General features: G+C 53.0%; 97 protein-coding genes, 3 tRNA genes, 3 rRNA genes and 3 pseudogenes (2 of these 106 only partly in view). 69 read left to right on the top strand and 37 right to left on the bottom strand.

Features of this window, described 5'->3' with window-relative positions:
- Window positions 1-1,043 carry the 5' portion of an aromatic amino acid transporter AroP gene (gene aroP, locus ICA20_RS20495; protein ID WP_087857667.1) on the bottom strand. It extends 331 nt beyond the left edge of the window, so the window shows 1,043 of its 1,374 coding nt (coding positions 1-1,043); its start codon is at window positions 1,041-1,043; the stop codon falls past the left edge of the window.
- 565 nt (window positions 1,044-1,608) lie between these two features.
- Between aroP and pdhR the strand changes: the two genes are divergently transcribed.
- The 6 genes from pdhR to traT all read left to right on the top strand — a co-directional run bounded on the left by pdhR (window position 1,609) and on the right by traT (window position 10,200).
- Window positions 1,609-2,373 carry a pyruvate dehydrogenase complex transcriptional repressor PdhR gene (gene pdhR / locus ICA20_RS20490; protein WP_003018699.1) on the top strand — a complete coding sequence of 255 codons (765 nt, stop codon included), beginning with the start codon at window positions 1,609-1,611 and terminating at the stop codon, window positions 2,371-2,373.
- A gap of 162 nt (window positions 2,374-2,535) precedes the next feature.
- Window positions 2,536-5,199, top strand: a complete 2,664-nt coding sequence (gene aceE, locus ICA20_RS20485; protein ID WP_038637266.1) for a pyruvate dehydrogenase (acetyl-transferring), homodimeric type — start codon at window positions 2,536-2,538, stop codon at window positions 5,197-5,199.
- Between the two features lie 14 nt (window positions 5,200-5,213).
- Window positions 5,214-7,106: a pyruvate dehydrogenase complex dihydrolipoyllysine-residue acetyltransferase gene (aceF, locus tag ICA20_RS20480; RefSeq protein WP_038637268.1), complete on the top strand. Its 1,893-nt coding sequence runs from the start codon at window positions 5,214-5,216 to the stop codon at window positions 7,104-7,106.
- A gap of 175 nt (window positions 7,107-7,281) precedes the next feature.
- On the top strand, window positions 7,282-8,706 hold the full coding sequence (gene lpdA, locus ICA20_RS20475; RefSeq protein WP_003018686.1) for a dihydrolipoyl dehydrogenase: 1,425 nt from the start codon (window positions 7,282-7,284) through the stop codon (window positions 8,704-8,706).
- Window positions 8,707-8,975: 269 nt separating this feature from the next.
- Window positions 8,976-9,260 (top strand): hypothetical protein, encoded by a 285-nt coding sequence (locus ICA20_RS20470; protein ID WP_038637272.1) that lies wholly within the window; start codon window positions 8,976-8,978, stop codon window positions 9,258-9,260.
- 208 nt (window positions 9,261-9,468) lie between these two features.
- Complete coding sequence (traT, locus tag ICA20_RS20465) at window positions 9,469-10,200, top strand: conjugal transfer complement resistance protein TraT (RefSeq protein WP_038637274.1); 732 nt, start codon at window positions 9,469-9,471, stop codon at window positions 10,198-10,200.
- A gap of 60 nt (window positions 10,201-10,260) precedes the next feature.
- On the opposite strand, the gene ICA20_RS20460 is transcribed toward traT, so the two are convergent.
- A complete protein-coding gene (locus tag ICA20_RS20460; RefSeq protein WP_038637277.1) occupies window positions 10,261-11,055 on the bottom strand; it encodes a DUF2950 family protein in 795 nt (264 codons plus the stop codon).
- A 10-nt stretch (window positions 11,056-11,065) separates the two neighbouring features.
- A pseudogene (locus ICA20_RS20455) lies at window positions 11,066-12,667 on the bottom strand (DUF3300 domain-containing protein).
- A gap of 448 nt (window positions 12,668-13,115) precedes the next feature.
- On the opposite strand from ICA20_RS20455, the gene acnB reads away from it, so the two are divergent.
- From acnB to ICA20_RS20425, 6 genes are all read left to right on the top strand, one after another.
- Window positions 13,116-15,713 carry a bifunctional aconitate hydratase 2/2-methylisocitrate dehydratase gene (gene acnB / locus ICA20_RS20450; RefSeq protein ID WP_069324043.1) on the top strand — a complete coding sequence of 866 codons (2,598 nt, stop codon included), beginning with the start codon at window positions 13,116-13,118 and terminating at the stop codon, window positions 15,711-15,713.
- A 174-nt stretch (window positions 15,714-15,887) separates the two neighbouring features.
- Window positions 15,888-16,250: a protein YacL gene (gene yacL, locus ICA20_RS20445; protein ID WP_038637284.1), complete on the top strand. Its 363-nt coding sequence runs from the start codon at window positions 15,888-15,890 to the stop codon at window positions 16,248-16,250.
- 181 nt (window positions 16,251-16,431) lie between these two features.
- Window positions 16,432-17,385 (top strand): 2-keto-3-deoxygluconate permease 1, encoded by a 954-nt coding sequence (locus ICA20_RS20440; protein WP_038637287.1) that lies wholly within the window; start codon window positions 16,432-16,434, stop codon window positions 17,383-17,385.
- A complete protein-coding gene (locus ICA20_RS20435) occupies window positions 17,382-18,653 on the top strand; it encodes a D-threonate kinase (RefSeq protein WP_038637292.1) in 1,272 nt (423 codons plus the stop codon). The genes ICA20_RS20440 and ICA20_RS20435 overlap by 4 nt, the downstream gene beginning before the upstream one ends.
- Window positions 18,643-19,626 carry a D-threonate 4-phosphate dehydrogenase gene (locus tag ICA20_RS20430; RefSeq protein ID WP_080700398.1) on the top strand — a complete coding sequence of 328 codons (984 nt, stop codon included), beginning with the start codon at window positions 18,643-18,645 and terminating at the stop codon, window positions 19,624-19,626. Before ICA20_RS20435 ends, ICA20_RS20430 begins: the two co-directional genes overlap by 11 nt.
- 9 nt (window positions 19,627-19,635) lie before the next feature.
- Window positions 19,636-20,403: a DeoR/GlpR family DNA-binding transcription regulator gene (locus ICA20_RS20425; RefSeq protein WP_038637298.1), complete on the top strand. Its 768-nt coding sequence runs from the start codon at window positions 19,636-19,638 to the stop codon at window positions 20,401-20,403.
- A gap of 10 nt (window positions 20,404-20,413) precedes the next feature.
- On the opposite strand, the gene ICA20_RS20420 is transcribed toward ICA20_RS20425, so the two are convergent.
- Entirely contained in the window at window positions 20,414-20,761 is a 348-nt protein-coding gene (locus tag ICA20_RS20420; protein ID WP_003018667.1) for a YacC family pilotin-like protein, read from the bottom strand.
- Window positions 20,762-20,914: 153 nt separating this feature from the next.
- On the opposite strand from ICA20_RS20420, the gene cueO reads away from it, so the two are divergent.
- Window positions 20,915-22,525 (top strand): multicopper oxidase CueO, encoded by a 1,611-nt coding sequence (gene cueO / locus ICA20_RS20415; RefSeq protein WP_038637303.1) that lies wholly within the window; start codon window positions 20,915-20,917, stop codon window positions 22,523-22,525.
- An 85-nt stretch (window positions 22,526-22,610) separates the two neighbouring features.
- Here cueO and ICA20_RS20410 read toward each other — a convergent pair whose 3' ends face one another.
- Entirely contained in the window at window positions 22,611-25,001 is a 2,391-nt protein-coding gene (locus ICA20_RS20410; protein WP_038642994.1) for a glucose/quinate/shikimate family membrane-bound PQQ-dependent dehydrogenase, read from the bottom strand.
- Between the two features lie 203 nt (window positions 25,002-25,204).
- On the opposite strand from ICA20_RS20410, the gene hpt reads away from it, so the two are divergent.
- Window positions 25,205-25,741, top strand: a complete 537-nt coding sequence (hpt, locus tag ICA20_RS20405) for a hypoxanthine phosphoribosyltransferase (RefSeq protein WP_042312274.1) — start codon at window positions 25,205-25,207, stop codon at window positions 25,739-25,741.
- Window positions 25,742-25,834: 93 nt separating this feature from the next.
- Here the strand turns inward: hpt and can are convergent, their stop codons facing one another.
- The gene (gene can / locus ICA20_RS20400) at window positions 25,835-26,497 is read right to left on the bottom strand and encodes a carbonate dehydratase (protein ID WP_038637306.1); all 663 of its coding nucleotides are present in this window, start codon (window positions 26,495-26,497) and stop codon (window positions 25,835-25,837) included.
- 108 nt (window positions 26,498-26,605) lie between these two features.
- Here can and ICA20_RS20395 point away from each other — a divergent pair, with 108 nt between their 5' ends.
- The 4 genes from ICA20_RS20395 (at window position 26,606) to ICA20_RS20380 (ending at window position 30,139) form a co-directional block, all read left to right on the top strand.
- Entirely contained in the window at window positions 26,606-27,532 is a 927-nt protein-coding gene (locus ICA20_RS20395; protein ID WP_038637310.1) for an ABC transporter ATP-binding protein, read from the top strand.
- On the top strand, window positions 27,529-28,299 hold the full coding sequence (locus ICA20_RS20390) for an ABC transporter permease (protein WP_038637314.1): 771 nt from the start codon (window positions 27,529-27,531) through the stop codon (window positions 28,297-28,299). The genes ICA20_RS20395 and ICA20_RS20390 overlap by 4 nt, the downstream gene beginning before the upstream one ends.
- Window positions 28,300-28,402: 103 nt before the next feature.
- Complete coding sequence (locus tag ICA20_RS20385) at window positions 28,403-28,843, top strand: PTS sugar transporter subunit IIA (RefSeq protein ID WP_038637318.1); 441 nt, start codon at window positions 28,403-28,405, stop codon at window positions 28,841-28,843.
- A 66-nt stretch (window positions 28,844-28,909) separates the two neighbouring features.
- Entirely contained in the window at window positions 28,910-30,139 is a 1,230-nt protein-coding gene (locus tag ICA20_RS20380; RefSeq protein WP_038637320.1) for a polysaccharide deacetylase family protein, read from the top strand.
- 6 nt (window positions 30,140-30,145) lie between these two features.
- On the opposite strand, the gene panD is transcribed toward ICA20_RS20380, so the two are convergent.
- The 9 genes from panD to thpR all read right to left on the bottom strand — a co-directional run bounded on the left by panD (window position 30,146) and on the right by thpR (window position 37,317).
- Window positions 30,146-30,526, bottom strand: coding sequence for an aspartate 1-decarboxylase (gene panD / locus ICA20_RS20375; protein WP_023178331.1), 381 nt, complete (start codon window positions 30,524-30,526; stop codon window positions 30,146-30,148).
- A gap of 94 nt (window positions 30,527-30,620) precedes the next feature.
- Window positions 30,621-31,475, bottom strand: a complete 855-nt coding sequence (gene panC, locus ICA20_RS20370) for a pantoate--beta-alanine ligase (RefSeq protein ID WP_038637327.1) — start codon at window positions 31,473-31,475, stop codon at window positions 30,621-30,623.
- Window positions 31,476-31,486: 11 nt separating this feature from the next.
- Entirely contained in the window at window positions 31,487-32,278 is a 792-nt protein-coding gene (gene panB / locus ICA20_RS20365; RefSeq protein WP_038637330.1) for a 3-methyl-2-oxobutanoate hydroxymethyltransferase, read from the bottom strand.
- Window positions 32,279-32,398: 120 nt separating this feature from the next.
- Entirely contained in the window at window positions 32,399-32,890 is a 492-nt protein-coding gene (folK, locus tag ICA20_RS20360; RefSeq protein ID WP_038637333.1) for a 2-amino-4-hydroxy-6-hydroxymethyldihydropteridine diphosphokinase, read from the bottom strand.
- Between the two features lie 110 nt (window positions 32,891-33,000).
- Window positions 33,001-34,395: a polynucleotide adenylyltransferase PcnB gene (gene pcnB / locus ICA20_RS20355; RefSeq protein WP_204525718.1), complete on the bottom strand. Its 1,395-nt coding sequence runs from the start codon at window positions 34,393-34,395 to the stop codon at window positions 33,001-33,003.
- 71 nt (window positions 34,396-34,466) lie between these two features.
- A complete protein-coding gene (gene gluQRS / locus ICA20_RS20350; protein WP_038637339.1) occupies window positions 34,467-35,363 on the bottom strand; it encodes a tRNA glutamyl-Q(34) synthetase GluQRS in 897 nt (298 codons plus the stop codon).
- 70 nt (window positions 35,364-35,433) lie between these two features.
- Window positions 35,434-35,889 (bottom strand): RNA polymerase-binding protein DksA, encoded by a 456-nt coding sequence (gene dksA / locus ICA20_RS20345; protein ID WP_003018625.1) that lies wholly within the window; start codon window positions 35,887-35,889, stop codon window positions 35,434-35,436.
- A gap of 177 nt (window positions 35,890-36,066) precedes the next feature.
- On the bottom strand, window positions 36,067-36,771 hold the full coding sequence (gene sfsA / locus ICA20_RS20340; protein WP_038637342.1) for a DNA/RNA nuclease SfsA: 705 nt from the start codon (window positions 36,769-36,771) through the stop codon (window positions 36,067-36,069).
- Between the two features lie 15 nt (window positions 36,772-36,786).
- The gene (gene thpR, locus ICA20_RS20335) at window positions 36,787-37,317 is read right to left on the bottom strand and encodes an RNA 2',3'-cyclic phosphodiesterase (protein WP_038637344.1); all 531 of its coding nucleotides are present in this window, start codon (window positions 37,315-37,317) and stop codon (window positions 36,787-36,789) included.
- Window positions 37,318-37,390: 73 nt separating this feature from the next.
- Here thpR and hrpB point away from each other — a divergent pair, with 73 nt between their 5' ends.
- The 6 genes from hrpB (at window position 37,391) to fhuB (ending at window position 48,765) form a co-directional block, all read left to right on the top strand.
- The gene (gene hrpB, locus ICA20_RS20330) at window positions 37,391-39,820 is read left to right on the top strand and encodes an ATP-dependent helicase HrpB (protein WP_038637347.1); all 2,430 of its coding nucleotides are present in this window, start codon (window positions 37,391-37,393) and stop codon (window positions 39,818-39,820) included.
- 135 nt (window positions 39,821-39,955) lie between these two features.
- Window positions 39,956-42,496, top strand: a complete 2,541-nt coding sequence (gene mrcB, locus ICA20_RS20325) for a bifunctional glycosyl transferase/transpeptidase (protein ID WP_038637350.1) — start codon at window positions 39,956-39,958, stop codon at window positions 42,494-42,496.
- Window positions 42,497-42,801: 305 nt separating this feature from the next.
- The gene (gene fhuA / locus ICA20_RS20320) at window positions 42,802-45,051 is read left to right on the top strand and encodes a ferrichrome porin FhuA (RefSeq protein ID WP_038637353.1); all 2,250 of its coding nucleotides are present in this window, start codon (window positions 42,802-42,804) and stop codon (window positions 45,049-45,051) included.
- 47 nt (window positions 45,052-45,098) lie between these two features.
- Window positions 45,099-45,896 (top strand): Fe3+-hydroxamate ABC transporter ATP-binding protein FhuC, encoded by a 798-nt coding sequence (fhuC, locus tag ICA20_RS20315; RefSeq protein WP_038637358.1) that lies wholly within the window; start codon window positions 45,099-45,101, stop codon window positions 45,894-45,896.
- Window positions 45,896-46,786 (top strand): Fe(3+)-hydroxamate ABC transporter substrate-binding protein FhuD, encoded by an 891-nt coding sequence (gene fhuD / locus ICA20_RS20310; RefSeq protein ID WP_038637362.1) that lies wholly within the window; start codon window positions 45,896-45,898, stop codon window positions 46,784-46,786. The genes fhuC and fhuD overlap by 1 nt, the downstream gene beginning before the upstream one ends.
- On the top strand, window positions 46,783-48,765 hold the full coding sequence (gene fhuB, locus ICA20_RS20305; RefSeq protein WP_038637365.1) for a Fe(3+)-hydroxamate ABC transporter permease FhuB: 1,983 nt from the start codon (window positions 46,783-46,785) through the stop codon (window positions 48,763-48,765). The genes fhuD and fhuB overlap by 4 nt, the downstream gene beginning before the upstream one ends.
- 114 nt (window positions 48,766-48,879) lie before the next feature.
- Here fhuB and hemL read toward each other — a convergent pair whose 3' ends face one another.
- Window positions 48,880-50,160 carry a glutamate-1-semialdehyde 2,1-aminomutase gene (gene hemL, locus ICA20_RS20300; protein WP_038637369.1) on the bottom strand — a complete coding sequence of 427 codons (1,281 nt, stop codon included), beginning with the start codon at window positions 50,158-50,160 and terminating at the stop codon, window positions 48,880-48,882.
- 168 nt (window positions 50,161-50,328) lie between these two features.
- Here hemL and clcA point away from each other — a divergent pair, with 168 nt between their 5' ends.
- The 3 genes and pseudogenes from clcA (at window position 50,329) to erpA (ending at window position 52,176) form a co-directional block, all read left to right on the top strand.
- Entirely contained in the window at window positions 50,329-51,750 is a 1,422-nt protein-coding gene (gene clcA / locus ICA20_RS20295; RefSeq protein WP_038637374.1) for a H(+)/Cl(-) exchange transporter ClcA, read from the top strand.
- Between the two features lie 23 nt (window positions 51,751-51,773).
- Window positions 51,774-51,839, top strand: a pseudogene (gene yadW / locus ICA20_RS20290) (small protein YadW).
- Window positions 51,832-52,176 carry an iron-sulfur cluster insertion protein ErpA gene (erpA, locus tag ICA20_RS20285; protein ID WP_006686771.1) on the top strand — a complete coding sequence of 115 codons (345 nt, stop codon included), beginning with the start codon at window positions 51,832-51,834 and terminating at the stop codon, window positions 52,174-52,176. The pseudogene yadW and the gene erpA overlap by 8 nt, the downstream one beginning before the upstream one ends.
- Window positions 52,177-52,295: 119 nt before the next feature.
- Here the strand turns inward: erpA and ICA20_RS20280 are convergent, their stop codons facing one another.
- From ICA20_RS20280 to mtnN, 3 genes are read right to left on the bottom strand one after another with little or no spacing between them, the layout of a single operon-like run.
- A complete protein-coding gene (locus ICA20_RS20280; RefSeq protein ID WP_038637378.1) occupies window positions 52,296-52,919 on the bottom strand; it encodes a TRIC cation channel family protein in 624 nt (207 codons plus the stop codon).
- Between the two features lie 37 nt (window positions 52,920-52,956).
- On the bottom strand, window positions 52,957-53,757 hold the full coding sequence (gene btuF / locus ICA20_RS20275) for a vitamin B12 ABC transporter substrate-binding protein BtuF (protein WP_038637382.1): 801 nt from the start codon (window positions 53,755-53,757) through the stop codon (window positions 52,957-52,959).
- On the bottom strand, window positions 53,750-54,448 hold the full coding sequence (gene mtnN, locus ICA20_RS20270; protein WP_038637386.1) for a 5'-methylthioadenosine/S-adenosylhomocysteine nucleosidase: 699 nt from the start codon (window positions 54,446-54,448) through the stop codon (window positions 53,750-53,752). Before mtnN ends, btuF begins: the two co-directional genes overlap by 8 nt.
- A gap of 83 nt (window positions 54,449-54,531) precedes the next feature.
- Here mtnN and dgt point away from each other — a divergent pair, with 83 nt between their 5' ends.
- From dgt to cdaR, 3 genes are all read left to right on the top strand, one after another.
- A complete protein-coding gene (gene dgt / locus ICA20_RS20265; RefSeq protein WP_038637389.1) occupies window positions 54,532-56,049 on the top strand; it encodes a dGTPase in 1,518 nt (505 codons plus the stop codon).
- Between the two features lie 129 nt (window positions 56,050-56,178).
- A complete protein-coding gene (gene degP, locus ICA20_RS20260) occupies window positions 56,179-57,612 on the top strand; it encodes a serine endoprotease DegP (RefSeq protein ID WP_005132129.1) in 1,434 nt (477 codons plus the stop codon).
- Window positions 57,613-57,760: 148 nt separating this feature from the next.
- On the top strand, window positions 57,761-58,918 hold the full coding sequence (cdaR, locus tag ICA20_RS20255; protein ID WP_038637395.1) for a DNA-binding transcriptional regulator CdaR: 1,158 nt from the start codon (window positions 57,761-57,763) through the stop codon (window positions 58,916-58,918).
- An 83-nt stretch (window positions 58,919-59,001) separates the two neighbouring features.
- Here the strand turns inward: cdaR and ICA20_RS20250 are convergent, their stop codons facing one another.
- From ICA20_RS20250 to map, 4 genes are all read right to left on the bottom strand, one after another.
- Window positions 59,002-59,388, bottom strand: a complete 387-nt coding sequence (locus ICA20_RS20250) for a DUF3461 family protein (RefSeq protein ID WP_003018562.1) — start codon at window positions 59,386-59,388, stop codon at window positions 59,002-59,004.
- Between the two features lie 109 nt (window positions 59,389-59,497).
- Window positions 59,498-60,322: a 2,3,4,5-tetrahydropyridine-2,6-dicarboxylate N-succinyltransferase gene (gene dapD / locus ICA20_RS20245; RefSeq protein ID WP_006686779.1), complete on the bottom strand. Its 825-nt coding sequence runs from the start codon at window positions 60,320-60,322 to the stop codon at window positions 59,498-59,500.
- Between the two features lie 31 nt (window positions 60,323-60,353).
- The gene (gene glnD / locus ICA20_RS20240; protein ID WP_038637397.1) at window positions 60,354-63,026 is read right to left on the bottom strand and encodes a bifunctional uridylyltransferase/uridylyl-removing protein GlnD; all 2,673 of its coding nucleotides are present in this window, start codon (window positions 63,024-63,026) and stop codon (window positions 60,354-60,356) included.
- A 113-nt stretch (window positions 63,027-63,139) separates the two neighbouring features.
- The gene (gene map / locus ICA20_RS20235) at window positions 63,140-63,934 is read right to left on the bottom strand and encodes a type I methionyl aminopeptidase (RefSeq protein WP_038637400.1); all 795 of its coding nucleotides are present in this window, start codon (window positions 63,932-63,934) and stop codon (window positions 63,140-63,142) included.
- A gap of 451 nt (window positions 63,935-64,385) precedes the next feature.
- Between map and rpsB the strand changes: the two genes are divergently transcribed.
- The 20 genes from rpsB (at window position 64,386) to tilS (ending at window position 87,839) form a co-directional block, all read left to right on the top strand.
- The gene (gene rpsB, locus ICA20_RS20230) at window positions 64,386-65,111 is read left to right on the top strand and encodes a 30S ribosomal protein S2 (protein WP_003018553.1); all 726 of its coding nucleotides are present in this window, start codon (window positions 64,386-64,388) and stop codon (window positions 65,109-65,111) included.
- A gap of 134 nt (window positions 65,112-65,245) precedes the next feature.
- On the top strand, window positions 65,246-66,097 hold the full coding sequence (gene tsf / locus ICA20_RS20225; protein WP_003018551.1) for a translation elongation factor Ts: 852 nt from the start codon (window positions 65,246-65,248) through the stop codon (window positions 66,095-66,097).
- A 145-nt stretch (window positions 66,098-66,242) separates the two neighbouring features.
- Entirely contained in the window at window positions 66,243-66,968 is a 726-nt protein-coding gene (gene pyrH, locus ICA20_RS20220; protein WP_003018549.1) for a UMP kinase, read from the top strand.
- A gap of 139 nt (window positions 66,969-67,107) precedes the next feature.
- Window positions 67,108-67,665 carry a ribosome recycling factor gene (frr, locus tag ICA20_RS20215; RefSeq protein ID WP_006686783.1) on the top strand — a complete coding sequence of 186 codons (558 nt, stop codon included), beginning with the start codon at window positions 67,108-67,110 and terminating at the stop codon, window positions 67,663-67,665.
- 98 nt (window positions 67,666-67,763) lie between these two features.
- Window positions 67,764-68,960, top strand: a complete 1,197-nt coding sequence (ispC, locus tag ICA20_RS20210; RefSeq protein WP_038637403.1) for a 1-deoxy-D-xylulose-5-phosphate reductoisomerase — start codon at window positions 67,764-67,766, stop codon at window positions 68,958-68,960.
- Between the two features lie 187 nt (window positions 68,961-69,147).
- Window positions 69,148-69,906 (top strand): (2E,6E)-farnesyl-diphosphate-specific ditrans,polycis-undecaprenyl-diphosphate synthase, encoded by a 759-nt coding sequence (ispU, locus tag ICA20_RS20205; protein ID WP_032940405.1) that lies wholly within the window; start codon window positions 69,148-69,150, stop codon window positions 69,904-69,906.
- 12 nt (window positions 69,907-69,918) lie between these two features.
- Entirely contained in the window at window positions 69,919-70,776 is an 858-nt protein-coding gene (cdsA, locus tag ICA20_RS20200) for a phosphatidate cytidylyltransferase (RefSeq protein WP_038637406.1), read from the top strand.
- Window positions 70,777-70,787: 11 nt separating this feature from the next.
- Complete coding sequence (gene rseP / locus ICA20_RS20195) at window positions 70,788-72,140, top strand: sigma E protease regulator RseP (protein ID WP_038637407.1); 1,353 nt, start codon at window positions 70,788-70,790, stop codon at window positions 72,138-72,140.
- Window positions 72,141-72,169: 29 nt separating this feature from the next.
- Window positions 72,170-74,584: an outer membrane protein assembly factor BamA gene (bamA, locus tag ICA20_RS20190; protein WP_038637411.1), complete on the top strand. Its 2,415-nt coding sequence runs from the start codon at window positions 72,170-72,172 to the stop codon at window positions 74,582-74,584.
- A gap of 122 nt (window positions 74,585-74,706) precedes the next feature.
- On the top strand, window positions 74,707-75,192 hold the full coding sequence (skp, locus tag ICA20_RS20185; protein WP_016151765.1) for a molecular chaperone Skp: 486 nt from the start codon (window positions 74,707-74,709) through the stop codon (window positions 75,190-75,192).
- A gap of 3 nt (window positions 75,193-75,195) precedes the next feature.
- Entirely contained in the window at window positions 75,196-76,221 is a 1,026-nt protein-coding gene (lpxD, locus tag ICA20_RS20180; protein WP_038637414.1) for a UDP-3-O-(3-hydroxymyristoyl)glucosamine N-acyltransferase, read from the top strand.
- Between the two features lie 103 nt (window positions 76,222-76,324).
- Window positions 76,325-76,780: a 3-hydroxyacyl-ACP dehydratase FabZ gene (fabZ, locus tag ICA20_RS20175; protein ID WP_003018528.1), complete on the top strand. Its 456-nt coding sequence runs from the start codon at window positions 76,325-76,327 to the stop codon at window positions 76,778-76,780.
- A gap of 3 nt (window positions 76,781-76,783) precedes the next feature.
- On the top strand, window positions 76,784-77,572 hold the full coding sequence (lpxA, locus tag ICA20_RS20170) for an acyl-ACP--UDP-N-acetylglucosamine O-acyltransferase (protein WP_038637417.1): 789 nt from the start codon (window positions 76,784-76,786) through the stop codon (window positions 77,570-77,572).
- On the top strand, window positions 77,572-78,720 hold the full coding sequence (lpxB, locus tag ICA20_RS20165) for a lipid-A-disaccharide synthase (protein ID WP_038637418.1): 1,149 nt from the start codon (window positions 77,572-77,574) through the stop codon (window positions 78,718-78,720). The genes lpxA and lpxB overlap by 1 nt, the downstream gene beginning before the upstream one ends.
- Window positions 78,717-79,313 (top strand): ribonuclease HII, encoded by a 597-nt coding sequence (gene rnhB, locus ICA20_RS20160; protein WP_038637421.1) that lies wholly within the window; start codon window positions 78,717-78,719, stop codon window positions 79,311-79,313. The genes lpxB and rnhB overlap by 4 nt, the downstream gene beginning before the upstream one ends.
- A 24-nt stretch (window positions 79,314-79,337) precedes the next feature.
- Window positions 79,338-82,820: a DNA polymerase III subunit alpha gene (gene dnaE / locus ICA20_RS20155; protein ID WP_038637424.1), complete on the top strand. Its 3,483-nt coding sequence runs from the start codon at window positions 79,338-79,340 to the stop codon at window positions 82,818-82,820.
- Between the two features lie 12 nt (window positions 82,821-82,832).
- On the top strand, window positions 82,833-83,792 hold the full coding sequence (accA, locus tag ICA20_RS20150) for an acetyl-CoA carboxylase carboxyl transferase subunit alpha (RefSeq protein WP_038637427.1): 960 nt from the start codon (window positions 82,833-82,835) through the stop codon (window positions 83,790-83,792).
- A gap of 99 nt (window positions 83,793-83,891) precedes the next feature.
- On the top strand, window positions 83,892-86,030 hold the full coding sequence (gene ldcC / locus ICA20_RS20145; protein ID WP_038637430.1) for a lysine decarboxylase LdcC: 2,139 nt from the start codon (window positions 83,892-83,894) through the stop codon (window positions 86,028-86,030).
- Between the two features lie 65 nt (window positions 86,031-86,095).
- Entirely contained in the window at window positions 86,096-86,485 is a 390-nt protein-coding gene (locus ICA20_RS20140) for a VOC family protein (RefSeq protein ID WP_038637434.1), read from the top strand.
- A gap of 61 nt (window positions 86,486-86,546) precedes the next feature.
- On the top strand, window positions 86,547-87,839 hold the full coding sequence (gene tilS, locus ICA20_RS20135) for a tRNA lysidine(34) synthetase TilS (RefSeq protein WP_038637437.1): 1,293 nt from the start codon (window positions 86,547-86,549) through the stop codon (window positions 87,837-87,839).
- Between the two features lie 83 nt (window positions 87,840-87,922).
- Here tilS and rof read toward each other — a convergent pair whose 3' ends face one another.
- Together rof and ICA20_RS20125 are read right to left on the bottom strand one after the other, a co-directional pair.
- Entirely contained in the window at window positions 87,923-88,183 is a 261-nt protein-coding gene (gene rof, locus ICA20_RS20130) for a Rho-binding antiterminator (RefSeq protein ID WP_003018503.1), read from the bottom strand.
- The gene (locus ICA20_RS20125; protein ID WP_024132476.1) at window positions 88,170-88,370 is read right to left on the bottom strand and encodes a YaeP family protein; all 201 of its coding nucleotides are present in this window, start codon (window positions 88,368-88,370) and stop codon (window positions 88,170-88,172) included. Before ICA20_RS20125 ends, rof begins: the two co-directional genes overlap by 14 nt.
- Before the next feature lie 189 nt (window positions 88,371-88,559).
- Here ICA20_RS20125 and ICA20_RS20120 point away from each other — a divergent pair, with 189 nt between their 5' ends.
- Genes ICA20_RS20120 through nlpE form a run of 3 tightly spaced genes read left to right on the top strand, consistent with a single transcriptional unit; the run spans window position 88,560 to window position 90,253 of the window.
- Complete coding sequence (locus ICA20_RS20120; RefSeq protein WP_038637444.1) at window positions 88,560-89,105, top strand: YaeQ family protein; 546 nt, start codon at window positions 88,560-88,562, stop codon at window positions 89,103-89,105.
- Window positions 89,102-89,524 (top strand): alternative ribosome rescue aminoacyl-tRNA hydrolase ArfB, encoded by a 423-nt coding sequence (gene arfB, locus ICA20_RS20115; RefSeq protein ID WP_038637447.1) that lies wholly within the window; start codon window positions 89,102-89,104, stop codon window positions 89,522-89,524. The genes ICA20_RS20120 and arfB overlap by 4 nt, the downstream gene beginning before the upstream one ends.
- A 30-nt stretch (window positions 89,525-89,554) precedes the next feature.
- On the top strand, window positions 89,555-90,253 hold the full coding sequence (gene nlpE, locus ICA20_RS20110; protein WP_087857695.1) for an envelope stress response activation lipoprotein NlpE: 699 nt from the start codon (window positions 89,555-89,557) through the stop codon (window positions 90,251-90,253).
- A 43-nt stretch (window positions 90,254-90,296) separates the two neighbouring features.
- Here nlpE and proS read toward each other — a convergent pair whose 3' ends face one another.
- From proS to metN, 6 genes are all read right to left on the bottom strand, one after another.
- Entirely contained in the window at window positions 90,297-92,015 is a 1,719-nt protein-coding gene (gene proS / locus ICA20_RS20105) for a proline--tRNA ligase (RefSeq protein WP_038637453.1), read from the bottom strand.
- A 113-nt stretch (window positions 92,016-92,128) separates the two neighbouring features.
- A complete protein-coding gene (gene tsaA / locus ICA20_RS20100) occupies window positions 92,129-92,836 on the bottom strand; it encodes a tRNA (N6-threonylcarbamoyladenosine(37)-N6)-methyltransferase TrmO (RefSeq protein WP_038637456.1) in 708 nt (235 codons plus the stop codon).
- Window positions 92,833-93,237: an Rcs stress response system protein RcsF gene (gene rcsF, locus ICA20_RS20095; protein WP_016151780.1), complete on the bottom strand. Its 405-nt coding sequence runs from the start codon at window positions 93,235-93,237 to the stop codon at window positions 92,833-92,835. The genes tsaA and rcsF overlap by 4 nt, the downstream gene beginning before the upstream one ends.
- 116 nt (window positions 93,238-93,353) lie before the next feature.
- On the bottom strand, window positions 93,354-94,169 hold the full coding sequence (gene metQ, locus ICA20_RS20090) for a methionine ABC transporter substrate-binding lipoprotein MetQ (protein ID WP_006686809.1): 816 nt from the start codon (window positions 94,167-94,169) through the stop codon (window positions 93,354-93,356).
- Between the two features lie 44 nt (window positions 94,170-94,213).
- The gene (locus tag ICA20_RS20085) at window positions 94,214-94,867 is read right to left on the bottom strand and encodes a methionine ABC transporter permease MetI (protein ID WP_006686810.1); all 654 of its coding nucleotides are present in this window, start codon (window positions 94,865-94,867) and stop codon (window positions 94,214-94,216) included.
- Entirely contained in the window at window positions 94,860-95,891 is a 1,032-nt protein-coding gene (gene metN / locus ICA20_RS20080; RefSeq protein WP_038637459.1) for a methionine ABC transporter ATP-binding protein MetN, read from the bottom strand. The genes ICA20_RS20085 and metN overlap by 8 nt, the downstream gene beginning before the upstream one ends.
- A gap of 189 nt (window positions 95,892-96,080) precedes the next feature.
- Here metN and gmhB point away from each other — a divergent pair, with 189 nt between their 5' ends.
- The 7 genes from gmhB to dkgB all read left to right on the top strand — a co-directional run bounded on the left by gmhB (window position 96,081) and on the right by dkgB (window position 103,139).
- Window positions 96,081-96,647 carry a D-glycero-beta-D-manno-heptose 1,7-bisphosphate 7-phosphatase gene (gene gmhB / locus ICA20_RS20075; protein WP_038637462.1) on the top strand — a complete coding sequence of 189 codons (567 nt, stop codon included), beginning with the start codon at window positions 96,081-96,083 and terminating at the stop codon, window positions 96,645-96,647.
- A 364-nt stretch (window positions 96,648-97,011) separates the two neighbouring features.
- Window positions 97,012-98,551: ribosomal RNA gene (locus tag ICA20_RS20070) — 16S ribosomal RNA — on the top strand.
- Window positions 98,552-98,636: 85 nt separating this feature from the next.
- Window positions 98,637-98,712, top strand: a tRNA-Glu gene (locus tag ICA20_RS20065).
- A 209-nt stretch (window positions 98,713-98,921) separates the two neighbouring features.
- Window positions 98,922-101,826, top strand: a 23S ribosomal RNA gene (locus tag ICA20_RS20060).
- Window positions 101,827-101,924: 98 nt separating this feature from the next.
- Window positions 101,925-102,040 (top strand): 5S ribosomal RNA (gene rrf / locus ICA20_RS20055).
- The 16S, 23S and 5S rRNA genes sit together here with 2 tRNA genes alongside, the layout of an rRNA operon.
- A 54-nt stretch (window positions 102,041-102,094) precedes the next feature.
- A tRNA-Asp gene (locus tag ICA20_RS20050) sits at window positions 102,095-102,171 on the top strand.
- A gap of 164 nt (window positions 102,172-102,335) precedes the next feature.
- Window positions 102,336-103,139, top strand: coding sequence for a 2,5-didehydrogluconate reductase DkgB (gene dkgB, locus ICA20_RS20045; RefSeq protein WP_038637465.1), 804 nt, complete (start codon window positions 102,336-102,338; stop codon window positions 103,137-103,139).
- Window positions 103,140-103,160: 21 nt separating this feature from the next.
- On the opposite strand, the gene yafC is transcribed toward dkgB, so the two are convergent.
- Window positions 103,161-104,075, bottom strand: coding sequence for a DNA-binding transcriptional regulator YafC (gene yafC, locus ICA20_RS20040; RefSeq protein ID WP_038637470.1), 915 nt, complete (start codon window positions 104,073-104,075; stop codon window positions 103,161-103,163).
- A gap of 104 nt (window positions 104,076-104,179) precedes the next feature.
- Between yafC and ICA20_RS20035 the strand changes: the two genes are divergently transcribed.
- The 3 genes from ICA20_RS20035 (at window position 104,180) to ICA20_RS20025 (ending at window position 107,136) form a co-directional block, all read left to right on the top strand.
- A complete protein-coding gene (locus ICA20_RS20035; protein WP_038637474.1) occupies window positions 104,180-105,355 on the top strand; it encodes an MFS transporter in 1,176 nt (391 codons plus the stop codon).
- Between the two features lie 131 nt (window positions 105,356-105,486).
- Entirely contained in the window at window positions 105,487-106,287 is an 801-nt protein-coding gene (locus tag ICA20_RS20030; protein WP_038637479.1) for an endonuclease/exonuclease/phosphatase family protein, read from the top strand.
- 78 nt (window positions 106,288-106,365) lie between these two features.
- Entirely contained in the window at window positions 106,366-107,136 is a 771-nt protein-coding gene (locus tag ICA20_RS20025) for a class I SAM-dependent methyltransferase (RefSeq protein WP_038637481.1), read from the top strand.
- A gap of 49 nt (window positions 107,137-107,185) precedes the next feature.
- On the opposite strand, the gene mltD is transcribed toward ICA20_RS20025, so the two are convergent.
- On the bottom strand, window positions 107,186-108,544 hold the full coding sequence (gene mltD / locus ICA20_RS20020) for a murein transglycosylase D (RefSeq protein ID WP_038637483.1): 1,359 nt from the start codon (window positions 108,542-108,544) through the stop codon (window positions 107,186-107,188).
- A 71-nt stretch (window positions 108,545-108,615) separates the two neighbouring features.
- Window positions 108,616-109,371: a hydroxyacylglutathione hydrolase gene (gloB, locus tag ICA20_RS20015; RefSeq protein WP_038637485.1), complete on the bottom strand. Its 756-nt coding sequence runs from the start codon at window positions 109,369-109,371 to the stop codon at window positions 108,616-108,618.
- A 33-nt stretch (window positions 109,372-109,404) separates the two neighbouring features.
- Between gloB and ICA20_RS20010 the strand changes: the two genes are divergently transcribed.
- Window positions 109,405-110,127: a class I SAM-dependent methyltransferase gene (locus ICA20_RS20010; RefSeq protein WP_038637488.1), complete on the top strand. Its 723-nt coding sequence runs from the start codon at window positions 109,405-109,407 to the stop codon at window positions 110,125-110,127.
- On the opposite strand, the pseudogene rnhA reads toward ICA20_RS20010, so the two are convergent.
- Window positions 110,124-110,702, bottom strand: a pseudogene (gene rnhA / locus ICA20_RS20005) (ribonuclease HI). The gene ICA20_RS20010 and the pseudogene rnhA overlap by 4 nt on opposite strands.
- Between rnhA and dnaQ the strand changes: the two are divergent.
- Both dnaQ and ICA20_RS19995 read left to right on the top strand, forming a co-directional pair.
- Entirely contained in the window at window positions 110,656-111,384 is a 729-nt protein-coding gene (gene dnaQ, locus ICA20_RS20000; RefSeq protein WP_038642996.1) for a DNA polymerase III subunit epsilon, read from the top strand. The pseudogene rnhA and the gene dnaQ overlap by 47 nt on opposite strands.
- Before the next feature lie 133 nt (window positions 111,385-111,517).
- Window positions 111,518-111,594 (top strand) — tRNA-Asp (locus ICA20_RS19995).
- Between the two features lie 155 nt (window positions 111,595-111,749).
- Here ICA20_RS19995 and ICA20_RS19990 read toward each other — a convergent pair.
- Both ICA20_RS19990 and ICA20_RS19985 read right to left on the bottom strand, forming a co-directional pair.
- Window positions 111,750-112,268, bottom strand: coding sequence for a hypothetical protein (locus ICA20_RS19990; protein ID WP_038637494.1), 519 nt, complete (start codon window positions 112,266-112,268; stop codon window positions 111,750-111,752).
- Between the two features lies 1 nt (window position 112,269).
- Window positions 112,270-113,058: a winged helix-turn-helix domain-containing protein gene (locus ICA20_RS19985; RefSeq protein ID WP_038637495.1), complete on the bottom strand. Its 789-nt coding sequence runs from the start codon at window positions 113,056-113,058 to the stop codon at window positions 112,270-112,272.
- A 644-nt stretch (window positions 113,059-113,702) separates the two neighbouring features.
- Here ICA20_RS19985 and ICA20_RS19980 point away from each other — a divergent pair.
- The 3 genes from ICA20_RS19980 to ICA20_RS19970 form a co-directional block, all read left to right on the top strand.
- Window positions 113,703-114,251, top strand: coding sequence for a fimbrial protein (locus tag ICA20_RS19980; protein ID WP_038637500.1), 549 nt, complete (start codon window positions 113,703-113,705; stop codon window positions 114,249-114,251).
- A 69-nt stretch (window positions 114,252-114,320) separates the two neighbouring features.
- The gene (locus ICA20_RS19975) at window positions 114,321-114,869 is read left to right on the top strand and encodes a fimbrial protein (RefSeq protein ID WP_038637503.1); all 549 of its coding nucleotides are present in this window, start codon (window positions 114,321-114,323) and stop codon (window positions 114,867-114,869) included.
- A gap of 41 nt (window positions 114,870-114,910) precedes the next feature.
- Window positions 114,911-115,343 carry the 5' end (the start) of a fimbria/pilus outer membrane usher protein gene (locus tag ICA20_RS19970; RefSeq protein WP_038637505.1) on the top strand. The gene runs 2,039 nt beyond the window's last position, so 433 of the gene's 2,472 nt are visible here — the first part of the coding sequence; its start codon is at window positions 114,911-114,913; the stop codon falls past the right edge of the window.

The following is a 115,343-nucleotide window of genomic DNA, read 5'->3' as shown; positions in this document are numbered from 1 at the left end:
ACGCACAGAGCCGTTACCAGCGCGGAGACAAGAATAGTGTTCACCGGTACGCCGCGCTTGTCGACGTTCATCAGCGCTTTCGGCGCATTACCCTGCTGCGCCAGACCGAACAGCATACGACTGTTGCAGTATACGCAGCTGTTATAGACAGAAAGGGCGGCGGTCAACACCACGATGTTCAGCGCATTGGCAACAAAGGTGTCGCCTAGCTCGTGGAAAATAAGGACAAACGGGCTGGTATCAGCGGTGACGCGCGTCCACGGCATCAGGGAAAGCAGAACCGCCAGCGAACCGACATAGAAAATCAGGATACGGTAGATAACCTGGTTAGTCGCTTTGGGAATGCTTTGCTCCGGGTTATCGGCTTCAGCCGCGGTGATGCCGACCAGTTCCAGCCCACCAAAGGAGAACATGATAATCGCCATCATCATCACCAGACCGGTGAAGCCGTGCGGCAGGAATCCCCCCTGGCTCCACAAGTTGCTGACGGTGGCCTGTGGGCCGCCGTTGCCGCTAAACAGCAGCCAGCCGCCGAACAGGATCATGGCGACTACGGCGATGACTTTAATAATGGCAAACCAGAACTCCATCTCGCCAAACACCTTCACGTTGGTCAGGTTGATGGCGTTGATCAGCACGAAGAAGGCCGCAGCAGAAACCCAGGTTGGGATCTCCGGATACCAGAACTGAATGTATTTACCGACGGCAGTTAGCTCTGCCATGGCAACCAAAACGTACAGTACCCAATAGTTCCAGCCGGAAGAGAAACCCGCGAAACCGCCCCAGTATTTATAGGCAAAGTGGCTAAAGGAGCCTGCAACCGGCTCTTCAACCACCATTTCACCGAGCTGGCGCATGATCAAAAAGGCGATAAAGCCGGCAATAGCGTAACCCAGGATAATCCCCGGTCCTGCAGACTGGATAACGGATGCGCTACCGAGGAATAACCCGGTACCAATCGCGCCACCCAGCGCGATTAGCTGTATATGGCGGTTTTTAAGGCCGCGCTTGAGCTGATCGCCATGCGGTTGACTTTCCATCATTAAACCTCGTGTGTGGTTTTACTCTTCATAATTTCGAGTACTTATTTTTTGAACTACGCAGTAATGCGTGTGTAAGTTTGCAATTCCGTTTGTTGTATTAATTTGTTTACAGATGCCAATAAGGAAATGTTGCTTAAATACTTTTGTCTTGAACAGAATAATGTTATGCGGGCGCGAATGCACCTGCTTTATGCGAGGGTGTTGACGAGTTGAATAAAAAGAAACCATTTGTAAATGCGAGTTTAACTACCACAAAATTTCCATTATGAATTTTTATTCATAAATTTTGCTTATTAACTCGATAATTAAGTGGGTGAATCGGTTCAGATAATATATTTTTTCGTTTAAATTAGGTTAAATCTACCCCGTGGTGGGTAAATTTAACATTTGTGCATAGTTACATGTTTGAAACGTTATTTCTGTAATGTTGTTAAAATGTGCCTCCTTTACTGATTTCAATCAAAACCTGTATGGACAGAAGGTGAATACTTTGTTACTTTAGCGTCAAGAACATGAAATTGGTAAGACCAATTGACTCCGGGCAAATGGCTTAAGACAGGAAATCATGGCCTACAGCAAAATCCGCCAACCAAAACTCTCCGATGTGATTGAGCAGCAGCTGGAGTTTTTAATTCTTGAGGGGACACTTCGCCCCGGAGAAAAACTCCCACCGGAACGCGAGCTGGCAAAACAGTTCGACGTCTCCCGCCCCTCCTTACGCGAGGCGATCCAACGCCTTGAAGCGAAGGGGTTACTGCTTCGTCGTCAGGGCGGCGGCACTTTTGTACAGAGTAGCCTGTGGCAAAGCTTTAGCGACCCACTGGTAGAGCTGCTCTCTGACCATCCTGAATCCCAGTTTGACCTGCTTGAGACGCGCCATGCGTTGGAAGGTATTGCAGCCTATTACGCTGCATTACGCAGCACGGATGAAGACAAAACGCGTATCCGTGAACTCCACCATGCGATCGAGCTTGCGCAACAGTCCGGCGATCTGGACGGCGAATCCGATGCGGTACTCCAGTATCAAATTGCTGTCACCGAAGCCGCACACAATGTGGTGCTGCTCCATCTGCTAAGGTGTATGGAGCCGATGCTGGCCCAGAACGTTCGGCAAAACTTCGAATTGCTGTATGCGCGTCGCGAGATGCTGCCGCTGGTAAGCAGTCATCGTACCCGTATCTTTGAAGCAATCATCGCCGGGAAGCCTGAAGAGGCGCGTGAAGCGTCTCACCGTCACCTGGCGTTTATCGAAGAGATTTTACTGGACAGAAGCCGTGAGGAAAGCCGTCGAGAACGCGCCTTACGCCGTCTGGAGCAACGAAAGAATTAGTGATTTTTCTGGCAGAACGTTAACCAGAAGATGTTGTAAATCAAGCGCGAACTAAAAGCGCGGCAACTAAACGCAGAACCTGTCTTATTACGCTCTCTGGCGAGAACGTAATGGGACAGGTTCCAGATAACTCAACGTATTAGATAGATAAGGAATACCCCCATGTCAGAACGTTTCCCAAATGACGTGGATCCGATCGAAACTCGCGACTGGCTACAGGCGATCGAATCGGTCATCCGTGAAGAAGGTGTTGAGCGTGCTCAGTATCTGATCGACCAACTGCTTTCAGAAGCGCGCAAAGGCGGCGTGAAAGTAGCGGCAGGTGCAGGGGCCAGCAATTATGTCAACACTATTGCCGTTGAAGATGAGCCGGAATACCCGGGTAATCTGGATCTGGAACGTCGTATCCGTTCTGCTATCCGCTGGAACGCCATCATGACCGTACTGCGCGCGTCTAAAAAGGACCTTGAGCTGGGTGGCCACATGGCATCCTTCCAGTCCTCCGCAACGGTATATGATGTTTGCTTCAACCACTTCTTCCGTGCACGCAACGAGCAGGATGGCGGCGACCTGGTATACTTCCAGGGTCACATCTCTCCGGGTATCTACGCACGCGCATTCCTGGAAGGTCGTCTGACCGAAGAGCAGATGAACAACTTCCGCCAGGAAGTTCACGGCAAAGGCCTGTCTTCCTACCCGCACCCGAAACTGATGCCGGAATTCTGGCAGTTCCCGACCGTCTCTATGGGTCTGGGTCCAATCGGTGCTATCTACCAGGCTAAATTCCTGAAATATCTGGAACACCGTGGCCTGAAAGATACCTCTAAACAAACCGTTTACGCCTTCCTCGGCGACGGCGAGATGGATGAGCCAGAATCTAAAGGTGCGATCACTATCGCGACCCGTGAAAAACTGGACAACCTGGTCTTTGTTATCAACTGTAACCTGCAGCGTCTTGACGGCCCGGTCACCGGTAACGGCAAGATTGTTAACGAACTGGAAGGCATCTTTGCAGGTGCTGGCTGGAACGTTATCAAAGTCATGTGGGGCGGTCGTTGGGATGAGCTGCTGCGTAAAGACACCAGCGGTAAACTGATCCAACTGATGAACGAAACCGTTGACGGCGACTACCAGACCTTCAAATCCAAAGATGGCGCATACGTACGTGAGCACTTCTTCGGTAAATACCCGGAAACCGCAGCCCTGGTTGCTGACTGGACCGATGAGCAGATTTGGGCTCTGAACCGTGGTGGTCACGATCCGAAGAAAGTCTACGCTGCACTGAAAAAAGCGCAGGAAACCAAAGGCAAAGCAACTGTAATCCTCGCCCATACCATTAAAGGTTACGGCATGGGTGACACTGCTGAAGGTAAAAACATCGCTCACCAGGTTAAGAAAATGAACATGGACGGCGTGCGTTATATCCGCGACCGTTTCAACGTTCCAGTGACCGATGAGCAGGTTGAAAACCTGTCTTACATCACCTTCCCGGAAGGTTCTGAAGAGCACACTTATCTGCACGCCCAGCGTCAGAAACTGCATGGCTACCTGCCTGCTCGTCAGCCGAACTTCACCGAGAAGCTGGAACTGCCGGCTCTGGAAGACTTCGGTGCGCTGCTGGAAGAGCAGAACAAAGAAATCTCCACCACTATCGCGTTCGTTCGTGCCCTGAACGTGATGCTGAAGAACAAGTCGATCAAAGATCGTCTGGTTCCGATCATCGCTGACGAAGCGCGTACTTTCGGTATGGAAGGTCTGTTCCGTCAGATCGGTATCTACAGCCCGAACGGTCAGCAGTACACCCCGCAGGACCGTGAGCAGGTTGCTTACTATAAAGAAGACGAGAAAGGTCAGATCCTGCAGGAAGGTATCAACGAACTGGGTGCCGGCGCATCCTGGCTGGCTGCTGCGACTTCTTACAGCACCAACGATCTGCCGATGATTCCGTTCTACATCTACTACTCCATGTTCGGGTTCCAGCGTATCGGCGACCTGTGCTGGCAGGCAGGCGACCAGCAGGCTCGCGGCTTCCTGATTGGTGGTACTTCCGGTCGTACTACGCTGAACGGCGAAGGTCTGCAGCACGAAGATGGTCACAGCCATATTCAGTCTCTGACTATCCCGAACTGTATCTCTTACGATCCGTCTTACGCGTACGAAGTTGCGGTCATCATGCACGATGGTCTGGAGCGTATGTACGGTGAGAAACAAGAGAACGTTTACTACTACATCACCACCCTGAACGAAAACTACCACATGCCGGCAATGCCAGCAGGCGCCGAGGAAGGTATCCGTAAAGGTATCTACAAACTCGAAACCCTCGAAGGTAAGAAAGGTAAAGTTCAGCTGCTGGGCTCCGGTTCTATCCTGCGTCACGTGCGTGAAGCTGCCCAGATCCTGGCGAACGACTACGGTGTGGGTTCTGACGTGTACAGCGTAACCTCCTTCACTGAACTGGCGCGTGATGGCCAGGATTGTGAGCGCTGGAACATGCTGCACCCGATGGAAACGCCGCGCGTTCCGTACATCGCTCAGGTAATGAACGACGCACCGGCAGTAGCATCTACTGACTATATGAAACTGTTTGCCGAACAGGTTCGTACTTATGTACCGGCTGATGATTACCGCGTACTGGGTACTGACGGCTTCGGTCGCTCTGACAGCCGTGAAAACCTGCGTCACCACTTCGAAGTTGATGCTTCCTACGTGGTTGTAGCGGCCCTGGGCGAACTGGCTAAACGTGGCGAAATCGATAAGAAAGTGGTTGCTGACGCAATCACCAAATTCAACATCGATGCAGATAAAGTTAACCCGCGTCTGGCGTAAGAGGTAAAAGAATAATGGCTATCGAAATCAATGTACCGGACATCGGGGCTGATGAAGTTGAAATCACCGAGATCCTGGTCAAAGTGGGCGACAAAGTTGAAGCTGAACAGTCGCTGATCACCGTAGAAGGCGACAAAGCCTCTATGGAAGTTCCGTCTCCTCAGGCTGGTATCGTTAAAGAGATCAAAGTCTCTGTTGGCGATAAAACTGAGACCGGCAAACTGATCATGATTTTCGATTCCGCCGACGGTGCAGCAGCGGCTGCACCTGCTCCGGCAGAAGAGAAGAAAGAAGCGGCTCCGGCAGCAGCACCTGCTGCGGCAGCGGCGAAAGAAGTACATGTACCGGACATCGGCGGCGACGAAGTCGAAGTGACCGAAGTAATGGTTAAAGTGGGCGACACCGTTGCGGCTGAGCAGTCTCTGATCACCGTTGAAGGCGACAAAGCCTCTATGGAAGTTCCGGCGCCGTTCGCAGGCACCGTGAAAGAGATCAAAATCAGCACTGGCGACAAAGTGTCTACCGGCTCCCTGATTATGATCTTTGAAGTAGCAGGCGAAGCTGGTGCGGCTGCCCCGGCGAAAGCTGAAGCGGCTCCAGCAGCAGCTCCGGCTCCGGCAGCCTCTGGCTCGAAAGAAGTTAACGTGCCGGACATCGGTGGTGATGAAGTTGAAGTCACTGAAGTGATGGTTAAAGTGGGCGATAAAATTGCCGCTGAACAATCACTGATCACCGTTGAAGGCGATAAAGCGTCAATGGAAGTTCCGGCGCCGTTCGCGGGCACCGTGAAAGAAATCAAAATCAGCACCGGCGACAAAGTGAAAACCGGTTCTCTGATTATGGTCTTCGAAGTTGAAGGCGCAGCGCCTGCGGCCGCTCCGGCTAAACAAGAAGCGGCGGCTCCGGCTCCGGCGGCGAAAGCTGAGAAGCCAGCAGCTCCAGCTGCAAAAGCGGAAGGTAAATCTGACTTCGCTGAAAACGATGCTTACGTCCACGCGACTCCGCTGATTCGCCGCCTGGCGCGCGAGTTTGGTGTGAACCTGGCGAAAGTGAAAGGTACCGGTCGTAAAGGTCGTATCCTGCGTGAAGACGTTCAGGCTTACGTGAAAGACGCGGTTAAACGCGCCGAGTCTGCACCGGCAGCATCTGCTGGTGGCGGTATCCCGGGCATGCTGCCCTGGCCGAAAGTGGACTTCAGCAAGTTTGGTGAAATCGAAGAAGTGGAACTGGGCCGTATCCAGAAAATTTCTGGGGCTAACCTGAGCCGTAACTGGGTGATGATCCCGCACGTTACGCACTTTGATAAGACCGATATCACCGATCTGGAAGCGTTCCGTAAACAGCAGAACGCCGAAGCTGAAAAACGTAAACTGGACGTGAAATTCACCCCAGTGGTCTTCATCATGAAAGCCGTTGCCGCCGCTCTGGAACAGATGCCGCGCTTCAACAGCTCTCTGTCCGAAGATGGTCAGCGTCTGACCCTGAAGAAATACATCAACATCGGTGTTGCGGTTGATACGCCGAATGGTCTGGTTGTTCCGGTCTTCAAAGACGTGAACAAGAAGAGCATTACCGAGCTGTCTCGCGAACTGACCACCATCTCCAAGAAAGCGCGTGATGGCAAGCTGACTGCTGGCGAAATGCAGGGCGGTTGCTTCACCATCTCCAGCATCGGTGGCCTGGGTACTACCCACTTCGCGCCGATTGTTAACGCGCCGGAAGTGGCGATCCTCGGTGTCTCCAAGTCCGCAATGGAGCCAGTGTGGAACGGTAAAGAGTTTATGCCGCGTCTGATGATGCCGATTTCGCTCTCCTTTGACCACCGCGTAATCGACGGTGCGGATGGTGCGCGCTTTATCACCATCATCAACAACATGCTGTCTGACATTCGCCGCCTGGTGATGTAAGCGAAAAAGCCGGCCCGACGGCCGGCTTTTTTCTGGTAATCTCATGAAGTCAGTGAGGTTATTGTGCGAAAGACAAATCGGTTGCCGTTTGTTGTTTCAAAATTGTTAACAATTTTGTAAAATACGGGCGGATAGAACGACCCGGTGGACGACGGGTATAAATTAAGAGGTCATGATGAGCACTGAAATCAAAACTCAGGTCGTGGTACTTGGGGCAGGCCCTGCAGGTTACTCTGCTGCCTTCCGTTGCGCAGATTTAGGTCTGGAGACCGTCATCGTAGAACGTTACAGCACCCTCGGCGGTGTTTGTCTGAACGTCGGCTGTATCCCTTCTAAAGCGCTGCTGCACGTAGCTAAAGTTATCGAAGAAGCCAAAGCGTTGGCTGAACACGGTATCGTTTTTGGCGAGCCGAAAACCGATATCGACAAGATTCGTACCTGGAAAGAAAAAGTTATCACTCAACTGACCGGCGGTCTGGCTGGTATGGCTAAAGGCCGTAAAGTGAAAGTGGTTAACGGTCTGGGTAAATTTACCGGGGCGAACACCCTGGAAGTTGAAGGCGAAAACGGCAAAACCGTGATCAACTTCGACAACGCGATCATCGCGGCGGGTTCCCGTCCGATCGAACTGCCGTTCATTCCGCATGAAGATCCGCGCGTGTGGGACTCCACTGACGCGCTGGAACTGAAAACGGTTCCTAAGCGCCTGCTGGTTATGGGCGGTGGTATCATCGGTCTGGAAATGGGTACCGTGTACCATGCGCTGGGTTCAGAGATCGACGTAGTTGAAATGTTCGATCAGGTTATCCCGGCTGCCGATAAAGACGTGGTTAAAGTCTTCACCAAGCGCATCAGCAAGAAATTCAACCTGATGCTGGAAACCAAAGTGACCGCCGTTGAAGCGAAAGAAGACGGTATCTACGTTTCCATGGAAGGCAAAAAAGCGCCTGCTGAAGCACAGCGTTACGATGCCGTGCTGGTGGCTATCGGTCGTGTACCGAACGGCAAAAACCTCGATGCGGGCAAAGCTGGCGTGGAAGTTGACGACCGTGGCTTCATCCGCGTTGACAAACAGCTGCGCACCAACGTGCCGCACATCTTTGCTATCGGCGATATCGTCGGTCAGCCGATGCTGGCGCATAAAGGTGTTCACGAAGGTCACGTTGCCGCTGAAGTTATCGCCGGTAAGAAACACTACTTCGATCCGAAAGTTATCCCATCCATCGCGTACACTGAACCAGAAGTTGCATGGGTTGGCCTGACTGAGAAAGAAGCGAAAGAAAAAGGCATTAGCTACGAAACCGCCACCTTCCCGTGGGCTGCTTCGGGCCGTGCTATCGCTTCTGACTGCGCAGACGGTATGACCAAACTGATTTTCGACAAAGAATCTCACCGTGTGATCGGTGGGGCGATTGTCGGTACCAACGGCGGCGAGCTGCTGGGTGAAATCGGTCTGGCGATCGAAATGGGTTGTGACGCTGAAGACATCGCGCTGACCATCCACGCGCACCCGACGCTGCACGAGTCCGTCGGTCTGGCTGCCGAAGTGTTCGAAGGTAGCATCACCGACCTGCCGAACCCGAAAGCGAAGAAAAAGTAATTTTTCCAAAATGATAAAAAGCGGCTGAATGGCCGCTTTTTTTATGTGTTTGTTACAAAATAGTGTCAAAATTTGGCAAAAATTAAGGTGAATAGCCGAATTGCCAGAAAATGTTTTTTCCCGTACTGCACGATAAGCCCGAACCGCATGAAATCGGCATTCCAAATCAACTTCCTGTTTCACAAGAAATAAATCACCTTATCTTGTCATTAGATGAAACTAATAACCCTCTAAACTAATAGTGTGATAACAAATTGAGAGGGGAAATGATGAAACGTTTTTTCAAAGCAGCAGTAATGACTACCGTGTTTATTTCCGGCATGGCGCTGGCGCAGGATGCCGTCATCCCATGGGCTACCAACAGCGGTGGTACCGAAAGCACGCATATTGCGGCAATGGGACAAAATTTGAATGTACAGCATCAGCAGATTAGCCAGACACAGGAAGGTGTATGGGCAACAAACTCTGGCAGCATTCGGGCTGACGAAGTAGCACTTACCAGCACTAAGCCAGCGTTTAAAGGTTATCCTGAATTAATGCCGCATCAGAATTAACTCTCCCGCTCACGTCAGACACATCTTCGCTGACGTGAGCGTCTGGGCAATGACGCCAATCCCAAACTACCAGTTCTGGTAGTCATCTTATTGATATTTCCGCTAAAAAAAATTGCGCAACTGCCGATACTTTTTTCGCCATTGTGTGGCTACTGGCCGCGCGCTTAAGAGGCTCTGGACTCTTTATTACACGAAAAAAGGAAAAAACATGTCTTTAAAAAAAATCGCGGTTGTTGGCATGGTTGTCGCGACAATGACCCTGACCGGGTGTGGCGCCATGACCACCGCCGTTAAAAAACGTAATCTTGAAGTGAAAACGCAGATGAGTGAGACCATCTGGCTGGAGCCTTCCAGCGAGAAGACCGTCTACATTCAGGTGAAAAACACTTCCGATAAAGACATGAGCAATCTGCAAACCCTGCTGGCAAATGACCTGTCGGCTAAGGGCTATAAAGTGACCAGTTCGCCGGATAACGCTTACTACTGGGTGCAGGCGAACGTACTGAAAGCGGACAAAATGGATCTGCGCGAAGCTCAGGGCTTCCTGAAGACCGGTTATGAAGGGGCGGCGATGGGGGCAGCTTTAGGTGCGGGGATTACCGCCTATAACAGTAACTCCTCCGGCGCGGCGCTGGGCGTTGGCCTGGCAGCGGGACTGATCGGTATGGCTGCTGATGCGATGGTGGAAGACGTAAACTACACCATGGTCACTGACCTGCAAATCTCCGAGCGCAGCAAAGCGAAAGTGACAACAGATAACGTTGCCGCGCTGCGTCAGGGGACGTCCGGCATCAAGCTGCAAACCAGCACTGCGCAAGGCGATCGCGCAAAATACCAGACTCGTGTTGTTTCAAATGCGAATAAGGTAAACCTGAAGTTCGAAGAAGCGAAGCCGGTTCTGGAAGCTCAACTGGCGAAATCTGTTGCTAACATCCTGTAATTTGTTGCGAGTTGCCGGGGGCTACGCTTACCCGGCAACTCATCCTTCGACTCTGGGGATTCAGGGCGCGACAGGCTGCCAGGTTTTATCCAGGTGGTAGGCGGTTAACGCCTGTGCTTTTTGCTGCGACTCCTCGCCAAGATCCGCCTGATAGACCTTGTCATCACCGTTGACCATAAAGCTCATCACGCCAGTATGATCGTAGCTAACGGGCCAGGCAACCATCGCAAAACCGCTGGTTTTGTCGGGAAGAATACGGAAATGATAACCGTGATAGCCTGTACCGGGTTCCTGCGGACTGAAGGCTGGTCCAAGCGGGCTTGGCGCTTCACCGGGTGAAACGGGCCAGTACAGACCATCTTTTTTCCCTTCAGAGCTGACAATCTTTTGTGCGTACGTCTGGTTCATCGCAAAGTAGCTTTGCTGAGCATCGACGTAGGCATGTAACGCCTCGATGGCAGCGAGTTCGTTGCGCCCAATCTCACGGGTCAGTATCTCTTCGGCCGCTTCCTTAATATCAAATTGCCAGCCAGAGGTGGTTTTAACCACCGGGATCGGCAGTTGCCAGTCGCTGTCCCCGACCACCAGGTGCGCGGTATTACCGTCGACAACGGTGTTATGGCGAACCTTCCAGTCGCGCAGGAAGCGGTCTACCGCATCAGGATCGACGCCTTCCGGCGGCAGAAACTCGCGCCAGTTTTCCCCGAGCAGGTTGTTCATCGCACTTTCATTTTGCTCACTAATAGCGTTTGCCAGCGCATTGGTGGCCTGATCTGGCGTGCTGAAGGATTGCTGCGCCATCGCGGTGGCCGAAACCATGAACAACACCATTCCACTGAGTAGTTTATTTTTCATGTCGGTTCCCTTAACGATGACGGAATTCACGGTGTTCAGCACGACCGCCGGATAGCTGGCGAGATGGCTGGTTGCGGGCGAACTGCCTGCTTTGGGCCCCTCGCTGCTGCTGCGCCTGCCAGCTGGCGGAGCGACTGTCATTGCCGCTCAGCGCATTGGCGCGCGGCTGGCTGGTCCGTTGTTGAAAATTATGTTGCTGTATATTGCGTTGCTGCGCCGGTTGCGTGATCCGTTTCTCCTGGCGCTGGGCGGCAGCCTGGCGATTTTCACGCTGCTGAGTGTTTGCCCGTTGCGCCGTTTGCGGTTTGGTATCGTAACCGCGGTAGTTATTACGCTGAGAAATTTGCTTCAGTTGTTGACTGGATGCCTGACGCTGGGCGTCTCTCGTGCCCGTACGCGCCGTTTGCGGGAATGTTTTCCCCGTTGATTTTTCCATCTGGCTCAGGGCTGCCTGACGCTGGCTATCACGGTTGACCGGTCGTTGCTGGGTTGAGCTTAAGCCCGTTGCCGTATTAGTGGAGTGAAAGCGGTTATTGAGCTGGCTATTAGGGTACGGCACACCCTCGCGGTAGGCCGGGTTGTGCTACCAGTTACGGTTGGCGTCGGTTAGCCGTTGTCCGCTGATTTTATTGAAGTTATCAACGTTGATATTGATGTTGTTATCGCCGTTGCGGTTATACCCGCCATGGTTATCCCAGTCATCGTGATGATGGTGGTCCCAGTCATCGTCATCATCCCAGTCGATGTTGCTGAAGATGGCATAGGTTGTGGCAACACCGAGGCTGAAGCCTAAACCGTTCACGAAGCTGTTGCCAAACTGCTCGCCGGGCGTTGGCGGCAGATAGGTTGGCGGATAGGCGGTATTGGGCCAGGTGCCGTAAACCGTGTTCGGGTTATAGGTGGGGACGTACACCACCTGTGGATCGGCGGATTCAATTTTGATAATCGTTGGGCTTGTCGTGGCGGTCGTGGTAGTAGAACTGGTTGTTGACTCGCTGGTGACGGTTTTAGCCGGTGCCGCTTTTGTCACAGTAGTGACGGTCTGTTGCGGTGTCGATTGCAACGCCCCGGTTTGTTGCGCCAGCGCGCGCAGGCGTTGTACGGAGTCCATGACGTCTTTCGGTTGCGCAAGGAAAGCGTCACCCAGGCTTTGTACCCACGGCGGATTTTCACCCATCAGTGACATCAACTGTGGAAAGGCAACCAGCGATTTCACGCTGGGATCCCATGGTTGACCAGCAACGGCCTGAATGGCGGCATCGCCCTGCATTTTGGGATTATCTTTTGACCACTGCGCGGCCTGGATGACGTTAGCCGGATAGGTTGAGGCCATCAAAATTTGTGACAGCAGTGAATCCGGATAGAGCGCGATAGGCGCCACCCACTGATCGATTTGCGCAGCCGAGTATGTCGGCGCGGCAGCAGGCGCAGGTTGCTCAACGGGAGCAGGGGCCGCTACGGGAGCTGGAGCCGGCGTTGAAGGTTGTTGTGTGACGGGGGCCGGCGAAGCGGGTTCCGTTACGCGACTTTTAACGAACATCACGCCAGAGGCGGCAAACAACCCGGCACTGCACAGAAGAACAAGCAGATGTGGCTTTAATGGCAACTTCATAAAATGACTCCAACGAGACAAGCGCTGTGCCGTGAGGCGTTCCTGTTGCCGCGAGTATCATGCACCCGTGTTTGACAGTTTTGACTTTTATTGGGGATTCAGCCGGCAGGTCCGGAAAAAGAGTGTGAGTATTTATTACACAATTATATCTGATGGCTAAAAAAACGCTGGAAAATTCAGCATGTCACGCTTGAAAATCAACCGCTTTAAGGCGCCCTTTATCCCTCTGAAATGCGTCCCGCCTCGCCGCTACACCATTCTTAACGATTCAGCCAATTTTTTATGTTGCTTTTTTGTAAACAGATTAACACTTAAAGAAAATCCTGTTATTGTGCCTTATGCGGTACCGGGCATTTACCCTACTAACTACTGTCTCACAGGAGCGTGAAGAGAATCGCCCATCAACAAAAGCGCCGCATTATGACAATGAGAGCGAGGAGATATCGTCGTGCTAGAAGAATACCGTAAGCACGTAGCTGAGCGTGCTGCCCAGGGGATTGTGCCCAAACCTTTAGACGCAACCCAAATGGCCGCACTTGTCGAGCTGCTGAAGACCCCGCCTGTGGGCGAAGAAGAATTCCTGTTAGACCTGTTGATCAACCGCGTTCCTCCTGGCGTAGATGAAGCCGCATATGTTAAAGCCGGTTTTCTCGCTGCTGTCGCGAAAGGCGACACCACCTCCCCACTGGTCACGCCAGAAAAAGCCATTGAACTGCTGGGCACCATGCAGGGTGGTTACAACATTCATCCGCTGATCGATGCGCTGGACGACGCAAAACTGGCGCCGATTGCTGCCAAAGCGCTCTCTTCAACGCTGCTGATGTTCGATAACTTCTACGATGTAGAAGAAAAAGCCAAAGCGGGCAACGAATATGCGAAGCAGGTAATGCAGTCCTGGGCTGATGCCGAATGGTTCCTGAATCGTCCTCAGCTTGCTGAAAAAATCACCGTTACCGTCTTTAAAGTGACGGGTGAAACCAACACCGATGACCTCTCTCCGGCCCCGGATGCCTGGTCCCGCCCGGATATCCCTCTGCACGCCCTGGCGATGCTGAAAAACGCCCGTGAAGGCATTGACCCGGATCAGCCGGGCGTCGTAGGCCCGATCAAACAAATCGAAGCATTACAGAAAAAAGGCTACCCGCTGGCCTACGTCGGTGATGTTGTCGGCACCGGTTCCTCCCGTAAATCGGCGACCAACTCCGTACTGTGGTTCATGGGCGATGATATCCCGCATGTGCCGAACAAGCGCGGCGGCGGTCTGTGCCTCGGCGGCAAAATTGCGCCTATCTTCTTCAACACCATGGAAGATGCGGGCGCGCTGCCGATTGAAGTCGACGTGTCGAACATGAACATGGGCGACGTGATTGATGTTTACCCTTACAGCGGTGAAGTGCGCAACCACGAAACCGGTGAGCTGCTGGCGACATTTGAACTGAAAACCGACGTGCTGATCGACGAAGTCCGCGCCGGCGGCCGTATCCCGCTGATTATCGGTCGTGGCCTGACCACCAAAGCGCGTGAAGCGCTGGGTCTGCCGCACTCAGACGTTTTCCGTCAGGCGAAAGACGTGGCGGAAAGCAGCCGCGGCTTCTCTCTGGCGCAGAAAATGGTTGGCCGCGCCTGCGGTGTGAAAGGTATCCGTCCAGGCGCGTACTGCGAACCGAAGATGACTTCCGTGGGTTCCCAGGATACCACTGGCCCGATGACCCGTGACGAACTAAAAGACCTGGCGTGTCTGGGCTTCTCTTCAGACCTGGTGATGCAGTCCTTCTGTCACACTGCGGCGTATCCGAAACCGGTGGACGTGAACACGCACCACACGCTGCCAGACTTCATCATGAACCGCGGCGGTGTGTCGCTGCGTCCGGGCGACGGCGTTATCCACTCCTGGCTGAACCGCATGCTGCTGCCGGATACCGTCGGTACTGGCGGTGACTCCCATACCCGTTTCCCGATTGGTATTTCCTTCCCGGCGGGCTCTGGTCTGGTGGCGTTTGCTGCCGCGACCGGCGTGATGCCGCTGGATATGCCGGAATCCGTTCTGGTGCGCTTCAAAGGCAAAATGCAGCCGGGCATCACTCTGCGCGATCTGGTACACGCCATCCCGCTGTATGCAATTAAACAGGGCCTGCTGACCGTGGAGAAGAAAGGGAAGAAAAACATCTTCTCTGGCCGCATCCTGGAAATTGAAGGTCTGCCGGATCTGAAAGTCGAGCAGGCGTTTGAACTGACCGACGCGTCCGCCGAGCGTTCCGCTGCCGGTTGTACCATCAAGCTCAACAAAGAACCGATTATCGAGTACCTGACCTCCAACATCGTGCTGCTGAAGTGGATGATTGCAGAAGGCTACGGCGATCGTCGTACGCTGGAACGTCGCGTGCAGGGCATGGAAAAATGGTTGGCGGATCCGCAGTTGCTGGAAGCCGATGCTGACGCGGAATACGCGGCGGTGATCGACATCGATCTGGCGGATATCAAAGAGCCGATCCTGTGTGCGCCGAACGATCCGGACGACGCGCGTTTGCTGTCCGACGTGCAGGGCGAGAAGATCGACGAAGTGTTCATCGGTTCCTGCATGACCAACATCGGCCACTTCCGCGCCGCTGGTAAGCTGCTGGATGCGCACAAAGGCCAACTGCCGACGCGCCTGTGGGTGGCTCCGCCGACCCGTATGGACGCGGCGCAGCTGACCGAAGAAGGCTACTACAGCGTGTTTGGTAAGAGCGGCGCGCGTATTGAGATCCCTGGCTGTTCCCTGTGTATGGGTAACCAGGCGCGTGTGGCTGACGGCGCAACGGTGGTATCGACCTCTACCCGTAACTTCCCGAACCGTTTAGGTACCGGGGCAAACGTCTATCTGGCTTCTGCTGAGCTGGCGGCGGTTGCGGCGCTGATTGGCAAACTGCCTACCGCGGAAGAGTATCAGACCTATGTGGCGCAGGTGGATAAGACGGCGGTGGATACCTACCGTTATCTGAACTTCGACCAGCTTTCTCAGTACACCGAGAAAGCGGACGGCGTGATTTTCCAGACCGCAGTCTAATGCGCTAACGCGTTTTGTGTAAAAACGCATCAATGCCCGGAGAAGTCTGCTTCTCCGGGCATTTTTATTTCTATTCCTTATACCCGCTACGCTTTTTTTCTGCCGCGCTGCTGCGATAATTACAGCAAGGCGCAATGCGGTATTGGCGCATTGCCGGGAGCAGAGGAAGACATTATGGATTACGAATTTCTGCGCGATATTACCGGAGTGGTAAAAGTGCGTATGTCCATGGGCCACGAGGTGGTGGGGCACTGGTTTAATGAAGAAGTGAAAGAGAACCTGGCCTTACTTGATGAAGTGGAACAGGCGGCGCGTGCGGTTAAGGGCAGTGAGCGCTCCTGGCAGCGAGCAGGGCATGAATACACGCTCTGGCTGGATGGCGAAGAGGTGATGATTCGCGCCAATCAGCTTGAGTTCTCAGGCGATGAAATGGAAGAGGGGATGAGCTACTACGACGAAGAGAGCTTTTCGCTCTGCGGCGTAGAGGATTTTCTGCAAGTGGTCGCGGCGTACCGTGAATTTGTCCATCAATCCTGAGAAATTTCAGATATCAATCAAGCCGGGTGAGACGAACCCGGCTTTTTTTTTCACAAAAATGATTATTTGATTTTTATTGATCATTATTAAACTGTGATCTGCCGCGTTTTCGCTTTTATTTTGATTGAATATAATCGTTATGATTTTATTTAATCACAACATAACAACAGGCGGGAAGACCATGAACATCAAGAAGGCAATAGAACGTGTACCCGGCGGCATGATGGTTGTGCCGTTGGTTATCGGTGCCATTATCAACACTTTTGCCCCGCAGGCGTTGCAGATTGGTGGATTCACTACTGCTTTATTTAAAAATGGCGCAGCTCCCCTAATCGGCGCGTTCCTGCTCTGCATGGGCGCAGGGATTAGCGTAAAGGCGGCGCCACAAGCTTTGTTACAAGGCGGTACGATTACGCTGACAAAATTACTTGTCGCCATCGCGATTGGTCTCGGGGTTGAACATCTGTTTGGCGCGGAAGGTATCTTTGGCTTAAGCGGTGTTGCCATTATTGCGGCAATGAGTAACTCCAATGGCGGGCTTTATGCGGCGCTGGTGGGGGAGTTTGGCAACGAACGTGATGTCGGTGCGATCTCTATCTTGTCACTGAATGATGGGCCTTTCTTTACCATGATCGCGTTGGGCGCGGCGGGTATGGCAAATATTCCTATCATGGCGCTGGTGGCGGTTTTGGTACCGCTGGTGGTAGGTATGATCCTTGGTAACCTCGATGCCAATATGCGTGACTTCCTGACCAAAGGCGGTCCGTTGCTCATTCCTTTCTTTGCCTTTGCGCTTGGGGCCGGTATTAACCTGGAAATGCTGCTGCAGGGCGGTCTGGCGGGCATTCTGTTGGGGGTGCTGACCACCTTTGTTGGCGGCTTCTTTAACATTCGCGCCGACCGTCTCGTCGGAGGGAGTGGTATTGCTGGTGCTGCTGCATCCAGTACTGCAGGGAACGCGGTAGCGACGCCGTTGGCGATAGCACAAGCCGATCCATCGCTGGCAGAGGTTGCTGCTGCGGCTGCGCCGTTGATCGCAGCGTCAGTCATCACGACCGCTATTCTGACGCCAATTCTTACCTCGTGGGTGGCGAAAAAGCAGGCGCGCCAGGCAGTTCAGGAGAACAAAGCATGAAAATGATCGTTATCGCCGATGATTTTACGGGGTCTAACGATACCGGCGTACAGTTGGCGAAAAAAGGCGCACGTACGGAGGTCATGCTCACACCTGCGCAGAAACCCTCTCGTCGCGCCGATGTTCTGGTCATCAACACCGAAAGTCGGGCGATGCCTGCAATGCAGGCCGCTGCAGCTGTACAACAGGCGTTAGCGCCATGGTGTGAAGAAGTAGTAACACCGCTGGTATACAAAAAAATCGACTCTACTTTCCGGGGCAATGTCGGGGCCGAAGTCACCTCAGCGATGCGTGCTGCTGGTCGGACGCTGGCCGTGATTGCGGCAGCGATCCCTGCTGCCGGGCGTACCACGCAGGATGGATTATGTCTGGTACATGGCGTGCCGCTGTTGGAGACGGAATTTGCCAGCGATCCAAAAACGCCCATTCACTCTTCTCGTATTGCTGAGCTGATCGCGTTGCAAAGCGATATCCCGGTACATGAGGTGTCGCTATCGGATGTGCGTCGGGGAAGCTTAAGTGCGCTGCTTCGCGCTTTTGCGACAGAAGGCGAATGCATGGTGGTTGTGGATGCAGTGGAAGAGCGAGATCTGTCGCTAATCGCGCACGCAGTCTGCGAACAAAAACAGATGCCGTTATTGGTTGGGGCGGCAGGGCTTGCCAATGCCTTACCTGCCGGAACGTTTATGCAAGAAAAGCAGGCATTACCGGTGCTGGTCGTGGCGGGCTCAATGAGCGAAGCAACGCGACGTCAGGTGGAAAAAGCGTTGTGCCAGGGCCGGGCAACGGTGGTTGAAATCGATGCCGCGCGATTGTCTGCATCGTCATTTGAGCAGGAAATGGCCTCTGTTGTTGAACAGGCTTGCGCGCAGTTGAGCCAGCAACAGCACACGATCTTGCGGACCAGTCGGCGTGCAGAAGACCGGAATATGATCGACTCGCTGTGCGCCAACCTGGGGATGAGCCGGCAACAGTTGGGAGAGCTGCTGAGTCGGCGTCTTGGAGAGATAACATTGCGGATTATTGAGCGGGCGCGTATCGGCGGTTTGTTCCTGACCGGAGGCGATATTGCTACGGCGGTCGCCAGTGCGCTGGGGGCAGAAGGGTATCGCATTCAAAGTGAGGTTGCCCCCTGTATTCCGTGTGGAACATTTGTGAACAGCGAAATTGATGACTTGCCAGTAATCACCAAAGCGGGTGGATTCGGTTCCGACACGACCCTTTGTGATGCGCTTTATTTTATTGAGGAGATGTACCGTGGTAACTAAAACTATTGCGATTACGATGGGAGATCCGGCGGGGATTGGTCCGGAAATTATTGTTAAAGCACTGCGTGAAGATGACCTTAATGGCGCCCCGCTGGTGGTGGTTGGGTGCCTGCAAACTCTGCAGCGATTACAGGCCCAGGGGCTGGCTGAAGGGGTGACATTCCGTGCAATCGAAAAGGTTGCTGATGCCCGATTCGAACCGGGTACGATTCATGTGATTGATGAACCGTTGGCGCAACCCGACGAACTGGTCCCGGGAACAGTGCAGGCGCAGGCAGGCGATCTGGCCTATCGCTGTGTAAAACGGGCGACGGAACTGGCGATGAAGGGCGATGTGCACGCTATTGCGACCGCGCCGTTGAATAAAGAAGCATTACATCTTGGCGGACACAATTATCCCGGACATACGGAACTACTGGCAACGTTGACGGAAAGTTGTGATTACGCCATGGTGCTCTACACCGACAAGCTGAAAGTCATCCATGTTTCCACGCATATTGCTTTGCGCAAATTTCTCGATACGCTCAATGGGCAACGTGTTGAAACGGTGATTGGCATTGCCGATACCTTCCTGAAGCGCGTCGGTTTTGCGCATCCGCGTATTGCCGTCGCGGGGGTGAATCCACATGCCGGTGAGAATGGCCTGTTTGGTGATGAGGAAATCCACATTGTCGGGCCTGCGATTGAGAATATGAAAGCGAAGGGGATGAATGTATACGGACCGTGCCCGCCGGATACTGTGTTTTTGCAGGCTTATGAAGGCCAGTACGACATGGTGGTGGCGATGTATCACGATCAGGGTCATATCCCGCTTAAGTTGCTTGGTTTTTATGATGGGGTAAATATCACAGCAGGTTTGCCGTTTATTCGTACCTCAGCCGATCACGGTACGGCATTTGATATCGCCTGGACGGGAAAAGCAAAATCTGAGAGCATGGCCGTATCGATCAAACTGGCAATGCAACTGGCGTAATTTACTGTTATGAAAGGCCAACACCGTCTGGATAAGATTGTGGCGTATTTGAAAAATCATACGCTGGTTACCGTGGAGCAACTGGTTGAGGCGGTTGACGCCTCTCCAGCAACAATCAGACGCGACCTCATCAAGCTGGATGAACAGGGCGTGATCAGCCGTAGCCACGGCGGTGTTGCCCTGCGACGTTTTGAAGCGGCGCAGCCGACCACCAATGAAAAGCAACTGCGATCGCCCGCTGAGAAACGGGCGATTGCGCGTTTTGCCGCCTCAATGGTGCATGCTGGCGATGCCGTGGTGCTTGATGCCGGTACCACAATGCTGGAGCTGGCAAAATGTCTGACCCATTTGCCGCTGCGCGTCATTACTGTTGATCTGCATATTGCCCTGTTTTTATCAGAATTCCGCCAGATAGAAGTGACGATAGTTGGTGGGCGCATTGATGACAGCAGTCAGTCCTGCATTGGTGAGTTTGGACGGAAAATGTTGCGTAGCGTCTATCCCGATATCGCCTTTATGAGCTGTAACACCTGGAGCATGGACAAGGGTGTGACCACGCCAACGGAAGACAAAGCGGGACTGAAGCAAGAAATTATTGCCAATGCGCAACGGAAGGTATTACTGGCGGATAGCAGTAAGTATGGCGCGCATTCGTTATTTAACGTCGCGCCGCTTAGCCGCTTTACAGATATTGTTACCGATGTGAATTTACCGCAAGGCGCAAAGGCTGAATTAAAAGCGCAATCCGTGGCCCTGACGCTGGTACAGCCAGAGTAACGGCGGTGGATTATTTAACGTAAGCCAACAGGCTCAGGGAATCACGCGCCAGCGCTTTGCATTTTTTTGCCGTTGGGATGCCGATACCGCTGAGATCGCGATAGCTGTCCTCACCCAGCGCCTTCATGTTGAAGGTGTCGTAATTACTCAGGTCCCACTGGTTTTGCTGGGCAAAAAAGACCAGTGCGCGACGGATCTGCCCATTTGGCAAATTCTGGTATCCACAGTCATTTTTCAGAAAAACAAAAACTGCCGTTAAATCGGCCATATCTTCGGCTTCGGACTCGCTCAGCGCGTAGCTATTTGCGCATACGGCCATCAGGCTGCCGAACAAAACTGTTCTGAAAAACGTCTTCATTGCTTCTACCACTGCATCACGGAATTTAAACGTTAGCACACTGCGAGCGAAGCGACGACCTTTATTATTAGCCGTTTACTTGACCTTCCCGTAAGGGGAAGGCTTATGCTTAAAAGATAGCCTGCTTAAGCTGCTGAATATAAGGAAGTGATTATGCAACGTCGTGACTTTTTAAAGTACTCCGTGGCGCTGGGCGTCGCGTCAGCATTACCTCTGTGGAGCCGTAGCGTATTTGCCGCCGACCGTCCGGCATTGCCCATTCCAGACCTGTTAACCGCCGATGCTTCTAATCGCATTCAGTTGATTGCACAAGTCGGGCAGTCGAGCTTTGCAGGTAAAACCGCCACGACGTGGGGATATAACGGCAATTTGCTCGGACCGGCGCTAAAGCTGAATAAAGGGCAATCGGTGAGGGTGGATATCCACAACCAGCTTGCCGAAGAGACGACGTTGCACTGGCACGGACTGGAAATTCCTGGTGAAGTTGACGGTGGGCCGCAAGGTATTATCCCGGCAGGCGGGAAACGCTCTGTCACTTTCACCCCGGATCAACGGGCAGCAACCTGTTGGTTCCACCCGCATCAGCATGGCAAAACTGGTCGTCAGGTGGCGATGGGGCTGGCCGGACTGGTGCTGATTGAAGATGAAGAGATTCACAAACTACTACTGCCGAAGCAGTGGGGCATAGATGATGTGCCGGTGATTATTCAGGATAAGCAGTTTTCCGCCGATGGACAGATCAACTACCAACTGGACATGATGACCGCTGCCGTCGGCTGGTTTGGCGATACGCTGCTGACCAACGGCGCGATTTATCCTCAGCATGCCGCGCCGCGCGGTTGGCTGCGTTTGCGCCTGCTGAACGGCTGTAACGCTCGCTCGCTGAATATTGCCGCCAGCGACAATCGTCCTCTGTACGTTATTGCCAGCGATGGTGGACTGTTGGCGGAACCGGTCAAAGTCACTGAACTTCCTATGCTGATGGGCGAGCGCTTTGAAGTGCTGGTGGATGTGAGCGACGGTAAGGCGTTTGATCTGGTCACTCTTCCTGTCAGCCAGATGGGGATGGCGGTTGCGCCATTTGATAAGCCGCACCCGGTGATGCGCGTTCAGCCGCTGTTGATTACCGCTTCCGCAACGCTGCCTGATTCGCTGACATCCATGCCGTCATTGCCGTCACTGGATGGCCTGACGGTGCGCAAACTACAGCTATCTATGGATCCGATGCTCGACATGATGGGCATGCAAATGCTGATGAAGAAATACGGCGGTCAGGCGATGGCGGGTATGGATCATGGGAAGATGATGGACCATATGAATAATGACAATATGGGCCACGGGAAGATGAATCATGGCAATATGAACCATGGCAACATGGGGAATATGCAGCATGGCAACATGAAGCAGGCGGGATCATTTGATTTCCATAATGCCAACCGGATTAACGGTCTGGCGTTTGATATGAATAAACCCATGTTCGCCGCGGCGAAAGGTCAGCATGAGCGCTGGGTGATTTCTGGTCAGGGCGACATGATGCTGCATCCGTTCCATATTCATGGCACCCAGTTCCGCATTTTGTCTGAGAATGGCAACGCGCCTGCCGCGCACCGCGCGGGATGGAAGGACACGGTACGGGTAGAAGGCGGCGTCAGCGAGGTGCTGGTGAAGTTTGACCATAACGCGCCGAAAGAGCATGCCTACATGGCGCACTGCCATCTGTTAGAGCATGAAGATACCGGCATGATGCTCGGATTCACGGTATAAAAAAAGCCGGGTGGCGGCTTCGCCTTACCCGGCCTGTATGTCGCATCCGTAGGCCCGGTAAGCATAGCGCCACTGGGCTTTTCAGTTATTTAGCCTCGTCCGGCAACGCGTACGCCACGATATAATCGCCCATCTTCGTGCCAAATGAGCCGTGGCCTCCGGCGGAGATCACCACATACTGTTTGCCATTCACTTCATAGGTCATCGGTGTCGCCTGTCCACCTGCCGGTAGACGACCTTGCCACAATTTCTCACCGTTACTCATGTTGTAGGCGCGCAGATAGTTGTCGGCGGTCGCGGCAATGAACAGCACGTTACCGGCGGTGGAAATAGGCCCCCCCAGCATTGGCATTCCCATATTGAACGGCACCTGAATCGGCATTGGGAACGGCATGCTGTCCTGCGGTGTGCCAATACGTTTTTTCCACACTACTTCATTGGTCTTCAGATCCACGGCGGAGATGTAGCCCCAGGCTGGCTGCTTACACGGCAGGCCAAATGGCGACAGGAACGGATTCAGCGTGACGCCAAACGGCACGCCGTACTGCGGCTGAATCCCTGATTCTGTGCCGGTGCCTTTGGCATCTTTCGGCGGCTCCATCGGATTGCCAGGGCCGCGTGGGATTAGCTTCGACACAAACGGCAAGGCCATTGGGTTGGCAATCGCCACCTGACGGTTGGTATCAACGGAGATGCCGCCCCATTCAAACATCCCCAGGTTGCCGGGGAACACCAGCGTACCTTGCTCCGAAGGCGGGGTGAAGATGCCCTCATAACGCAGTTGGTGGAACATCACACGACACACCAACTGGTCGAACATGGTGGCGCCCCACATATCCGCACCGCTCAAATCTTTCTGCGGACGGAAGGTGAGATCGGAGAACGGCTGGGTTTTGCTGACGTAATCACCTTTGGCTGCGCCCTGCGGCACCGGTTTTTCCGGGGCAGGTACCACCAGTTCACCATTACGGCGGTCGAGCACGAAGATGTTACCGGTTTTCGCCGGGGCGTAAATGACCGGGACTTTCTGCCCTTTAACGGTGATATCCGCCAGCGTCGGCTGCGCCGGTAAGTCCATATCCCATAGATCGTGATGAACGGTTTGATAGCTCCAGGCCAATTTCCCGGTCGTGGCATTTAACGCCAGGATGGCGCTGGCATAACGTTCCTGTTCCGGCGTGCGGTTACCGCCCCAGATGTCCGGAGTGGTGACGCCCATGGGCAGATACACCAGATCCAGCTTCGCGTCATAGGCCGCAGGGGCCCAGGAGTTTGGTGAGTTAAAGGTGAACGTATGTTCATCTGACGGGATGAAATTGGGATCTTTGGCGCCTGGGTCGAACGCCCACAGCAGCTTACCGGTATTCACATCGAAACCACGGATAACGCCGGAGGTTTCGCGGGTGGAGAAGTTATCGGTCACCGACCCGGCAATCACGATGGTTTTATCAGTAATGATGGGCGGCGACGTCGGCTCATACAGACCCGGCGTGGTATCCGGCATGTTGGTCTGTAAGTTAAGGATGCCTTTATTGGCGAAGGTTGCGCACAGCTTGCCGGTTTCCGCGTTCAGGGCAAACAGACGGCCATCGTTCACCGGCAGGATGATGCGGCGCGGACAGTCAGCAACCACTTCCGGGCTGGCGTTATCGGCCCGTGCTTCATGATAAGAAACGCCGCGACAGGTCACGTGCTGGAAAGAGGTGTTGGTATTGAGTTGCGGATCGAAATGCCACTTCTCTTTACCGCTCGCCGCATCAAGCGCAAACAGACGCTGGTGGGCAGTACACAGATAGAGCGTATCACCAACTTTGATTGGCGTGACTTCATTGGTGATTTCACCCGGATCGTTCGGCTGTTTTAAATCACCGGTACGAAATACCCAGGCTTCTTTCAATTGATGTACGTTGTCGGCGTTAATTTGTTTTAACGGTGAGTAGCGTTGACCTTCCTGATTGCGTCCGTAAGCGGGCCAGTCCTCGTCGGCCACCGGTGAAATTGCTTCGGCCGGGGTGGTATCCGCGCTCAGCGTGCCGTGTATTTCCTGCGGATCGTTGAAACCCGCCCAGGTCAGGATCCCGCCGCTAATCAGTAGTGCGACGACCAGCGCTGTTACCGCCCCGCTGGAAGGTACGATCAGATGGCGCCAGACGAACGGCAGAATCAGCCAGATACCGAAGAAGACCAGGATATCGCTACGCGGTGTTAATGCCCAGAAATCAAACCCGACTTCCCATACGCCCCAAATCATAGTGGCGAGAAGCAGGACGGCATACAGCCAAAGCGCGGAGCGTTGACTACGCCATAGCAGGAAGGCCACGCCGAGCATGGCCAGACCCGCAATAGGGTAATACCAGGAGCCACCGATGGCGACCAGCCAGCCTCCGCCAATCAGGAGATAGAGTCCACAAAGTGCGGCGAACAGAGCACTCAGTGTCACGATAAGTCGTTGGGATCGTACGTTGTTATTTGCCATAAAAAATACCATCACAGGGGTTATTTCTTTAATAGCAGTTAATTATAGGAGTTAAAACGCGTGATGATTGTCACACAATGAACTTTATCAACAGATGCCGCGGATGAATGCTTTTGCTGGTATACTGCGTGCCTTGCGCTTAGATGCTCGCTTATTAAAAGTAAGCATTGAGTGATTTGTTTTTAAATCATATGGTTAGAGATATGAAACATACTGTTGAAGTCATGATCCCGGAAGCGGAGATCAAAGCTCGTATTGCTGAACTGGGACGTCAGATTAACGAACGTTATAAGGACAGCGGCAGCGATATGGTGCTGGTTGGTCTGTTACGCGGCTCATTTATGTTTATGGCGGACCTGTGCCGTGAAGTGCATGTCTCCCACGAAGTCGATTTCATGACTGCATCCAGTTATGGCAGCGGAATGTCTACCACGCGTGATGTTAAAATCCTGAAAGACCTGGATGAAGACATTCGTGGCAAAGACGTGCTGATTGTTGAAGACATCATCGACTCTGGCAACACGCTGTCTAAAGTGCGTGAGATTCTGAGCCTGCGCGAGCCGAAATCCCTGGCTATCTGTACGCTGCTGGATAAACCTTCCCGTCGTGAAGTGGATGTCCCGGTTGAGTTTATCGGATTCTCTATTCCAGATGAGTTTGTGGTCGGCTACGGCATTGACTATGCCCAGCGTTATCGCCATCTGCCGTACGTTGGCAAAGTAGTGCTGCTGGACGAGTAATTGGCTGGAGTGCCTGATGGCGCTTCGCTTATCAGGCCTGGGGCGCAGGTTTGTAGGCCGGGTAAGGCATAGCCGCCTCCCGGCAATGTCACATTATTTATGGTTGCAGTGTTTCTGGCTGAGGTTAGATAAGCCCTGGCGATAGCGCTGCTCCAGCGTTTCGCGGCTGGTGGCGGTGACGTCGAGATCGCGCAACAGGCCATCATGAATACCGTAGGCCCAGCCGTGAATCGTGACTTTCTGACCGCGCTTCCAGGCGGATCGCATAATCGTTGAATGACCCAGGTTATAGACCTGCTCCATGACATTCAGTTCGCACAGAGTGTCCATGCGGCGTTCCTGCGGCATTTCGCCCAGCAGTGAGCTGTGTTTAAACCAGATATCGCGAATATGCAGTAACCAGTTATCAATCAGCCCCTGTTCTTTATTTTCAATAGCCGCCTGGACGCCGCCACATCCGTAGTGGCCGCAAATAATAATATGTTCCACTTCCAGCACATCCACCGCATACTGAACCACTGAGAGGCAGTTCAGGTCGGTGTGAATAACCAGATTGGCAACATTACGGTGGACGAATAATTCGCCCGGTTCCAGACCGGTCAATCGTTCAGCGGGAACGCGGCTATCGGAACATCCAATCCATAGAAAACGTGGATTCTGCGCATGTGTCAGCGTTTCAAAAAATCCGGGATCCTCTTCTACCAGCATCTTTGACCATAGTGCATTGTTGCTGATGAGTGTATCTATGTCTTTCATGGAGTTGTACGACCCGAAACCAGATAAATTCGATGGGCTAATATAGGGTAACTCCAGCATTAATTAAACTATATATGAAATGTCAGAACGTAAGGTAAGTAAAAAACCATGACCATTGCTCTGGAACTTCAAGAACTTAAGAAAACCTATCCCGGTGGCGTGCAGGCGCTACGCGGCATAGATTTGCAAGTCGAAGCGGGTGATTTTTATGCGCTTTTGGGACCGAATGGCGCAGGTAAATCCACCACCATCGGCATTATCAGTTCGCTGGTGAATAAAACTTCCGGACGGGTAAGCGTCTTCGGATACGATCTCGATAAAGATACGGTTAACGCTAAACGTCAGCTTGGTCTGGTGCCGCAGGAGTTTAACTTTAACCCGTTTGAAACCGTGCAGCAGATCGTGGTCAACCAGGCAGGTTACTACGGCGTTGAGCATAAAGAAGCCGTTAAGCGTAGCGAAATATATCTAAAACAGCTCGACTTGTGGGAAAAGCGTAACGAACGTGCGCGTATGCTTTCCGGCGGGATGAAACGTCGTCTGATGATCGCTCGTGCGCTGATGCATGAGCCAAAGCTGTTGATTCTCGACGAACCGACGGCGGGCGTCGACATTGAGCTACGTCGTTCAATGTGGGGCTTTTTAAAAGATTTAAACGACAAAGGCACCACGATTATTCTGACCACCCACTATCTCGAAGAAGCGGAAATGCTGTGTCGCAATATCGGTATTATTCAGCACGGCGAGCTGGTGGAAAATACCTCCATGAAGAGCCTGCTCTCTAAACTGAAATCCGAAACCTTTATTCTCGATCTGGCGCCGAAAAGTCCGCTGCCAAAACTGGAAGGGTATCAGTATCGTCTGGTTGATACCTCGACGCTGGAAGTGGAAGTTCTGCGTGAGCAAGGGGTTAACAGCGTGTTCTCACAACTGAGCGCCCAGGGTATTCAGGTATTGAGTATGCGTAACAAAGCGAACCGACTGGAAGAACTGTTTGTTTCTCTGGTGCATGAAAAACAAGGAGATCGCGCATGATGCAGCTGTATTGGGTTGCGCTGAAAAGCATCTGGGCGAAAGAGATCCACCGCTTTATGCGTATCTGGGTCCAGACTTTGGTTCCTCCCGTCATCACCATGACGCTCTATTTTATTATTTTTGGTAATTTGATTGGCTCGCGTATCGGCGAAATGCATGGTTTTAGCTACATGCAGTTTATTGTGCCGGGGCTGATTATGATGGCTGTAATCACCAACTCGTACGCTAACGTGGCATCGTCATTCTTTAGCGCCAAGTTTCAACGCAATATTGAAGAACTGCTGGTCGCTCCGGTACCGACGCACGTCATTATCGCTGGTTTTGTCGGCGGCGGCGTGGCGCGCGGGCTGTGCGTGGGCATTCTGGTTACCGCGGTGTCGCTGTTCTTTGTGCCGTTCCAGGTACATTCGTGGGTGTTTGTGGCGCTCACATTAGTGCTGACCGCGATTCTGTTCTCGCTGGCGGGCTTACTGAATGCAGTCTTCGCCAAAACCTTTGACGATATCAGCCTGATCCCAACCTTCGTACTAACACCGCTGACCTATCTGGGGGGCGTATTCTATTCGTTAACGCTGCTGCCGCCGTTCTGGCAGGGGCTGTCGCACCTGAACCCAATTGTCTACATGATCAGCGGATTCCGCTACGGCTTCCTGGGTATCCATGATGTTCCGCTGGTCACCACGTTTGGCGTGCTGGTGGTGTTCATCGCGGTGTTTTATTTGCTGTGCTGGTACCTGATCCAGCGTGGACGCGGTTTGCGCAGTTAATTCTTTCTTCCTCTCTCTGCTCGGGAGAGGAAGACTTTTGACGCTTATCACCATTATGGATTTATCACATTGATAAACTACTTGCCTGCTAAGGAGGAAGGCAATGTTAGGTTGGGTAATTACCTGTCATGACGATAAAGCACAGGATATGCTGCATCGTCTGGAGCAGAAGCACGGCCCGTTGGCCCAATGCCAGGCGGTAAGTTTTTGGCGTGGGCTCAGCTCAAATATGCTGAGCCGCATGATGTGTCACGCCCTGCATGCTACTGACTCAGGCGAGGGCGTGATCTTCCTGACGGATACCGCGGGGGCCGCACCGTACCGCGTGGCCTCGTTAATGAGCCACAAACACCCCCAGTGTGAAGTGATTTCAGGTATCAGCTATTCATTGCTTGAGCGAATGCTGTCGTCGCGGGAATCAATGAGCAGCTCTGCGTTTCGCGATTGCATTGTTACGCTTGGCGGGCCGGAAGTCTCAAGCCTCTGGCATCAACAACAAAAAAATCCCCCCTTCGTGTTGAAGCATGATTTGTACGAGTATTAATCGTTGGTATTGATGGCGCTTTTGCTACAATAGCCGAGGTTTCTCGCCTCGGTTCGGTTATCTCATATGGTTATGCGCGTTGTGCTTATTTTGTTGCTCCTGTCTTCTGGCAGCGTAGCTGCGGCTTTGCCTGCTCGCTACATGCAAACTACCGAAGCGGCTGCCGTGTGGGCGCAGATAGGTGACAAAATGGTGACGGTGGGGAATGTTCGCGCCGGGCAGATCCTTGCCGTAGAGCCGATAGCGGCTGACTATTACGAATTCACCTTTGGCTTGGGTACCGGGTTTATTGATAAAGGGCATCTGGAGCCTGTTCAGGGGCGGCAGAAAGTTGACGATGGTTTGGGCGATCTCAATAAACCCCTCAGCAATCAAAGCCTGATTACCTGGAAAGATACACCGGTTTATAATGCCCCGGATGTCGGTAGCGCCCCGTTTGGCGTGCTGGCCGATAATCTGCGCTATCCCATAATCAGTAAGCTTAAAGACCGACTCAACCAGACGTGGTACCAGATCCGCATTGGCGGCAGACTGGCCTATATCAGTGCTCTGGATGCGCAGGAAGACAACGGCATCCCGGTGTTAACCTATCATCATATTCTGCGTGATGAAGAGAATACCCGCTTTCGCCACACCTCCACCACAACCTCCGTACGCGCTTTTAGCAACCAAATGGCCTGGCTACACGACCGCGGCTACACGACGCTGACGATGTATCAACTGGAAGGCTATGTACGCAACAATATGAACCTCCCGGCGCGGGCGGTGGTGCTGACTTTCGACGATGGTCTGAAGTCGGTGAGTCGTTATGCTTATCCAGTGTTGAAACAGAACGGCATGAAGGCGACGGCGTTTATCATCTCGTCACGCATTAAGCGCCATCCGCAGAAGTGGGATCCGAAATCGCTACAGTTTATGAGCGTCTCTGAACTGAATGGGATCAGGGATGTGTTTGACTTCCAGTCGCATACCCATTTTTTACATCGAGTGGACGCTCACCATCGGCCGATCCTGCTGAGCCGCAACTATCACAACATTCTGTTCGATTTTGCCCGTTCGCGGCGGGCTCTGTCCCAGTTCAATCCTCACGTCCTGTATCTTTCATATCCGTTTGGCGGTTATAACGCCACGGCGGTAAAAGCGGCGGGCGATGCGGGATTTCACATGGCGGTAACCACGGTGAGAGGGAAGGTGAAGCCGGGCGATAATCCGATGCTGCTCAAAAGGCTGTATATTTTACGCACGGATTCGCTGGAAACGATGTCGCGGCTGATCGTCAATCAGCCGCAGGGGTAAGGACTATCAGGCAACCTGGACCGGAATAGCTTTCGCGGTGCGCTTCATTTCGTTGTCGCCTTCAAAGTAGGCCACTTTCGGCCGCCATGTCCGGGCTTCTTCATCAGACATGGTGACGAAGCTGGCGATAATCACAATGTCGCCAACCTCAGCGCAATGCGCCGCCGCACCGTTCACCGAGATGATTTTGGAGCCGCGTTCAGCCGCAATCGCATAGGTTGAGAAACGTTTCCCATTGGTCACGTTCCAGATATCAATCGCTTCGTTTTCCAGAATACCGGAGGCATCGAGGAAATCCTGGTCAATGGCACAGGAACCTTCGTAGTGCAGGTCCGCCTGCGTGACTTTTACGCGGTGGAGCTTGCCTTGCAGCATGGTGCGAATCATAACTTCTATACCCTGTCGTTTATCTTGGCTAAGCAGGCGCTTGTAGCCTGCTTTGGAAATTCTCAGGCAGTATTGCCCGATTTTTAACCCCTGTCTACTGGGCTAATGTAACGCTTTGATTATCGATCAAACGCGCCTGTCCCAGCCATGCGGCGACCAGAATGACCGCACGTTTGCTGTTTTCGGTGAGTTCAAGCAGCGTGTCGGCATCGCGGATCTGAATGTCGTCGGCGCGGAAGCCTTTTTCATTCAGTTCTTGCGCTGCAATGGCAATCATCTCGTCCAGGTCACGCTCACCGGCCTGTAACTTTTCGCCGATGCCGCTCATCACTTTGTATAATCCTGGGGCGATTTTACGCTGCTCTGCCGTCAGATATCCGTTACGCGAGCTGAGCGCCAGACCATCTTTGGCGCGGATAATCGGCACGCCGACTATCTCAATGTCGTAGCCCAGATCGGCGACCATTTTGCGAATCAGCGCCAGTTGCTGGAAATCCTTCTCGCCAAAGCAGGCGATATCCGGCTGGATCAGGTTGAACAGCTTGCTGACGATAGTTGAGACGCCGCGGAAGTGGCCCGGACGGCTGGCGCCTTCCAGCATGGTAGAGAGGCCGGGAACATCAACGTACGTCTGGCCTTCCAGCCCCTGCGGGTAGATTTCCTCAACGGCTGGAGCAAAGACATAATCGACTTTGCGCTTGTTCAGTTTTTCGCAGTCTTCCTGCAGCGTGCGCGGATAGCGCACCAAATCTTCCGGTCTGTCGAATTGCATCGGATTGACGAAAATGCTGACGATGACCACATCAGCCCGGGCTTTTGCCTCATCAACCAGTTTCATATGGCCGTCGTGCAGATTGCCCATAGAGGGAACCAATGCGACGCGTTTGCCTTCCTGGCGCAGACGACGGACATGCTGACGCAGCAGCGGCAGGGTTTCGATAATTAACACACCTGGACTCCTTAATGGAAACTGTGTTCTTCGCCCGGATAAACGCCGGACTCCACTTCTGCCATATACTGCCGTACGGCGGCGCGCATGTCGCCCGCTTCGGCAAGGAAATTTTTCGCGAATTTTGGAATATGACCGCCGGTGATGCCAAACGCATCGTGCATTACCAGGATCTGACCATCGGTGACGTTGCCCGCGCCGATGCCGATCACCGGAATCGACAGCGCTTCAGTAACGCGCTTCGCCAGTTCAACCGGCACGCATTCCAGCACCAACAGTTGAGCGCCTGCCGCTTCTAAGGCCAGCGCGTCATCCAGCAGTACCTGCCCGGCGTCGCCGCGGCCCTGAATTTTATAGCCGCCGAAGATATTCACCGATTGCGGCGTCAGCCCCAGATGACCACAAACCGGGACGGCGCGTTCGGTGAGCATTTTCACCGTATCAACCAACCATGCGCCGCCTTCAATCTTGACCATATTGGCCCCCGCACGCATCACGATGGCCGCGTTTTCAAACGTCTGTTCCGGCGTGGCATAAGCCATAAACGGCAGGTCGGAGAGCAGCAGGCAGTTCGGCGCGCCACGGCGAACGGCGCGGGTGTGGTAGGCGATATCTTCCACGGTGACCGGCAGGGTGGAGTCGTGCCCCTGAATTGTCATGCCCAGTGAGTCGCCCACCAGCATCACGTTGATGCCTTCATCGGCGAATAATTTGGCGAAGCTGTAATCGTACGCGGTAATGGTGGCGAAGCGTTTCTTTTCCTGTTTGCATTTCTGTAACAGCGAAATGGTGGTCGGTTTCATAACATTTCCTGATGATGAAAGTCATATTTACCGGCATTCTAACAGTCACATTCAGGGGGGCAATTGATTTAAGCAATCGTTTGGCGCTAAAGCAGTAAACGCTAAAGGGGAGGCTATGTTTTACCAGTGGGCGGGTTTTGCCGCACCAAGATGGGTGAGATGCTGATGCAGGCTGATACCATCCGGAAAGATCAGATCAGGGGCGATCTCAAACAGCGGCCACAGCATAAAGCCCCGGTTTTTCATGTCGTAGTGCGGCACGGTCAGACGGTCGGTGTTAATCACTTCATCGCCAAACAGCATAATGTCGAGATCCAGCGTACGCGGACCCCAGCGTTCGGCCTTGCGCACACGCCCCTGTTGCAGCTCAATGCGCTGGGTATGGTTAAGCAATTCTTCTGGGGCGAGAGCGGTATCCAGCGCCACGGCGGCGTTCAGGTAATCGGGCTGATCCTGTGGGCCTAATGGCGGTGTGCGGTAAAATGAAGAGACGGCCACAATGCGGCTGTCGGGAATTTCACCGATCGCCTGTACGGCAGCATTCACCTGTTCCAGCGGGGAGGCGAGGTTGCTGCCAATAGCGATATATACCCGTCGTCTTTCAAGCTGCATCTGTGTTGGCTTTCCTCGCTCATCCCAGTCACGTACTGATGTTCGCTCCCGGGAGTTCGCTGTGTCGCCGCCTTGATGCAACCCGAAATCCATTGGATATTCGCGATTGGTCACGCGGAGCCCTCGCGGCGTGGCGCGCGTTTACGTGGGCGACGATGACGACGACGTTCAGGCTCTTCATCCAGCTCGTTCAGCATGCCTTTTTGCTCCGGCGGCGCTGAAACCTGGAATTCACCCCACCATTGAGCCAGACGCTGCAGCTCGGCGTTGTTTTCCACTTCTGCACGCAGGGCCAGCAGGTCGTAGGCGGCGCGGAACTTCGGATGTTCCATCAGCTTCCAGGCGCGTTTGCCCTGACGACGAGACATGCGTAACTGCAACTGCCAGATATCGCGGGTCAGCGAGGTTAATCGTTTCGGGATTGCCAGCGAGCGACAGGCTTCGTCGAGTACGTCATTCATTGCCAGTGCGAAAGCGTCGTAATAGGCCAGGCCGCTTTCTTGCGCGATTTTCTGTGCGGCTTCCAGTAACGGATACCAGAACATGGCGGCGAACAAGAACGCCGGGTTAACGCGCATATCATTGTTAATGCGGTTATCGGTATTCTTCAGCACCTGGGCGATAATGCGTTCCATCGGGCTGTCACCGTCTTCGGTGAAGTAGCGCGTAATGGTTGGGAACAGCGGCTGGAACAGGCTGTACTCACGCAGTTTTTTATAGGTTTCATACCCATAGCCCGCCTGTAACAGCTTAAGCGCTTCTTCAAACAGGCGTGCGGGAGGAATGTCGTTCAACAGCGTTGCCAGACGCGGGATCGGCTCTGCGGTTTCCGGGCTGATACGCATGTCGAGCTTGGCGGCAAAGCGCACGGCGCGCAGCATACGTACGGGATCTTCGCGATAGCGCGTTTCCGGATTACCGATCAGGCGAATGATGCCTTCTTCGAGATCCTGCATGCCACCGACGTAATCACGCACGGTGAAATCGGCCACGCTGTAATACAGGCTGTTGATCGTGAAATCGCGACGCTGGGCATCTTCTTCAATGGAGCCAAAGATGTTATCGCGCAGCAGCATACCGTTTTGCCCGCGTTGCGACGTGGTGCGATCGGCTTCGCTGCCTTCATGATGGCCGCGAAAGGTCGCCACTTCGATAATTTCCGGGCCAAACATCACATGCGCAAGGCGGAAACGGCGACCGACCAGACGACAGTTGCGAAACAGTTTTCGCACCTGATCCGGCGTTGCGTTAGTGGTGACATCAAAATCTTTTGGCTTTTTGCCCAGCAAAAGATCGCGCACGCCCCCGCCAACCAGCCATGCCTCGTATCCGGCCTTATTGAGCCTGTACATTACCTTCAGGGCATTTTCACTGATATCTTTGCGGGAGATTGAGTGCTGCTCACGCGGGATTACCGTCATATGTGGACGGGCGACGGCAAGCTCGGCCTCGCGCTCCTCGCGGCTTAGCACCTTGCGGCAAAAATTAGCGACTCGGGTAAAAATAGTGCACCTCGGTAGTGTCAAACTTCAATCAGAACAAGTGTTGCTGTGTAAAAATAGCGGCTAATCATAGCTCAGCGTGGCGCATTTGAGAATGGCGTATTTACGATCGCTGATTCTGGCACCGTTGTCAGACTCCAGTTTTTGACGGCAAACTGAAGGATCTGATCGACCTGCATTTCCTGCCACGCGATATCCGCACGCTGGCCGAGAAAGCGCAGCGCGGCAATAATCACCGGACGTGGATCGCCTTGCGGCAGGGCAGGTGCATGATTTTGTTTGGAAAGTTTAGCGCCTTGTTCGTTAAGCGCCAGCGGCAGATGAATATAGTCTGGCGCCTGCCAGCCAAACTGCTGATACAACGAAATTTGCCGCACCGTCGGTTCTATGAGATCGGCGCCGCGCACAATTTCCGTCACGCCCTGGAAATGGTCATCTACCACTACCGCGAGGTTATAGGCAAACAGCCCGTCGCGGCGGTGAATAATAAAATCTTCGCCAGCTAGTTGCGGGTTAGCCTGAATCACACCGCGTAGCCGGTCAGTAAACTGCATCACGGGGCGGCGTTGCTTGATGCGAACAGCCGCCTGCTCTGGCCCGAGGCGTAACTCACGGCAGTGGCCGTCGTAAATACCGCCGACGCTTTGAATACGCGCCCGCGTACAGGTGCAGTAATAGCTCAGATCCTGCTGATGCAGCCAGCTAAGCGCCTCTCGGTAGGCTTCATGACGCTGGGATTGCCATAAAATTTCGCCATCCCAGTGCAGGCCGTAATGTTCCAGCTGACGCAGAATCGTCTCTGCAGCACCGGGAACTTCACGAGGGGGGTCAATGTCTTCAATACGTACTCGCCAGATGCCGCGCCGGGCACGGGCCTGCAGGTAGCTCCCGAGGGCGGCAATGAGTGAACCGAAGTGCAGTTCGCCTGAAGGGGAGGGGGCGAAGCGGCCAATATAGTGTGAATCGCTCATTTTGCGGACTAACAAATAATAAGGCGGGAGAAACTCCCGCCTGTAGTAAACGTGGTAAAAATGACCGGAATTAACCTGCCATTTGTTTTTCGCGGATTTCTGCCAGCGTTTTGCAGTCGATACACAGATCGGCTGTCGGACGCGCTTCCAGACGGCGAATACCAATTTCTACGCCGCATGATTCGCAGTAGCCGAAATCTTCGTCTTCTACCTTCTTCAGCGTCTTCTCGATCTTTTTGATCAGTTTGCGCTCACGGTCACGGTTACGCAGCTCAAGGCTGAATTCTTCTTCCTGCGCGGCGCGGTCCACCGGATCAGGGAAGTTAGCCGCTTCGTCTTGCATATGAGATACGGTGCGATCGACTTCATCCCTAAGTTGATTACGCCATGCCTCAAGAATACGCCTGAAGTGCGACAGCTGGGCTTCGTTCATATACTCTTCGCCCGGTTTCTCCTGGTACGGCTCCACCCCAGCGATGGCGAGAATACTCAGGGACGATGTTTTACGGTTTTGCCCTTCTTGCATGTTGCTTCTCCTTAACACGCACTATCGATCCCCATGTTCGGGGGAAAAATCAGGTCGCTATAAATAGCAGATGCTTTTCCGGATAGCAATTATCTAAACGTAACACTTGACAACCCTGTGAGGAAAAGCGTATTTGCACATGCGCCCAGAATATTAATTAACCAGATGTTTACACCATTACAAGGTAATGGGCAACGGCTCTTTAAGAGTCATACCATGGGCAGAAAGTTCCGCTTTATAAACCAGAATTTCGACCCCCTTTTGCCGAGCTTCGACCAATAATTGCGCATATTTCGTATCAATATGGCGCGCGGGTGAAAACCGTGTAATGGCTGAATGTAGCACAGCGAAAAATATCACCGCCCGCTTACCTTCAGCCGCTACGCTCATCAATTCCCGAAGATGTTTCTGACCTCGTTCAGTGATGGCATCGGGAAAATAACCCTGATCTTTTTCCGCCAACGTGACTGATTTCACTTCAATATAGCAGTCAGGTCGGGAATCCGCCTGTAACAAAAAGTCTATACGACTCCCTTCGGCGCCGTATTTTACTTCACTTTTCAATATGCTATAGCCTGAAACTTCTGAAATTAGCGACTGCTGAATCGCCTCTTTCGCTAATCTGTTCGCCCACAGCGTGTTAACACAAATAAATGCCCCGGATTGCGTTTGCGTTAATTCCCAGGTATGCGGATATTTCCGTTTGGTATTTTCTGACGTTGAATACCAGACGGTATCACCTGGCGTTGCGCATCCGGTCATCGCGCCGGTATTTGGGCAGTGTAACGTTAACGTAGTGCCATCCGGTGTGATCACATCCGCTAAAAAGCGCTTGTAGCGCTGGATGAGCGTAGCGGGTTGTAAAGGTGGAGAAAATTGCATGAACAGTCCCTTTGATTATTCAGTCAGCATCCAGCGTTGCAACTGCGTGTAACGCGTACGCCCCCGCGTGAATGTGGAGGAATAGAGCGCAAACCCGGTGACCGGGAACGACCAGCCAAAGCCGGGGGGCGGAATGGGAACCGCGTGTCCGGCATCGCGCAGCAGCGTGATATGCGGGTGAAACGGCTGCGGGCTTTGATAGCACCCGCTGCGTGAGGCCTGCGCCCGCAGCATATTCGCCAGTTGTAACAGTCCGCGCGGCGGCTGACGCATCCCCAGCCACACTACTCGCGAACGCAGCCATTGCCCGGCATCATCCAGTTTGAGCGTAAAACCGGGCTGGCGAATGCGTCCGGCTAGCTGCGACAACGCCTGTTGCTTCTCTGCGCTGACATCACCTAAAAAGGCCAACGTCAGATGCAGATTTTCGGCGGCGACGGGACGGCCTGCTTCAGGAGGGAACTGCGCGGCTCGCCAGTGGATTAACTGCTCCCGAACCTCGGCAGGCAATTCAATCGCAAAGAACAGCCTTTTTGGCTCAGACATGATGGATACTCGGTTATGAATTAACGCGATGCTACAATGCAGCGCGAAGAATGTTAACCCTCTGGAGCCATTTGTGACGTCGTTGCCCGTTGCCGCCGTAGTGCCTGAACTGCTTACCGCCCTTGATGCCTCGCCGCAGGTTCTGCTGACCGCGCCGACCGGTGCCGGGAAATCGACCTGGCTGCCGTTGCGACTGCTTGAGCATGGTGGCATCAAGGGGCGGATAATTTTGCTGGAGCCGCGCCGTCTGGCGGCACGCAATGTGGCGCAGCGGTTGGCGGAGTTGCTGAACGAAAAGCCCGGCGAGACCGTGGGGTATCGCATGCGCGCGCAAAGCTGCGTGGGGCCGCAGACCCGGCTGGAAGTGGTGACGGAAGGCGTCCTGACGCGCATGATCCAACGCGACCCCGAACTCACGGACGTCGGGTTAGTGATCCTCGATGAATTTCACGAACGGAGTCTGCAGGCCGACCTGGCGCTGGCGCTGCTGCTGGATGTACAGCAAGGTCTGCGTGACGATCTGAAACTGTTGATCATGTCCGCAACGCTCGATAACGGGCGCTTGCAGCAGTTATTGCCCGATGCGCCCATGATTATCTCTGAAGGCCGCACATTTCCGGTCGAGCGACGGTATCAACCGCTGGCGGCACATCTGCGTTTTGACGAAGCGGTGGCGATAGCCACGGCGGAGCTACTGCGCTATGAAAGCGGGTCGCTGCTGCTGTTTTTACCGGGCGTTGGGGAAATCCAGCGCGTGCAGGAGCATCTGGCAACGCGTGTGGGCAGCGATGTTGTGCTGTGCCCACTGTATGGCGCGCTGACGCTTGCCGAGCAGCGTCAGGCGATTTTGCCCGCGCCGCAAGGCCAGCGCAAAGTGGTGCTGGCCACCAACATTGCTGAAACCAGCTTAACGATTGAAGGTATTCGGCTGGTGGTAGACTGCGCTCAGGAGCGCGTGGCGCGCTATGACGCGCGCACTGGACTGACGCGACTGATTACCCAGCGCATCAGTCAGGCCTCGATGACGCAGCGAGCGGGACGCGCAGGGCGTCTGGAACCCGGAATTTGTCTGCATCTGCTGGCCAAAGAGCAGGCGGAAAGAGCGGCTTCGCAAGGGGAGCCGGAGATATTACAGAGCGATCTGTCCGGGCTGCTAATGGAGTTGCTGCAATGGGGATGCACCGATCCCGCGCAACTAAACTGGCTGGATACGCCGCCCGCTATCAACCTGCAGGCGGCAAAACGACTGTTGCAGATGCTGGGTGCGCTTGCGGGTGACAGGCTCAGCGCTCGCGGGCAGAAAATGGCGATGTTGGGGAACGATCCTCGCCTGGCGGCGATGCTGGTCAGCGCCAGCAATGATACCGAAGCGGCAACGGCGGCAAAACTGGCAGCGATTCTGGAGGAGCCGCCGCGCGGTGGCTGTACCGATCTGGCTGTGGCGTTTTCACGCAATCACCCCGCCTGGCAGCAGCGCAGCCAGCAATTGCTGAAACGGCTCAATGTTCGCAGCGGACAGCCCGACAGTAGGCTGCTTTCCCCGTTGCTGGCGCAGGCGTTTGCCGACCGGATCGCGCGTCGACGCGGGCAGGAAGGGCGTTATCAACTGGCTAATGGTATGGGTGCAATGTTGGATGCTGATGACGCTTCCGGACGCCATGAATGGCTGATAGCGCCGTTGTTGCTACAGGGCAGCGCTTCGCCGGATGCGCGTATTCTGCTGGCCCTGCCGCTGGAGATTGACGTGCTGATGCAGACGTGTCCTGAACTGCTCCAGCAGTCCGACACTATCGAGTGGGATGAAACCCAGGGCACATTAAAAGCCTTACGCCGCTCGCGTATTGGTCAGCTCACGGTAAAAGTCCAGCCGCTGGCTAAACCCTCGGAAGAGGAGTTGCACCAGGCGATGTTGAATGGCATTCGCGATAAAGGGCTAAGTATGCTCAACTGGACGCCGGAGGCCGAGCAGTTTCGGCTGCGTTTGCACTGTGCGGCGACCTGGTTGCCAGAATATGACTGGCCTGCGGTAGATGAAGATTCTCTGCTGGCGACGCTGGAGACCTGGCTGTTGCCGCACATGAGCGGTGTGCACTCTTTACGCGCGTTAAAAGCATTAAATGTGGGTCAGGCATTGCGCGGTTTGCTGGACTGGTCAATGCTGCAACGTCTGGATAGTGAACTGCCGGCGCATTACACTGTGCCGACGGGGAGTCGGATTGCCATTCGCTATCATGAAGATAATCCTCCTGCGCTGGCGGTGCGGATGCAGGAAATGTTTGGCGAAGCGAGGACTCCAACCATCGCTCAGGGCCGCGTTCCGCTGGTGCTGGAGCTGCTGTCTCCGGCCCAACGACCGCTACAGGTGACCAGCGATCTGAGCGCGTTCTGGCAGGGATCGTACCGCGAGGTGCAAAAAGAGATGAAAGGGCGCTATCCCAAACATGTCTGGCCGGACGATCCGGCGAATACCGCGCCAACGCGGCGCACCAAAAAGTATTCGTAATGTAACTGTAGGCCGGATAAGGCGTTATGCCGTATCCGGCGAAAGAGCGGTAATAATTGAGAGATTTCTTCTTCTGTCGCAGGACGGAAGAACAGAGAATCGGGCCCTTGCGCCTGAATGTTGCGGAGAAAAAGCATGGCGGGGAATGACCGCGAGCCAATTGGACGTAAAGGGAAACCATCGCGTCCGGTAAAACAAAAGGTGAGCCGTCGTCAACTCAGAGATGAAGAGTATGACGACGATTATGATGATGATGACTATGAGGATGAAGAACCGATGCCGCGTAAGGGTAAGGGCAAAGGGCGTAAGCCTCGTGGTAAGCGCGGCTGGTTCTGGCTGCTGGTAAAACTGTCGATTGTCTTTTTGGTGCTGATCGCCATTTACGGCGTGTATCTGGACCAAAAAATTCGTAGCCGTATTGATGGCAAAGTCTGGCAACTTCCGGCGGCGGTATATGGCCGCATGGTTAACCTTGAGCCAGAAATGCCCATCGGCAAGAATGAGATGGTGAAGCTGCTGGAGGCCACGCAGTATCGTCAGGTGTCGAAGATGACGCGTCCGGGCGAATTCACCGTACAGGCGAAGAGCATTGAGATGATTCGTCGCCCGTTTGACTTCCCGGACAGCAAAGAAGGGCAGGTGCGCGCGCGTCTGACCTTTGACGGCGATCATCTGGACACCATCGAGAATATGGATAACAACCGCCAGTTCGGTTTCTTCCGTCTCGATCCGCGTCTGATCACCATGCTCTCTTCACCAAACGGCGAGCAGCGCCTGTTTGTCCCGCGTAGCGGCTTCCCGGATCTGCTGGTGGACACGCTATTGGCGACAGAAGACCGTCACTTCTATGAACACGACGGGATCAGTCTCTATTCCATTGGCCGTGCAGTGCTGGCGAACCTGACGGCAGGTCGTACGGTACAGGGGGCCAGTACGCTGACCCAGCAGTTGGTGAAGAACCTGTTCCTCTCCAGCGAGCGCTCCTACTGGCGTAAAGCCAACGAAGCCTATATGGCGCTGATCATGGATGCGCGTTACAGCAAAGACCGTATTCTTGAGCTGTACATGAACGAAGTCTATCTCGGCCAGAGCGGTGACAACGAGATCCGAGGCTTCCCGCTGGCGAGCTTGTATTACTTCGGTCGTCCGGTGGAAGAGTTAAGCCTCGACCAACAAGCACTGCTGGTTGGGATGGTGAAAGGGGCGTCGATTTATAACCCGTGGCGTAACCCGAAGCTGGCGCTGGAGCGTCGTAACCTGGTGCTGCGTCTGCTGCAACAGCAGCAGATTATCGACCAGGATCTATATGACATGCTGAGCGCGCGTCCGTTAGGCGTGCAACCGCGCGGCGGGGTCATCTCCCCACAGCCAGCGTTTATGCAGATGGTGCGTCAGGAGCTACAGGCGAAGCTCGGCGATAAAGTTAAAGATCTCTCCGGCGTGAAAATTTTCACCACCTTTGATTCCGTGGCGCAGGACGCTGCAGAAAAAGCGGCGGTGGAAGGCATTCCGGTGCTGAAGAAACAACGTAAGCTGAGCGATCTGGAAACGGCGATTGTGGTGGTTGATCGCTTTAGCGGCGAAGTTCGCGCCATGGTCGGTGGGGCAGAGCCGCAATTCGCGGGCTATAACCGTGCGATGCAGGCGCGTCGTTCGATTGGTTCTCTGGCGAAACCGGCGACCTATCTGACGGCGCTCAGCCAGCCGAAGCTGTACCGCCTGAATACCTGGATTGCCGATGCGCCAATTGCGCTGCGTCAGCCGAACGGCCAGGTGTGGTCGCCGCAGAACGATGACCGTCGCTATAGCGAAAGCGGTAAAGTGATGCTGGTGGACGCGTTAACGCGCTCAATGAACGTACCCACGGTGAATCTGGGGATGGCGCTGGGCTTGCCTGCCGTGACCGATACCTGGCTGAAGCTGGGCGCGCCGAAAGATCAGCTTAACCCGGTTCCGGCTATGCTGCTGGGGGCGCTGAACCTGACGCCAATCGAAGTGGCGCAGGCGTTCCAGACTATTGCCAGCGGTGGGAACCGCGCGCCGCTGTCGGCGCTGCGTTCGGTGATTGCCGAAGATGGCACGGTGTTGTACCAGAGCTTCCCGCAGGCTGAGCGTGCCGTTCCGGCGCAGGCGGCGTATATGACGCTGTGGACCATGCAGCAGGTGGTTCAGCGTGGTACAGGCCGCCAGCTTGGCGCGAAGTATCCTGGGCTGCATCTGGCGGGTAAAACCGGGACCACCAACAACAACGTCGATACCTGGTTCGCCGGGATTGACGGCAGCCAGGTGACCATCACCTGGGTGGGCCGTGATAACAACCAGCCAACCAAGCTGTACGGTGCCAGCGGCGCGATGTCGATTTATCAGCGTTATCTGGCTAACCAGACTCCAACCCCGCTGGTGCTGACGCCACCGGAGGATGTGGTGGATATGGGCGTGGACTATGACGGCAACTTCGTGTGTAGTGGTGGGATGCGCACGCTGCCAGTATGGACCACCGATCCAGACTCACTGTGTCAGCAGGGGGAAATGCTGCAGCAGTCGGGTAATCCGTTCGATCAATCTTCTCAACAGCCGCAGCAACAGCAGCCTCAACAGCAGCAACCGGCGCAGCAAGAGAAGAAAGACAGCGACGGCGTAGCGGGCTGGATTAAGGATATGTTCGGCGGGAACTAATCCCTCAACAAAACCCGCTTCGGCGGGTTTTTCTTTATTCGCGCAGGATAACCACGCTGCTATTCGACCATCCGTCATTGTTTTGCCTGATGGCGCTACGCTTATCAAGCCTACTGTGCAAGGGCGTAACGCCTCCTGCCAGCCTAATTTATTAACCCTTTCTTTTCATCTGGTTATTTCTTAACCCCTTAGTTTTAGTAGGGACGCGTATTGCTTGCGCTTGCAACAGCGTTTCGAATATTATGCTCTCGTTATAATAATAATTCTCGTTTACGTTATCATTCACTTTCATCAGAGAAATACCAATGGCGCGTATTAAAACTGCTCAGCCAAATTCCTCGCTGCGTAAAATTGCAGTTGTGGTAGCCACAGCGGTTAGCGGCATGTCTGTCTATGCACAGGCGGCGGTTCAACCGAAAGAAGAAACCATCACCGTAACCGCAGCGCCTGCTCCGCAGGAAAGTGCATGGGGGCCAGCGGCAACCATCGCCGCACGACAGTCTGCTACGGCGACCAAAACCGATACTCCGATTCAAAAAGTTCCTCAGTCTATTTCAGTGGTCACCGCTGAAGAGATGGCGTTACATCAGCCGAAATCGGTTAAAGAGGCGCTCAGTTACACTCCTGGTGTCGCCGTGGGTACGCGTGGCGCATCCAATACCTATGACTATCTGATTATTCGCGGATTCGCGGCAGACGGCCAAAGTCAGAACAACTATCTGAATGGCCTGAAGATGCAGGGTAACTTCTACAACGATGCGGTAATCGATCCTTATATGCTGGAGCGCGCTGAAGTGATGCGCGGTCCGGTTTCCGTTCTTTACGGAAAGAGCAACCCTGGCGGGTTGTTGAACATGGTCAGCAAGCGCCCCACGACAGAGCCGCTGAAAGAAGTTCAGTTCAAAATGGGCACTGACAGCCTGTTCCAGACCGGGTTTGATTTCAGCGACGCGCTGGATGACGATGGCGTGTACTCATACCGCCTGACCGGCCTGGCGCGTTCCGCTAATGCACAACAGCAGGGCGCAGAAGAGCAACGCTACGCTATCGCGCCATCGTTCTCATGGCGTCCGGATGATAAGACAAACTTCACCTTCCTCTCCTACTTCCAGAACGAGCCTGAAACCGGTTATTACGGTTGGTTGCCGAAGGAGGGTACCGTATCTAAGCTGCCAAACGGTTCACGTCTGCCCACCGATTTCAACGAAGGCGCAAACAACAATACCTACTCTCGTAATGAGAAGATGGTGGGCTACAGCTTCGACCACGAATTTAACGACACCTTTACCGTGCGTCAGAATCTGCGTTATGCGCAAAACAAAGTTTCGCAGAACAGCGTGTATGGCTACGGCATGTGCTCAGATCCGCTCTATACAAAAGATCCGGCTAACAGTCCTTGTGCCAGCGTTCCTCAGTCAGATTGGGATCATACATTGACTCGTCAGTACGTTGACGATAATGAGAAATTGCAGAACTTTGCTGTTGATACGCAGGTGCAGAGCAAATTTGCTACCGGTTCCCTGGATCACACATTGCTGACCGGCGTTGACTATATGCGTATGCGTAACGACATCAACTCCTGGTTTGGTTGGGCTGGTTCTGTAGCGCCGTCAGATATCTATAACCTTGACCGCAGCGACTTTGATTTTGGCGCGCATACTGGACCAGGTGCTCCGTATCGTGTTCTGAATAAACAGGAACAAACTGGTCTGTACGCTCAGGATCAGATGCAGTGGGATAAGGTGCTGGTTACTCTGGGGGGTCGTTACGACTGGGCTAAACAGGATTCTCTGAACCGCGTTTCTGGCGTGCAGGACTCCCGTGATGACAGACAGTTCACCTGGCGTGGCGGTGTTAACTATCTGTTTGACAATGGTGTAACTCCGTATTTCAGCTATAGCGAATCCTTTGAACCGGCTTCCCAGACCGGGGCTAGCGGCAATATCTTTGCGCCATCCAAAGGTAAGCAGTACGAAGCTGGCGTGAAATACGTGCCGGGCGATCGTCCGATCGTGTTGACCGGTGCGGTATACCAGCTCACCAAAACCAATAATTTGATGGCCGACCCGAATGGATCGCTTTTCTCGGTTGAAGGCGGTGAAATTCGTTCACGTGGTGTGGAAATTGAAGCAAAAGCGGCGCTGTCTGCCAGCGTTAACGTTGTCGGTTCTTATACCTACACCGATGCGGAATACACCACCGACACCAACTACAAAGGCAATACGCCTGCTCAGGTGCCAAAGCATATGGCATCCTTGTGGGGTGATTACACCATCTATGACGGCGCGCTCTCTGGCCTGACGCTGGGAACCGGCGCTCGTTTAACCGGTTCAAGCTACGGCGATCCGGCAAACTCCTTCAAAGTGGGAAGCTACACGGTGGTGGATGCGTTAGTGCGATACGATCTGGCGCGCGTCGGCATGGCGGGCTCCAACGTGGCGCTGCATGTGAACAACCTGCTTGATCGTGAATATGTCGCCAGTTGCTTCAACACCTATGGCTGCTTCTGGGGCGCAGAACGTCAGGTCGTTGCAACCGCAACCTTCCGTTTCTAATTTCTCTTTGGGCACGCTTTGCGTGCCCGTTTTACAAGTTGGCTGCTATGCAGGAAAACAGATCCCATCCCGATACCACTTTTGCGTTGCGTAATGTCTCCTTTCGTGTGCCTGGGCGCACGCTTTTGCATCCACTCTCGTTAACGTTTCCCGTAGGAAAAGTGACTGGTCTTATCGGCCACAACGGTTCCGGAAAATCGACGTTATTGAAAATGCTGGGACGTCATCAGCCGCCGTCAGAAGGCGAGATCCTGCTCGACGAACAGCCGCTGGAGAACTGGAGCAGTAAAGCGTTTGCCCGCAAGGTCGCCTATTTGCCGCAGCAGTTGCCGCAGGCAGAAGGGATGACCGTTCGCGAACTGGTAGCGATTGGCCGCTATCCGTGGCACGGCGCGCTGGGACGTTTTGGCGTGGCCGACAGAGAGAAAGTAGAAGAAGCCATTTCATTGGTGGGCTTAAAACCCCTGGCGCATCGTCTGGTCGATAGCCTGTCCGGCGGCGAGCGTCAGCGTGCGTGGATCGCCATGCTTGTGGCGCAGGACAGCCGCTGCCTGCTGCTTGACGAACCGACCTCTGCGCTGGATATCGCTCATCAGGTCGACGTACTGGCGCTGGTGCATCGCTTAAGTCAGGAGCGCGGCTTGACGGTGGTTGCCGTACTGCACGATATCAATATGGCGGCCCGCTACTGCGATTATTTAGTTGCGCTGCGCGGCGGCGAAATGATTGCTCAGGGAACGCCTGCGGAACTGATGCGCAGCGAAACGCTGGAACAGATTTACGGTATCCCGATGGGCATTTTGCCGCATCCGGCCGGTGCCGCACCCGTGAGTTTTGTCTATTAATGATCGGATTACCTCATATTACCCGTCGGCGGCTGCTGACGGCGATGGCGCTGTCGCCGCTGCTGTGGCGGATGAATACGGCTAACGCGGCGGCGATTGATCCGCGGCGTATTGTGGCGCTGGAATGGCTGCCGGTAGAGCTGTTGCTGGCGCTGGGCATCGTGCCGTATGGCATTGCGGATATCCCTAACTACAAACTGTGGGTCAATGAACCCCCATTGCCGGACTCGGTGATTGACGTCGGTCTACGTACGGAACCCAATCTCGAACTACTGACCGAAATGAAACCCTCGTTTTTGGTATGGTCGGCTGGTTATGGCCCCGCCCCCGAAAAACTGGCGCGGATTGCGCCTGGTCGGGGATTTAACTTCAGTGATGGCAAAAAGCCGCTGGCGGTTGCGCGTCAGTCGCTGCAGGAAATGGCGCAGTTGCTGAATCTGCCAGCTTCTGCTGAACGCCATCTGACTGAATACGATCGTTTTATCGCCAGCCTGAAACAGCGCTTTATCCAACGTGGCGCGCGCCCCGTGCTCCTGACGTCCCTGCTTGATTCGCGGCATATGCTGGTGTTTGGCCCGAACAGCCTGTTCCAGGAGGTGCTGGACGAATATGGGATCCCCAACGCCTGGCAGGGAGAAACCAACTTCTGGGGCAGCACTGCCGTGAGTATTGACCGGCTTGCAGCCTATAAGGATGTTGATGTGCTGTGCTTTGATCACGGCAACAACAGAGAAATGGATGCGCTGATGTCTATGCCGTTATGGCAGGCGATGCCGTTTGTCCGTGACGGACGTTTTCAGCGCGTGCCCGCCGTCTGGTTTTATGGTGCAACGCTGTCCGCGATGCATTTTGCCCGCATCCTGGATAATGCACTGGGAGGCAAAGCGTGAGTAAACGAATTGCGCTGTTCCCAACGCTTCTTCTGGCGGTTCTGTTTGTCGCTGCCTGCTGGCTCACCTGGGTTAACTTCTCTGTGGCGCTACCGCGCAGCCAGTGGCAACAGGCCATCTGGTCACCGGATATCGATGCCATTGAGCAGATGGTTTTCCACTACAGCCTGCTGCCGAGGCTGGCGATTTCGCTATTAGTTGGCGCCGGGCTGGGGTTGGTCGGCGTGTTGTTCCAGCAGGTGCTGCGTAACCCGCTGGCGGAGCCAACCACGTTAGGTGTCGCAACCGGGGCGCAGTTAGGTATTACGGTCACGACGCTGTGGGCGATTCCGGGGGCGCTGACCGCGCAATTTGCGGCGCTGGCAGGGGCCTGTATCGTTGGCGCGCTGGTGTTTGGCGTTGCCTGGGGCAAACGTCTTTCCCCCGTGACGCTAATCCTTGCCGGTCTGGTGGTCAGCCTGTACTGCGGAGCGATTAACCAGTTGCTGGTACTTTTCCATCACGATCAGCTGCAAAGCATGTTTTTGTGGAGCAGTGGCTCGCTGACGCAAACCGACTGGAGCGGCGTTCAACGTTTGTGGCCGCAACTGCTGGGCGGCGTGATGTTGACGCTGCTGTTATTACGCCCAATGACGCTGATGGGACTGGATGACGGCGTGGCGCGCAACCTTGGGCTGGCGCTATCGCTGGCGCGTCTGGCGGCACTGACCCTGGCGATTGTCATCAGCGCCTTGCTGGTTAACGCTGTCGGAATTATCGGTTTTATCGGCCTGTTTGCCCCGCTGCTGGCAAAAATGCTCGGTGCCCGGCGCTTACTGGCGCGTCTGATGTTGGCCCCGCTGATCGGCGCGCTGATCCTCTGGCTCTCCGATCAAATCATTCTGTGGCTAACCCGCGTCTGGATGGAAGTCTCCACCGGTTCGGTGACGGCGCTGGTTGGCGCGCCGCTGCTGCTGTGGCTGCTGCCGCGTCTTAAGAGCATGAGCGCACCGGATATGAATGCCAGCAACCGCATCGCCGCTGAGCGTCAAAATGTCCTGATGTTTGCGCTGGCGGGCGGCGCAATTTTACTGCTGACGGTCGTCGTGGCACTGTCGTTCGGACGTGATGCGCACGGCTGGACATGGGCCAGCGGATCGATGCTGGATGAACTGATGCCCTGGCGCTGGCCGCGTATTCTGGCGGCGCTGATTGCCGGGGTGATGCTGGCGGTGGCGGGTTGCATTATTCAGCGTCTGACCGGAAATCCAATGGCCAGCCCGGAAGTCCTCGGTATTAGTTCCGGCGCGGCATTTGGCGTTGTGTTAATGCTGTTTCTGGTGCCCGGCAATGCCTTTGGCTGGCTGCTCCCCGCCGGGAGCCTCGGAGCGGCAGTCACTCTGCTTATCATCATGGTTGCCGCCGGGCGTGGCGGTTTTTCGCCGCACCGCATGCTGCTGGCTGGGATGGCGCTCAGTACGGCGTTTACAATGCTACTAATGATGCTGCAGGCCAGCGGCGATCCGCGCATGGCGGGCGTGTTGACCTGGATCTCCGGTTCAACCTATAACGCGACTGGCGAGCAGGTATTGCATACCGGGATAGTGATGGTTTTCTTGCTGGCGCTGACGCCGCTATGTCGTCGTTGGTTGACGATTTTACCTCTTGGCGGCGATACGGCGCGGGCGGTCGGTCTGGCGTTGACGCCGTCACGCGTGGGATTACTGCTGTTGGCGGCGGGATTAACGGCGACAGCAACCATGACGATTGGGCCGTTGAGCTTTGTCGGGCTGATGGCGCCGCATATTGCTCGCATGATGGGTTTTCGCCGGGCGATGCCGCATATGCTGATTTCGGCGCTGGCGGGAGGCGTGCTGTTGGTCTTTGCCGACTGGTGCGGCAGAATGGTGCTGTTTCCGTATCAGATCCCGGCGGGATTACTGTCGACGTTTATCGGCGCGCCGTACTTTATCTATCTGCTGAGAAAGCAGAGCCGCTGAGGCTGATTCTTTTCATGTAGGCCGGATAAGACGCTTTGCGTCGCCATCCGGCAATAAAAAAGCCGGGTGGCGGCTTCGCCTTACCCGGCCTACTTTGTTTCTGTACGTTCTCTTTTACAGTTTCGTAAACACCCGACGCGCGGCGTCGATGGTGTTATTGATATCTTCTTCGCTGTGCGCCACAGACATAAAGCCCGCTTCGAAGGCAGACGGCGCCAGGTAAATCCCTTCATCCAGCATCATGTGGAAGAACCGCTTAAAGCGTTCAACGTCGCATGCCATCACATCCTGATAGCAGGTCACGGTTTCTGCATCGGTGAAGAAAATCCCGAACATCCCGCCCACATGGTTAACCACCAGAGGAATGTTCGCTTCTTCGGCGGCTTCCAGCAGACCTTCCGCCAGACGCGTTGTCAGTTCATTCAGCGTTTCATGAATACCCGGTTGGGCCACTTCGTTCAGACAAGCAAAACCTGCCGCCATCGCAATCGGGTTACCAGACAGCGTACCCGCCTGGTAAACCGGACCGGTCGGCGCAAGGGCATCCATCACATCACGACGGCCACCGAATGCGCCAACGGGCATCCCGCCGCCGATGATTTTACCCAGGCAGGTCAGGTCCGGAACGACGCCGTAATAATCCTGCGCACCGGCCAGCGCCACGCGGAAACCGGTCATCACTTCATCGATGATCAACAGCGCGCCAAACTCATCGCACAATGCACGCAGGCCTGGCAGGAATTCCGGCAGTGGCGGAATGCAGTTCATGTTGCCGGCGACCGGCTCAACGATGATACAGGCGATCTCCTGCGGATATTGCTCAAACGCCGCACGTACCGAAGCGAGATCGTTGTAGGTGCAGGTCAGGGTGTGTTTCGCGAAATCAGCGGGTACGCCAGGGGAGTTCGGCTGGCCCAGCGTTAACGCGCCGGAACCGGCTTTGACCAGCAGGCAGTCAGCATGGCCGTGGTAGCAGCCTTCAAATTTGATGATCTTATCGCGACCGGTGAAACCGCGCGCCAGACGGATGGCGCTCATCGTCGCTTCCGTACCGGAGTTCACCATGCGCACCATGTCCATGGTCGGTACGAGTTCAGTGACCAGTTCCGCCATTTTCACTTCCATCTCGGTTGGCGCGCCGAAACTTAAACCGCGCTCTGCCGCTTCAATCACTGCATTACGGATTGCCGGATGGTTATGGCCCAGCACCATCGGTCCCCAGGAACCGACGTAATCGACATAGGCTTTACCATCGACATCATACAGATACGCGCCGTCTGCTTTTTCGATAAACAGCGGAGTACCACCCACGCCAGTAAAGGCGCGAACGGGGGAGTTAACGCCGCCGGGGATAAGTTCGCGTGCTGCGCTGTAGAGATTTTCAGACTTACTCATGGATGGGGTCCTGGTTCGTAGAAAAAGTAAATGCCCGCTATTCTAGTTATTCAGAGAAGGTTATGAAAGTTTTACGCAATTGAAACAATGCGATTTGCAGGGGATTTTCGTGAAATGTGCGAGTAGAATGCCGATTCCGTATTTGTATTACCAATTAATGATCATCTGATGAAGACTGACACTCCCTCTTTTGAAGCACAACAAATTGTGCGTTTACGCCGCAGGGATCAAATCCGTCGACTCCTGGAACGAGACAAAACGCCGTTGGCGATCCTCTTGATGGCCGCGGTAGTGGGTACCGTGACGGGACTAGTGGGCGTGGCGTTTGAGAAAGCGGTGACCTGGGTGCAGAATCAGCGCATCGGCGCGCTGGCTCAGGTTGCGGACCATGCCATTTTGCTGTGGCCGCTGGCGTTTATCCTCTCCGCATTGCTGGCGATGGTCGGCTATTTTCTGGTGCGTAAATTTGCGCCGGAAGCGGGCGGTTCGGGGATCCCAGAGATTGAAGGCGCTTTGGAGGAATTGCGACCTGTGCGCTGGTGGCGCGTTCTGCCGGTGAAATTTATCGGCGGTATGGGTACGCTGGGCGCTGGGATGGTGCTCGGGCGAGAAGGGCCGACCGTGCAGATTGGCGGCAACATAGGGCGTATGGTGCTGGATATTTTTCGTATGCGCAGCGCCGAAGCGCGGCATACTCTGCTGGCTACCGGTGCCGCTGCGGGCCTGTCGGCGGCGTTCAATGCCCCTCTGGCGGGGATCCTGTTCATTATTGAAGAGATGCGTCCGCAGTTTCGCTATAACCTCGTGTCGATCAAAGCCGTGTTTACCGGCGTCATCATGTCGAGCATTGTGTTTCGCGTTTTCAATGGTGAAGCTCCAATTATTGAAGTTGGCAAGCTCTCCAATGCGCCGGTGAATACGCTGTGGCTGTATCTGGTGCTGGGGATTGTTTTTGGCTGCGTCGGACCGTTGTTTAATACCATGGTGTTGCGTACCCAGGATATGTTCCAGCGTTTCCACGGTGGTGAGATTAAAAAATGGGTGCTCATGGGCGGCGCGATTGGCGGCTTGTGCGGGATCCTCGGATTAATTAAACCTGAAGCAGCGGGTGGTGGGTTTAACCTGATCCCGATTGCTGCGGCGGGCAATTTTAGCGTCGGTCTGCTGCTGTTTATCTTTATTGCCCGGGTGATTACCACGCTGCTGTGCTTCTCGTCCGGCGCGCCTGGCGGGATTTTTGCCCCGATGCTGGCGTTGGGTACGCTGCTTGGTACCGCGTTCGGTATGGCCGCAGCGGCCTCTTTTCCGCAGTATCATCTGGAGGCCGGAACTTTTGCCATTGCCGGAATGGGGGCTTTGTTGGCGGCTTCGGTAAGGGCGCCGCTCACCGGTATTGTGCTGGTGCTGGAGATGACCGATAACTATCAGCTCATTTTGCCAATGATTATTACCTGTCTTGGCGCAACACTATTAGCCCAATTTATGGGCGGAAAGCCGCTATACTCGACTATCCTTGCCCGCACGCTGGCAAAACAGGAAGCGGAGCAGGCGGCAAAAAGTCAGGGGACTACCGCTGGTGAGAATACTTGAACGAAATACCAGGGTATTAGATAATGGCTTTAACCATTGGGTTATAATTTGCCCAATTGCCAATGTCGTTTGGAGCAAAATATGAGTGATGACGTAGCGCTGCCACTGCAATTTACTGAAGCAGCAGCCAATAAAGTAAAAAGCCTGATCGCTGATGAAGATAACCCGAATCTGAAATTACGCGTGTATATCACTGGCGGTGGTTGCAGCGGTTTCCAGTATGGTTTCACCTTTGATGATCAGGTGAACGATGGTGATATGACCATTGAGAAACAAGGTGTTGGTCTGGTGGTTGATCCGATGAGCCTGCAATATCTGGTGGGTGGTTCGGTTGACTATACCGAAGGTCTGGAAGGTTCCCGCTTCGTTGTGACTAACCCGAATGCTAAAAGCACCTGCGGGTGTGGTTCTTCTTTCAGCATCTGATTGCTGTCTGTAATACTGATGGTCTGATGTTGTAGGCCCGGTAAGCGCAGCGCCACCGGGCAATGTGCCGGATGGCGGCGTAAACGCCTTATCCGGCCTACATGTTCTGTATCGTCATATCAACGCCCGTTATCATCCAGCGCAAACGTCGGCAATTTCAAATGCCAGCGAATGGCGGCCAGCCGAATCAGCAGGGTGACAATCATCCCCATCATACTGGCGTTTTCCAGTGAAACATCAAAAGTATAAAACGCGGTCGCATGTACGATCCCGCCGATAATACAGGCTGTAGCGTAGATTTCGGTGCGCAAAATCATCGGCACTTCACGGGCTAATACGTCACGAATGATCCCACCGCCAACGCCGGTAATCACGCCCATACAAATCGCCACCAGAGGCCCTGTTCCGGCAATAAAAGCTTTGTTGACGCCAATACCCACAAATACCGCCAGACCAACGGCATCCAGCACCGGCAGGATCCACTTCGGCAACCGTCGGGGCTGACGCACCAGCAGGATCGTCAGCATGCTGGTGATCATCGCCACCACCAGATCGGTAGGATCCTTAACCCAAAAAACCGGTCCGTTATCCAGCGCCATATCGCGGATCGTCCCGCCACCGACGGCTGTTACCACGCCTAAGACCAGAACGCCGAAGGGATCCATACGCAGTTTTCCGGCAAGCAATACGCCAGAGATAGCAAATACCGCGGTACCGACAATATCCAGCCAATAGACGAGCATGTTTAAATCCTCACAACAAACCTGGTGGGGGCAGGCGCTAATTTACCTGTGAAAGCGCATTGCAGAGTTGTTTTGCGGCGAGGATAATACGCGGGCTCGCACGTTCGAACCAATCACTATTAAGGGTAATAACCGGGATTTTAAGCTGATTTCCCCAATATTGCTCAATTTTCAGCGTTTCGCCCGAACCACCGGTGGCAACGATAGCCTGCGGCGCTCTTGCCAGGACCTGTTCACGGCTAACCTGCGGCCATGGAACCCGACTGCCGGCAAAAATGTTTTCTCCGCCGCATACCTCAAGAACCTCATGCTGAATGGAGCCTTTTCCACTGGTAAACAGAGGATTCGCCCCAAACTGCAGAAACACGCGTTTTTTCGGTTTGTTGGCATACTGAGATTTTAGTAAAGCGTATTCATCAAGCAATGTTTTTGCCGCCTGTTTGGCCTGCTCTGGCCTGGGGCTCCATGGCGCCAATTGGCGTAGCGCATCGGCGACCTGCTCAATGTTAACGGCATCCACCCACATGACCTTAATGCCCAGCGCAGTTAGCTGATTAACCTGCCGTTCAGCATTTCCTCCGCGCCAGGCGACGACCAAATCCGGTTTCAGCGCCACAATGCGTTCCAGATTCATGCCTTGCCAGGTTGAGACCTCTTCAATATTTTGGGCCTCGGGCGGGTAATTGGAGTAGCTGCTGACGCCAACGGGCGTAATGCCTGCGGCAAAGGCGAGTTCAGTATTGGCTGGAGAAAGCGTAACAACACGCGGCGCGGCGTAAAGGAACGCCGGAAGAGTGAAAAGCAGGGCGACCAGCGCCCCGGAGAGTAATTTAGCCATGCGCCAGTTTCTGTACCAGCGTTTCAACCATCAGGCTTGACTGCTTCGCGGCGACCACCAGGAACTCGTCAAAGCTGAGATGGGACTGCTGATCGGCGACGTCAGAAATGGCGCGAACCACGACGAACGGCACGTTAAAATTGTGGCAAACATGCGCAATCGCGGTTGCTTCCATCTCAACGGCAATCGCCTGCGGGAAGTTATGCTTAATTTTAGCCAGGCCGACAGAGCCATTAATGAAGGCATCTCCGCTGACGATAAGCCCACGGACGGCATTCAGATTCAGTTCAGCAATGCAGGCTTCTGCTGCAGCAATCAGCGCAGGATCGGCTTTGAAACCCGCCGGGCAACCCGGTAGCTGACCAAATTCATAGCCAAATGCCGTGACGTCGGCATCGTGATAGCGCGCTTCATCAGAAACCACGATATCGCCGACTTTCAGCGTAGAGGCCAGGCCGCCCGCTGAACCGGTATTGATGATGGCGTCCGGCTTGCAGCGCTCAAGCAGCAACGTAGCGCCCAGTGCCGCAGCGACTTTACCGATGCCTGATTTCAGTAGCGCAACCTCAGTACCATTCAGTTGGCCGGTGTAAATTTCACAACCGCCGAGAGCGATGGTCTGACGGTTTTCGATTTTGTCACGCAGTAGCGTAACTTCTTCTTCCATTGCACCAATGATGCCGATTTTCATAGATTTACTCGCGATAAGCCAGATTTGAGGGCATAGTCTATCATGCGCTTACGGGGTAGCGCATTTCTCAGGCTGGAGAGGACATGGCACAGATCGATTTCCGAAAAAAAATAAACTGGCATCGTCGTTACCGTTCGCCGCAGGGCGTGAAGACTGAGCACGAGATCCTGCGTATTTTCGAAAGCGATCGTGGACGCATTATCAATTCTCCGGCAATTCGCCGACTGCAACAAAAGACCCAGGTCTTTCCGTTGGAACGTAATGCGGCGGTACGCACGCGTTTGACGCACTCAATGGAAGTTCAGCAGGTTGGTCGCTATATCGCGAAAGAGATCCTCAGCCGACTCAAAGAGCAAAAGTTGCTGGAGCAGTATGGTCTGGATGAACTGACGGGACCGTTTGAGAGTATTGTTGAAATGTCCTGCCTGATGCATGACATTGGCAATCCGCCGTTTGGTCACTTTGGTGAAGCGGCGATTAATGACTGGTTCCGCCAGCGACTGTACCCCGCAGATGCGGAAAGTCAGCCACTCAGCGATGACCGTTGCCTGGTGGCGGCATTACGTTTGCGCGAGGGCGAAGAGTCGCTGAATGATATTCGCCGTAAAGTACGACAGGACCTGTGCCATTTTGAGGGGAATGCGCAAGGGATTCGTCTGGTACATACCCTGATGCGTATGAATCTTACCTGGGCGCAGGTTGGCGGTATTTTGAAATATACCCGCCCGGCGTGGTGGCGCGGCAATGCGCCCGCAACACACAACTATTTAATGAAGAAACCGGGCTATTATCTTTCCGAAGAATCGTATATTGAGAGATTACGTAAAGAATTATCATTAGCGCCTTACAGTCGCTTTCCATTAACCTGGATTATGGAAGCTGCTGATGATATCTCTTATTGCGTGGCCGATCTGGAAGATGCCGTTGAGAAAAGAATCTTTAGCGTCGAACAACTTTATCAGCATCTGTATGCGGCGTGGGGACACCACGAAAAAGGTTCCCTGTTCAGTCTGGTGGTAGAGAACGCCTGGGAGAAATCACGTTCAAATACATTAAGCCGGAGTACCGAAGATCAGTTCTTTATGTATTTACGCGTTAATACATTGAATAAACTGGTGCCGTACGCTGCCCAGCGATTTATCGATAACTTGCCGCAGATTTTCGAGGGATGTTTTAATCACGCGCTGTTAGAAGATGCCAGTAGCTTCAGCCAGTTGCTGGGCGTCTATAAAAATGTGGCGATAAAACATGTCTTTAGCCACCCAGACGTAGAGCAACTGGAGTTACAGGGCTATCGGGTGATCAGTGGGCTGCTGGAAATCTATCAACCGTTATTAAAAATGACTCAGTCAGATTTTACGGAACTGGTCGAAAATGAAAGAGTAAAACGTTTTCCTATCGAGTCCCGGTTATTTCAGAAGTTGTCTACTCGCCATCGCCTTGCTTATGTTGAGGTGGTCAGTAAAATATCGGCTAGTTGCGCTGAGTTTCCTGTTCTGGAATATTATTATCGCTGCCGTTTGATTCAGGATTATATCAGCGGGATGACAGATTTATATGCCTGGGATGAATATCGTCGGTTGATGGCAGTAGAACAATAAATAATCATTTGTAAAGATCGACAATAAAATTTTACTTTTTCCTTAAACTTAAATCTGGAACTTAGCGCTATAAAACGACTCTGACGTATACAGCAATTTTGCGTTATCTGTTAATCGAGAACGAAACACATGAAAAAAACCACATTAGCAATGAGTGCACTGGCTCTGAGTTTAGGTTTGGCGTTGTCCCCCTTGTCTGCAACAGCGGCTGAAACGGCGTCTTCAGCAACGACCGCCCAACAGATGCCAAGCCTGGCCCCGATGCTTGAAAAAGTGATGCCATCGGTGGTGAGTATTAACGTCGAGGGGAGCACGACGGTGAATACGCCGCGCATGCCGCGTAATTTCCAGCAGTTCTTCGGTGATAATTCCCCGTTCTGCCAGGACGGTTCTCCGTTCCAGAGTTCCCCGTTCTGCCAGGGCGGCGCACCGGGCGCTGACAACGGCGGCGGCCAGCAGCAAAAATTTATGGCGCTGGGCTCCGGCGTAATTATTGATGCTGCGAAAGGGTATGTTGTGACCAACAACCACGTGGTGGATAACGCCACGGTAATTAAGGTTCAACTAAGCGATGGCCGTAAGTTTGACGCGAAGATCGTGGGTAAAGATCCGCGCTCCGATATCGCGTTGATCCAGATTCAGGATCCGAAAAACCTGACGGCAATTAAGCTGGCGGATTCCGACGCGCTGCGCGTGGGGGATTACACCGTGGCAATTGGCAACCCGTTTGGTCTCGGTGAGACCGTGACCTCCGGTATCGTTTCTGCGCTGGGTCGTAGCGGCCTGAATGCGGAAAACTACGAGAACTTTATCCAGACGGATGCTGCGATCAACCGGGGCAACTCCGGTGGCGCACTGGTCAACCTGAACGGTGAGCTGATCGGGATTAACACCGCGATCCTCGCGCCGGACGGCGGTAATATCGGGATCGGTTTTGCAATCCCAAGCAACATGGTGAAAAACCTGACCTCGCAGATGGTTGAGTTCGGCCAGGTTAAACGTGGCGAGCTGGGCATCATGGGTACCGAGCTGAGCTCTGAGCTGGCGAAAGCGATGAAAGTTGACGCCCAGCGTGGCGCATTCGTCAGCCAGGTCATGCCGAACTCTTCCGCAGCGAAAGCGGGTATTAAAGCCGGGGATGTGATTACCTCCCTGAACGGTAAACCTATCAGCAGCTTTGCCGCACTGCGTGCGCAGGTGGGAACTATGCCGGTAGGCAGCAAAATTAACCTTGGCCTGCTGCGCGACGGTAAGCCTGTTACTGTGAATCTGGAACTGCAGCAGAGCAGCCAGACCCAGGTTGATTCCAGCTCTATCTTCAAAGGCATTGAAGGTGCTGATATGAGCAACAAGGGCCAGGACAAAGGGGTCGTGGTAAGCGACGTGAAACCGAATTCTCCGGCTGCGCAGATTGGCCTGAAGAAAGGGGATGTGATTATCGGTGCTAACCAGCAACCGGTGAAAAATATCGCCGAACTGCGCAAAATTCTCGACAGCAAACCCGCTGTACTGGCGCTGAACATTCAGCGTGGCGACAGCTCCATCTATCTGTTGATGCAGTAATCTCCCTCAACCCCTTCCTGCACAGGAAGGGGTTTCTTTTTGTGATACCTCCCACAACTCCATACTTCTCTCTTCCGCTTTGTGCATTTGCACAATGTCGTCGCTTGTTATCTTCCTTATGCTTGAGCTCTGCTCACAGGAGGGGTTTATGGCTGGCTGGCATCTCGATACCAAAATGGCGCAGGATATCGTGGCGCGTACCATGCGCATCATTGATACCAATATCAACGTAATGGATGCCCGTGGGCGGATAATCGGCAGCGGCGATCGCGAACGAATTGGTGAATTGCACGAAGGCGCGCTGCTGGTGCTTTCTCAGGGGCGGGTGGTCGATATTGACGATGCGGTTGCACGGCATTTACACGGCGTGCGACAGGGGATCAATCTGCCGCTGCGTCTTGACGGCGAAATCGTTGGCGTTATCGGTCTTACCGGCGAACCGGAACATCTGCGCAAATACGGCGAATTGGTATGTATGACCGCCGAAATGATGCTGGAACAGTCGCGTCTGATGCATCTTTTAGCCCAGGACAGCCGTCTGCGCGAAGAATTGGTGATGAACCTGATTCAGGCGGAAGAAAATACCCCAGCGCTAATGGAATGGGCGCAGCGTTTAGGCATCGATTTGAACCAGCCGCGCGTGGTAGCGGTAGTTGAAGTCGACAGCGGTCAGCTTGGCGTTGACAGCGCGATGGCTGAACTACAGCAATTACAGAATGCGTTGACCACGCCAGAGCGTAATAATCTGATTGCGATTGTTTCCCTGACTGAGATGGTGGTGCTGAAACCCGCGCTCAATCAGTTTGGCCGCTGGGATGCCGAAGATCATCGCAAGCGCGTTGAACAGCTCATTGCCCGGATGAAAGAGAACGGACAGCTGCGTTTTCGCGTCTCGCTCGGCAACTATTTTACCGGACCTGGCAGCATTGCCCGTTCGTATCGTACGGCGCGTACCACCATGATGGTCGGTAAGCAGCGGATGCCGGAAAGCCGAAGCTATTTCTATCAGGATCTGATGCTGCCGGTACTGCTGGACAGCCTGCGCGGCGGCTGGCAGGCCAATGAGCTGGCGCGTCCGTTGGTACGTTTAAAAGCAATGGATAACAACGGTTTGCTGCGTCGGACATTAGCGGCATGGTTTCGGCATAACGTTCAGCCGCTGGCGACCTCAAAAGCCTTGTTTATTCATCGCAATACGCTGGAGTATCGCCTGAATCGTATTTCAGAACTGACCGGGCTGGATTTGGGGAATTTTGACGACAGGCTGCTGCTGTATGTGGCGTTGCAGTTAGATGAGCAGCATTGATTGCCTGATGGCGCTACGCTTATCAGGCAAAATGCCGGGTGGCGGCTTCGCCTTACCCGGCCTACGAATACATCCACTCGCGGTTATTTACGCGTCAGTTTTTCCAGATCGGCTTCAATTTCGCTGATCTTGTTGGTCACGACGCTTTCCAGATGACGTAAATCATCGAGGATCTTACGTTTAAGATCGACTTCGCTGCGATCGCGCTGGCAGATCTGATCCAGTTCATCGATCACATAGCGCAGGTTGGGGCTGATCTCCTGCACTTCTTTATAACCCTGGCCGACGCCATCGGCGACAACCGTTTTACGCTGACGGGGATATTTGAACTTCACGCTCTTGGCAAAAAACTCGCCTTTATCCTTCTGGAAATAGATTTTCAGGATATCGTTATTGGCTTCTTGCCGCAGGCTGTAACGATCGATCTCTTCAGGATTAGTAATGCCCAGACTTTTCAGATTGTCATACATAGCGGTACCCTTAAGCTCACTATAACCATTGAATAATTAACGAAAAGCCTTGTTTACGCCACTCGCAGATGTAAAAAAAGCGGGCTAAGCCCGCTTTTTCAAATTGCTGTTAGTCGATGGTGCGTAACAGTTCGTTGATTCCCACTTTGCCACGCGTTTTGGCATCAACCTTTTTCACTATCACTGCGCAGTACAGGCTGTATTTGCCATCTTTCGACGGCAGGTTGCCGGAGACGACAACGGAGCCCGCCGGAACGCGGCCATAATGTACTTCGCCAGTTTCACGATCGTAAATACGGGTGCTCTGGCCGATGTACACGCCCATGGAGATAACGGATCCTTCTTCGACGATCACACCTTCTACGACTTCAGAACGCGCGCCGATGAAGCAGTTGTCTTCAATGATGGTCGGGTTAGCCTGTAACGGCTCCAGTACGCCGCCAATGCCAACGCCGCCGGACAAGTGTACGTTTTTACCGATTTGCGCACAGGACCCGACTGTCGCCCAGGTATCAACCATCGTACCTTCATCAACATAAGCGCCGATGTTCACGTAAGACGGCATCAGCACGGTGTTACGGGCGATAAACGCGCCCTGACGTACTGCCGCAGGCGGCACCACGCGGAAACCTTCTTTCTGAAAACGCGCTTCGTCATAGTCGGCGAATTTCATCGGCACTTTATCGAAGTAACGGCTTTCCGCACCATCGATAACCTGATTATCGTTAATACGAAAAGAGAGCAGGACCGCTTTTTTCAGCCACTGATGCGTGACCCACTGACCCTCAATCTTTTCTGCGACGCGCAGAGCACCGGAATCCAGTAAAGAAATAACCTGATTCACCGCTTCGCGGGTTACGGTATCCACATTTGCCGGAGTAATGTCGGCACGGCGCTCGAAAGCGGATTCAATAACGTTCTGTAACTGCTGCATTGTTAAACTCTTTCCATAATAAATAAAAACATCACCCTTTATCGTTTGGATTGAGGGCCTCTGTCAACCGTTGATGCACTTCCTGCTGCAGCTCATTATTAAGGGCGCGCCGGTCGGCGGTGGCGATTATGAATAAATCTTCTACTCGCTCGCCAATTGTTGTAATTCGGGCGCCATGCAGCGAAATTCCCAGATCGGCAAAAATCTGCCCGACCCGCGCCAGCAGTCCTGGCTGGTCGAGAGCGATAAGCTCGAGGAATGATTTTCGATCGGTATGGGTCGGCAGAAAAGTCACTTCGGTATCGACGGTAAAATGGCGTAATTTTGCCGGCTGGCGACGCGGTTGCGGCGGTTGCCAGCTACGCTGAGTGATCGCCTGTTCCAGCCCGAAGCGGATCGCTTCGTGTCGGTCTGACGACAGCGGGCTACCGTCCGGCTCCAGCACAATGAATGTATCCATCGCCATTCCATCGCGGGTGGTGAAAATCTGCGCATCGTGGACGCTCAGATTACGCCGGTCCAGCTCGGCGCAAACGGCGGCAAACAGATACGGGCGATCCGGACTCCAGATAAAGATTTCCGTTCCTCCACGCGTTGCCTGCGGGCTAAGCAGAATGAGCGGCTCTTTGAGGTCATGTTGTAAGAGATGACGCGCATGCCAGGCCAGTTGATTTGGACTGTGGCGCACGAAATAGTTTGCCCGACAGCGTGACCAGATATGGTGTAGCGCTTCTTCATCAATGTTATCCATCCGCAATAACGCCAGCGCCTGAAGCTGATGGTGACGCACGCGCTCGCGCATATCCGGCGTGTTTTGCATCCCACGACGTAGCTGTTTTTCCGTGGCAAAGTACAGCTCGCGCAGCAGGCTTTGCTTCCAGCTATTCCACAGCGTTTCGTTGGTGGCGCAAATATCCGCGACGGTCAGGCACACCAAAAAGCGCAGGCGGTGTTCCGTTTGCACTTCTTCGGCGAATTGCTTAATCACTTCGGGATCCTGAATATCGCGACGTTGAGCGGTTACTGACATCAGTAAATGCTGGCGCACCAGCCACACGATCAGCTGTGTTTCGCGGGAGTTCAGGCCGTGTAGCTCGGCGAATTTGAGTACGTCCTGAGCACCGAGAACCGAATGATCGCCACCGCGGCCTTTGGCGATATCATGGAACAAAGCGGCAATCAGAATCAGCTCCGGCTGCCGCAGGCGCGGCCACAGATCCACACACAGCGGATGGCGCTGGCGGGTCGCTTCGTTGGCAAAACTTTCCAACTTGAGCATCACGCGGATGGTGTGTTCATCTACCGTATAGGCATGAAACAGGTCAAACTGCATTTGGCCGACGATATGCGACCATTGCGGCATATAGGCCCACAATACGCTGTGGCGATGCATCGGCAGCAGGCCGCGGCTCACCGCGCCCGGATGGCGTAACATGCTGAGAAACAGCGAGCGCGCTTCCGGGATGTAGCATAACGGCTGCGTTAAATGACGGCGGGCATGGCGCAGATGGCGCAGCGTGGTGGAGTAAATCCCGCTGATTGCGCTGTTACGCACCATGATGTAAAACATCCGCAATATCGCTTCGGGTTTACGGATAAACAGGTCATCGCTGCGCAGATCAATCAAGGAGCCGCGCAGTTGAAAGTCGTCATCAATCGGACGCGGCTTTTCGTCGGCGGGCATGGCGAGGATCGCCTCGTCGAACAGCTGCAACAGCATGTGGTTCAGTTCGCTGACCCGTCGCGTAACGCGGAAATAGTCTTTCATCATCCGCTCGATTGGCTCGTTGCCCTCACCGCCGTAGTTTAGCCGTTGGGCTACGCTGAGCTGACGATCAAACAGCAGGCGGTTATCGTAACGACTCACGATCAGGTGCAGAGCAAAGCGTATGCGCCACAGGATATGCAAGCATTCATTCAGCTCGGCACGCTCCGCCAGCGTCAAAAAACCAAAACCAACCATTTCATCCAGCGACGTGGCGCCAAAATGGCGGCGGGCGACCCATTGTAGAGTGTGGATGTCGCGCAGGCCGCCGGGGCTGCTTTTGATATCGGGTTCCAGATTGTAGCTGGTGCCGTGATAACGCTGGTGACGTTGATTTTGCTCTTCCACTTTGGCGGCGTAAAACTTATCGGACGGCCAGAAACCTTCGCTAAAAATATGCTTTTGTAGCTCAAGAAACAGCGCCACGTCGCCAATCAGCAGGCGTGTTTCTATCAGATTGGTGGCGACGGTTAAATCTGATAAACCTTCCAGCAGACACTCTTCCAGCGTACGCACGCTGTGGCCCACTTCCAGCCTCACGTCCCACAACAGCGTTAACAGCTCTCCGACTTTTTCGGCCTGCGCGTCAGGTAGCTTTTTACGGCTGAGGATCAACAGGTCGATATCGGAAAGCGGGTGCAGTTCGCCACGCCCGTAACCCCCAACGGCAACCAGCGCCAGGTCTGCAATTTGGCCAAAACCGGCTTCAATCCACAGGCGCTGTAGCAACTGGTCAATAAATTCGGTACGGGCCTCAATAAGCTGTTCAGCGGAAATTCCGCTGTCAAACGCTTCGCCTAACCAGCGCTGGAACGTGTCGATATGCGCTTTAATGCCGGCGCAGTTGAGATCGTGCTGTGGCCAGGTTCCGGGATTTTGCGGTTGGCCAGGCAGGGTGGGGAGGGCTGTATTTGCGTGCTGTTCAGGAAGAGTATTCATTATGCGCCACCCATTAAAAAGCCGGATGATGGCGTGAACGCCTTATCCGGCCTACGAAGTAGTACAATTTGTAGGCCTGATAAGATGCGAATGCATCGCCATCAGGCAAAACATTATTCGTCGTGAGTGATGATCGCCGGGATGGTGTCATCCTTGCGTAACGTCAGGATCTCACAGCCGTTTTCCGTCACCACAATAGTATGCTCGTACTGAGCAGACAAGCTGCGGTCTTTGGTTTTCACCGTCCAGCCGTCTTTCATGGTGCGGATGCGGTAATCACCGGCATTCAGCATCGGTTCTACGGTGAAAGTCATGCCCGGCTGCAGTACCACGCCGCCGTCGTCCGCATCGTAGTGCAGAACCTGAGGCTCCTCGTGGAAGCCGCGACCGATACCGTGACCGCAGTATTCACGTACTACAGAGAAGCCTTCGCCTTCCGCGTATTTCTGAATCGCAGCGCCCAACGTGCGCAGGCGAATGCCCGGTTTAACCATCCGCAGCGCCAGATACAGGCTTTCCTGCGTTACACGGCACAGACGTTCGCCCAGAATGGTGGGTTTGCCGACGATAAACATTTTGGAGGTATCGCCGTGGAATTCGTCTTTAATCACGGTCACGTCGATGTTAACGATATCACCATCTTTCAGGTGCTTCGCGTCGTCCGGGATCCCGTGGCACACCACTTCGTTAATCGAGATACACACGGATTTAGGGTAACCGTGGTAGCCCAGGCACGCGGAAATGGCCTGCTGCTCATTAACGATATAGTCATTACAGATGCGATCCAGTTCTCCGGTGCTGACGCCCGGTTTAATGAACGGTTCGATCATCTCCAGTACTTCCGCCGCCAGACGGCCAGCGACGCGCATTTTTTCGATTTCTTCAGGGGTCTTGATTGAGATAGCCATGAATTCTGTCCATCAGTGCCGATTATTTTCGGCAATAATTGTGTAAGTGCTGACAATGGTATCAGTCAGGGGTGTACCCTGCCAAATTGAGAATCATTCTGAACTTCGCCTTTCGTGCCACAGGTGCGTTGGCTACATTTTTTCACCCCAGTCACTTACTGGCCGTAAGCTCCCGGGGATTCAAAAATTTGCCGCCTGCCTGTAACACGAAATTCATCGTTCAATTCAGCACTGAGTGCCAACAATTATTGGTGTCGGTGGCGTATTTGTGGTATAAAGCGCGCCGGACTTCCGATCCATTCGAAGACTACACACGATGGACGGGAGCGACAAATCTCACTTTGTGTAACAACACACACGTATCGGCACATATTCCGGGGTGCCCTTTGGGGTCGGTAATATGGGATGCGTGGAGGCTTAACCCCAACTTTTATATATAGAGGTTTTAATCATGGCAACTGTTTCCATGCGCGACATGCTCAAGGCTGGTGTTCACTTTGGTCACCAGACCCGTTACTGGAACCCGAAAATGAAGCCGTTCATCTTCGGTGCGCGTAACAAAGTTCACATCATCAACCTTGAGAAAACTGTACCGATGTTCAACGAAGCTCTGGCTGAACTGAACAAGATCTCTGCTCGTAAAGGTAAAATCCTTTTCGTTGGTACTAAACGCGCTGCAAGCGAAGCGGTGAAAGAAGCTGCTAACAGCTGCGACCAGTTCTTCGTGAACCATCGCTGGCTGGGCGGTATGCTGACTAACTGGAAAACCGTTCGTCAGTCCATCAAACGTCTGAAAGATCTGGAAACTCAGTCTCAGGACGGTACTTTCGAAAAGCTGACCAAGAAAGAAGCGCTGATGCGTACTCGTGAGCTTGAGAAACTGGAAAACAGCCTGGGCGGTATCAAAGACATGGGCGGTCTGCCGGACGCTCTGTTCGTAATCGATGCTGACCACGAGCACATTGCTATTAAAGAAGCAAACAACCTGGGTATCCCGGTATTTGCTATCGTTGATACCAACTCTGATCCGGACGGTGTTGACTTCGTTATCCCGGGTAACGACGACGCAATCCGTGCTGTGACCCTGTACCTGGGCGCTGTAGCTACTACCGTTCGTGAAGGCCGTTCTCAGGATCTGGCTTCCCAGGCGGAAGAAAGCTTCGTAGAAGCTGAATAATAAGGCACGCTCGTTCGAGCCCCCTTATAAACCAGGTAGTATCACGTTTGGTTAGGGGCCCTTTAGGCCCCTTTTTCACTTTTAAATCTGTGCGGTTTCATGCCGGGCAGATCAAATCTTCCGAGGATTTTAGAATGGCTGAAATTACCGCATCCCTGGTAAAAGAGCTGCGTGAGCGTACTGGCGCAGGCATGATGGATTGCAAAAAAGCACTGACTGAAGCTAATGGCGACATCGAGCTGGCAATCGAAAACATGCGTAAGTCCGGCGCAATCAAAGCGGCGAAAAAAGCAGGCAACGTTGCTGCTGACGGCGTAATCAAAACCAAAATCGACGGCAACATCGCTTTCATTCTGGAAGTTAACTGCCAGACTGACTTCGTTGCTAAAGATGCTGGTTTCCAGGCATTTGCTGACAAAGTACTGGACGCTGCCGTTGCTGGCAAAATCACTGACGTTGAAGTTCTGAAAGCACAGTTCGAAGAAGAACGTGTTGCGCTGGTTGCTAAAATCGGTGAGAACATCAACATTCGTCGCGTGGCTTCCCTGGAAGGCGAAGTTCTGGGTAACTACCAGCACGGTGCGCGTATCGGTGTTCTGGTTGCTGCTACTGGCGCTGACGAAGAACTGGTTAAACAGCTGGCAATGCACGTTGCTGCAAGCAAACCAGAATTCGTTAAGCCGGAAGACGTTTCTGCTGAAGTGGTAGAGAAAGAATACCAGGTTCAGCTGGACATCGCCATGCAGTCTGGCAAGCCGAAAGAAATCGCAGAGAAAATGGTTGAAGGCCGTATGAAGAAATTCACCGGCGAAGTTTCTCTGACTGGTCAGCCTTTCGTTATGGAACCGAGCAAATCTGTTGGTCAGCTGCTGAAAGAGCACAACGCTGACGTAACTGGTTTCATCCGCTTCGAAGTGGGTGAAGGCATCGAGAAAGTTGAGACTGACTTTGCAGCAGAAGTTGCTGCGATGTCCAAGCAGTCTTAATTTTTAAAGGAGCCGCCTGAGGGCGGCTTCTTTTTGTGTCTGGCTTGTAAATTCAGCGAACCGCTATAGTGGTCATGCTGAAAAGCGACATACAATGTCGCCGGAATTAACTCATCTCATTCGTTGACAGTCTCAGGAAAGAAACATGGCTACCAATGCAAAACCCGTCTACAAACGTATTCTGCTTAAGTTAAGTGGCGAAGCTCTGCAAGGTTCAGAAGGCTTCGGTATTGATGCAAGCATACTTGACCGTATGGCTCAGGAAATCAAAGAGCTGGTTGAGCTGGGTATTCAGGTTGGCGTAGTGATTGGTGGCGGTAACCTGTTCCGTGGTGCTGGTCTGGCGAAAGCAGGGATGAACCGCGTTGTGGGCGACCACATGGGCATGTTAGCCACCGTAATGAACGGTCTGGCGATGCGCGATGCGCTTCACCGCGCCTATGTGAACGCTCGCTTGATGTCCGCCATTCCTCTGAACGGCGTGTGTGATAACTACAGCTGGGCAGAAGCTATCAGCCTGCTGCGTAACAACCGCGTTGTTATTTTGTCTGCAGGTACCGGCAATCCGTTCTTCACTACTGATTCAGCAGCCTGTCTGCGCGGTATTGAAATTGAAGCGGATGTGGTACTGAAAGCAACCAAAGTGGACGGCGTATTTACTGCCGACCCGGCTAAAGATCCTACGGCGACCATGTACGAACAGTTGACCTACACTGAAGTACTGGATAAAGAGCTGAAAGTGATGGATCTGGCGGCGTTCACGCTTGCTCGTGACCACAAATTACCGATTCGTGTCTTTAACATGAACAAACCGGGTGCGCTGCGCCGTGTTGTTATGGGTGAAAAAGAAGGCACGTTAATCACGGAATAATTCCCGTTGCGGCTAAATGCAGGTAATATTCCGCTTTAATGTCGCGGGATACGTCCCTCAAAATTAATCAAGACTATACTTGTCACAGCTTGCGTGGTGGGTATGGTCTGACTGAAACGAGCTTTCAAGGATTCGTAACGTGATCAACGATATCAGAAAAGATGCTGAAGTACGCATGGACAAATGCGTCGAAGCGTTCAAAAATCAAATCAGCAAAATTCGTACGGGCCGTGCTTCTCCTAGCCTGCTGGATGGTATTGTCGTGGAATATTACGGCACGCCGACTCCGCTGCGCCAGCTGGCAAGCGTAACGGTTGAAGATTCCCGTACCCTGAAAATCAACGTGTTTGACCGTTCCATGGGACCAGCCGTTGAAAAAGCAATTATGGCTTCCGACCTTGGTCTGAATCCAAGTTCAGCGGGTTCCGACATCCGCGTTCCGCTGCCGCCGCTGACCGAAGAGCGTCGTAAAGATCTGACCAAGATCGTGCGTGGCGAAGCTGAAGGCGCGCGTGTTGCCGTACGTAACGTACGCCGCGATGCAAACGACAAAGTGAAAGCGCTGTTGAAAGATAAAGAGATCAGCGAAGACGACGATCGCCGTTCTCAGGACGAAGTACAGAAACTGACTGACGCAGCGATCAAGAAAGTTGATGCGGCGCTGGCAGAGAAAGAAACGGAACTGATGCAGTTCTGATTCATCTGTACGCTAAAAACGCCGCTTAGAAGGCCTGCAAAGGCTGGATGGCGGCGTTTTGCTTTTTTCTGTCTATACCCTATTTTTCTGGATGTCTCATGAAGCAATTAACCATCCTGGGATCAACCGGTTCCATTGGTTGCAGTACGCTGGATGTAGTACGCCATAACCCGGAAAAATTTCGTGTTGCTGCGTTGGTTGCGGGAAAGAATGTTGCCCGTATGGTGGAGCAATGCCTGGAATTTTCTCCTCGCTATGCGGTAATGGACGATGAAAAAAGCGCGGCATTGCTAAAATCGGCTCTGCTGGAGCAGGGTAGCCGCACTGAAGTTATGAGCGGACAGCAGGCCGCCTGTGATATGGCCGCGCTGGATGATGTTGATCAGGTCATGGCGGCGATTGTCGGCGCAGCGGGCCTGCTGCCGACGCTTTCGGCAATCCGCGCGGGCAAAAGCATTTTGCTGGCGAACAAAGAGTCTCTGGTCACCTGCGGACGTCTGTTTATGGACGACGTGAAACGCCACAAAGCGCAGCTTTTGCCGGTAGATAGCGAGCATAACGCGATTTTTCAGAGTTTACCGCAACCGATCCAACTCAATCTGGGATACGCTGACCTTGAGCAAAACGGCGTCGTGTCCGTACTGCTTACCGGGTCTGGTGGCCCTTTCCGTGAAACGCCATTGCGCGATCTGGTTGCTATGACCCCCGATCAGGCATGTCGTCATCCGAATTGGTCGATGGGACGAAAAATCTCTGTCGATTCAGCCACCATGATGAATAAAGGTCTGGAATACATTGAAGCGCGTTGGTTATTCAATGCCAGCGCAAGCCAGATGGAAGTGCTGATTCATCCGCAGTCGGTTATTCATTCGATGGTACGTTATCAGGATGGCAGCGTTCTGGCGCAGTTGGGGGAACCTGACATGCGTACACCTATTGCCCATACGATGGCATGGCCGGAACGTGTGACGTCTGGCGTTAAGCCTGTCGACTTTTGCCAACTCAGTGCGTTGACGTTTTCCGCACCTGATTATCAGCGCTATCCGTGCCTGAAACTGGCGATGGACGCGTTTGAGCAAGGGCAGGCGGCGACGACCGCCCTGAACGCCGCGAATGAAATTACCGTTGCCGCATTTCTGGCGCAGCAGATTCGATTTACCGATATTGCCGATCTTAATTTATCCGTACTGGATAAGATGGATTTGCAGGAGCCACAGAGCGTTGATGACGTGCTGAAGGTTGATACCATCGCGCGGGAAGTCGCCAGAAAAGAAGTGATGCGACTCTCAAGCTGATGATAATCCCTCTACGGAAGATCGTGCTATTTGTTAGCGTTGGGCTTCAGTGATATAGTCTGCGCCACTCGATCGCGGGTAGTTGCTTTTTTTCGGTCGGGTAAGCCGTGGTTTGACACGGCTTTTTTGTGGATGGGCTTCAGTATTCCTGAGTACCGTAAATCCTTTCAGGGACTAAAAACGCGTTATGTTGTCTGCAACTAAACCATTAAGCGAAAATTTGCCAGCACATGGTTGCCGCCATGTAGCAATCATCATGGATGGCAATGGCCGCTGGGCGAAAAAGCAAGGGAAGATTCGCGCCTTTGGGCATAAGGCCGGAGCAAAATCCGTCCGCCGGGCTGTCTCTTTTGCTGCCAATAACGGTATTGATGCGTTAACGCTGTATGCCTTTAGCAGTGAGAACTGGAACCGACCTGCGCAGGAAGTGAGCGCGTTAATGGAACTGTTTGTGTGGGCGCTTGATAGCGAAGTGAAAAACCTGCACCGCCATAACGTACGTCTGCGTATTATCGGGGATATCAGTCGATTTAACTCACGTTTGCAAGAACGGATTCGCAAATCAGAAGCGCTTACCGCCCAGAATACCGGGTTGACGCTGAATATTGCAGCGAATTACGGTGGACGGTGGGATATTGTCCAGGGAGTCAGGCAACTGGCACAACAGGTGCAGGAAGGTCTGCTGCGCCCAGAGCAAATCGATGAAGAGATGCTTGGGCAGCAAATTTGTATGCATGAACTGGCCCCTGTGGATTTAGTGATAAGGACTGGGGGAGAACATCGAATTAGTAATTTTTTGTTGTGGCAAATTGCCTATGCCGAACTTTACTTTACGGATGTTCTCTGGCCCGATTTCGATGAACAAGACTTTGAAGGTGCGCTGCATGCCTTTGCTAATCGAGAGCGTCGTTTCGGCGGCACCGAGCCCGGTGATGAAAAAGCCTGATGGGGGTCGCTTTTGCTGAAGTATCGCCTGATTTCTGCTTTTGTTTTAATACCCGTTGTCATCGCGGCGTTGTTTTTGCTGCCGCCGGTGGGGTTCGCCATTGTTACGCTGGTTGTCTGTATGTTGGCCGCCTGGGAATGGGGACAGTTAAGCGGTTTTACCACGCGTACACAGCGAGTCTGGCTGGCGGTTTTGTGCGGGCTATTGCTGGCGCTAATGCTATTTTTACTGCCAGAATACCATCGCAATATTCATCAGCCGCTGGTTGAAGTATCGCTATGGGCGTCGCTGGGTTGGTGGATCGTCGCGCTGTTACTGGTACTGTTTTACCCAGGTTCTGCGTCGGTCTGGCGTAATTCCAAAACATTACGCATAATTTTCGGCGTGCTAACCATTGTTCCTTTCTTTTGGGGAATGCTGGCGCTACGGGCATGGCACTATGATGAAAATCATTATAGTGGCGCGCTATGGCTGCTGTATGTCATGATCCTCGTCTGGGGAGCGGACTCTGGCGCGTATATGTTTGGCAAGCTGTTTGGCAAACACAAACTGGCGCCGAAGGTTTCTCCTGGTAAAACCTGGCAGGGTTTTATTGGCGGACTCGCCACTGCGGCCGTAATCTCATGGGGTTATGGCATGTGGGCGAATCTTGAAGTTGCGCCTGTCACCTTGCTCATTTGCTCCATCGTTGCAGCCCTGGCCTCCGTGCTGGGTGACCTGACTGAGAGTATGTTTAAGCGTGAAGCAGGTATTAAGGACAGTGGTCACTTAATTCCAGGACACGGCGGTATTCTGGATCGTATTGATAGCCTGACGGCTGCGGTACCGGTCTTTGCCTGCCTGTTGTTACTGGTATTCAGGACGCTCTAACGGATGGTCTTATGCTGAGTATTCTCTGGAATCTGGCTGCATTCATCGTCGCACTCGGTGTGCTTATCACCGTGCATGAATTTGGTCATTTCTGGGTTGCACGGCGCTGCGGAGTCCGCGTTGAGCGCTTTTCCATTGGCTTTGGAAAAGCGCTTTGGCGTCGTACCGATAAACTGGGTACAGAATACGTCATCGCTCTAATCCCCCTCGGCGGTTACGTCAAAATGCTGGATGAGCGCGCTGAACCGGTGGTACCGGAGCTGCGCCATTACGCTTTCAACAATAAAACGGTTGGGCAGCGCGCGGCTATTATCGCCGCAGGTCCGATCGCAAACTTCCTTTTTGCTATTTTCGCTTATTGGCTGGTGTTTATCATTGGCGTTCCTGGCGTTCGTCCGGTTGTTGGTGAAATAACACCCAACTCGATTGCTGCGCAGGCGCAAATTCAGCCTGGTACGGAACTAAAAGCGGTTGATGGTATCGAAACCCCTGATTGGGATGCCGTGAGACTGCAGTTGGTTTCCAAAATTGGCGATGAGCATACAACGCTCAGCGTGGCGCAGTTTGGCAGTAACCAGCGGCAGGACAAAACGCTGGATTTGCGCCATTGGGCATTTGAGCCAGACAAACAGGATCCCGTCGCCAGTTTAGGGATTCGCCCACGCGGTCCGCAGATTGAATCGGTGCTGTCAGAAGTGCAGGCTAACTCGGCTGCAAGTAAGGCGGGTTTGCAAGCTGGCGACAGGATCGTTAAAGTCAATGGTCAGCCGCTGACGCAATGGATGATGTTCGTGACGCTGGTGCGCGATAATCCGGATAAGCCGTTAGCGCTAGATATTGAAAGACAAGGCAGTTCCTTGTCTTTAACGTTAACCCCGGATTCAAAACAGGTTAACGGGAAGGCAGAAGGTTTTGCGGGCGTGGTGCCTAAAATTATTCCTCTGCCTGATGAGTATAAGACTGTACGCCAGTATGGACCCTTCAGCGCCATCGTCGAAGCCTCGGATAAAACGTGGCAGTTGATGAAGCTGACGGTCAGTATGCTGGGAAAATTGATTACCGGTGATGTAAAACTGAACAACCTCAGTGGGCCGATTTCTATCGCCCAGGGGGCTGGGATGTCAGCGGAGTTCGGGGTGATTTATTACCTGATGTTCCTTGCGCTTATCAGCGTGAACTTAGGGATAATTAACCTGTTTCCGTTGCCCGTTCTTGACGGGGGGCATCTGCTGTTCCTGGCGATTGAAAAGCTGAAGGGCGGTCCGGTATCCGAGCGGGTTCAAGACTTTAGTTATCGCATTGGCTCTATCTTGCTGGTGTTGTTAATGGGGCTTGCACTTTTCAATGATTTCTCTCGGTTGTAAGAGAGTGTTAGGAAGAACGCATAATAACGATGGCGATGAAAAAGTTGCTCATAGCGTCGCTGCTGTTTAGCAGCGCCACCGTATACGGTGCTGAAGGGTTCGTAGTGAAGGACATTCATTTCGAAGGCCTACAGCGAGTCGCCGTTGGTGCGGCTCTCCTCAGTATGCCGGTGCGCACAGGCGACACGGTTAATGATGAAGACATCAGTAATACCATTCGTGCTCTGTTCGCCACCGGTAACTTTGAGGATGTCCGCGTCCTGCGCGATGGTGATACCCTTCTGGTTCAGGTAAAAGAACGTCCGACGATTGCCAGCATTACTTTCTCCGGTAACAAATCGGTGAAAGACGACATGCTGAAGCAAAACCTCGAGGCGTCTGGCGTACGTGTTGGCGAGTCTCTGGATCGCACCACGCTTGCCGATATCGAAAAAGGCCTGGAAGATTTCTACTATAGCGTCGGTAAGTACAGCGCCAGTGTGAAAGCGGTGGTAACGCCGTTGCCGCGTAACCGCGTTGACCTCAAACTGGTCTTCCAGGAAGGTGTTTCGGCGAAGATCCAACAGATCAATATCGTCGGCAACCATGCCTTCTCGACTGACGAACTTATCTCTCACTTCCAACTGCGTGATGAAGTGCCGTGGTGGAACGTAGTGGGCGATCGTAAATACCAGAAACAGAAACTCGCGGGCGATCTCGAAACCCTGCGCAGCTACTATCTGGATCGCGGTTATGCTCGCTTTAATATCGATTCTACCCAGGTAAGCCTGACGCCGGATAAAAAAGGTATCTACATCACCGTTAACATCACTGAAGGCGATCAGTACAAGCTTTCTGGGGTAGAGGTGAGCGGTAACCTGGCCGGACACTCCGCCGAAATTGAGAGCCTGACCAAAATCGAGCCAGGCGAACTCTATAACGGTACCAAAGTGACCAAAATGGAAGATGATATCAAGAAGCTACTGGGGCGCTATGGCTATGCCTATCCGCGCGTACAGTCGCAGCCTGAAATCAACGATGCCGACAAAACCGTTAAATTACGCGTAAATGTGGATGCGGGTAACCGTTTCTATGTGCGTAAGATTCGCTTTGAAGGTAACGACACGTCTAAAGACTCCGTTCTGCGTCGCGAAATGCGTCAGATGGAAGGTGCATGGTTGGGCAGCGATCTGGTCGACCAGGGTAAAGAACGTCTGAACCGTCTGGGTTACTTTGAAACCGTCGATACCGATACTCAGCGTGTTCCGGGCCGTCCGGATCAGGTTGATGTGGTCTATAAGGTGAAAGAGCGTAACACCGGTAGCTTTAACTTCGGCGTCGGTTACGGTACCGAGAGCGGCGTGAGCTTCCAGGCGGGCGTTCAGCAGGATAACTGGTTAGGTACCGGTTATTCCGTCGGGATTAACGGCACTAAAAACGACTACCAGACCTATACTGAGCTATCTGTCACCAACCCGTACTTCACCGTTGACGGTGTGAGCCTTGGCGGACGCGTCTTCTATAACGACTTTGAAGCGGATGATGCAGACCTGTCCGACTATACCAACAAAAGTTATGGTACTGACGTAACGCTCGGCTTCCCGGTTAACGAATACAATACGCTGCGTGCTGGCCTGGGTTATGTACATAACAAACTGTCCAACATGCAGCCGCAGATCGCGATGGATCGTTATCTTGAGTCGATGGGACAACCTGCTGATACCAGCAGTTTTGCCGCTGATGACTTCACCTTCAACTACGGTTGGACGTACAACAAGTTAGACCGTGGTTATTTCCCGACAGACGGTTCGCGTGTCAACCTGAATGGTAAAGTGACCATTCCGGGTTCTGATAACGAATACTACAAATTGTCGATGGATACCGCGACCTACGTGCCGATTGATGACGATCACAAATGGGTTGTCCTGGGCCGTACCAAGTGGGGTTATGGTGATGGCATCGGTAGCAAAGAGATGCCGTTCTACGAGAACTTCTATGCTGGTGGTTCCAGTACCGTGCGTGGTTTCCAGTCGAATACTATCGGCCCGAAAGCTGTTTATAAAAATGGCGCCCACACGAGCTGGGACGATAATAATGATTACGAAGACTGTACTCAGGAAGCTGGCTGTAAATCTGATGATGCGGTAGGTGGTAACGCCATGGCTGTCGCCAGCCTGGAGTTTATTACTCCGACGCCGTTCATCAGCGACAAGTATGCCAACTCGGTCCGTACCTCGTTCTTCTGGGATATGGGTACCGTTTGGGATACGAACTGGGATCCGTCATCTGCGCCGTCGGATGTACCGGACTATAGCGATCCGAGCAATATCCGTATGTCAGCAGGTATCGCTTTACAATGGATGTCCCCATTGGGGCCGTTGGTTTTCTCCTACGCCCAACCGTTCAAGAAGTACGATGGAGACAAAGCGGAACAGTTCCAGTTTAACATTGGTAAAACCTGGTAATTGTTCTTCGCAAAGGAATGTAGTGGTAGTGTAGCGCTGACTTTAGGCGATCTTGCATGGGATCGCCTGGCCACGCAAAGAACTGTACCTTCGGGTGCAAATGGGATGGTAAGGAGTTAATTGTGAAAAAGTGGTTATTAGCTGCAGGTCTCGGTTTAGCGATGGCAACGTCCGCACAGGCCGCTGACAAAATTGCAATCGTCAACATGGGTAGCCTGTTCCAACAGGTTGCACAGAAGACAGGTGTTTCCGCTACGCTGGAAAACGAGTTCAAAGGCCGTGCCAGCGAACTGCAACGTATGGAATCCGATCTGCAATCTAAAATGCAGCGTCTGCAATCAATGAAAGCGGGTAGCGATCGTACCAAGCTGGAAAAAGACGTTATGGCTCAGCGTCAGACTTTCTCACAGAAAGCTCAGGCTTTTGAGCAGGATCGTGCGCGTCGTTCCAACGAAGAACGTGGCAAACTGGTTACTCGTATCCAGACAGCTGTGAAATCTGTTGCTAACAGCCAGAGCATCGATCTGGTCGTTGACGCAAACACCGTTGCATACAATAGCAGCGATGTAAAAGACATCACCGCTGACGTACTGAAACAGGTTAAATAAGTAATGCCTTCAATTCGACTGGCTGATTTAGCAGAGCAGTTGGATGCAGAATTACACGGTGATGGCGATATCGTCATCACCGGCGTAGCGTCCATGCAATCTGCGCAAACTGGCAATATCACGTTTATGGTGAATCCTAAGTACCGTGAACACTTAGGCGTATGCCAGGCTTCTGCCGTTGTCATGACGCAGGACGATCTTCCTTTTGCTAAGAGTGCAGCGCTGGTAGTGAAGAATCCCTACCTGACCTATGCTCGTATGGCGCAAATTTTAGATACCACGCCGCAGCCTGCACAAAACGTTGCACCGAGTGCAGCGATCGATGCGACGGCGAAGCTGGGTAAAAATGTCTCTGTGGGCGCAAATGCGGTCATTGAGTCTGGCGTAGAACTGGGCGATAACGTGGTTATTGGCGCAGGCTGCTTCGTCGGAAAAAATACAAAAATCGGCGCAGGTTCTCGCTTGTGGGCTAATGTGACGATTTACCACGACATTCAGATCGGTGAGAATTGCCTGATCCAATCCAGCACTGTCGTCGGTTCGGATGGATTTGGTTACGCGAACGATCGCGGTAACTGGGTGAAGATCCCGCAGCTTGGTCGCGTGATTATCGGCGATCGCGTCGAGATCGGCGCTTGTACTACCATTGACCGTGGTGCCCTGGACGATACTGTGATCGGTAATGGTGTTATCATTGATAATCAGTGCCAGATTGCACATAACGTTGTGATTGGCGACAATACGGCGGTAGCCGGTGGCGTCATTATGGCGGGTAGCCTGAAGATTGGCCGTTACTGCATGATTGGCGGCGCCAGCGTGATCAATGGGCATATGGAAATATGCGACAAAGTCACGGTAACTGGCATGGGTATGGTGATGCGTCCTATCACGGAACCTGGCGTCTACTCCTCAGGCATTCCGCTACAACCCAATAAGGTATGGCGTAAAACAGCTGCACTGGTGATGAATATTGATGATATGAGCAAGCGCCTCAAAGCGATTGAGCGCAAGGTTAATCAACAAGACTAAAGCACCTTTTTTGCATGTCTGACTTTTCGGCCTGTCCCATTCATACGATTGCGACAGGCCGTGTTATTATTGCCTTTTAGTATATTTTGACAGGAAGAGTATTTTGACTACTAACACTCATACTCTGCATATTGAAGAGATTTTAGAACTTCTGCCGCACCGTTTTCCGTTTCTGCTGGTTGACCGCGTGCTGGATTTTGAAGAAGGTCGTTTTCTGCGCGCAGTGAAAAATGTATCCGTTAATGAGCCTTTCTTCCAGGGGCACTTCCCGGGCAAACCTATTTTCCCTGGCGTACTGATTCTGGAAGCGATGGCGCAGGCCACCGGTATCCTCGCATTTAAAAGCGTAGGAAAACTGGAACCAGGCGAACTGTACTATTTCGCGGGTATTGACGAAGCACGCTTTAAGCGTCCTGTCGTGCCGGGCGATCAGATGATCATGGAAGTGACTTTCGAGAAAACGCGCCGTGGCCTGACCCGTTTTAAAGGGGTTGCGCTGGTCGACGGTAAAGTTGTGTGCGAAGCAACGATGATGTGTGCCCGTAGCCGGGAGGCCTGATACGTGATTGATAAATCCGCCTTTATTCACCCTACCGCCATTGTGGAAGAGGGCGCCAGTATTGGCGCTAACGCTCACATTGGCCCATTTTGTATTGTTGGACCCCATGTTGAAATTGGTGAGGGTACCGTACTGAAGTCTCACGTTGTCGTGAATGGCCATACAAAAATTGGTCGCGATAACGAGATCTATCAGTTTGCCTCCATCGGCGAAGTTAACCAGGATCTTAAATATGCTGGCGAACCGACCCGCGTGGAAATTGGCGATCGCAACCGCATCCGCGAAAGCGTCACCATTCATCGTGGCACAGTGCAGGGCGGTGGAGTGACGAAGGTGGGCAGCGATAACTTACTGATGATTAATGCGCACGTCGCGCATGATTGTACGGTAGGCAACCGCTGTATTCTGGCGAATAACGCCACGCTTGCCGGACATGTTTCGCTGGATGATTTTGTTATCATCGGCGGCATGACTGCGGTGCATCAATTCTGCATCATCGGCGCGCATGTGATGGTTGGCGGCTGTTCTGGCGTTGCTCAGGACGTGCCACCGTACGTTATCGCCCAAGGCAACCACGCGACGCCGTTTGGCGTCAATATCGAAGGTCTGAAGCGTCGTGGGTTCACCCGCGAAGCGATTACCGCGATTCGTAATGCCTACAAAGCGTTGTACCGTAGCGGTAAAACGTTGGAAGAAGCGAAACCGGAAATCGCCGAACTGGCGAAACAGCACCCTGAAGTCCAGGCTTTCAGCGACTTCTTTGAGCGCTCAACGCGTGGTCTGATTCGTTAATGACTGAGCAGCGTCCTTTAACGATTGCCCTCGTCGCCGGAGAAACCTCCGGCGATATTCTTGGTGCAGGGCTAATCCGCGCACTCAAAGCTCGTGTTCCCAATGCGCGTTTTGTTGGCGTGGCGGGGCCGCTAATGCAGGCCGAAGGCTGTGAAGCCTGGTACGAAATGGAAGAACTGGCGGTGATGGGCATTGTTGAAGTGCTCGGACGTCTGCGCCGTTTACTGCATATTCGTGCCGATCTCACTCGTCGATTCACCGAGCTCAAGCCGGATGTTTTCGTTGGCATTGATGCACCTGATTTCAATATTACCCTTGAAGGGAACTTGAAAAAGCAGGGCATAAAAACCATTCATTATGTCAGTCCGTCCGTCTGGGCGTGGCGACAGAAACGCGTTTTCAAAATAGGCAGATCCACTAATATGGTGCTGGCTTTTCTGCCTTTCGAAAAAGCGTTTTATGACAAATTTAACGTCCCGTGCCGCTTTATCGGCCACACCATGGCGGATGCCATGCCGTTGGATCCGGATAAACACGCGGCCCGTGATATTTTGGGTATTCCCCACGACGCGCATTGCCTGGCGCTGCTGCCAGGAAGCCGTGGCGCAGAAGTGGAGATGCTCAGCGCCGATTTTCTGAAAACGGCGCAACTGTTACGTCAGCATTATCCGGATCTCGAAGTCGTGGTGCCGTTGGTGAATGCCAAACGCCGGGAGCAGTTTGAGCGTATCAAGGCAGAGGTTGCGCCGGAGCTTTCCGTGCATCTGCTTAATGGCATGGGACGTGAAGCGATGGTGGCCAGCGACGCCGCACTGTTGGCTTCAGGCACCGCCGCGCTGGAATGTATGCTGGCAAAGTGTCCGATGGTGGTCGGCTACCGCATGAAACCTTTTACCTTCTGGCTGGCGAAGCGTCTGGTGAAAACGGATTACGTTTCGCTTCCTAACCTGTTAGCGGGAAGAGAACTGGTTAAAGAGCTGTTGCAGGAAGAGTGTGAGCCGCATGCGCTGGCGCAAGCGCTGTTGCCGTTACTGGCGAATGGTAAAACCAGCCATGCGATGCATGACACTTTCCGTGAACTGCATCAGCAGATCCGTTGCAATGCTGATGAGCAGGCGGCGGATGCAGTCCTGGAGTTAGCGCAATGATTGAATTTGTTTATCCGCATACGCATTTAGTGGCGGGTGTGGATGAAGTCGGACGTGGTCCTTTGGTTGGGGCGGTTGTTACTGCTGCCGTCATTCTGGATCCGGCTCGCCCGATTATCGGTCTTAACGACTCAAAAAAATTGTCGGAAAAACGTCGCCTGGCGTTGTTTGATGAAATAAAAGAAAAAGCGTTAAGCTGGAGCGTGGGCCGTGCGGAACCGCATGAAATCGACGATCTGAATATTTTGCATGCCACCATGCTGGCGATGCAGCGTGCGGTCGCGGGGCTGCATATTGCGCCGGAATACGTACTGATTGACGGCAATCGTTGTCCGGCATTACCGGTACCGTCGATGGCGGTAGTCAAAGGTGATAGCCGCGTAGCGGAGATTAGCGCAGCGTCAATACTGGCAAAAGTGACCCGCGATGCTGAAATGGCAGCGCTGGATACGGTTTTTCCGCAGTATGGCTTTGCGCAGCACAAAGGCTATCCAACCGCTTTTCATCTGGAAAAATTGGCACTGTATGGCGCGACAGAGCACCATCGCCGCAGTTTTGGCCCCGTCAAACGCGCACTGGGACTCACGTCCTGATTCTTGTGTCGAAGGAATCTGAAGATGTCTGAACCACGTTTCGTCCACCTCCGGGTGCACAGCGACTACTCCATGATCGATGGGCTGGCGAAAACCGGGCCGCTGGTGAAGAAGGCGGCCGCGTTAGGCATGCCTGCGCTGGCGATCACCGATTTTACCAACCTGTGTGGTCTGGTGAAGTTTTACGGAGCGGGTCACGGCGCCGGTATTAAGCCTATTGTAGGCGCAGATTTTCATGTCCGCAGTGAACTATTGGCTGATGAACTCACGCAACTCACCGTACTGGCCGCTAACAATACCGGCTATCAGAACCTGACGTTATTGATATCAAAAGCCTATCAGCGCGGTTATGGCGCAGAAGGGCCGGTTATCGACCGCGACTGGCTGGTCGAGCTAAAAGAAGGTTTGATTTTGCTCTCCGGCGGCCGCATGGGCGACGTCGGACGTAGCTTGTTGCGCGGTAATAGCGCCCTGGTTGACGAATGCGTGGCGTTTTACGAAGCGCATTTTCCCAATAGCTACTTCCTTGAGCTGATCCGTACCGGCAGACAAGATGAAGAAAACTATCTGCATGCCGCGGTAGAACTGGCTGAAAGGCGTGGTTTGCCGGTGGTGGCGACCAACGATGTTCGCTTCCTGGAAACCGGCGATTTCGATGCGCATGAAATCCGTGTGGCGATCCACGACGGGTTCACCCTTGACGACCCTAAACGCCCGCGTAACTACTCCGCGCAGCAGTATATGCGTAGCGAAGACGAGATGTGCGAGCTGTTCTCCGATATCCCGGAGGCGCTGCAAAACACCGTCGAAATTGCCAAACGCTGTAACGTCACGGTGCGTTTGGGTGAGTATTTCTTGCCACAGTTCCCGACCGGCGATATGACCACCGAGGATTTCCTCGTGGCGAAGTCGAAAGAGGGGCTGGAACAGCGACTGGCGTTCCTGTTCCCGGATCCGGAAGAGCGCGCCAGGCGCCGTCCGGAATATGATGAACGTCTGGATGTTGAGCTACAGGTTATCAACCAGATGGGGTTCCCGGGCTACTTCCTGATCGTTATGGAATTTATCCAGTGGTCGAAGGATAACGGCGTACCAGTAGGTCCGGGACGTGGTTCCGGCGCAGGATCGCTGGTGGCCTATGCGCTAAAAATTACCGACCTGGATCCGCTGGAATTTGACCTGCTGTTCGAACGTTTCCTGAACCCGGAACGTGTCTCAATGCCCGACTTCGACGTTGACTTCTGTATGGAGAAACGCGACCAGGTTATTGAACACGTGGCGGATATGTACGGTCGTGATGCGGTTTCGCAGATTATTACTTTCGGTACGATGGCGGCAAAAGCGGTTATCCGAGACGTGGGTCGCGTGCTGGGGCACCCGTACGGCTTCGTGGATCGTATTTCGAAACTTGTGCCGCCCGATCCGGGCATGACGCTGGCGAAAGCCTTTGAAGCTGAACCGCAACTGCCGGAAATCTATGAGGCAGATGAAGAGGTTAAAGCGCTGATCGATATGGCGCGTAAGCTGGAAGGCGTCACGCGTAACGCCGGTAAGCACGCCGGTGGCGTGGTTATCGCTCCGACCAAAATTACCGATTTTGCGCCGCTATACTGCGATGAACAGGGGCTGCACCCGGTTACTCAGTTTGATAAGAACGACGTGGAATACGCCGGCCTGGTGAAGTTCGACTTCCTGGGGCTGCGTACGCTGACCATCATCAACTGGGCGCTGGAGATGATCAACGCCCGCCGTGAAAAGAACGGCGAGCCGCCGCTGGATATCGCGGCCATTCCGCTTGACGATAAGAAAAGCTTCGACATGCTGCAACGCTCGGAAACCACCGCGGTATTCCAGCTTGAATCCCGCGGCATGAAGGATCTGATCAAACGTCTGCAGCCTGACTGCTTCGAAGATATGATCGCACTGGTGGCCCTGTTCCGCCCGGGCCCGCTACAGTCGGGGATGGTAGATAACTTTATCGACCGTAAGCATGGTCGCGAAGAGATTTCCTATCCGGACGTACAATGGCAGCATGAGTGTCTGAAGCCGGTACTGGAGCCAACCTACGGCATTATCCTGTATCAGGAACAGGTTATGCAGATTGCCCAGGAGCTGTCTGGTTACACGCTTGGCGGCGCGGATATGCTGCGTCGTGCGATGGGTAAGAAAAAGCCGGAAGAAATGGCCAAACAGCGCGGCACCTTTGAAGAAGGGGCGAAAAAGCGCGGCGTCGACGGCGAACTGGCGATGAAAATCTTTGACCTGGTGGAGAAATTCGCCGGTTACGGATTTAACAAATCACACTCCGCTGCCTATGCGCTGGTCTCTTACCAGACGCTATGGTTGAAGGCGCATTACCCGGCCGAGTTTATGGCGGCGGTAATGACGGCCGATATGGATAACACCGAGAAAGTGGTCGGGCTGGTGGATGAATGCTGGCGCATGGGGTTAAAAATCCTGCCGCCAGACATTAACTCCGGGCTTTACCATTTCCACGTTAACGATGATGGCGAGATTGTTTATGGCATCGGCGCGATAAAAGGCGTGGGTGAAGGGCCAATTGAAGCTATTATTGAGGCGCGCAACGAAGGCGGTTACTTCCGCGAGCTGTTTGATCTCTGTGCGCGTACGGATATCAAAAAACTCAATCGCCGGGTGCTGGAAAAACTGATTATGTCCGGGGCGTTTGACCGCCTTGGCCCACACCGCGCGGCGTTGATGAATTCGTTGAATGATGCGCTAAAAGCCGCCGATCAGCATGCGAAAGCCGAGGCTATTGGCCAGGCTGATATGTTTGGCGTGCTGGCGGAAGAACCCGAACAAATTGAACAGTCTTATGCCAACTGTACACCGTGGCCTGAGCAGGTAGTATTAGACGGTGAGCGTGAAACGTTAGGGCTTTACCTGACGGGACACCCTATCAACCAGTATTTAAAAGAAATTGAGCGCTATGTTGGAGGCCACAGGCTGAAAGACATGCATCCGACAGAACGTGGTAAAGTCACCACGGCTGCGGGGCTCGTCATTGCCGCGCGGGTAATGGTCACCAAGCGCGGCAATCGTATCGGCATCTGTACACTGGATGACCGTTCCGGGCGTCTGGAAGTTATGTTGTTTACCGATGCCCTGGATAAATACCAGCAATTGCTGGAAAAAGACCGCATACTTATCGTCAGCGGACAGGTCAGCTTTGATGACTTCAGCGGCGGGCTTAAAATGATGGCCCGTGAAGTCATGGATATTGACGAAGCCCGGGAAAAATATGCTCGCGGGCTTGCTATCTCGCTGACGGACAGGCAAATTGATGACCAGCTTTTAAACCGACTCCGTCAGTCTCTGGAACCCCACCGCTCGGGGACAATTCCAGTACATCTCTACTATCAGAGGGCGGATGCACGTGCGCGGTTGCGTTTTGGCGCGACGTGGCGTGTCTCTCCGAGCGATCGTTTGCTAAACGATCTCCGCGGCCTTATTGGTTCGGAGCAGGTGGAACTGGAGTTTGACTAATACAGGAATACTATGAGTCTGAATTTCCTTGATTTTGAACAGCCGATTGCAGAGCTGGAAGCAAAAATCGATTCTCTGACTGCGGTTAGCCGTCAGGATGAGAAACTGGATATTAACATCGATGAAGAAGTGCATCGCCTGCGTGAAAAAAGCGTAGAACTGACGCGTAAAATCTTCGCCGATCTTGGCGCATGGCAGGTAGCCCAACTGGCACGCCATCCACAGCGTCCGTACACCCTGGATTATGTCCGCCTGGCGTTTGATGAATTTGATGAGCTGGCGGGCGATCGTGCCTATGCGGATGACAAAGCTATCGTCGGCGGTATTGCGCGTCTGGATGGTCGTCCGGTGATGATCATTGGTCATCAGAAAGGCCGTGAGACCAAAGAAAAAATTCGTCGTAATTTCGGCATGCCAGCGCCGGAAGGCTATCGCAAAGCGCTGCGTCTGATGGAAATGGCAGAACGTTTCAACATGCCGATCATTACCTTCATCGACACCCCAGGGGCTTACCCGGGCGTGGGCGCGGAAGAACGTGGTCAGTCTGAAGCGATCGCGCGCAACCTGCGTGAAATGTCGCGTCTGAGCGTACCGGTCATCTGCACCGTTATCGGTGAAGGTGGTTCCGGCGGCGCGCTGGCGATCGGCGTAGGCGATAAAGTGAATATGCTGCAATACAGCACCTATTCCGTTATCTCCCCGGAAGGTTGTGCCTCCATTCTGTGGAAAAGCGCTGATAAAGCGCCGCTGGCCGCTGAAGCGATGGGCATTATCGCGCCGCGTCTGAAAGAGCTGAAGCTTATCGACTCTATCATTCCTGAACCGCTGGGTGGCGCGCACCGTAACCCGGAAGCCATGGCGGCGTCACTGAAAGCGCAACTGCTGGCCGATCTCGCCGATCTTGATGTGTTAGGTAAAGAAGATCTGAAAAACCGTCGCTACCAGCGTCTGATGAGCTACGGCTACGCATAAGCTACATTAATTCTGAAAAGGGCCACAATGCTGTGGCCCTTTTTTTTACCTGCAGTTTGACCAGGCTATGCTTAACTGAGGTTTTTCCAGGAGGAACGCATGAATATCATTGCCATCATGGGACCGCATGGCGTCTTTTATAAAGATGAGCCCATCAAGGAACTTGAGCGTGCGCTACAACAGCAGGGGTTTCAGATTATCTGGCCGCAGAATAGCGTTGACCTGCTGAAGTTTATCGAACATAACCCGCGAATTTGCGGCGTCATTTTTGACTGGGATGAATACAGTCTGGATCTGTGCAGTGACATCAACCAGCTCAACGAATATCTTCCGCTTTACGCCTTTATTAATACCCATTCAACGATGGATGTCAGCGCCCATGACCTGCGCATGGCGCTGTGGTTTTTTGAGTATGCGCTGGGCCAGTCTGAAGACATTGCCACCCGCATCCGCCAGTACACTAGCGAATATCTGGATAACATTACGCCCCCTTTCACCAAAGCGCTGTTTACCTATGTGAAGGAAGGAAAGTATACCTTCTGCACGCCCGGTCATATGGCGGGAACGGCGTACCAGAAAAGCCCGGTCGGCTGCCTGTTCTATGATTTCTTTGGCGGTAATACGCTGAAAGCCGATGTCTCCATTTCAGTGACCGAGCTGGGCTCGCTGCTGGATCATACCGGCCCGCACCTGGAAGCGGAGGAGTATATCGCGCGCACTTTTGGCGCCGAGCAGAGCTATATGGTGACCAACGGCACGTCCACCTCCAATAAAATTGTTGGTATGTACGCCGCACCCACGGGCAGTACGCTGTTGATTGACCGCAACTGTCATAAGTCGTTGGCGCATTTGCTGATGATGAGCGATGTGGTGCCAATCTGGTTGAAGCCGACGCGTAATGCGTTGGGTATTCTGGGCGGTATCCCCCGTCGGGAATTTAGCCGGGCAAGCATCGAAAGCAAGGTAGAGGAGACCCCTCAGGCGCAATGGCCGGTGCATGCGGTGATCACCAACTCCACCTATGACGGCCTGCTGTATAACACCAACTGGATCAAACAAACGCTGGATGTGCCCTCTATCCATTTTGATTCAGCCTGGGTGCCATATACCCATTTTCATCCGATCTATCAGGGGAAAAGCGGGATGAGCGGTGAGCGCGTGCCGGGGAAGGTGATTTTTGAAACCCAGTCCACCCACAAGATGCTGGCGGCGTTGTCACAGGCTTCTTTGATCCACATTAAGGGCGATTACGACGAAGACACCTTTAACGAAGCCTTTATGATGCACACATCCACTTCGCCGAGTTACCCGATTGTTGCCTCGATAGAAACCGCAGCGGCCATGCTGCGTGGCAATTCCGGTAAGCGGTTAATCAATCGTTCGGTGGAGCGGGCGCTGCATTTTCGTAAAGAAGTGCAGCGGTTGCGTGAAGAGTCGGATGGCTGGTTTTTTGATATCTGGCAACCAGAAAGGGTGGATGAAGCAGAATGCTGGCCGGTAGCGCCCGGTGAAGACTGGCACGGATTTATCGATGCTGACGCCGACCACATGTTTCTTGACCCGGTGAAAGTCACTATTCTGACGCCGGGGATGGATGAACAGGGAAATATGAGTGAAGAGGGGATTCCTGCCGCGCTGGTGGCGAAATTCCTTGATGAACGCGGCGTGGTTGTCGAGAAAACGGGACCGTATAATCTGTTGTTCCTGTTCAGCATCGGCATTGATAAAACCCGGGCGATGGGCCTGCTGCGCGGACTGACGGAATTTAAGCGTTCGTACGATCTGAATTTACGCGTGAAAAACATGCTTCCGGATCTGTATGCTGAAGATCCTGATTTTTATCGTAATATGCGCATTCAGGATCTGGCGCAGGGGATCCATAGGCTTATTCGCCAGCACGATCTTTCCGGGCTGATGCTGCGGGCATTTGATACCTTACCGGAAATGAAAATGACGCCGCATCAGGCCTGGCAGCGGCAGATCAAAGGTGAGGTTGAAACGGTGGCGCTCGATCAACTGGTGGGGCGCGTTTCCGCCAATATGATCCTGCCTTACCCTCCCGGCGTACCGCTCTTGATGCCTGGTGAAATGATCACGGAAAAAAGCCGGGCTGTACTCGATTTCCTGCTGATGCTGTGCTCCGTGGGCCATCATTATCCTGGATTTGAAACCGATATCCATGGCGCTAAACTGGGTGAGGATGGCGTGTATCGTGTGAGAGTCTTAAAAATGGCATAACGACTTGCCTGAACCCATTACGCACGAGTAACGTGCTGAAGAACAAACGAAAGAGGCAAAACGCTATGCTGGGATTAAAACAGGTTCACCATATTGCCATTATTGCGACGGACTACGCGGCGAGTAAGGCATTTTACTGCGATGTGTTGGGCTTCACCCTGATGAGCGAAGCCTACCGGGAAGAGCGAGACTCCTGGAAAGGCGATCTGGCATTGAACGGTCAGTATGTGATTGAGCTCTTTTCTTTCCCATTTCCACCTTGCCGCCCCAGCCGACCGGAAGCCTGTGGTTTACGTCATCTGGCGTTCAGTGTGGATGACGTAGAGAAAGCGATCGCGCATCTGGAAGCGCGCGATGTGAAGTGCGAGCCGATACGCATTGATCCGTTTACCAGCAAACGCTTCACGTTTTTTAACGATCCCGACGGATTACCGCTCGAACTGTATGAGCTGTAAGGCTTGTCATTATGGCGTTAGCCCGGTAACGTGCCGGGCAATACCATTGTAAGTAACCATCATGACAACACTCACGCTGAATACTTCACTGCTGAATTCTCAATCGATTCTGGTCGCCTTTAGCGGCGGGCTGGACTCCACCGTGCTGCTGCATCAGTTAGTGCTGTGGCGAGCACAGCACCCTGAGGTTACGTTGCGCGCAATCCATATTCATCATGGATTAAGTCCCCACGCGGACAACTGGGTGCAGCACTGTGAATCGATATGCGCGCAGTGGCAGGTGCCGCTGGTGGTTGAACGGGTCCGTCTGGAGGATGATGGTCTGGGGATAGAAGCTCAGGCGCGGCGGGCGCGCTATCACGCATTTGCACAGACGTTACTGCCGGGCGAGGTACTGATGACCGCCCAGCATCTGGACGACCAGTGCGAAACTTTTCTGCTGGCCCTTAAGCGTGGCAGTGGTCCTGCCGGGCTTTCCGCCATGGGAGAAAGCTCGCCGTTCGCCGGGACCCGGCTGATCCGACCGCTGCTGGCGCAAACGCGAGAGGCGCTGGAAGGGTGGGCGCGACAGCACCAATTATGTTGGATTGAGGATGAAAGTAATCAGGATGATACCTACGATCGCAATTTCCTCAGATTGCGCGTTACTCCCTTGCTGCAACAGCGTTGGCCGCACTTCGCGCAATCCACGGCCCGCAGCGCCGCGCTGTGCGCCGAGCAGGAGAGCTTACTGGATGAACTGCTTGCCAGCGATTTAGCCGACTGCGTCACGGCCCAGGGCACACTGTTGCTGGCACCGCTAATGACGATGAGCAGTGTGCGGCGTGCCGCCCTGCTTCGCCGCTGGCTGGCAGGATTAACTGCGCCAATGCCTTCCCGTGACGCGCTGGAACGTATCTGGCAGGAAGTCGCGCTGGCGCGGGAAGATGCTTCCCCCTGTTTTCGCCTTGGAGGGTTCGACATTCGTCGTTATCAGTCACAGCTGTGGTGGGTGAAATCGGTCGATGGGCAAAGCGAAACCGTCATCCCGTGGACATGCCGGGAAACGCCGTTGACGTTGCCTGCCGGGTTAGGCTCGGTGCAGCTCATCCCTGCTGGCGAATTGCGTATGCCGCAGGCAGATGAAGCCGTCAGCATTCGGTTTAAAGCGCCAGGCGTATTACATATTGTCGGGCGTAACGGTGGACGTAAATTAAAGAAAATCTGGCAGGAGCAGGGGATCCCGCCCTGGCGACGAGATACCACGCCGCTGTTGTTTTACGGCGAAACGCTGATTGCGGCTGCGGGTGTTTTTGTGACGCGTGAGGGAGCAGCAGAAGATAAAGAAGGGGTGAGTCTGGTTTGGCATGCCTGATGGCGGTGCGCTTATCCGACCTACATATCGCATGGAAAGTAGGCCGGATAAGGTGCTTGCACCGCCATCCGGCAACAAAAGAATCAGGATTCGCTGACGACCACGGTACCGATTTGCGGGTGGCTGAAGCTGGCAATTTTATCGAGGCGAAGCTCCCGGGTTTCACCTGCGACATCTGCGACCAGATATTCCACGTTTTTGCGTGAAACCAGATCGTTTGCTTTCGCTTGTAAAACTTCGCCATCTTTTAACGCCAACGTCAGTAACAAATGGTGCTGGCAGGCGAGTTCAAGATTGTCGTAATCATCACAGTTGATGGGTTGATACGTTTCATTCATTGACATAATCGCTCACCAGTAAGTTCGCGGCAGCATAGGCCGCTTTTTCCCTGACCGACTCTGAAAGGGCGCTGTCTGCCGCCATTTCATTAAGCACCTTCAATACGCAACCCAGCGCATCCGGGACATACCCTAAGTCTCCGCTGGCGATTTCCGCGTACCGCTTGCGTATTAACTCACAATATTTTTCCACATGCCCTCCTGTCAGCACTCTGACTTAACCGTGGATGCAAGTCTAAGCCTACGAAGATAAACTCTGTTTAGCAAGGTGACTATACCATACTCATTCAGGCAATATCAGCGGCCTTGATAGAGGCGCTGTTAGCAGCCTTTTGCCGCAGTTTTCGCTACAATGAGCGCCTGATTCGAAAGGAGTTCTCAAATGGCGCTTAAAGCGACAATCTATAAAGCTGTAGTCAATGTGGCGGATCTCGACCGCAACCAGTTCCTTGACGCAGCCTTGACGCTGGCGCGTCACCCTTCAGAAACCCAGGAGCGCATGATGCTGCGACTGCTGGCGTGGATTAAATATGCCGATGAACGCCTGCAGTTCACGCGTGGCCTGAGCGCGGAAGATGAACCGGAAGCCTGGCTGCGAAACGACCATCTGGGCATTGATTTATGGATTGAACTCGGCCTGCCGGATGAGCGTCGTATTAAGAAAGCCTGCACTCAGTCTGCTGAGGTGGCCCTGTTTACCTACAACAGCCGTGCGGCCCAGATCTGGTGGCAACAAAACCAGAGTAAGTGCGCGCAGTTTAAAAATCTTACCGTGTGGTATCTGGATGACGAACAACTGGCGCAACTGAGTGAATTTGCTGGTCGCACCATGGCGCTGCAGGCGACGATTCAGGATGGCGCTATCTGGTTGTCCGATTCTCAGAACAATCTGGAAATTCATCTGACCGCGTGGCAGCAGGGTTCATGATAGTCATCTCCCGAAACGTCTCTATCCCTGATAATGAGCTGGAAATCACGGCGATTCGGGCGCAGGGCGCGGGTGGTCAGCACGTTAACAAGACCTCGACAGCCATCCATTTGCGCTTTGACATTCGGGCCTCTGGCCTGCCAGAGTATTATAAGGAACGCCTGCTGGCCGCCAGCCATCATCTGATTAGCGGCGATGGCGTTATTATCATTAAGGCGCAGGAATACCGTAGCCAGGAGCTAAACCGGGAAGCGGCAATCTCCCGGCTGGTGGCGGTGATCAAAGAATTAACCGCAGTGCAAAAAAGCCGACAGGCAACGCGTCCTACGCGCGCTTCGAAAGAGCGTAGGTTGTCATCGAAGGCGCAAAAATCCACAGTGAAGTCACTGCGCGGGAGAGTTCGTCGAACGCAAGACTGACGAGCAGGAATAAAAATTTATAAGGAATTGATAGTGAAAACAGCAATATTGTCCGTCGTCGCTGCATGCACGCTTTTTTCCTTGATCGGCTGTAACAACCGTACTGAAGTCGAAGTACTACAGCCGACACGGGCGGCAGAATTAAAACCGATGCAGCAAAGCTGGCGAGGCATCCTGCCTTGCGCGGACTGCGAAGGGATTGAAACTTCTCTGTTCCTCGAAAAAGACGGAACATGGGTGATGAACGAACGTTATCAGGGGGTGAGGGATGAACCGTCGTCCTTTGCCTCTTATGGAACATGGGCGCGTACTGCGGATAAGCTGGTGCTGACCGACAGTAAAGGTGAAAAGTCGTACTATCGTGCTAAAGGCGAAGCACTGGAAATGCTCGATCGTGAAGGTAATCCGATTGAGTCGCAGTTCAACTACACCCTTCAGCCCGTTTCCGCCAGCTTACCGGTGACGCCAATGCCGATGCGGGGCATGTACTTCTATATGGCTGACGCAGCTATCTTTACCGACTGCGCAACGGGTAAACGGATGCCGGTGGCGAATAACGCCCAGCTTGAGCGTGACTATTTAGCCGCGCGCGCGGAAAACGGCCAATCCGTATTGCTGACGCTGGAAGCGCATTTCACACTGGAGGCGAACCCGGACACTGGCGAGAAAGTGAAAACGCTGATGGCGGATAAAGATGCGAAATTTATCCCCGGTAAAGGGTGTAATTAATTGATGAAAAAAAGGCCCTGATTATCAGGGCCTTTTGCTGATATTAGCCTTTAATGGCTTTTACCAGATAGTCGACGATGTCGCCCGTTTTAATCAACTGCTTCTCGCCGTTACGACGGTATTTGTATTCGATATCGTCGTTGTCGAGGTTACGGTCGCCCAGCACGATAGTATGCGGAATACCGATCAGTTCCATATCGGCAAACATCACGCCCGGACGCTCTTTACGGTCGTCCATCAGCACTTCAATGCCCTGCGCGCGCAGTTCCGCGTACAGCTTTTCAGCCAGTTCCTGCACGCGGTAGGACTTATGCATGTTCATCGGCAGAATCGCGACCTGGAACGGGGCAATGGCGTCTGGCCATACGATACCGCGATCGTCATAGTTCTGTTCGATAGCAGCAGCAACCACGCGAGTGACCCCGATACCGTAGCAACCCATGGTCAGGATCTGGTTACGGCCATCTTCGCCCTGAACGGCGGCTTTCATCGCTTCAGAGTACTTGGTGCCCAACTGGAAGATGTGACCCACTTCGATGCCGCGTTTAATCAGCAGCGTACCCTGGCCATCCGGACTCGGGTCGCCAGCGACCACGTTACGGATATCCGCAACTTCCGGGGTGGCAACGTCGCGATCCCAGTTGATACCGAAATAGTGCTTACCGTCGATGTTGGCGCCGGCTGCGAAGTCGCTCATCACGGCAACGGTACGGTCGATAACGACCGGAATTGGCATGTTCACCGGACCCAGAGATCCCGGACCCGCTTTCACCAGTGCGCGAATCTCTTCTTCGGTGGCGAAGGTCAGCGGGCTGGCAACCTGCGGCAGTTTTTCCGCTTTGACTTCGTTCAGCTCGTGATCGCCGCGAACCAGCAGCGCAATCAACGGAGACTTGCTGCCTTCAACCGCTTTCACCAGCAGGGTTTTTACGGTTTTCTCGATCGGTAGGTTGAACTGCTCAACCAGCTCGGCGATGGTTTTGGCGTTTGGCGTATCGACCAGCGTCATCTCCTGCGTTGCTGCCGCACGCGGCTCTTTTGGCGCAACGGCTTCGGCAAACTCGATATTCGCTGCATAATCGGAGGTGTCGGAGAAGATCACATCGTCTTCGCCGCTCTGCGCCAGCACCTGGAATTCGTGAGAGGCGCTACCGCCGATAGAACCGGTATCCGCTTGTACCGCACGGAAATCGAGACCCATACGGCTGAAGATCTTGCTGTACGCTGCGTACATCGCGTCGTAGGTCTCCTGCAGGGATTCCTGAGAGGTATGGAAAGAGTAGGCATCTTTCATCAGGAATTCGCGGGAACGCATCACGCCGAAGCGCGGACGAACTTCGTCACGGAATTTAGTCTGGATCTGGTAGAAGTTCAGCGGCAGCTGTTTGTAAGAGCTCAGCTCGTTACGAATCAGGTCGGTGATCACTTCTTCATGCGTTGGGCCAAGGACGAACGGGCGATCGCCACGGTCAGCAATACGCAGCAGTTCCGGGCCGTATTGTTCCCAACGGCCACTCTCTTGCCACAGCTCAGAGGGCTGAACGACCGGCATCAACACCTCGATCGCACCGGCGTTGTTCATCTCTTCACGCACGATGTTTTCGACTTTTTTCAGGACGCGCACGCCGGTCGGCAGCCAGGTGTATAACCCGGAGGCCAGCTTGCGGATCATCCCGGCGCGCAGCATCAGCTGATGGCTGATGACTTCGGCGTCGGCAGGTGTCTCCTTCAGAGTGGAGAGCAGATATTGGCTAGTACGCATGTTGTTACGGTTCCAGTTGAACGATCGAACAGGCTCAAGACGAGCCTGGCACAAAACAAAAGTGGTTTAGTTTACCAGCGAGAAAGGGATGTCAAAAGAGTACGCGACGCAAATTAGCGGGCTTCCAGAGCAAAGACCTCAAATCCTGACGGCGTAACGCGCCAGCGGACGTTAAAGTCCAGCAGCCAAACGGCGTAGGTTTTGCCTTCTTCCTCGTTTTTACGGTAGGCAGGACGGGGATCCTGCGCCAGCACTTCGGCAATAAACTGGCGAAGATGCGGATAACGTTTTTCCAGCCCAGCCAGTTGCCCGGCGATCTCTTCACTGAACGTCACATCTACGCTGGCCTGCGGTGCATCCTGAGCATAGCTGGCGCGAGCATCGGGCAGCGATTCGGCAAATGGCAGATACGGTTTAATATCCACTACCGGCGTACCATCGACAAGATCCAGCCCGCCGAGCTCAAGGATGACGTGCTCTTTGTGGCAGCGGATACCTCGAAGCTCAACCAAAGACATGCCAACAGGGTTAGGACGAAACGTTGAACGCGTGGCGAAAACACCCATTCTGGCGTTGCCGCCAAGACGGGGAGGGCGCACGGTTGGACGCCATCCTCCTTCCATTGTCTGATGAAAAACAAAAATCACCCACAAATGGCTGAAGGCTTCCAGGCCGCGAACGGCATCGGCCTGGTTATAGGGAGCGAGCAAATGCAGTTCGCCGCTGGCGCTTTTCACCAGACCTGGCTGGCGTGGAACGGCGAACTTTTCTTTATAAGGTGAGCGGATAACGCCTATTTGCTCGAACTGAAAATGGCTCATTTCGCCGAAATGTTCAGTGCAGAACCAATGCAAACCGCCTGACGATAGCAACCTGGCGTTCCGCTGGTGACTTCGCAACTGTGCAGCAATACCGCATTCGCTTTCATTTTAGAGGCGTTAATCTGCATGCGTTTACGTGCGGTTGGGATGCTCGGAGGGGAATCCTGGTTTGATGCCTGGCAGGATTCGCCGCTGACTTCGCCGAGATCGCGGAATGGTTTACCCACTAAATCTTCGGCGTTAGTAATGATTCTTACCGGCGCCGCGCGCGGTGCTTTTGGTTTTTCCGGCTCCGCTTTTGGCGGGGTAGCGGTGCTTTGAACGGGTTCAACAGGGGATCTGCTTAACATAGAACAGCCGCTCAGCATGAGTGCTACTAAACAGATCGGTAAAGCACGCATAATATTTCCTCAATGAATGATCTAAACGTCAGATATTGAATCAGGTGCTTGCATAAATGACAAGACGGGCAAGCGCCCGTCCTGATGATATTACAGATTCTGGAAACAGCCTAAAATTACCAGCCCTTAACAGCACCGCCGTTGAAGACTTTGTTCGCTGCTTCGTATACTTCGTCAGACTGGTAGGCCTGCACGAATTTCTTCACGTTCTCAGCATCTTTGTTGTCTTCACGGGTCACGATCAGGTTTACGTACGGAGAATCTTTATCTTCAACAAAGATACCGTCTTTTGCCGGGGTCAGGCCAATCTGGCTGGCGTAGGTGGTGTTGATGACCGCCAGGGCGATTTGCGCATCGTCCAGTGAACGCGGCAACTGCGGCGCTTCCAGTTCAACCAGCTTCAGGTTTTTCGGGTTTTCAATCACGTCCAGCGCGGTCGGCAGGAGGCCAACACCGTCTTTCAGTTTGATTAAGCCCACTTTTTGCAGCAGCAGCAGCGAGCGGCCAAGGTTAGTCGGGTCGTTTGGAATCGCGACCTGAGAACCTTCCTGCAGCTCATCCAGTGATTTGATTTTTTTGGAGTAGCCCGCAATCGGGTAAACAAAAGTATTGCCCGCGGCAACCAGCTTGTAACCACGATCTTTAATCTGCTGATCCAGGTACGGTTTGTGCTGGAAGGCGTTAGCATCAATGTCGCCTTTGCTCAACGCTTCGTTAGGCAGGACGTAATCGTTAAACGTGACCAGCTCAACGTCCAGACCATATTTTTCTTTTGCCACTTTCTGCGCGACTTCTGCAACCTGTTGCTCTGCGCCAACAATAACGCCCACTTTGATGTGGTTAGGATCTTTTTCATCCTGACCGCAACCCACAAGTGCCAGAGAACCGATCAGGGCTCCAACTGCCGCAAAGGTTTTGAATTTGAACGCCATGCTTATTTCCTTTTCTTAATGAGTTTTTAGTGTTGTGTGCAACGTTATTTGTGCGTGACAACCCGGACGATGCGATCGCCGGATAACTGAATTAAATAAACCAGAACGACGAGCAATACCAGTACTGTATTCATCACGGTAGCGTTGTAGCCGATATAACCGTACTGGTAGCCAATCTGTCCCAAACCACCTGCGCCGACGGCACCGCCCATCGCGGAATAGCCAACCAACGTGATGAGCGTGATGGTGGCGGCATTGACCAGACCCGGCAGCGCTTCTGGCAGTAATACCTTACGTACAATCTGCAACGGCGTGGCGCCCATCGCACGGGAGGCTTCAATCAGCCCGGTCGGGATTTCCAGCAGCGCGTTTTCCACCATACGGGCGATAAACGGCGCGGCGCCGACGGTCAGCGGGACGATAGCGGCCTGCAGCCCAATAGAGGTACCCACAATCATGCGGGTGAAAGGAATCATCCACACCAGCAAAATAATGAATGGGATGGAACGGAAAATATTTACCAGCGCAGAGAGCGTACGGTAAAGCTTAGCGTTCTCAATGATTTGCCCAGGACGCGTAACGTACAGCAATACGCCAACCGGCAGGCCAATGACAAAACCAAAAAAACCGGACACAAAGGTCATTGCCAGCGTTTCCCATACGCCGCGAACCAGCAGCCACATCATCGGCTCAGACATAACCCAGTACCTCTACTTTTACATGGTGTTCCTGCAGCCAGTTAATGGCTGCTTGTGTATCTTCCTGTGTGCCGTGCATTTCCGTCAGCATAATGCCGAACTTCACGCCGCCGGCATAATCCATCTGCGCGCTAATAATGTTGTTATTCACATTAAAGCGACGGGCCGTCTCAGAGAGTAATGGCGCATCGACCGAATGACCGGTGAACTCCATGCGCAGCATTGGCACGCTGTCGGCTTGCGGCTCTGCTTTTAAACGTTCCAGATAATCTTCCGGGATATCCAGATGTAGAGTGGACTGGATAAACTTCTGTGCCAGCGGCGTTTTCGGGTGAGAGAAGACTTCGCTGACGGTGTCCTGTTCAATCAGTTCACCATTGCTGATGACCGCCACGCAGTCACAAATGCGTTTTACAACGTCCATCTCATGGGTAATCAGCAGAATGGTGAGACCCAGACGACGGTTAATGTCTTTCAGCAGTTCCAGAATCGAACGCGTGGTTGCCGGGTCGAGTGCGCTGGTGGCTTCATCGCAGAGCAACACTTTGGGATTACTTGCCAGCGCACGGGCGATCGCCACTCGCTGTTTTTGTCCACCGGAAAGGTTGGCCGGATAGCTATCGTGCTTGTCGCCAAGGCCAACTAAATCCAGCAGTTCTGTTACACGGCGTTTGATCTCTTCCTTTGGCGTGTTATCCAGTTCCAGCGGCAGCGCAACGTTGCCAAACACGGTACGGGAAGAGAGCAGGTTAAAGTGTTGGAAAATCATGCCGATTTGACGGCGAGCTTTGGTCAACTCGGACTCTGAAAGCGTTGTCAGCTCCTGACCGCCGACCTGAACGCTGCCTTCGGTTGGGCGTTCAAGTAAGTTAACGCAGCGGATAAGCGTACTTTTACCGGCACCGGAGGCGCCAATGACGCCGTAAATCTGCCCGGCGGGAACATGCAGGCTGACATTATTTAGCGCCTGAATGGTGCGAGTCCCCTGCTGGAACACTTTGGTGATATTCGAAAGTTTAATCATTGGTTATTTATTATCGTAATTAAGTTAGCCGTGGCATTTTCGTCTGTCTGGGACGGTCAAGGCCGTCAACAAGATGGATGTTAAGGCATCCAGACGTCTAAATCAATCTAGCTTTGCACGATGAGCACTTTCTTGCCCGCCGAAACATGCGATACTAGAGCCACATGCCTTATTCAGGAGCTATAAAAGGTGGCAAAGTCTGTACCCGCAATTTTTCTCGACCGTGACGGCACCATTAATGTGGACCACGGTTACGTACATGAGATTGATGAGTTCGAGTTTATCGACGGCGTTATTGATGCCATGCGTGAACTTAAAAATATGGGTTACGCGCTAATTGTGGTGACGAACCAGTCTGGTATCGCGCGCGGTAAATTTACCGAGGCACAGTTTGAAACGTTGACCGAATGGATGGACTGGTCGCTGGCCGATCGCGACGTTGATCTGGATGGTATCTACTATTGCCCGCACCATCCGCAGGGTACCGTAGAAGAGTATCGTCAGGTCTGCGATTGCCGTAAGCCGCATCCCGGGATGTTGATCTCCGCTCGCGACTTCCTGCACATCGATATGGCTGCTTCTTATATGGTAGGCGACAAAATAGAAGATATGCAGGCGGCAGCAGCGGCGAATGTTGGCACCAAGGTACTGGTGCGCACGGGCAAACCCGTCACGCCGGAAGCAGAAAATGCGGCAGATTTGGTTATAAATAGTCTGGCAGACCTGCCAAAGGCGATAAAAAAGCAGCAAAAGTAAGCGTTGTGGATAAAAGGTGAGCGGTTGGAACAAAAATGCATTTTTCCGCTTGTCTTCCTGAGTCGACTCCCTATAATGCGCCTCCATCGACACGGCGGATGTGAATCACTTCACACAAACAGCCCGGTCGGTTGAAGAGAAAAACCTGAAAATGAGGGTTGACTCTGAAAGAGGAAAGCGTAATATACGCCACCTCGCGACAGAGCGCCAAAGCGCGTCGCAACTGCTCTTTAACAATTTATCAGACAATCTGTGTGGGCACTCGAGGATACGGATTCTTAACGTCGCAAGACGAAAAATGAATACCAAGTCTCTGAGTGAACACGTAATTCATTACGAAGTTTAATTCACGAGCATCAAACTTAAATTGAAGAGTTTGATCATGGCTCAGATTGAACGCTGGCGGCAGGCCTAACACATGCAAGTCGAACGGTAGCACAGAGAGCTTGCTCTCGGGTGACGAGTGGCGGACGGGTGAGTAATGTCTGGGAAACTGCCCGATGGAGGGGGATAACTACTGGAAACGGTAGCTAATACCGCATAATGTCGCAAGACCAAAGAGGGGGACCTTCGGGCCTCTTGCCATCGGATGTGCCCAGATGGGATTAGCTAGTAGGTGGGGTAACGGCTCACCTAGGCGACGATCCCTAGCTGGTCTGAGAGGATGACCAGCCACACTGGAACTGAGACACGGTCCAGACTCCTACGGGAGGCAGCAGTGGGGAATATTGCACAATGGGCGCAAGCCTGATGCAGCCATGCCGCGTGTATGAAGAAGGCCTTCGGGTTGTAAAGTACTTTCAGCGAGGAGGAAGGCGTTGTGGTTAATAACCACAGCGATTGACGTTACTCGCAGAAGAAGCACCGGCTAACTCCGTGCCAGCAGCCGCGGTAATACGGAGGGTGCAAGCGTTAATCGGAATTACTGGGCGTAAAGCGCACGCAGGCGGTCTGTCAAGTCGGATGTGAAATCCCCGGGCTCAACCTGGGAACTGCATCCGAAACTGGCAGGCTAGAGTCTTGTAGAGGGGGGTAGAATTCCAGGTGTAGCGGTGAAATGCGTAGAGATCTGGAGGAATACCGGTGGCGAAGGCGGCCCCCTGGACAAAGACTGACGCTCAGGTGCGAAAGCGTGGGGAGCAAACAGGATTAGATACCCTGGTAGTCCACGCCGTAAACGATGTCGACTTGGAGGTTGTGCCCTTGAGGCGTGGCTTCCGGAGCTAACGCGTTAAGTCGACCGCCTGGGGAGTACGGCCGCAAGGTTAAAACTCAAATGAATTGACGGGGGCCCGCACAAGCGGTGGAGCATGTGGTTTAATTCGATGCAACGCGAAGAACCTTACCTACTCTTGACATCCAGAGAACTTAGCAGAGATGCTTTGGTGCCTTCGGGAACTCTGAGACAGGTGCTGCATGGCTGTCGTCAGCTCGTGTTGTGAAATGTTGGGTTAAGTCCCGCAACGAGCGCAACCCTTATCCTTTGTTGCCAGCGGTCCGGCCGGGAACTCAAAGGAGACTGCCAGTGATAAACTGGAGGAAGGTGGGGATGACGTCAAGTCATCATGGCCCTTACGAGTAGGGCTACACACGTGCTACAATGGCATATACAAAGAGAAGCGACCTCGCGAGAGCAAGCGGACCTCATAAAGTATGTCGTAGTCCGGATTGGAGTCTGCAACTCGACTCCATGAAGTCGGAATCGCTAGTAATCGTGGATCAGAATGCCACGGTGAATACGTTCCCGGGCCTTGTACACACCGCCCGTCACACCATGGGAGTGGGTTGCAAAAGAAGTAGGTAGCTTAACCTTCGGGAGGGCGCTTACCACTTTGTGATTCATGACTGGGGTGAAGTCGTAACAAGGTAACCGTAGGGGAACCTGCGGTTGGATCACCTCCTTACCTTAAAGAACCGACCTTTGCAGTGCTCACACAGATTGTCTGATGAAAAGTGAATAGCAAGGCGTCTTGCGATTGAGACTTCAGTGTCCCCTTCGTCTAGAGGCCCAGGACACCGCCCTTTCACGGCGGTAACAGGGGTTCGAATCCCCTAGGGGACGCCACTTGCTGGTTCGTGAGTGAAAGACGCGCACCCTGATATCTCAAAACTGACTTGCGAGTCATGTTTGAGATATTTGCTCTTTAAAAATCTGGATCAAGCTGAAAATTGAAACGACACACTGTGTCTGTTCTCCGTAATAAGAACAGATAAAAGGTGTGTTCGAGTCTCTCAAATTTTCGCAATCAGAAGTGAAACATCTTCGGGTTGTGAGGTTAAGCGACTAAGCGTACACGGTGGATGCCCTGGCAGTCAGAGGCGATGAAGGACGTGCTAATCTGCGATAAGCGCCGGTAAGGTGATATGAACCGTTATAACCGGCGATTTCCGAATGGGGAAACCCAGTGTGATTCGTCACACTATCGTTAACTGAATACATAGGTTAACGAAGCGAACCGGGGGAACTGAAACATCTAAGTACCCCGAGGAAAAGAAATCAACCGAGATTCCCCCAGTAGCGGCGAGCGAACGGGGAGCAGCCCAGAGTCTGAATCAGCATGTGTGTTAGTGGAACGGTCTGGAAAGTCCGACGGTACAGGGTGATAGTCCCGTACACAAAAATGCACAGGTTGTGAACTCGAAGAGTAGGGCGGGACACGTGGTATCCTGTCTGAATATGGGGGGACCATCCTCCAAGGCTAAATACTCCTGACTGACCGATAGTGAACCAGTACCGTGAGGGAAAGGCGAAAAGAACCCCGGCGAGGGGAGTGAAAAAGAACCTGAAACCGTGTACGTACAAGCAGTGGGAGCACCTTCGGGTGTGACTGCGTACCTTTTGTATAATGGGTCAGCGACTTATATTCTGTAGCAAGGTTAACCGTATAGGGGAGCCGAAGGGAAACCGAGTCTTAACTGGGCGTTAAGTTGCAGGGTATAGACCCGAAACCCGGTGATCTAGCCATGGGCAGGTTGAAGGTTGGGTAACACTAACTGGAGGACCGAACCGACTAATGTTGAAAAATTAGCGGATGACTTGTGGCTGGGGGTGAAAGGCCAATCAAACCGGGAGATAGCTGGTTCTCCCCGAAAGCTATTTAGGTAGCGCCTCGTGAATTCATCTTCGGGGGTAGAGCACTGTTTCGGCTAGGGGGTCATCCCGACTTACCAACCCGATGCAAACTGCGAATACCGAAGAATGTTATCACGGGAGACACACGGCGGGTGCTAACGTCCGTCGTGAAGAGGGAAACAACCCAGACCGCCAGCTAAGGTCCCAAAGTCATGGTTAAGTGGGAAACGATGTGGGAAGGCACAGACAGCCAGGATGTTGGCTTAGAAGCAGCCATCATTTAAAGAAAGCGTAATAGCTCACTGGTCGAGTCGGCCTGCGCGGAAGATGTAACGGGGCTAAACCATGCACCGAAGCTGCGGCAGCGACACTATGTGTTGTTGGGTAGGGGAGCGTTCTGTAAGCCGTTGAAGGTGGCCTGTGAGGGTTGCTGGAGGTATCAGAAGTGCGAATGCTGACATAAGTAACGATAATGCGGGTGAAAAACCCGCACGCCGGAAGACCAAGGGTTCCTGTCCAACGTTAATCGGGGCAGGGTGAGTCGACCCCTAAGGCGAGGCCGAAAGGCGTAGTCGATGGGAAACAGGTTAATATTCCTGTACTTGGTGTTACTGCGAAGGGGGGACGGAGAAGGCTATGTCGGCCGGGCGACGGTTGTCCCGGTTTAAGCATGTAGGCGGAGGTTCCAGGTAAATCCGGTACCTTTTAACGCTGAGGTGTGATGACGAGGCACTACGGTGCTGAAGTGACAAATGCCCTGCTTCCAGGAAAAGCCTCTAAGCATCAGGTAACATCAAATCGTACCCCAAACCGACACAGGTGGTCAGGTAGAGAATACCAAGGCGCTTGAGAGAACTCGGGTGAAGGAACTAGGCAAAATGGTGCCGTAACTTCGGGAGAAGGCACGCTGATAGGTAGGTGAAGTGATTTACTCATGGAGCTGAAATCAGTCGAAGATACCAGCTGGCTGCAACTGTTTATTAAAAACACAGCACTGTGCAAACACGAAAGTGGACGTATACGGTGTGACGCCTGCCCGGTGCCGGAAGGTTAATTGATGGGGTTATCCGTAAGGAGAAGCTCTTGATCGAAGCCCCGGTAAACGGCGGCCGTAACTATAACGGTCCTAAGGTAGCGAAATTCCTTGTCGGGTAAGTTCCGACCTGCACGAATGGCGTAATGATGGCCAGGCTGTCTCCACCCGAGACTCAGTGAAATTGAACTCGCTGTGAAGATGCAGTGTACCCGCGGCAAGACGGAAAGACCCCGTGAACCTTTACTATAGCTTGACACTGAACACTGGTCCTTGATGTGTAGGATAGGTGGGAGGCTTTGAAGTGTGGACGCCAGTCTGCATGGAGCCGTCCTTGAAATACCACCCTTTAATGGCTGGTGTTCTAACGTGGGCCCGTAATCCGGGTTGCGGACAGTGTCTGGTGGGTAGTTTGACTGGGGCGGTCTCCTCCCAAAGAGTAACGGAGGAGCACGAAGGTTAGCTAATCCTGGTCGGACATCAGGAGGTTAGTGCAAAGGCATAAGCTAGCTTGACTGCGAGAGTGACGGCTCGAGCAGGTGCGAAAGCAGGTCTTAGTGATCCGGTGGTTCTGAATGGAAGGGCCATCGCTCAACGGATAAAAGGTACTCCGGGGATAACAGGCTGATACCGCCCAAGAGTTCATATCGACGGCGGTGTTTGGCACCTCGATGTCGGCTCATCACATCCTGGGGCTGAAGTAGGTCCCAAGGGTATGGCTGTTCGCCATTTAAAGTGGTACGCGAGCTGGGTTTAGAACGTCGTGAGACAGTTCGGTCCCTATCTGCCGTGGGCGCTGGAGAATTGAGGGGGGCTGCTCCTAGTACGAGAGGACCGGAGTGGACGCATCACTGGTGTTCGGGTTGTCATGCCAATGGCACTGCCCGGTAGCTAAATGCGGAAGAGATAAGTGCTGAAAGCATCTAAGCACGAAACTTGCCCCGAGATGAGTTCTCCCTGAGACCTAGAGTCTCCTGAAGGAACGTTGAAGACGACGACGTTGATAGGTCGGGTGTGTAAGTGTAGCGATACATTGAGCTAACCGATACTAATGAACCGTGAGGCTTAACCTTACAACGCCGAAGATGTTTTGGCGGATTTGAGAAGACAGATTTTCAGCCTGATACAGATAAGATTAACCGGCGAAAAGCGGGTTAATAAACAGAATTTGCCTGGCGGCTGTAGCGCGGTGGCCCCACCTGACCCCATGCCGAACTCAGAAGTGAAACGCCGTAGCGCCGATGGTAGTGTGGGGTCTCCCCATGCGAGAGTAGGGAACTGCCAGGCATCAAATTGCAGTAAACCGGGATGAAAATCCGGGTGGTGACAAAGAAATTCGGTGGAGCGGTAGTTCAGTTGGTTAGAATACCTGCCTGTCACGCAGGGGGTCGCGGGTTCGAGTCCCGTCCGTTCCGCCACTTATTAAGAGCCCTGAGCTAACGCTCAGGGCTTTTTCTTTGCCTGCGATTTAATTATTGCTAAATTCGCAAAAATCCTCTGCATTTTTCATTCTTTTTCTATAAAGCGCTGAAGTTCATAATCCTCTCCGTAAACGAACATTGTGATTAAAAAGAGGAATTTCATGACTATCCCTGCATTCGGTTTAGGTACTTTTCGCCTGAAAGACGACGTGGTTATCGCTTCTGTTAAAACGGCGCTAGAGCTGGGCTACCGTGCTGTCGACACTGCGCAAATCTATGATAATGAAGCGGCTGTTGGCCAGGCGATTGCTGAGAGCGGCGTACCACGTAGCGAGCTGTATATCACCACCAAGATCTGGATTGAAAACCTTAGCAAAGACAAGTTGATCCCAAGCCTGAAAGAGAGCCTGAAAAAACTTCGTACGGATTATGTCGATCTGACGCTAATCCACTGGCCCTCTCCGGGTGACGCCGTCTCTGTCGAAGAATTTATGCAGGCATTGCTTGAAGCTAAAGAACAAGGGCTGACTCGCGAAATTGGCATTTCAAACTTCACCATTCCGCTGATGGAAAAAGCCATTGCTACAGTGGGCGTGGAGAACATCGCCACTAACCAGATTGAACTGTCTCCGTATCTGCAGAGCCGTCGGGTGGTTGGCTGGGCGAAAGCGCACGGTATCCACATCACCTCTTACATGACGCTGGCTTATGGTAACGCGCTGAAAGATGAGGTGATTGTGCGCATCGCCGCAAAACACAATGCCACTCCGGCACAGGTTATCCTGGCATGGGCAATGGGAGAAGGTTACTCAGTAATACCTTCTTCCACCAAGCGTGAAAACCTGGCAAGTAACCTACTGGCACTGGAACTGCGTCTGGATGCCGAAGATAGAGCAGCGATCGCGGCACTGGATTGCAACGACCGCCTGGTTAGCCCGGAAGGTCTGGCCCCTGAGTGGGATTAATTGCCTGACCCTTTGTACCCTTTAACCCTCTTTCACAGCTCCTTCGGGAGCTGTTTTTATATGTTCACTTAAGAAGTCGATAAATGCCCGGATACGTGTACTGACGGCACGATCGCTGTAGTAAACGGCGCTGAAAGGCATTTCTACCGGCAGACGCTTATCGGCCAGCAGTTCCACCAGTTCTCCCTGCTCGATCTCTTTGTCAATCATATAATCTGAAAGACATGCAATGCCGTTACCGCTCAGGCAAAGCTGTTTTAACGTTTCCCCGCTGTTGGAAGAAATCCCACATTCGACCTCATGGAGCTGCCCATCGCTACAGGCTATTGGCCAGGTATTGAGCGAGATGGGTTCAGAAAACCCCAGACACAGGTGCCGTTTTAACTCTCCAACGCTCTCTGGCTTGCCAAAACGGGCAATATAGTCAGGTGAAGCGATAATCTTGCGGTAGCTGATAAATAACGGACGTGCGCGCAGACTTGAATCAGTCAACGTGCCTGCGCGTATCGCAACATCCACTTTTCGTTCAATAAGATTGATGAACGTTTCTGAGGAGACAAGAGACAACGTCATCTCGGGATACCGCTCACGGAACGGTTTAATCAGCGGCATCAGGAAATGCAGCATTACCGGCGTTGCCGCATCGATACGCAGTAAGCCGCGTGGGGTATTACGTGACTCCATGATTTCCGTTTCTGCTGCAGCCATTTCTTGCAGTATCTGCTGCACACGCCTGAAGTATCGCTCTCCTTCTTCAGTCAGGCTCAGTTGTCGGGTCGTACGATTAAGCAGACTGACGCCGAGCTTCATCTCCAGCTTTTTAACTGCCCGGCTGACAGCGGAATTGGCCTGTCCAAGCTGCTCTGCCGCCCGGCTGAAGCTGCCGCTTTCCACGACAGCGACAAAAATTGCAAGTTCTTCGGAGGTTGCTTTCATTTTTGCACCTGAAGCAAAATTAAATTGATATTTTGAATATTTTTGTCATTAAAACATCCAGGCATACTGCGTGTCATCTGATTACTGATGTTATGGAGTTATTTATGCCTCTCGCTTTATTTGCACTGACAATAAGTGCCTTCGCTATTGGCACGACTGAGTTTGTGATTGTTGGCCTGGTGCCGACCATTGCTCAACAACTGGCGATCTCGTTACCTTCCGCCGGAATGTTGGTTTCAATCTATGCGCTGGGCGTAGCTATTGGCGCGCCGGTGCTGACTGCTCTGACCGGACGCTTACCGCGTAAACAGTTACTGGTCGCGCTGATGGTCTTGTTTACTGCCGGGAATTTGCTGGCATGGCAGGCTCCGGGCTATATGACATTAATCGTCGCCCGTCTGCTGACGGGGCTGGCGCACGGTGTGTTCTTCTCAATTGGCTCTACCATCGCGACAAGTCTGGTGCCGAAAGAGAAAGCGGCTTCCGCGATCGCCATTATGTTTGGCGGCTTAACGGTGGCGCTGGTTACGGGCGTGCCGCTGGGGACATTCATCGGTCAGCATTTTGGCTGGCGCGAAACTTTTCTTGCGGTATCAATGTTAGGCGTGATTGCGCTGATTAGTAGCCAACTGCTGATCCCGGCCAACATTCCCGGTCGGGCGGCCGCCAGCATTCGTGACCAGGTGAAAGTGCTGACCCATCCTCGTCTGTTGCTGATTTACGCCGTTACGGCGCTGGGCTATGGCGGTGTATTCACGGCATTCACCTTCCTGGCGCCGATGATGCAGGATCTGGCAGGATTCTCCCCGGCAGCAGTAAGCTGGATCTTGCTGGGCTATGGCGTATCTGTGGCTATCGGCAATATCTGGGGCGGCAAACTGGCAGATAAGCATGGTGCCGTTCCTGCGCTGAAATTTATATTCGCCGCACTGTTTGTTCTGCTGATGGTCTTCCAGGTGACCGCATCCACTCAGTACGCCGCACTGGCCACTATTCTGGTGATGGGGATCTTTGCCTTTGGCAACGTACCGGGTTTGCAGGTCTACGTTGTTCAGAAAGCCGAACAATTCACGCCTAATGCGGTAGATGTGGCATCAGGACTCAACATTGCAGCGTTTAACATTGGTATTGCATTGGGTTCAGTGATTGGCGGGCAAACGGTGGAGCATTACGGTTTGGCGCAGACGCCGTGGATTGGCGCCCTCATTGTTCTGGTGGCTTTCTTACTGATGGGCGTCAGCGGTCGCCTTGATAAACCTGTACGCATTGCTCTGGGGTAAATCATTGATGTAAGCGCCCACTTACAAAACAAACTGCAATTGTTCGTTGAAAGTGAGTGCTAAAATCCCTATAACAGAAGAACCAGTCCGGCTGCGGACTGGTTGACGTTACAGAGGTTTGAAAGTCTAAAGTGCGAAAAAACACCTATGCCATGCGTTATGTTGCCGGACAGCCCGTTGAGCGGATTTTACCGCCAGGGTCGTTTGCGCATATTGGCCAGGCATTACCCGCAGGCGCTCCGTTAAGCAGTGAAGATCGCATTCGCGTGCTGGTATGGAATATTTTTAAGCAGCAGCGTGCAGAATGGCAGTCGGTGCTGAAAAATTTTGGCAAAGATGCGCATCTGGTGTTATTGCAGGAAGCGCAAACCACGCCTGAACTGGTGCAGTTTGCGACCGCTAACTATCTCGCTGCCGACCAGGTACCCGCCTTTGTGCTGCCTCAGCACCCCTCTGGCGTCATGACACTTTCTGCCGCCCATCCTGTTTACTGCTGTCCATTGCGCGAGCGTGAGCCTATTTTACGGCTGGCGAAATCGGCATTGGTGACGGTTTACCCATTGCCTGATACGCGTTTATTGATGGTGGTGAATATCCACGCGGTAAATTTCAGCCTCGGCGTTGATGTTTATAGTAAGCAGTTACTTCCTATTGGCGATCAGATTGCCCATCACAGCGGTCCGGTGATCATGGCGGGTGATTTTAATGCCTGGAGCCGTCGACGGATGAATGCGCTGTACCGCTTTGCGCGCGAAATGTCGCTGCGCCAGGTGCGCTTTACCGACGATCAACGCCGACGCGCGTTTGGTCGCCCTCTCGATTTTGTGTTCTATCGTGGTTTGAACGTGAGTGAAGCCTCTGTGCTGGTCACCCGCGCATCCGATCACAATCCGCTACTCGTTGAATTCAGTCCCGGCAAACCTGAACAATAACGGTGTGTCAGGTCTGCCGTAGGGCAGACCTGTAGTGGTGCTGCCCTTCTTATTAAACAACAACCGAAGGACAACACAATGACAACACGCTCCCATCATGACAACGTCGAAAAACAGTTTGGCTCTCAGGCTAATGCCTATTTAAGCAGTGCGGTACATGCCTCTGGCCGCGATTTGCAACGCCTGTCCGCAAGATTGTCAGCATCTCCGCAAGCCCGGTTACTGGATATGGGATGCGGAGCAGGGCATGCCAGTTTTGTGGCTGCGCAACACGTCAGGCAGGTCGTAGCTTATGATTTATCTTCACAAATGCTTGAAGTGGTGGCGGAGGCGGCAAAAGACAGGGGGCTGGAAAACCTCTCCACGCGCCAGGGTTATGCCGAAAGCCTGCCATTTGAAGATAACGCGTTTGATGTGGTGATTAGCCGCTATTCCGCGCATCACTGGCATGATGTCGGGCGCGCGCTGCGGGAGGTGAACCGCGTCCTGAAGCCCGGCGGCGTACTGATCGTGATGGATGTGATGTCGCCGGGTCACCCTGTACGTGATATCTGGTTACAAACTGTGGAAGCGTTGCGTGATACCTCGCACGTACGCAATTATTCCAGCGGGGAGTGGCTGTCTTTAATCAATGACGCGAATCTCATTGCTGACACCTTGTTAACTGACCGCTTGCCGCTGGAGTTCAGTTCGTGGGTTGCGCGGATGCGTACGCCTGCGGCGTTGACCGAAGCGATTCGTTTATACCAACAGAGTGCATCTGCTGACGTGAAGGCCTACTTTGCATTACAGGAAGAGGGGTCGTTTACCAGCGACACGATAATGGTAGAGGCGCATAAAGCAGGATAAATAAAAAAGGCACTGAGGGGAAACCAGTGCCTTCATTTCTACAATGTTATCAGGAGTCCGGCATACCGTTGTTTTTCAAAAACAACGTTAGCTGATCGCCAGGCTGCAGGTTATCCGTGTCGCTATTCCAGCGCATCACATCTTTGATGTTAACCCCGTGACGTTTGGCAATGCTCGACAGCGAGTCGCCCTTACGCACACGATAGGTGATGCTATCGCTGTTATTAGCCAGGCGCTGCGCGCTGGTTCCAGCGCCTACCGTCAGGCTTTGGCCTACTTTCAGGGAAGAACCACGCAGATTGTTCCACTGTTTCAGGTCTTTTGTGCTCACGCCAAGACGTGAAGCAACGCCAGAAAGCGTATCGCCAGAGCGAACTTTGTAGCTACGGCTGTTCAGCGGCGTGTTATCCGCGAGCAGCGTTGACTGCACGGCTGCAATTTCGCCTGAAGCCAGAGACTCACGCAGCTTTTCTGCATGCTTCTTTGGCACCATCACATATTGCGGACCGCTGGCACCCAACGTGGAGCCTTTCACGCCTGCATTGAAGGTCTTCAGCTTGCTGACGGATATACCCGCCATATCGGCAACCTGAGCCATCTCAACCGGGCTATTCAAGCGAACACGTGCCAATGCGCGGCTTTCGTCTGTTGTAGGCAGACGCACGCCATAGCGCTTGCTGTTTTTGAGAATATCGCTCAAAGCCAGCATTTTGGGCACATACAGCTTCGTTTCCTGAGGCAACGGTAACGACCAGAAGTCGGTGGATTTACCACGCGCTTTGTTCGTTTTGATCGCCTTCATCACGCGACCTTCACCGCTATTATAAGCAGCAATGGTCAGCAGCCAGTCGCCATCAAACATCTTGTTCAGACGCTGCATCATGTCGAGCGCGGCAGTGGTGGAAGCCACAATGTCGCGACGTGCATCATAATTGCGGGTCTGCTTTAAACCATAATTGCGCCCCGTGCTCGGAATGATCTGCCAAATACCTGCGGCATTGGCGCCAGACGTTGCGTGAGGATCAAAAGCGCTCTCCACTATGGGTAGTAATACCAGTTCCATTGGCATGTTACGTTTCTTAACCTGCCCGGCTATCCAGTACATATACGGCTCTGCCCGTAAAGTTACATCGTGGAGATAGCTCTTATTGCGTAAATACTTCTGTTTCTGTTCGCGAATCCGGCTGTTTTCCGGAATTCCCATCTTTAGCTCGTCACCAATGAAAGCCCACAAATCTTGATCAGCAGCGATAGATGTTCCATCGTCCATCCATCGCGCCTGACTTGTAAACTTTCCTGCTTCCCCTTGACCAGCTGCAGAAAGGCTCTGTGCGTGCTGTTGGACGTTACCAGTATTCTGGCACCCAACAAGCAGGACAGAGGCGAGTAATATCGCTTTTGCCTTCATGTGTGTGTCAATAGTTGCTTAAAAGACGACCGATCATAACGGCGAAGTTTTCAAAAGGCAACCCGGAATTGTCAGAACGTATCTTTCTTTGACCTTAACCAGGCAAAACGCTCTTCAGGTTGTTGCAATATTGTTTCTTTGTTTATTTCATTAATTAAATCAATATCTTCAGTTCGCAAAAAAATATTATTTCGCCGCTCATTTTTCAGAATTACGGGTAGTGTCATTTGTTTTTTTACGCGTAACTCATTAACTTTACGATAATATTCATTTATGAACGAATCGTGCGGGAGGATGCTTAAAGCAAACTTCATATTTTCTAATGTGTACTCATGCGCACAACAAATCAAAGTATCATCGGGAAGTGCGCTGATCTTTTTAAGTGATTGATACATCTGTGTTGCAGTACCTTCGAAAAGCCGACCGCAGCCACCAGAAAAGAGCGTGTCGCCACAAAACAGGTAAGGGTGACTAAAGTAACAGATATGTCCTAAAGTGTGACCCGGCGTAGCAATTACATTAAATTCATGCCCCAATACGAGAGCAATATCGCCATCTTCGACTATGTGCGTCGTTCCCTTATCTTGCGTTTCAGCCGGTCCGTATACCACTATTTGTGGGAAGTGTTGCAGGAGTTCTTTCACGCCGCCAACGTGATCCTGATGATGGTGGGTCAGCAGAATGGCCTCTGGCACCCAGTTATGTTCTGCAATGGCTTGCAGAACTGGGGCTGCTTCTCCCGGGTCAACAATCAGACAATGTTGGTCATTATTTGACAGGACCCAGATGTAATTGTCCTGAAATGCAGGAATACTGTTAAGATTCATATCTTACCTCTCAATGCGAAACGGAAGGTTATGATGAAACCGGCAAGGATCCCTCAAACTGTCGTAGCGCCCGTGAGCTGGGATGATTTACCCTGGGGCGAATACTATCGTGAGGCGCTGGAGCATCAGCTTAACCCGTGGTTCGCAAAAATGTACGGTTTTCATCTGCTTAAAATTGGTAATTTAAGCGCAGAAATCGATTCTGAAGCGTGCGCGGTTTCTCATCAGGTAAATGTTTCTTTGCTGGGTTCTCCCATGCAGGTAACGGCCGATCCTTTACATCTGCCCTTTGCCGACAAGTCGGTGGATGTCTGTTTGTTGGCCCATACGTTACCGTGGTGTGACGATCCGCATCGGTTACTGCGCGAAGCCGATCGTGTGCTGATTGATGACGGCTGGTTGATTCTGAGCGGGTTTAATCCGGTAAGCCTGATGGGACTGCGTAAACTGGTGCCGGTATTGCGCAAGACCCCGCCTTACAACAGCCGGATGTTTACCCTCATGCGTCAACTGGACTGGCTCTCTTTGCTAAATTTTGAAGTGCTGCACTACAGCCGCTTTCATGTTCTGCCCTGGAACAAGAAAGGCGGGAAAATGTTAAGCGCCCATATTCCTGCCCTGGGATGTTTGCAACTGGTGGTCGCGCGTAAGCGAACCATCCCACTTACGCTCAACCCAATGAAACAAAATAAAAGCAAAACGCCTATCCGCCAGGCCGTTGGCGCTACCCGGCAATACCGCAAGCCGGACGCTTAAGACTCGGCCTGATACCCGATATCATCCTGAGTGGGGCTCATTGCCGCGGCGCGCGCAAGCTCATCACAGCGTTCGTTTTCCGGATGGCCCGCATGGCCCTTAACCCATTCCCATTTGATTTGATGCGGACCCAGCGCGGTATCCAGACGTTTCCACAGATCGACGTTCTTTACCGGTTTTTTATCTGCCGTTTTCCAGCCGCGTTTCTTCCAGTTGTGGATCCATTGTGTAATGCCCTGGCGCACATACTGGCTGTCGGTGCTGAGTATCACTTCACACTGTTCTTTCAGGGCTTCCAGCGCTACGATTGCCGCCATCAGCTCCATGCGATTATTGGTTGTGAGGTTGTACCCTTCACTAAAGGTTTTTTCGCGCCCGCGATAGCGTAAAATTGCCCCGTAACCACCTGGCCCTGGATTTCCCAGGCAAGAACCATCGGTGAAAATTTCTACCTGTTTAAGCATCTCTGGTAGACTTCCTGTTTTAGCAAATCGAAATCAAACGATAAGTCTGACATAAATGACCGTTATGAGCACTGGAATTACACGACAGGTAGTCCTTGATACCGAAACCACTGGTATGAACCAGATTGGCGCCCACTACGAAGGCCACAAGATCATTGAGATCGGTGCGGTCGAAGTGGTGAACCGCCGCCTGACCGGTAATAACTTCCACGTTTACCTGAAGCCGGATCGGCTGGTGGATCCGGAAGCGTTTGGCGTACACGGCATCGCAGACGAATTCCTGCTCGATAAGCCTACGTTTGCCGAGGTGGCCGATGAGTTTCTCGACTACATTCGCGGCGCGGAGCTGGTCATCCATAACGCATCGTTTGATATCGGCTTTATGGATTATGAGTTTTCTAAGCTCAATCGTGATATTCCGAAAACCAACGAATTTTGCAAAATAACCGATAGCCTGGCGCTGGCAAGGAAAATGTTTCCTGGCAAGCGAAACAGCCTTGATGCGTTATGCTCGCGCTATGAAATAGACAACAGTAAACGAACCCTGCACGGCGCATTGCTCGATGCCCAGATTCTGGCCGACGTTTATCTGATGATGACCGGTGGGCAGACCACGATGGCGTTCTCGATGGAAGGTGACAGCCAGCAGCAAAATGACACGGGGATCCAGCGCATTGTTCGGCAGTCCAGTAAACTACGCGTTGTTTTCGCCACTGATGAGGAGTTAGCGGCCCATGAATCGCGCCTTGACCTGGTGCAGAAGAAGGGTGGAAGTTGTCTCTGGCGGGCGTAAATGACCCAATTACAGCGCAGAAATGACCATTCGGGTGATTTTTGCAGCAAACGATTAAAAACGTGAGAAAAAGCGTTGACGAGGCGCGAGGCAATCCGTAATATTCGCTTCGTTCCCGAGCGGAACACAACGCGGAGTGGTAGTTCAGTTGGTTAGAATACCTGCCTGTCACGCAGGGGGTCGCGGGTTCGAGTCCCGTCCATTCCGCCACTATTCAGAAAGCCTGAATCAGAAATGATTCAGGCTTTCGTCGTTTTAGCCCACCCCAAATAACAATTCCATCATTACACTGCATTGCAACCTCCGCGCTGCCGGGCGGGAAACACATCAGGTCATCCTTAACCCGACGCATATCGTAGAGGCGATTAACCCGCGAAGTGATTCATCACGCAGGCGAAGCGGGGTGAAAAGTTATCGCCAATAAGAACCGTTTCCTCATTCAGGCGCTTCAGCATATACAGCTTGTCGGCACGTTCGTAAGCGTCGAAGAAGAGGTAATCGACAGCATCCGTTGCGTCATCATCGGGGGATTTTTCACGTCCATCGGGAGTGAGCATAAAAACGCCTGCGGTATGGCCGAGCGGACGGGCGTAGCGAAAGAACAGTTTTCGGCTAACAGTGAACTCACCATCATCACTTTTGAATTTCCCCTGTACTGACAATGAAAGGTGTCCGGAATTGTAGCTAGTGATCAGCATAATTCCGTTGAGTTCCTTTTTGCTATTTTGGATGTCGAGTATCGACGTAAATTCCGATGAGCATGAAAAGCTGATTTCTTGTTTCTTCGCATTCCCGACGATAATGAAAAAAGCAATGGCCGCCAGCCCAAAAATGGCAATTACCACTGACCACAGTAAAGGAGAGTGATCGCTTTCCTGCTTCATATCATTCCTCATAATGACGATACTGGCTGACGCAATGGTAATAGCCGAGGTTTAGTCCGCATTCAGCGGCAAACGACCACTCAACCAGGTTATGGTTGCTCGCCCACGTATTAAGATAGAGATCTTTTGGATGCGAACAGTTTGGGTTAATCCCTACTGACTTGAATATATCCAGCGCTTTCTTTTCAGTTATGGTATCGGTAAGAGCATTCCCTAATATATGTACCCGGCATTGCTCGTAGTCGATTGTCCGCAGAATAGCTGCGTCCGTCATGGCGATTTCATTGGGTATCCATGTTAACCACGCTGTCGCCAGCACTGCGATACCGGTGATTAACGTTGTTATCGCGACTGGCCATCGGTTTCGGTTCTTTTTGTTGAGCTTCTTTGCAACATGGGCAATTCGCGCTGGAGTTTGCGCCTCTTCCAGTTGCTGAATATTGATATTGACGTCGCCCATCCGAAATCCCATTCGCGGAATGGTGACGATGAGCTCGGCAGGGTGACCCGTTGACGTTATTGCTTTGCGCAGAAATGAAATGTGCTGGTTGAGATTGGCATCCGTCGCCCGGGCGCCATTATGCTGGAAAACATTCAGCAGAATTTCATCGCGCGAGGAAATCTCTTTACCATTTTGCAACAAATAGAGCAGTAATTGCGTTGCCACATTATTCAATGTCGCCATTTCACCCGATGTCAGGTCTTTTAGGGTATTTTTATTTGGTCTGAAAACTAAGCCATCACCAATAATTACGGATTTAATTTTGTTTATTGGTATATGAGAAATCACTGATGTCTCCTTTAAAGCAGGATATCTCGCATTCGAGTGGGGGAAGCAATAGCATAACATAATTTATTTATAAAAAATGGTTGCGCCATAGATCGCTTCATTAATATTTATATAACAATATTTTAATATTTCTTATAAGTTGTCTCATTCTCCTTTCTCTCTGTCACTATCTTATTGTCATTACTCGCTTTTGATATCCACTTTCATTTTTACAAAACTTTCATAAATACATTTTGCCTGGTATCCGGACTAAATAAAAAAATAGTTGATAGATAAAAGCTCTATAAAAATGCAAAATAATAGATATTAACACTGGTATGTGCCTGGATTCTGGTGTTTTTTTAGGTAAACGATCGTTATGCAGGCGGTGATACAACACGATTCCCTGAGTTTGATTAATACCGTATTTTTGCATTGTGTCATTTTTCTGCCGACTTAATATAAGCCCCGAAACAGCCTGAACAGCTGTGGACGGTATTTCGTATGGAATGCCAATGATGTTCAAAATAAGGGGCGGGTTGAGATGGATTGTTTGCAGGGATATGCGCTACCGCCACCTGCAGATCAGCATTTCCCTGACGTTAAGTGTCTGTGGAAATAGATCGTCGGAATAACTAAAAACGGATATAAGGTTAAGTAGTAATATGAAAATGAAAAACGTGGCTGTGGCCTGCGCGCTGATGGCGGGAATGACTTTGACTGCCTCTTCTGCTTTCGCTGCAAAAAATGTCGAGCCGACTAACGGTAAAATTCAATTCACCGGTTCTCTGGTTAATTCCGCATGTGGTCTGGCACCTGAATCCAGCCCGGTGCAGGTTAATTTTGGTGAGATCCCAACCTCTCAGTTAAAAGACAACCAACGCGCTGGCGTTAAGCATGCCAAAATCGTTCTTCAGGGCTGCGACACCACCGTTGCGAAAACGGCCACTGTGACCTATACCCCGGCAACAATTGATACCGACAACAACGCCCTGGCCGCATTCACCTCTGGTACTGCAAAGGGCGCGGGTATTGGTATGGTTGACAGCGGCAACCAGGACGTGGAATGGGGTAAAGCTGCCTCTCAGGTCAACATCACTGACGGCGAAACCGACATTGATTTCGTTGCTTATCTGCAGGCAAACAACGCTTCTGCAGCGGTAACGCCGGGTGATTTCGAATCTACCGTTAATTTCCAGATCGACTATCAGTAATTACCCGCAGCGGGCGCATTAATGCGCCTGCTTAACCCTTCCTGCGAATAACTGAAAGGAAATACGGTTATGCCTGGATGGCGAATTTTACTGCTTTTTGTCTTTATCTCGCCTGCATGGGTTATGGCTGGCGCCAATCGTCTAAACAGTACGCCCGGCAAAATGCGCATGCGAGGAAATATTATTGAGGCAGCCTGTTATGTTGATCCGCGCGACCGGTCGCTACTGGTTGAATTCGATGATCTCTCTGCCAGAGATATTTCCGGAAGACCAGAAAAAGTGTCCGCGCATGATTTCAGTATTCATTTGCTGGGATGTTCATTAGGGGATTCTCAACATTCCGGGAATGTGTTTCAACGCGCCAATATTACCTTTTCTGGTGCGCCCGACAGGGACAATCCTGATTATCTGAGCGTGCAGTCGGAAACTGAAAATTTAGCAATAGAAATATACGACAGCAAAGGACAGCAAATTCGTCTGGGCGAACCATCACCAGATTATGTGCTTAACCCAGGGAAGAACACACTCAACTTTACGGCTTATTTGATCTCCCGTGACGGAAGAATGACATCCGGCGAATTTACTGCGGTCACGCATTTTGTTGTGAATTATCTCTGAGCTGCACTGCAATTCGGGTATCTGAAGGTTTGCGAACGAAAATGATCACGCTGAAAACAGATAAAAAACGCCTGGCGCTATTTATTACTCTGGTTTGTGCCTCTGCATGGGCTGAAGCGGATGAGGCCATTGAATTTAATACTGACGTACTGGACGCCAGTGACCGGCAGAATGTCGATTTGCAGCGTTTTTCCGAAGGCAACTTTGTGACTCCCGGAGAATATCTGCTGGATGTTCGAATTAACAGTCAGGAAATTCCTCAGCAGTCGATCCGCTATATTGTCGATCCTGCCAACCCGCATAAATCCATGGCGTGTCTGACGCAGCAACAACTCGAATTACTGGCGCTCAAAGAAGAGGCGCTAACCTATATTCATCCGATTAGCGCGACCTGCTATGACATTTCCCGTCTGCCGGGCGTAGCGTTGAATAATAGCGCAGGCGTACTGGACATTACCGTGCCGCAGGCATGGA

This window comes from Citrobacter sp. C5_2, assembly GCF_014596845.2.
GTDB classification, from domain to species: Bacteria; Pseudomonadota; Gammaproteobacteria; order Enterobacterales; family Enterobacteriaceae; genus Citrobacter; species Citrobacter werkmanii.
This window is presented reverse-complemented; position numbering and strand designations above follow the sequence as displayed.

What these genes read in the sequence shown, in the direction of transcription:
- pdhR (WP_003018699.1), top strand. Translation starts at nt 1,609, where the DNA reads ATGGCCTACAGCAAAATCCGCCAACCAAAACTCTCCGATGTGATTGAG.
- aceE (WP_038637266.1), top strand. Translation starts at nt 2,536, where the DNA reads ATGTCAGAACGTTTCCCAAATGACGTGGATCCGATCGAAACTCGCGAC.
- aceF (WP_038637268.1), top strand. Translation starts at nt 5,214, where the DNA reads ATGGCTATCGAAATCAATGTACCGGACATCGGGGCTGATGAAGTTGAA.
- lpdA (WP_003018686.1), top strand. Translation starts at nt 7,282, where the DNA reads ATGAGCACTGAAATCAAAACTCAGGTCGTGGTACTTGGGGCAGGCCCT.
- ICA20_RS20470 (WP_038637272.1), top strand. Translation starts at nt 8,976, where the DNA reads ATGAAACGTTTTTTCAAAGCAGCAGTAATGACTACCGTGTTTATTTCC.
- traT (WP_038637274.1), top strand. Translation starts at nt 9,469, where the DNA reads ATGTCTTTAAAAAAAATCGCGGTTGTTGGCATGGTTGTCGCGACAATG.
- ICA20_RS20460 (WP_038637277.1), bottom strand. Translation starts at nt 11,055, where the DNA reads ATGAAAAATAAACTACTCAGTGGAATGGTGTTGTTCATGGTTTCGGCC.
- yacL (WP_038637284.1), top strand. Translation starts at nt 15,888, where the DNA reads ATGGATTACGAATTTCTGCGCGATATTACCGGAGTGGTAAAAGTGCGT.
- ICA20_RS20440 (WP_038637287.1), top strand. Translation starts at nt 16,432, where the DNA reads ATGAACATCAAGAAGGCAATAGAACGTGTACCCGGCGGCATGATGGTT.
- ICA20_RS20435 (WP_038637292.1), top strand. Translation starts at nt 17,382, where the DNA reads ATGAAAATGATCGTTATCGCCGATGATTTTACGGGGTCTAACGATACC.
- ICA20_RS20425 (WP_038637298.1), top strand. Translation starts at nt 19,636, where the DNA reads ATGAAAGGCCAACACCGTCTGGATAAGATTGTGGCGTATTTGAAAAAT.
- ICA20_RS20420 (WP_003018667.1), bottom strand. Translation starts at nt 20,761, where the DNA reads ATGAAGACGTTTTTCAGAACAGTTTTGTTCGGCAGCCTGATGGCCGTA.
- cueO (WP_038637303.1), top strand. Translation starts at nt 20,915, where the DNA reads ATGCAACGTCGTGACTTTTTAAAGTACTCCGTGGCGCTGGGCGTCGCG.
- ICA20_RS20410 (WP_038642994.1), bottom strand. Translation starts at nt 25,001, where the DNA reads ATGGCAAATAACAACGTACGATCCCAACGACTTATCGTGACACTGAGT.
- hpt (WP_042312274.1), top strand. Translation starts at nt 25,205, where the DNA reads ATGAAACATACTGTTGAAGTCATGATCCCGGAAGCGGAGATCAAAGCT.
- can (WP_038637306.1), bottom strand. Translation starts at nt 26,497, where the DNA reads ATGAAAGACATAGATACACTCATCAGCAACAATGCACTATGGTCAAAG.
- ICA20_RS20395 (WP_038637310.1), top strand. Translation starts at nt 26,606, where the DNA reads ATGACCATTGCTCTGGAACTTCAAGAACTTAAGAAAACCTATCCCGGT.
- ICA20_RS20390 (WP_038637314.1), top strand. Translation starts at nt 27,529, where the DNA reads ATGATGCAGCTGTATTGGGTTGCGCTGAAAAGCATCTGGGCGAAAGAG.
- ICA20_RS20385 (WP_038637318.1), top strand. Translation starts at nt 28,403, where the DNA reads ATGTTAGGTTGGGTAATTACCTGTCATGACGATAAAGCACAGGATATG.
- ICA20_RS20380 (WP_038637320.1), top strand. Translation starts at nt 28,910, where the DNA reads ATGGTTATGCGCGTTGTGCTTATTTTGTTGCTCCTGTCTTCTGGCAGC.
- panD (WP_023178331.1), bottom strand. Translation starts at nt 30,526, where the DNA reads ATGATTCGCACCATGCTGCAAGGCAAGCTCCACCGCGTAAAAGTCACG.
- panB (WP_038637330.1), bottom strand. Translation starts at nt 32,278, where the DNA reads ATGAAACCGACCACCATTTCGCTGTTACAGAAATGCAAACAGGAAAAG.
- folK (WP_038637333.1), bottom strand. Translation starts at nt 32,890, where the DNA reads ATGCAGCTTGAAAGACGACGGGTATATATCGCTATTGGCAGCAACCTC.
- gluQRS (WP_038637339.1), bottom strand. Translation starts at nt 35,363, where the DNA reads ATGAGCGATTCACACTATATTGGCCGCTTCGCCCCCTCCCCTTCAGGC.
- dksA (WP_003018625.1), bottom strand. Translation starts at nt 35,889, where the DNA reads ATGCAAGAAGGGCAAAACCGTAAAACATCGTCCCTGAGTATTCTCGCC.
- sfsA (WP_038637342.1), bottom strand. Translation starts at nt 36,771, where the DNA reads ATGCAATTTTCTCCACCTTTACAACCCGCTACGCTCATCCAGCGCTAC.
- thpR (WP_038637344.1), bottom strand. Translation starts at nt 37,317, where the DNA reads ATGTCTGAGCCAAAAAGGCTGTTCTTTGCGATTGAATTGCCTGCCGAG.
- mrcB (WP_038637350.1), top strand. Translation starts at nt 39,956, where the DNA reads ATGGCGGGGAATGACCGCGAGCCAATTGGACGTAAAGGGAAACCATCG.
- fhuA (WP_038637353.1), top strand. Translation starts at nt 42,802, where the DNA reads ATGGCGCGTATTAAAACTGCTCAGCCAAATTCCTCGCTGCGTAAAATT.
- fhuC (WP_038637358.1), top strand. Translation starts at nt 45,099, where the DNA reads ATGCAGGAAAACAGATCCCATCCCGATACCACTTTTGCGTTGCGTAAT.
- fhuD (WP_038637362.1), top strand. Translation starts at nt 45,896, where the DNA reads ATGATCGGATTACCTCATATTACCCGTCGGCGGCTGCTGACGGCGATG.
- hemL (WP_038637369.1), bottom strand. Translation starts at nt 50,160, where the DNA reads ATGAGTAAGTCTGAAAATCTCTACAGCGCAGCACGCGAACTTATCCCC.
- clcA (WP_038637374.1), top strand. Translation starts at nt 50,329, where the DNA reads ATGAAGACTGACACTCCCTCTTTTGAAGCACAACAAATTGTGCGTTTA.
- erpA (WP_006686771.1), top strand. Translation starts at nt 51,832, where the DNA reads ATGAGTGATGACGTAGCGCTGCCACTGCAATTTACTGAAGCAGCAGCC.
- ICA20_RS20280 (WP_038637378.1), bottom strand. Translation starts at nt 52,919, where the DNA reads ATGCTCGTCTATTGGCTGGATATTGTCGGTACCGCGGTATTTGCTATC.
- btuF (WP_038637382.1), bottom strand. Translation starts at nt 53,757, where the DNA reads ATGGCTAAATTACTCTCCGGGGCGCTGGTCGCCCTGCTTTTCACTCTT.
- mtnN (WP_038637386.1), bottom strand. Translation starts at nt 54,448, where the DNA reads ATGAAAATCGGCATCATTGGTGCAATGGAAGAAGAAGTTACGCTACTG.
- dgt (WP_038637389.1), top strand. Translation starts at nt 54,532, where the DNA reads ATGGCACAGATCGATTTCCGAAAAAAAATAAACTGGCATCGTCGTTAC.
- degP (WP_005132129.1), top strand. Translation starts at nt 56,179, where the DNA reads ATGAAAAAAACCACATTAGCAATGAGTGCACTGGCTCTGAGTTTAGGT.
- cdaR (WP_038637395.1), top strand. Translation starts at nt 57,761, where the DNA reads ATGGCTGGCTGGCATCTCGATACCAAAATGGCGCAGGATATCGTGGCG.
- ICA20_RS20250 (WP_003018562.1), bottom strand. Translation starts at nt 59,388, where the DNA reads ATGTATGACAATCTGAAAAGTCTGGGCATTACTAATCCTGAAGAGATC.
- dapD (WP_006686779.1), bottom strand. Translation starts at nt 60,322, where the DNA reads ATGCAGCAGTTACAGAACGTTATTGAATCCGCTTTCGAGCGCCGTGCC.
- glnD (WP_038637397.1), bottom strand. Translation starts at nt 63,026, where the DNA reads ATGAATACTCTTCCTGAACAGCACGCAAATACAGCCCTCCCCACCCTG.
- map (WP_038637400.1), bottom strand. Translation starts at nt 63,934, where the DNA reads ATGGCTATCTCAATCAAGACCCCTGAAGAAATCGAAAAAATGCGCGTC.
- rpsB (WP_003018553.1), top strand. Translation starts at nt 64,386, where the DNA reads ATGGCAACTGTTTCCATGCGCGACATGCTCAAGGCTGGTGTTCACTTT.
- tsf (WP_003018551.1), top strand. Translation starts at nt 65,246, where the DNA reads ATGGCTGAAATTACCGCATCCCTGGTAAAAGAGCTGCGTGAGCGTACT.
- pyrH (WP_003018549.1), top strand. Translation starts at nt 66,243, where the DNA reads ATGGCTACCAATGCAAAACCCGTCTACAAACGTATTCTGCTTAAGTTA.
- ispC (WP_038637403.1), top strand. Translation starts at nt 67,764, where the DNA reads ATGAAGCAATTAACCATCCTGGGATCAACCGGTTCCATTGGTTGCAGT.
- ispU (WP_032940405.1), top strand. Translation starts at nt 69,148, where the DNA reads ATGTTGTCTGCAACTAAACCATTAAGCGAAAATTTGCCAGCACATGGT.
- rseP (WP_038637407.1), top strand. Translation starts at nt 70,788, where the DNA reads ATGCTGAGTATTCTCTGGAATCTGGCTGCATTCATCGTCGCACTCGGT.
- bamA (WP_038637411.1), top strand. Translation starts at nt 72,170, where the DNA reads ATGGCGATGAAAAAGTTGCTCATAGCGTCGCTGCTGTTTAGCAGCGCC.
- lpxD (WP_038637414.1), top strand. Translation starts at nt 75,196, where the DNA reads ATGCCTTCAATTCGACTGGCTGATTTAGCAGAGCAGTTGGATGCAGAA.
- lpxB (WP_038637418.1), top strand. Translation starts at nt 77,572, where the DNA reads ATGACTGAGCAGCGTCCTTTAACGATTGCCCTCGTCGCCGGAGAAACC.
- rnhB (WP_038637421.1), top strand. Translation starts at nt 78,717, where the DNA reads ATGATTGAATTTGTTTATCCGCATACGCATTTAGTGGCGGGTGTGGAT.
- dnaE (WP_038637424.1), top strand. Translation starts at nt 79,338, where the DNA reads ATGTCTGAACCACGTTTCGTCCACCTCCGGGTGCACAGCGACTACTCC.
- accA (WP_038637427.1), top strand. Translation starts at nt 82,833, where the DNA reads ATGAGTCTGAATTTCCTTGATTTTGAACAGCCGATTGCAGAGCTGGAA.
- ldcC (WP_038637430.1), top strand. Translation starts at nt 83,892, where the DNA reads ATGAATATCATTGCCATCATGGGACCGCATGGCGTCTTTTATAAAGAT.
- ICA20_RS20140 (WP_038637434.1), top strand. Translation starts at nt 86,096, where the DNA reads ATGCTGGGATTAAAACAGGTTCACCATATTGCCATTATTGCGACGGAC.
- tilS (WP_038637437.1), top strand. Translation starts at nt 86,547, where the DNA reads ATGACAACACTCACGCTGAATACTTCACTGCTGAATTCTCAATCGATT.
- rof (WP_003018503.1), bottom strand. Translation starts at nt 88,183, where the DNA reads ATGTCAATGAATGAAACGTATCAACCCATCAACTGTGATGATTACGAC.
- ICA20_RS20120 (WP_038637444.1), top strand. Translation starts at nt 88,560, where the DNA reads ATGGCGCTTAAAGCGACAATCTATAAAGCTGTAGTCAATGTGGCGGAT.
- arfB (WP_038637447.1), top strand. Translation starts at nt 89,102, where the DNA reads ATGATAGTCATCTCCCGAAACGTCTCTATCCCTGATAATGAGCTGGAA.
- proS (WP_038637453.1), bottom strand. Translation starts at nt 92,015, where the DNA reads ATGCGTACTAGCCAATATCTGCTCTCCACTCTGAAGGAGACACCTGCC.
- tsaA (WP_038637456.1), bottom strand. Translation starts at nt 92,836, where the DNA reads ATGAGCCATTTTCAGTTCGAGCAAATAGGCGTTATCCGCTCACCTTAT.
- rcsF (WP_016151780.1), bottom strand. Translation starts at nt 93,237, where the DNA reads ATGCGTGCTTTACCGATCTGTTTAGTAGCACTCATGCTGAGCGGCTGT.
- metQ (WP_006686809.1), bottom strand. Translation starts at nt 94,169, where the DNA reads ATGGCGTTCAAATTCAAAACCTTTGCGGCAGTTGGAGCCCTGATCGGT.
- ICA20_RS20085 (WP_006686810.1), bottom strand. Translation starts at nt 94,867, where the DNA reads ATGTCTGAGCCGATGATGTGGCTGCTGGTTCGCGGCGTATGGGAAACG.
- metN (WP_038637459.1), bottom strand. Translation starts at nt 95,891, where the DNA reads ATGATTAAACTTTCGAATATCACCAAAGTGTTCCAGCAGGGGACTCGC.
- dkgB (WP_038637465.1), top strand. Translation starts at nt 102,336, where the DNA reads ATGACTATCCCTGCATTCGGTTTAGGTACTTTTCGCCTGAAAGACGAC.
- yafC (WP_038637470.1), bottom strand. Translation starts at nt 104,075, where the DNA reads ATGAAAGCAACCTCCGAAGAACTTGCAATTTTTGTCGCTGTCGTGGAA.
- ICA20_RS20035 (WP_038637474.1), top strand. Translation starts at nt 104,180, where the DNA reads ATGCCTCTCGCTTTATTTGCACTGACAATAAGTGCCTTCGCTATTGGC.
- ICA20_RS20025 (WP_038637481.1), top strand. Translation starts at nt 106,366, where the DNA reads ATGACAACACGCTCCCATCATGACAACGTCGAAAAACAGTTTGGCTCT.
- mltD (WP_038637483.1), bottom strand. Translation starts at nt 108,544, where the DNA reads ATGAAGGCAAAAGCGATATTACTCGCCTCTGTCCTGCTTGTTGGGTGC.
- gloB (WP_038637485.1), bottom strand. Translation starts at nt 109,371, where the DNA reads ATGAATCTTAACAGTATTCCTGCATTTCAGGACAATTACATCTGGGTC.
- ICA20_RS20010 (WP_038637488.1), top strand. Translation starts at nt 109,405, where the DNA reads ATGAAACCGGCAAGGATCCCTCAAACTGTCGTAGCGCCCGTGAGCTGG.
- dnaQ (WP_038642996.1), top strand. Translation starts at nt 110,656, where the DNA reads ATGAGCACTGGAATTACACGACAGGTAGTCCTTGATACCGAAACCACT.
- ICA20_RS19990 (WP_038637494.1), bottom strand. Translation starts at nt 112,268, where the DNA reads ATGAAGCAGGAAAGCGATCACTCTCCTTTACTGTGGTCAGTGGTAATT.
- ICA20_RS19980 (WP_038637500.1), top strand. Translation starts at nt 113,703, where the DNA reads ATGAAAATGAAAAACGTGGCTGTGGCCTGCGCGCTGATGGCGGGAATG.
- ICA20_RS19975 (WP_038637503.1), top strand. Translation starts at nt 114,321, where the DNA reads ATGCCTGGATGGCGAATTTTACTGCTTTTTGTCTTTATCTCGCCTGCA.